Annotated in this window: 116 protein-coding genes and 2 tRNA genes (2 of these 118 only partly in view); 63 read left to right on the top strand and 55 right to left on the bottom strand. The window is 68.7% G+C overall.

What is annotated here, in order from left to right:
• Positions 1-816 carry the 5' portion of an ABC transporter ATP-binding protein gene (locus VC184_RS10225; protein ID WP_274178662.1) on the bottom strand. The gene continues 288 nt to the left of window position 1, outside the view, so only the first 816 of its 1,104 coding nucleotides appear in the window; its start codon is at positions 814-816; its stop codon lies beyond the left edge, outside the window.
• Between the two features lie 245 nt (positions 817-1,061).
• Here VC184_RS10225 and VC184_RS10220 point away from each other — a divergent pair, with 245 nt between their 5' ends.
• Together VC184_RS10220 and VC184_RS10215 are read left to right on the top strand one after the other, a co-directional pair.
• The gene (locus VC184_RS10220) at positions 1,062-2,042 is read left to right on the top strand and encodes a DsbA family protein (RefSeq protein ID WP_112617115.1); all 981 of its coding nucleotides are present in this window, start codon (positions 1,062-1,064) and stop codon (positions 2,040-2,042) included.
• A gap of 65 nt (positions 2,043-2,107) precedes the next feature.
• A tRNA-Thr gene (locus VC184_RS10215) sits at positions 2,108-2,180 on the top strand.
• An 18-nt stretch (positions 2,181-2,198) separates the two neighbouring features.
• Here VC184_RS10215 and VC184_RS10210 read toward each other — a convergent pair.
• The gene (locus tag VC184_RS10210) at positions 2,199-2,546 is read right to left on the bottom strand and encodes a hypothetical protein (RefSeq protein ID WP_323986052.1); all 348 of its coding nucleotides are present in this window, start codon (positions 2,544-2,546) and stop codon (positions 2,199-2,201) included.
• A 198-nt stretch (positions 2,547-2,744) separates the two neighbouring features.
• Here VC184_RS10210 and VC184_RS10205 point away from each other — a divergent pair, with 198 nt between their 5' ends.
• The gene (locus VC184_RS10205; RefSeq protein ID WP_274178658.1) at positions 2,745-3,074 is read left to right on the top strand and encodes a DUF7882 family protein; all 330 of its coding nucleotides are present in this window, start codon (positions 2,745-2,747) and stop codon (positions 3,072-3,074) included.
• Positions 3,075-3,078: 4 nt separating this feature from the next.
• Here VC184_RS10205 and VC184_RS10200 read toward each other — a convergent pair whose 3' ends face one another.
• From VC184_RS10200 to VC184_RS10180, 5 genes are all read right to left on the bottom strand, one after another.
• Positions 3,079-3,423, bottom strand: coding sequence for a hypothetical protein (locus VC184_RS10200; RefSeq protein ID WP_274178657.1), 345 nt, complete (start codon positions 3,421-3,423; stop codon positions 3,079-3,081).
• Positions 3,424-3,598: 175 nt separating this feature from the next.
• The gene (locus tag VC184_RS10195) at positions 3,599-3,958 is read right to left on the bottom strand and encodes a hypothetical protein (protein WP_274178656.1); all 360 of its coding nucleotides are present in this window, start codon (positions 3,956-3,958) and stop codon (positions 3,599-3,601) included.
• A 64-nt stretch (positions 3,959-4,022) separates the two neighbouring features.
• On the bottom strand, positions 4,023-4,340 hold the full coding sequence (locus VC184_RS10190) for a hypothetical protein (RefSeq protein ID WP_274178655.1): 318 nt from the start codon (positions 4,338-4,340) through the stop codon (positions 4,023-4,025).
• A gap of 78 nt (positions 4,341-4,418) precedes the next feature.
• Entirely contained in the window at positions 4,419-4,694 is a 276-nt protein-coding gene (locus tag VC184_RS10185; protein ID WP_112617109.1) for a hypothetical protein, read from the bottom strand.
• 21 nt (positions 4,695-4,715) lie between these two features.
• A complete protein-coding gene (locus VC184_RS10180; RefSeq protein WP_282501161.1) occupies positions 4,716-5,081 on the bottom strand; it encodes a DUF7882 family protein in 366 nt (121 codons plus the stop codon).
• A 195-nt stretch (positions 5,082-5,276) separates the two neighbouring features.
• Between VC184_RS10180 and VC184_RS10175 the strand changes: the two genes are divergently transcribed.
• A complete protein-coding gene (locus tag VC184_RS10175; protein WP_282501160.1) occupies positions 5,277-6,230 on the top strand; it encodes a DMT family transporter in 954 nt (317 codons plus the stop codon).
• A 17-nt stretch (positions 6,231-6,247) separates the two neighbouring features.
• Here VC184_RS10175 and VC184_RS10170 read toward each other — a convergent pair whose 3' ends face one another.
• The 6 genes from VC184_RS10170 to VC184_RS10145 form a co-directional block, all read right to left on the bottom strand.
• The gene (locus tag VC184_RS10170; RefSeq protein ID WP_282501159.1) at positions 6,248-7,222 is read right to left on the bottom strand and encodes an NAD-dependent epimerase/dehydratase family protein; all 975 of its coding nucleotides are present in this window, start codon (positions 7,220-7,222) and stop codon (positions 6,248-6,250) included.
• Positions 7,219-9,873 carry an alpha/beta fold hydrolase gene (locus tag VC184_RS10165; RefSeq protein WP_323986046.1) on the bottom strand — a complete coding sequence of 885 codons (2,655 nt, stop codon included), beginning with the start codon at positions 9,871-9,873 and terminating at the stop codon, positions 7,219-7,221. Before VC184_RS10165 ends, VC184_RS10170 begins: the two co-directional genes overlap by 4 nt.
• A gap of 8 nt (positions 9,874-9,881) precedes the next feature.
• Positions 9,882-10,904: a 3-oxoacyl-ACP synthase III gene (locus VC184_RS10160; RefSeq protein WP_240309742.1), complete on the bottom strand. Its 1,023-nt coding sequence runs from the start codon at positions 10,902-10,904 to the stop codon at positions 9,882-9,884.
• A 124-nt stretch (positions 10,905-11,028) separates the two neighbouring features.
• The gene (locus VC184_RS10155; protein WP_282501157.1) at positions 11,029-11,457 is read right to left on the bottom strand and encodes an ImmA/IrrE family metallo-endopeptidase; all 429 of its coding nucleotides are present in this window, start codon (positions 11,455-11,457) and stop codon (positions 11,029-11,031) included.
• On the bottom strand, positions 11,447-11,812 hold the full coding sequence (locus VC184_RS10150) for a helix-turn-helix domain-containing protein (RefSeq protein WP_282501156.1): 366 nt from the start codon (positions 11,810-11,812) through the stop codon (positions 11,447-11,449). The genes VC184_RS10155 and VC184_RS10150 overlap by 11 nt, the downstream gene beginning before the upstream one ends.
• A gap of 45 nt (positions 11,813-11,857) precedes the next feature.
• On the bottom strand, positions 11,858-12,184 hold the full coding sequence (locus VC184_RS10145) for a helix-turn-helix domain-containing protein (RefSeq protein ID WP_282501155.1): 327 nt from the start codon (positions 12,182-12,184) through the stop codon (positions 11,858-11,860).
• A gap of 83 nt (positions 12,185-12,267) precedes the next feature.
• On the opposite strand from VC184_RS10145, the gene VC184_RS10140 reads away from it, so the two are divergent.
• On the top strand, positions 12,268-12,510 hold the full coding sequence (locus VC184_RS10140) for a helix-turn-helix domain-containing protein (protein ID WP_162815455.1): 243 nt from the start codon (positions 12,268-12,270) through the stop codon (positions 12,508-12,510).
• Positions 12,511-12,517: 7 nt separating this feature from the next.
• Here the strand turns inward: VC184_RS10140 and VC184_RS10135 are convergent, their stop codons facing one another.
• Both VC184_RS10135 and msrB read right to left on the bottom strand, forming a co-directional pair.
• The gene (locus VC184_RS10135; protein ID WP_282501154.1) at positions 12,518-13,054 is read right to left on the bottom strand and encodes a nitroreductase family protein; all 537 of its coding nucleotides are present in this window, start codon (positions 13,052-13,054) and stop codon (positions 12,518-12,520) included.
• Positions 13,051-13,458, bottom strand: coding sequence for a peptide-methionine (R)-S-oxide reductase MsrB (msrB, locus tag VC184_RS10130; protein ID WP_023954808.1), 408 nt, complete (start codon positions 13,456-13,458; stop codon positions 13,051-13,053). Before msrB ends, VC184_RS10135 begins: the two co-directional genes overlap by 4 nt.
• A gap of 66 nt (positions 13,459-13,524) precedes the next feature.
• Between msrB and VC184_RS10125 the strand changes: the two genes are divergently transcribed.
• The 5 genes from VC184_RS10125 (at position 13,525) to groL (ending at position 17,506) form a co-directional block, all read left to right on the top strand.
• Positions 13,525-14,520 (top strand): DUF2332 domain-containing protein, encoded by a 996-nt coding sequence (locus VC184_RS10125; protein WP_282501152.1) that lies wholly within the window; start codon positions 13,525-13,527, stop codon positions 14,518-14,520.
• A gap of 9 nt (positions 14,521-14,529) precedes the next feature.
• A complete protein-coding gene (locus tag VC184_RS10120) occupies positions 14,530-14,772 on the top strand; it encodes a DUF3263 domain-containing protein (protein WP_112617103.1) in 243 nt (80 codons plus the stop codon).
• Between the two features lie 29 nt (positions 14,773-14,801).
• Positions 14,802-15,383: a LytR C-terminal domain-containing protein gene (locus VC184_RS10115; RefSeq protein ID WP_112617102.1), complete on the top strand. Its 582-nt coding sequence runs from the start codon at positions 14,802-14,804 to the stop codon at positions 15,381-15,383.
• A 124-nt stretch (positions 15,384-15,507) separates the two neighbouring features.
• Positions 15,508-15,711, top strand: coding sequence for a cold-shock protein (locus VC184_RS10110; RefSeq protein WP_023954799.1), 204 nt, complete (start codon positions 15,508-15,510; stop codon positions 15,709-15,711).
• Between the two features lie 175 nt (positions 15,712-15,886).
• Positions 15,887-17,506: a chaperonin GroEL gene (gene groL, locus VC184_RS10105; protein ID WP_112617101.1), complete on the top strand. Its 1,620-nt coding sequence runs from the start codon at positions 15,887-15,889 to the stop codon at positions 17,504-17,506.
• Between the two features lie 60 nt (positions 17,507-17,566).
• On the opposite strand, the gene VC184_RS10100 is transcribed toward groL, so the two are convergent.
• The 3 genes from VC184_RS10100 to VC184_RS10090 all read right to left on the bottom strand — a co-directional run bounded on the left by VC184_RS10100 (position 17,567) and on the right by VC184_RS10090 (position 20,476).
• Positions 17,567-17,854: a WXG100 family type VII secretion target gene (locus tag VC184_RS10100; protein WP_274178645.1), complete on the bottom strand. Its 288-nt coding sequence runs from the start codon at positions 17,852-17,854 to the stop codon at positions 17,567-17,569.
• Between the two features lie 131 nt (positions 17,855-17,985).
• The gene (locus VC184_RS10095; RefSeq protein WP_274178644.1) at positions 17,986-19,671 is read right to left on the bottom strand and encodes a sensor histidine kinase; all 1,686 of its coding nucleotides are present in this window, start codon (positions 19,669-19,671) and stop codon (positions 17,986-17,988) included.
• Between the two features lie 112 nt (positions 19,672-19,783).
• A complete protein-coding gene (locus VC184_RS10090; protein ID WP_023954791.1) occupies positions 19,784-20,476 on the bottom strand; it encodes a response regulator transcription factor in 693 nt (230 codons plus the stop codon).
• Positions 20,477-20,564: 88 nt separating this feature from the next.
• On the opposite strand from VC184_RS10090, the gene VC184_RS10085 reads away from it, so the two are divergent.
• The gene (locus VC184_RS10085) at positions 20,565-21,569 is read left to right on the top strand and encodes a CPBP family intramembrane glutamic endopeptidase (protein WP_274178643.1); all 1,005 of its coding nucleotides are present in this window, start codon (positions 20,565-20,567) and stop codon (positions 21,567-21,569) included.
• 24 nt (positions 21,570-21,593) lie between these two features.
• Here VC184_RS10085 and VC184_RS10080 read toward each other — a convergent pair whose 3' ends face one another.
• Genes VC184_RS10080 through VC184_RS10070 form a run of 3 tightly spaced genes read right to left on the bottom strand, consistent with a single transcriptional unit; the run spans position 21,594 to position 25,302 of the window.
• Positions 21,594-23,237 carry a DNA repair helicase XPB gene (locus VC184_RS10080; protein ID WP_114588339.1) on the bottom strand — a complete coding sequence of 548 codons (1,644 nt, stop codon included), beginning with the start codon at positions 23,235-23,237 and terminating at the stop codon, positions 21,594-21,596.
• 60 nt (positions 23,238-23,297) lie between these two features.
• The gene (locus VC184_RS10075) at positions 23,298-25,025 is read right to left on the bottom strand and encodes a helicase-associated domain-containing protein (protein WP_323986042.1); all 1,728 of its coding nucleotides are present in this window, start codon (positions 25,023-25,025) and stop codon (positions 23,298-23,300) included.
• Between the two features lies 1 nt (position 25,026).
• The gene (locus VC184_RS10070) at positions 25,027-25,302 is read right to left on the bottom strand and encodes a multidrug ABC transporter ATPase (RefSeq protein ID WP_274178641.1); all 276 of its coding nucleotides are present in this window, start codon (positions 25,300-25,302) and stop codon (positions 25,027-25,029) included.
• A gap of 112 nt (positions 25,303-25,414) precedes the next feature.
• Between VC184_RS10070 and VC184_RS10065 the strand changes: the two genes are divergently transcribed.
• Entirely contained in the window at positions 25,415-25,798 is a 384-nt protein-coding gene (locus VC184_RS10065; RefSeq protein ID WP_023954781.1) for a cold-shock protein, read from the top strand.
• Positions 25,782-26,516 (top strand): DUF3027 domain-containing protein, encoded by a 735-nt coding sequence (locus tag VC184_RS10060; protein WP_323986039.1) that lies wholly within the window; start codon positions 25,782-25,784, stop codon positions 26,514-26,516. Before VC184_RS10065 ends, VC184_RS10060 begins: the two co-directional genes overlap by 17 nt.
• 74 nt (positions 26,517-26,590) lie before the next feature.
• Here VC184_RS10060 and serC read toward each other — a convergent pair whose 3' ends face one another.
• Entirely contained in the window at positions 26,591-27,703 is a 1,113-nt protein-coding gene (gene serC / locus VC184_RS10055; RefSeq protein ID WP_323986038.1) for a phosphoserine transaminase, read from the bottom strand.
• Between the two features lie 124 nt (positions 27,704-27,827).
• Here serC and VC184_RS10050 point away from each other — a divergent pair, with 124 nt between their 5' ends.
• The 3 genes from VC184_RS10050 (at position 27,828) to VC184_RS10040 (ending at position 30,485) form a co-directional block, all read left to right on the top strand.
• Positions 27,828-28,526 (top strand): metal-dependent transcriptional regulator, encoded by a 699-nt coding sequence (locus tag VC184_RS10050; RefSeq protein WP_112617092.1) that lies wholly within the window; start codon positions 27,828-27,830, stop codon positions 28,524-28,526.
• A 242-nt stretch (positions 28,527-28,768) separates the two neighbouring features.
• Complete coding sequence (locus tag VC184_RS10045; RefSeq protein ID WP_112617091.1) at positions 28,769-29,674, top strand: M23 family metallopeptidase; 906 nt, start codon at positions 28,769-28,771, stop codon at positions 29,672-29,674.
• Positions 29,675-29,987: 313 nt separating this feature from the next.
• Complete coding sequence (locus VC184_RS10040) at positions 29,988-30,485, top strand: HNH endonuclease (RefSeq protein WP_114588335.1); 498 nt, start codon at positions 29,988-29,990, stop codon at positions 30,483-30,485.
• A 16-nt stretch (positions 30,486-30,501) separates the two neighbouring features.
• Here the strand turns inward: VC184_RS10040 and VC184_RS10035 are convergent, their stop codons facing one another.
• Complete coding sequence (locus VC184_RS10035; RefSeq protein WP_323986037.1) at positions 30,502-31,146, bottom strand: TetR/AcrR family transcriptional regulator; 645 nt, start codon at positions 31,144-31,146, stop codon at positions 30,502-30,504.
• 76 nt (positions 31,147-31,222) lie between these two features.
• Between VC184_RS10035 and VC184_RS10030 the strand changes: the two genes are divergently transcribed.
• From VC184_RS10030 to VC184_RS10010, 5 genes are all read left to right on the top strand, one after another.
• On the top strand, positions 31,223-32,146 hold the full coding sequence (locus tag VC184_RS10030; protein ID WP_323986035.1) for an ABC transporter ATP-binding protein: 924 nt from the start codon (positions 31,223-31,225) through the stop codon (positions 32,144-32,146).
• 1 nt (position 32,147) lies between these two features.
• The gene (locus VC184_RS10025) at positions 32,148-32,903 is read left to right on the top strand and encodes an ABC transporter permease (protein WP_323986033.1); all 756 of its coding nucleotides are present in this window, start codon (positions 32,148-32,150) and stop codon (positions 32,901-32,903) included.
• A gap of 183 nt (positions 32,904-33,086) precedes the next feature.
• Positions 33,087-33,788, top strand: coding sequence for a hypothetical protein (locus VC184_RS10020; protein ID WP_064954983.1), 702 nt, complete (start codon positions 33,087-33,089; stop codon positions 33,786-33,788).
• Between the two features lies 1 nt (position 33,789).
• Positions 33,790-35,331 carry a DNA polymerase Y family protein gene (locus VC184_RS10015; protein ID WP_258524671.1) on the top strand — a complete coding sequence of 514 codons (1,542 nt, stop codon included), beginning with the start codon at positions 33,790-33,792 and terminating at the stop codon, positions 35,329-35,331.
• Positions 35,331-38,738 (top strand): error-prone DNA polymerase, encoded by a 3,408-nt coding sequence (locus tag VC184_RS10010; protein WP_323986031.1) that lies wholly within the window; start codon positions 35,331-35,333, stop codon positions 38,736-38,738. The genes VC184_RS10015 and VC184_RS10010 overlap by 1 nt, the downstream gene beginning before the upstream one ends.
• Positions 38,739-38,830: 92 nt before the next feature.
• Here VC184_RS10010 and VC184_RS10005 read toward each other — a convergent pair whose 3' ends face one another.
• The 8 genes from VC184_RS10005 to VC184_RS09970 all read right to left on the bottom strand — a co-directional run bounded on the left by VC184_RS10005 (position 38,831) and on the right by VC184_RS09970 (position 46,827).
• Positions 38,831-40,204, bottom strand: coding sequence for an alpha-amylase family glycosyl hydrolase (locus VC184_RS10005; RefSeq protein WP_323986030.1), 1,374 nt, complete (start codon positions 40,202-40,204; stop codon positions 38,831-38,833).
• Positions 40,205-40,266: 62 nt separating this feature from the next.
• Positions 40,267-41,562 carry an MFS transporter gene (locus VC184_RS10000; protein WP_323986028.1) on the bottom strand — a complete coding sequence of 432 codons (1,296 nt, stop codon included), beginning with the start codon at positions 41,560-41,562 and terminating at the stop codon, positions 40,267-40,269.
• Positions 41,559-42,143 (bottom strand): helix-turn-helix domain-containing protein, encoded by a 585-nt coding sequence (locus tag VC184_RS09995; RefSeq protein ID WP_323986026.1) that lies wholly within the window; start codon positions 42,141-42,143, stop codon positions 41,559-41,561. Before VC184_RS09995 ends, VC184_RS10000 begins: the two co-directional genes overlap by 4 nt.
• Positions 42,144-42,224: 81 nt before the next feature.
• A complete protein-coding gene (locus VC184_RS09990; RefSeq protein WP_323986024.1) occupies positions 42,225-42,968 on the bottom strand; it encodes an SDR family oxidoreductase in 744 nt (247 codons plus the stop codon).
• Positions 42,969-43,179: 211 nt separating this feature from the next.
• Positions 43,180-43,869, bottom strand: coding sequence for a response regulator transcription factor (locus VC184_RS09985; RefSeq protein ID WP_323986022.1), 690 nt, complete (start codon positions 43,867-43,869; stop codon positions 43,180-43,182).
• The gene (locus VC184_RS09980) at positions 43,866-45,062 is read right to left on the bottom strand and encodes a sensor histidine kinase (protein ID WP_323986020.1); all 1,197 of its coding nucleotides are present in this window, start codon (positions 45,060-45,062) and stop codon (positions 43,866-43,868) included. Before VC184_RS09980 ends, VC184_RS09985 begins: the two co-directional genes overlap by 4 nt.
• On the bottom strand, positions 45,059-45,901 hold the full coding sequence (locus VC184_RS09975; protein ID WP_323986018.1) for an ABC transporter permease subunit: 843 nt from the start codon (positions 45,899-45,901) through the stop codon (positions 45,059-45,061). The genes VC184_RS09980 and VC184_RS09975 overlap by 4 nt, the downstream gene beginning before the upstream one ends.
• Complete coding sequence (locus VC184_RS09970; RefSeq protein ID WP_323986016.1) at positions 45,901-46,827, bottom strand: ABC transporter ATP-binding protein; 927 nt, start codon at positions 46,825-46,827, stop codon at positions 45,901-45,903. Before VC184_RS09970 ends, VC184_RS09975 begins: the two co-directional genes overlap by 1 nt.
• A gap of 156 nt (positions 46,828-46,983) precedes the next feature.
• On the opposite strand from VC184_RS09970, the gene VC184_RS09965 reads away from it, so the two are divergent.
• On the top strand, positions 46,984-47,463 hold the full coding sequence (locus VC184_RS09965; RefSeq protein WP_323986014.1) for a DUF2087 domain-containing protein: 480 nt from the start codon (positions 46,984-46,986) through the stop codon (positions 47,461-47,463).
• A gap of 45 nt (positions 47,464-47,508) precedes the next feature.
• Here the strand turns inward: VC184_RS09965 and VC184_RS09960 are convergent, their stop codons facing one another.
• The 6 genes from VC184_RS09960 to VC184_RS09935 form a co-directional block, all read right to left on the bottom strand.
• The gene (locus VC184_RS09960; protein ID WP_323986012.1) at positions 47,509-47,943 is read right to left on the bottom strand and encodes a DUF805 domain-containing protein; all 435 of its coding nucleotides are present in this window, start codon (positions 47,941-47,943) and stop codon (positions 47,509-47,511) included.
• Between the two features lie 113 nt (positions 47,944-48,056).
• Positions 48,057-48,608, bottom strand: coding sequence for a GNAT family N-acetyltransferase (locus VC184_RS09955; RefSeq protein ID WP_323986011.1), 552 nt, complete (start codon positions 48,606-48,608; stop codon positions 48,057-48,059).
• Positions 48,605-48,973, bottom strand: a complete 369-nt coding sequence (locus VC184_RS09950; RefSeq protein WP_274178621.1) for an SdpI family protein — start codon at positions 48,971-48,973, stop codon at positions 48,605-48,607. The genes VC184_RS09955 and VC184_RS09950 overlap by 4 nt, the downstream gene beginning before the upstream one ends.
• Positions 48,974-48,997: 24 nt before the next feature.
• Positions 48,998-50,596 carry a DUF4041 domain-containing protein gene (locus VC184_RS09945; protein ID WP_323986010.1) on the bottom strand — a complete coding sequence of 533 codons (1,599 nt, stop codon included), beginning with the start codon at positions 50,594-50,596 and terminating at the stop codon, positions 48,998-49,000.
• A gap of 187 nt (positions 50,597-50,783) precedes the next feature.
• Entirely contained in the window at positions 50,784-51,065 is a 282-nt protein-coding gene (locus tag VC184_RS09940; protein WP_023954731.1) for a HesB/IscA family protein, read from the bottom strand.
• A 117-nt stretch (positions 51,066-51,182) separates the two neighbouring features.
• Positions 51,183-51,821 carry a hypothetical protein gene (locus tag VC184_RS09935; protein WP_323986008.1) on the bottom strand — a complete coding sequence of 213 codons (639 nt, stop codon included), beginning with the start codon at positions 51,819-51,821 and terminating at the stop codon, positions 51,183-51,185.
• Between the two features lie 85 nt (positions 51,822-51,906).
• On the opposite strand from VC184_RS09935, the gene VC184_RS09930 reads away from it, so the two are divergent.
• The 7 genes from VC184_RS09930 to VC184_RS09900 all read left to right on the top strand — a co-directional run bounded on the left by VC184_RS09930 (position 51,907) and on the right by VC184_RS09900 (position 61,091).
• Positions 51,907-51,981 (top strand) — tRNA-Arg (locus tag VC184_RS09930).
• A gap of 429 nt (positions 51,982-52,410) precedes the next feature.
• Positions 52,411-52,899 carry a DUF6998 domain-containing protein gene (locus tag VC184_RS09925; protein ID WP_323986006.1) on the top strand — a complete coding sequence of 163 codons (489 nt, stop codon included), beginning with the start codon at positions 52,411-52,413 and terminating at the stop codon, positions 52,897-52,899.
• A complete protein-coding gene (locus VC184_RS09920; protein WP_323986004.1) occupies positions 52,899-53,978 on the top strand; it encodes an SIR2 family protein in 1,080 nt (359 codons plus the stop codon). Before VC184_RS09925 ends, VC184_RS09920 begins: the two co-directional genes overlap by 1 nt.
• Before the next feature lie 192 nt (positions 53,979-54,170).
• Positions 54,171-56,114, top strand: a complete 1,944-nt coding sequence (locus tag VC184_RS09915; RefSeq protein ID WP_323986002.1) for a site-specific DNA-methyltransferase — start codon at positions 54,171-54,173, stop codon at positions 56,112-56,114.
• A 4-nt stretch (positions 56,115-56,118) separates the two neighbouring features.
• Entirely contained in the window at positions 56,119-58,464 is a 2,346-nt protein-coding gene (locus tag VC184_RS09910; protein ID WP_323986001.1) for a DEAD/DEAH box helicase family protein, read from the top strand.
• A 48-nt stretch (positions 58,465-58,512) separates the two neighbouring features.
• A complete protein-coding gene (locus tag VC184_RS09905) occupies positions 58,513-60,336 on the top strand; it encodes a GmrSD restriction endonuclease domain-containing protein (protein ID WP_323986000.1) in 1,824 nt (607 codons plus the stop codon).
• 635 nt (positions 60,337-60,971) lie between these two features.
• On the top strand, positions 60,972-61,091 hold the full coding sequence (locus tag VC184_RS09900; protein WP_323985999.1) for a hypothetical protein: 120 nt from the start codon (positions 60,972-60,974) through the stop codon (positions 61,089-61,091).
• Positions 61,092-61,493: 402 nt separating this feature from the next.
• Here the strand turns inward: VC184_RS09900 and VC184_RS09895 are convergent, their stop codons facing one another.
• The 3 genes from VC184_RS09895 to VC184_RS09885 form a co-directional block, all read right to left on the bottom strand.
• Positions 61,494-62,660, bottom strand: coding sequence for a DUF697 domain-containing protein (locus VC184_RS09895; RefSeq protein ID WP_323985998.1), 1,167 nt, complete (start codon positions 62,658-62,660; stop codon positions 61,494-61,496).
• 177 nt (positions 62,661-62,837) lie between these two features.
• Entirely contained in the window at positions 62,838-63,284 is a 447-nt protein-coding gene (locus VC184_RS09890; RefSeq protein WP_323985997.1) for an HTH domain-containing protein, read from the bottom strand.
• An 80-nt stretch (positions 63,285-63,364) separates the two neighbouring features.
• On the bottom strand, positions 63,365-63,961 hold the full coding sequence (locus tag VC184_RS09885; RefSeq protein ID WP_323985995.1) for a hypothetical protein: 597 nt from the start codon (positions 63,959-63,961) through the stop codon (positions 63,365-63,367).
• 199 nt (positions 63,962-64,160) lie between these two features.
• On the opposite strand from VC184_RS09885, the gene VC184_RS09880 reads away from it, so the two are divergent.
• The 7 genes from VC184_RS09880 to VC184_RS09850 all read left to right on the top strand — a co-directional run bounded on the left by VC184_RS09880 (position 64,161) and on the right by VC184_RS09850 (position 68,767).
• Positions 64,161-64,652 (top strand): RNA polymerase sigma factor, encoded by a 492-nt coding sequence (locus tag VC184_RS09880; protein WP_323985994.1) that lies wholly within the window; start codon positions 64,161-64,163, stop codon positions 64,650-64,652.
• A 183-nt stretch (positions 64,653-64,835) separates the two neighbouring features.
• A complete protein-coding gene (locus VC184_RS09875) occupies positions 64,836-65,063 on the top strand; it encodes an RNA-binding S4 domain-containing protein (RefSeq protein ID WP_323985993.1) in 228 nt (75 codons plus the stop codon).
• 50 nt (positions 65,064-65,113) lie between these two features.
• A complete protein-coding gene (abc-f, locus tag VC184_RS09870) occupies positions 65,114-66,757 on the top strand; it encodes a ribosomal protection-like ABC-F family protein (RefSeq protein WP_323985991.1) in 1,644 nt (547 codons plus the stop codon).
• A 76-nt stretch (positions 66,758-66,833) separates the two neighbouring features.
• A complete protein-coding gene (locus tag VC184_RS09865; RefSeq protein WP_323985989.1) occupies positions 66,834-67,052 on the top strand; it encodes a hypothetical protein in 219 nt (72 codons plus the stop codon).
• A gap of 9 nt (positions 67,053-67,061) precedes the next feature.
• Positions 67,062-67,469: a hypothetical protein gene (locus VC184_RS09860; protein ID WP_323985987.1), complete on the top strand. Its 408-nt coding sequence runs from the start codon at positions 67,062-67,064 to the stop codon at positions 67,467-67,469.
• Positions 67,470-67,535: 66 nt separating this feature from the next.
• Complete coding sequence (locus VC184_RS09855) at positions 67,536-67,781, top strand: helix-turn-helix domain-containing protein (RefSeq protein WP_064954960.1); 246 nt, start codon at positions 67,536-67,538, stop codon at positions 67,779-67,781.
• Positions 67,778-68,767: an SRPBCC family protein gene (locus tag VC184_RS09850; protein ID WP_323985985.1), complete on the top strand. Its 990-nt coding sequence runs from the start codon at positions 67,778-67,780 to the stop codon at positions 68,765-68,767. The genes VC184_RS09855 and VC184_RS09850 overlap by 4 nt, the downstream gene beginning before the upstream one ends.
• 9 nt (positions 68,768-68,776) lie before the next feature.
• On the opposite strand, the gene VC184_RS09845 is transcribed toward VC184_RS09850, so the two are convergent.
• Together VC184_RS09845 and VC184_RS09840 are read right to left on the bottom strand one after the other, a co-directional pair.
• A complete protein-coding gene (locus tag VC184_RS09845) occupies positions 68,777-71,047 on the bottom strand; it encodes a beta-galactosidase (RefSeq protein WP_323985983.1) in 2,271 nt (756 codons plus the stop codon).
• A gap of 74 nt (positions 71,048-71,121) precedes the next feature.
• Complete coding sequence (locus VC184_RS09840) at positions 71,122-72,030, bottom strand: AraC family transcriptional regulator (RefSeq protein ID WP_323985981.1); 909 nt, start codon at positions 72,028-72,030, stop codon at positions 71,122-71,124.
• 106 nt (positions 72,031-72,136) lie between these two features.
• Between VC184_RS09840 and VC184_RS09835 the strand changes: the two genes are divergently transcribed.
• The 7 genes from VC184_RS09835 (at position 72,137) to VC184_RS09805 (ending at position 81,110) form a co-directional block, all read left to right on the top strand.
• Positions 72,137-75,133, top strand: coding sequence for a DUF5107 domain-containing protein (locus VC184_RS09835; RefSeq protein ID WP_323985980.1), 2,997 nt, complete (start codon positions 72,137-72,139; stop codon positions 75,131-75,133).
• Between the two features lie 187 nt (positions 75,134-75,320).
• Positions 75,321-76,544: an extracellular solute-binding protein gene (locus VC184_RS09830; RefSeq protein WP_323985978.1), complete on the top strand. Its 1,224-nt coding sequence runs from the start codon at positions 75,321-75,323 to the stop codon at positions 76,542-76,544.
• 88 nt (positions 76,545-76,632) lie between these two features.
• A complete protein-coding gene (locus tag VC184_RS09825) occupies positions 76,633-77,988 on the top strand; it encodes a carbohydrate ABC transporter permease (protein WP_323985976.1) in 1,356 nt (451 codons plus the stop codon).
• Positions 77,988-78,830: a sugar ABC transporter permease gene (locus tag VC184_RS09820; RefSeq protein WP_323985975.1), complete on the top strand. Its 843-nt coding sequence runs from the start codon at positions 77,988-77,990 to the stop codon at positions 78,828-78,830. Before VC184_RS09825 ends, VC184_RS09820 begins: the two co-directional genes overlap by 1 nt.
• Positions 78,827-80,140, top strand: a complete 1,314-nt coding sequence (locus VC184_RS09815) for a cellulase-like family protein (RefSeq protein ID WP_323985973.1) — start codon at positions 78,827-78,829, stop codon at positions 80,138-80,140. The genes VC184_RS09820 and VC184_RS09815 overlap by 4 nt, the downstream gene beginning before the upstream one ends.
• Positions 80,141-80,283: 143 nt before the next feature.
• The gene (locus VC184_RS09810) at positions 80,284-80,619 is read left to right on the top strand and encodes a hypothetical protein (protein WP_274178593.1); all 336 of its coding nucleotides are present in this window, start codon (positions 80,284-80,286) and stop codon (positions 80,617-80,619) included.
• Between the two features lie 23 nt (positions 80,620-80,642).
• Positions 80,643-81,110 carry a DUF805 domain-containing protein gene (locus VC184_RS09805; protein WP_323985971.1) on the top strand — a complete coding sequence of 156 codons (468 nt, stop codon included), beginning with the start codon at positions 80,643-80,645 and terminating at the stop codon, positions 81,108-81,110.
• Here VC184_RS09805 and VC184_RS09800 read toward each other — a convergent pair.
• Complete coding sequence (locus VC184_RS09800) at positions 81,091-81,480, bottom strand: hypothetical protein (protein ID WP_274178592.1); 390 nt, start codon at positions 81,478-81,480, stop codon at positions 81,091-81,093. The two genes, VC184_RS09805 and VC184_RS09800, sit on opposite strands and share 20 nt — an antisense overlap.
• Before the next feature lie 167 nt (positions 81,481-81,647).
• On the opposite strand from VC184_RS09800, the gene VC184_RS09795 reads away from it, so the two are divergent.
• Complete coding sequence (locus tag VC184_RS09795) at positions 81,648-82,244, top strand: VanZ family protein (RefSeq protein ID WP_323985969.1); 597 nt, start codon at positions 81,648-81,650, stop codon at positions 82,242-82,244.
• 4 nt (positions 82,245-82,248) lie between these two features.
• Here VC184_RS09795 and VC184_RS09790 read toward each other — a convergent pair whose 3' ends face one another.
• The 3 genes from VC184_RS09790 to VC184_RS09780 form a co-directional block, all read right to left on the bottom strand.
• Positions 82,249-82,602 (bottom strand): helix-turn-helix domain-containing protein, encoded by a 354-nt coding sequence (locus VC184_RS09790; RefSeq protein WP_282501102.1) that lies wholly within the window; start codon positions 82,600-82,602, stop codon positions 82,249-82,251.
• Positions 82,599-83,126: a MarR family winged helix-turn-helix transcriptional regulator gene (locus VC184_RS09785; protein WP_282501101.1), complete on the bottom strand. Its 528-nt coding sequence runs from the start codon at positions 83,124-83,126 to the stop codon at positions 82,599-82,601. Before VC184_RS09785 ends, VC184_RS09790 begins: the two co-directional genes overlap by 4 nt.
• Positions 83,127-83,275: 149 nt before the next feature.
• On the bottom strand, positions 83,276-85,462 hold the full coding sequence (locus VC184_RS09780; RefSeq protein ID WP_323985967.1) for an MMPL family transporter: 2,187 nt from the start codon (positions 85,460-85,462) through the stop codon (positions 83,276-83,278).
• 35 nt (positions 85,463-85,497) lie between these two features.
• Between VC184_RS09780 and VC184_RS16355 the strand changes: the two genes are divergently transcribed.
• The 5 genes from VC184_RS16355 to VC184_RS09755 are packed head-to-tail and all read left to right on the top strand — an operon-like array spanning position 85,498 to position 88,540.
• Complete coding sequence (locus VC184_RS16355) at positions 85,498-86,070, top strand: 3,4-dihydroxy-2-butanone-4-phosphate synthase (RefSeq protein WP_407667098.1); 573 nt, start codon at positions 85,498-85,500, stop codon at positions 86,068-86,070.
• Complete coding sequence (locus VC184_RS09770; protein ID WP_323985965.1) at positions 85,952-86,326, top strand: 3,4-dihydroxy-2-butanone-4-phosphate synthase; 375 nt, start codon at positions 85,952-85,954, stop codon at positions 86,324-86,326. Before VC184_RS16355 ends, VC184_RS09770 begins: the two co-directional genes overlap by 119 nt.
• Complete coding sequence (locus VC184_RS09765) at positions 86,326-87,549, top strand: lysophospholipid acyltransferase family protein (RefSeq protein ID WP_323985963.1); 1,224 nt, start codon at positions 86,326-86,328, stop codon at positions 87,547-87,549. The genes VC184_RS09770 and VC184_RS09765 overlap by 1 nt, the downstream gene beginning before the upstream one ends.
• The gene (locus VC184_RS09760) at positions 87,546-88,100 is read left to right on the top strand and encodes a hypothetical protein (RefSeq protein ID WP_323985962.1); all 555 of its coding nucleotides are present in this window, start codon (positions 87,546-87,548) and stop codon (positions 88,098-88,100) included. Before VC184_RS09765 ends, VC184_RS09760 begins: the two co-directional genes overlap by 4 nt.
• A complete protein-coding gene (locus tag VC184_RS09755) occupies positions 88,097-88,540 on the top strand; it encodes an SRPBCC family protein (protein ID WP_282501096.1) in 444 nt (147 codons plus the stop codon). The genes VC184_RS09760 and VC184_RS09755 overlap by 4 nt, the downstream gene beginning before the upstream one ends.
• Here the strand turns inward: VC184_RS09755 and VC184_RS09750 are convergent.
• Positions 88,524-90,509 carry an ABC1 kinase family protein gene (locus tag VC184_RS09750; RefSeq protein ID WP_323985960.1) on the bottom strand — a complete coding sequence of 662 codons (1,986 nt, stop codon included), beginning with the start codon at positions 90,507-90,509 and terminating at the stop codon, positions 88,524-88,526. The genes VC184_RS09755 and VC184_RS09750 overlap by 17 nt on opposite strands.
• Before the next feature lie 103 nt (positions 90,510-90,612).
• On the opposite strand from VC184_RS09750, the gene VC184_RS09745 reads away from it, so the two are divergent.
• From VC184_RS09745 to VC184_RS09735, 3 genes are all read left to right on the top strand, one after another.
• Positions 90,613-92,439, top strand: coding sequence for a DEAD/DEAH box helicase (locus VC184_RS09745; protein ID WP_274178589.1), 1,827 nt, complete (start codon positions 90,613-90,615; stop codon positions 92,437-92,439).
• Between the two features lie 136 nt (positions 92,440-92,575).
• Entirely contained in the window at positions 92,576-92,710 is a 135-nt protein-coding gene (locus tag VC184_RS09740) for a hypothetical protein (RefSeq protein ID WP_269268695.1), read from the top strand.
• Between the two features lie 89 nt (positions 92,711-92,799).
• A complete protein-coding gene (locus tag VC184_RS09735) occupies positions 92,800-93,702 on the top strand; it encodes an SDR family NAD(P)-dependent oxidoreductase (protein WP_274178588.1) in 903 nt (300 codons plus the stop codon).
• Between the two features lie 13 nt (positions 93,703-93,715).
• Here VC184_RS09735 and VC184_RS09730 read toward each other — a convergent pair whose 3' ends face one another.
• On the bottom strand, positions 93,716-94,306 hold the full coding sequence (locus tag VC184_RS09730; protein WP_274178587.1) for a hypothetical protein: 591 nt from the start codon (positions 94,304-94,306) through the stop codon (positions 93,716-93,718).
• A 3-nt stretch (positions 94,307-94,309) separates the two neighbouring features.
• Positions 94,310-95,458 carry a zinc-dependent alcohol dehydrogenase gene (locus VC184_RS09725; RefSeq protein ID WP_274178586.1) on the bottom strand — a complete coding sequence of 383 codons (1,149 nt, stop codon included), beginning with the start codon at positions 95,456-95,458 and terminating at the stop codon, positions 94,310-94,312.
• 226 nt (positions 95,459-95,684) lie between these two features.
• Here VC184_RS09725 and VC184_RS09720 point away from each other — a divergent pair, with 226 nt between their 5' ends.
• Genes VC184_RS09720 through VC184_RS09710 form a run of 3 tightly spaced genes read left to right on the top strand, consistent with a single transcriptional unit; the run spans position 95,685 to position 97,923 of the window.
• Positions 95,685-96,767, top strand: a complete 1,083-nt coding sequence (locus tag VC184_RS09720) for an iron-containing redox enzyme family protein (RefSeq protein ID WP_274178585.1) — start codon at positions 95,685-95,687, stop codon at positions 96,765-96,767.
• Positions 96,767-97,720 (top strand): glycosyltransferase, encoded by a 954-nt coding sequence (locus tag VC184_RS09715; protein ID WP_323987758.1) that lies wholly within the window; start codon positions 96,767-96,769, stop codon positions 97,718-97,720. Before VC184_RS09720 ends, VC184_RS09715 begins: the two co-directional genes overlap by 1 nt.
• Entirely contained in the window at positions 97,717-97,923 is a 207-nt protein-coding gene (locus tag VC184_RS09710) for a CDGSH iron-sulfur domain-containing protein (protein ID WP_112617036.1), read from the top strand. Before VC184_RS09715 ends, VC184_RS09710 begins: the two co-directional genes overlap by 4 nt.
• Positions 97,924-98,068: 145 nt before the next feature.
• Here the strand turns inward: VC184_RS09710 and VC184_RS09705 are convergent, their stop codons facing one another.
• The gene (locus tag VC184_RS09705) at positions 98,069-98,941 is read right to left on the bottom strand and encodes a manganese catalase family protein (RefSeq protein WP_112617034.1); all 873 of its coding nucleotides are present in this window, start codon (positions 98,939-98,941) and stop codon (positions 98,069-98,071) included.
• Between the two features lie 206 nt (positions 98,942-99,147).
• On the opposite strand from VC184_RS09705, the gene VC184_RS09700 reads away from it, so the two are divergent.
• The 3 genes from VC184_RS09700 (at position 99,148) to VC184_RS09690 (ending at position 102,170) form a co-directional block, all read left to right on the top strand.
• Positions 99,148-99,909: an MBL fold metallo-hydrolase gene (locus VC184_RS09700; protein WP_274178584.1), complete on the top strand. Its 762-nt coding sequence runs from the start codon at positions 99,148-99,150 to the stop codon at positions 99,907-99,909.
• Between the two features lie 110 nt (positions 99,910-100,019).
• Positions 100,020-100,859, top strand: a complete 840-nt coding sequence (locus tag VC184_RS09695; protein ID WP_282501088.1) for an SDR family oxidoreductase — start codon at positions 100,020-100,022, stop codon at positions 100,857-100,859.
• A 126-nt stretch (positions 100,860-100,985) separates the two neighbouring features.
• Positions 100,986-102,170: a glycosyltransferase gene (locus tag VC184_RS09690; protein ID WP_114588287.1), complete on the top strand. Its 1,185-nt coding sequence runs from the start codon at positions 100,986-100,988 to the stop codon at positions 102,168-102,170.
• A gap of 8 nt (positions 102,171-102,178) precedes the next feature.
• Here VC184_RS09690 and VC184_RS09685 read toward each other — a convergent pair whose 3' ends face one another.
• A complete protein-coding gene (locus VC184_RS09685) occupies positions 102,179-103,036 on the bottom strand; it encodes a LuxR C-terminal-related transcriptional regulator (RefSeq protein ID WP_274178581.1) in 858 nt (285 codons plus the stop codon).
• A 122-nt stretch (positions 103,037-103,158) separates the two neighbouring features.
• On the opposite strand from VC184_RS09685, the gene VC184_RS09680 reads away from it, so the two are divergent.
• Positions 103,159-103,509, top strand: coding sequence for a DUF485 domain-containing protein (locus VC184_RS09680; RefSeq protein WP_112617029.1), 351 nt, complete (start codon positions 103,159-103,161; stop codon positions 103,507-103,509).
• 17 nt (positions 103,510-103,526) lie between these two features.
• Complete coding sequence (locus VC184_RS09675) at positions 103,527-105,143, top strand: solute symporter family protein (RefSeq protein ID WP_323987756.1); 1,617 nt, start codon at positions 103,527-103,529, stop codon at positions 105,141-105,143.
• Between the two features lie 72 nt (positions 105,144-105,215).
• Here VC184_RS09675 and VC184_RS09670 read toward each other — a convergent pair whose 3' ends face one another.
• A complete protein-coding gene (locus VC184_RS09670; RefSeq protein WP_282501087.1) occupies positions 105,216-105,737 on the bottom strand; it encodes a methylated-DNA--[protein]-cysteine S-methyltransferase in 522 nt (173 codons plus the stop codon).
• Positions 105,738-105,903: 166 nt separating this feature from the next.
• On the opposite strand from VC184_RS09670, the gene VC184_RS09665 reads away from it, so the two are divergent.
• Entirely contained in the window at positions 105,904-109,632 is a 3,729-nt protein-coding gene (locus VC184_RS09665; protein WP_323985957.1) for an AAA family ATPase, read from the top strand.
• On the top strand, positions 109,619-109,813 hold the full coding sequence (locus VC184_RS09660; protein ID WP_112617026.1) for a hypothetical protein: 195 nt from the start codon (positions 109,619-109,621) through the stop codon (positions 109,811-109,813). The genes VC184_RS09665 and VC184_RS09660 overlap by 14 nt, the downstream gene beginning before the upstream one ends.
• A gap of 5 nt (positions 109,814-109,818) precedes the next feature.
• On the opposite strand, the gene mscL is transcribed toward VC184_RS09660, so the two are convergent.
• From mscL to VC184_RS09645, 3 genes are read right to left on the bottom strand one after another with little or no spacing between them, the layout of a single operon-like run.
• Entirely contained in the window at positions 109,819-110,313 is a 495-nt protein-coding gene (gene mscL / locus VC184_RS09655; RefSeq protein ID WP_112617025.1) for a large conductance mechanosensitive channel protein MscL, read from the bottom strand.
• Between the two features lie 29 nt (positions 110,314-110,342).
• Complete coding sequence (locus VC184_RS09650) at positions 110,343-110,621, bottom strand: FmdB family zinc ribbon protein (RefSeq protein WP_112617024.1); 279 nt, start codon at positions 110,619-110,621, stop codon at positions 110,343-110,345.
• 13 nt (positions 110,622-110,634) lie between these two features.
• On the bottom strand, positions 110,635-111,231 hold the full coding sequence (locus VC184_RS09645) for a 5-formyltetrahydrofolate cyclo-ligase (RefSeq protein WP_269268704.1): 597 nt from the start codon (positions 111,229-111,231) through the stop codon (positions 110,635-110,637).
• A 66-nt stretch (positions 111,232-111,297) separates the two neighbouring features.
• Between VC184_RS09645 and galU the strand changes: the two genes are divergently transcribed.
• A protein-coding gene (gene galU, locus VC184_RS09640) for a UTP--glucose-1-phosphate uridylyltransferase GalU (protein WP_112617022.1) crosses the window boundary here: on the top strand, positions 111,298-111,780 show its 5' portion. The gene runs 396 nt beyond the window's last position; 483 of the gene's 879 nt are visible here — the first part of the coding sequence; it begins with the start codon at positions 111,298-111,300; the stop codon falls past the right edge of the window.

The raw sequence follows: 111,780 nt of genomic DNA, 5'->3' as shown, positions 1-111,780 counted from the left end.
GCCGTGCGCCTTGCCGAGCGTGTCGGCCTCGACCGCGGCGACCTTGGTGCCGAACTGCACGCCGCCCTCGGCGAGCGACGCCGTGAACAGGTTCATGGCGGGCGAGCCGATGAAGCCGGCGACGAAGACGTTGTTCGGCTTCTCGTACAGGTCGCGCGGCGTGCCGACCTGCTGCAGGATGCCGTCCTTGAGGACCGCGATGCGGTCACCCATGGTGAGGGCCTCGGTCTGGTCGTGCGTGACGTAGACCGTGGTGACGCCGAGGCTGCGCTGCAGCGAAGCGATCTGGGTGCGCGTCTGGACGCGGAGCTTGGCGTCGAGGTTCGACAGCGGCTCGTCCATGAGGAACACCTGGGGCTTGCGGACGATGGCGCGGCCCATCGCGACACGCTGACGCTGACCACCCGAGAGGGCCTTCGGCTTGCGGGTCAGGTACTCCTCGAGGTCGAGGAGCTTGGCGGCCTCGAGCACGCGCTGCGCGCGCTCTTCCTTGCCGACGCCGGCGATCTTGAGCGCGAAGCCCATGTTCTCGGCGACCGTCATGTGCGGGTAGAGCGCGTAGTTCTGGAAGACCATCGCGATGTCGCGGTCCTTCGGGGGAACGTCGGTGACGTCGCGCTCACCGATGCGGATGCTGCCCGAGTTGACCTCTTCGAGGCCGGCGAGCATGCGCAGCGAGGTGGACTTTCCGCAACCGGAGGGGCCGACCAGGACGAGGAACTCGCCGTCGCCCACTTCGAGGTTGAGCTTGTCGACCGCGGGGCGCGTGCCACCGGGGTACAGACGGGTTGCGTTGTCGAAAGTGACAGTCGCCATCGTTTCTTCTCCTTCACCGGCAGGTACGTGCCGGACGATCCGTTGTGAATGGAACGGGGTCGCCCCCGTACGCCCCTCATCGGGCGCGCTCTCAGTATGGCACGGGCGCGGGGGTGCGGGAGACAACGCATTCCGGGTGGTGCTCTGGGCTTTCCCAGGCTGGCTGATTACCATCGAGTGACCCGTGAGGCCCGCCGCGAGTCGCCCCGCGCGGCCTCATCCTTACTTCTGTTCCCCGAGGTTCCATGTCTTCTGACGACACTCCTGACGCTCCCGAATCGCCGGCAGTCATCGACCGTCGCGAGGCGGTGCGCGAGAAGGCGCTGCAGGTTCACACCCGGCAGTCGCGTGCGCGCATCGCGCGTCGCTCGGGTCTCGGGGTGCTCGCTGTCGGAGTCGTGGCAGCCGCAGCGGTGGCCGTCACCATGACCGTCTCGAGCGCCGGCAGCAAGCCGCAGCTCGAGCCCGCCACCGCGTCGGGCGACGGTTTCGTCGTCGCCGACGTCGTCAATACCTCGGTCTCCACCGACATCGCCGCCGAGACCGACGCGTCCGCGCCTGCCGAGCCCGCCCCGGATGCCGCGGCCGCGACTCCCGCCGAGGGCCTTCCTACTCCGACCTCCACGACGGCACCGCCCGTCGAGATCCGGGTCTACGTCGACTACCTCTCCGCCGGCGCGCGCGAGTGGCAGGTCGCCAATGCGCAGCAGCTGACCTCGTGGGTCGACGACGGTGCGGTCACGCTCAGCTACTACCCGGTCGCGATGCTGACGGCGAAGTCGAACGGGACGAAGTACTCGCTCCGCGCGGCCAGCGCTGCAGCCTGCGTTGCGACGAACGCGCCCGATGCCTTCTTCGCGTTCAACAACGAACTGCTGACGCGTCAGCCCGAGGTCGACTCCGACGGCTACTCCGACACCGAGCTCGCCAACATGGCGCAAGCTTCCGGCGTCGACTCGACCCGCGTGGTCCGCGACTGCATCGAGTCGGGCTCGTACGCCGCATGGGCGAAGTCGGCGACCGAGCGCGCCGTCGCCGGCATCCCTGACACGAATGGGCTGGCGCTGACCGGAACACCGATGGTGCTCGTCAACGGCAAGCAGTACATCGGCGACCTGAGCGACCCGGCCGAGTTCTCGCAGTTCGTGCTGACGACCGCGAGCGACGCGTACTACAAGTCCGCGCCCACCCCGACTCCGACGCCGACCGAGGCGCCCGCGTCCTGACGGGCCGCCGTCGAGGCTCGCGGCGTTTCGGCGCCGCTCGCGTCCGTCGCTAGACTGGACGCCTTGCCGACTTGGCGCAATTGGTAGCGCACCGTACTTGTAATACGGGGGTTACGGGTTCGAGTCCCGTAGTCGGCTCCGTGACTCCGTCCGGTGTCAGTAGCCCTCGAGATCGGGGTCCCAGTCGTCCGTCTCGATCGGCGCCATCGGCTGCGCCTGTCCGGCGGGGCGCCGATAGGGGTAGTGCGGGTTCATCCGGAGCAGGGTGGCACCGGTCGAGAAGTCCGGTTCGTCTCCGTGCCACGGAGCGGGCTCGGACATGATCGCGATGCCGGGGCCGAGGATGAGGTCGACGCTGCTGTCCGCGGAATCGCCACTCGCGACGGGAATCGTCACCCGCTCGGAGTGCGCAAGGTTGGCGAGGGCGACGTTGAGTCGGAGCAACACGTCGGCGACGTCGTCCGTCGTGAGGACGACGCCTGTTCCGTAGTGGATCCGACGCACCGGACAATTGTCGTCGGGTGGCGAAAGTATGCAAGGTGGCTTGCGCGAGCGGGGGAGCGCGACGCATCATTTGCACCCTCGGCGCGGTCTCCCGACGCCCGACGGGCGCGGTACATTTTGGTCAGCCGCTCGGACGCTCAGGCGTCAGAGGAGCCCCGGTCCGGGGCGGGTCGGGACCGCTGCTCGAGAGGGAGAACCATGGGACATCTGATCTACGGTGTCGCACCGGCCATCAACATCGACGACTGGGCGCTGCAGCATCTCCGTGCGGTCATCGTCACCAAGCTCCGTCGCGACGAGAGCTTCGTCTTCACATGGGGCAGCGAGCCCGACACGCATGGTGACGACGCGGCCGCGGGGCAGGAAGGCGAGTACGGAAGCGTCTGGATCTCACGCGCCTCCTCGCTGTACTTCAGCTTCACCGAAGCGCCGACGGGGACCCTCAACCGGCGGTGGCTCGTGGTTCTCAATGAGGCGGCGAACAGCGCGGCCGGGTTGCGGTTGGTCCCGGAGCCGCCCGGCGACTGAGTCCTCAGGCCGCCCGGCTGGCGATGAACGCGGCGGACTTGGACTGCAGGAACGAGCACAGAGCGGACACCATCGCGAGCTCTGAAGAGAGTTCGAAGGCGCGGCCCGCGTCGAGCTTGACGTCCTGCTCGCGCGCTTCGAACGTGATCGCCCAGTGCGTCGACCCGACGGGCTCGGGCTGCAGGTAGGTCACGGTGCCGGCGTTCACCAGGTCGAGGCCGATGAGGCCGGTGTCGTGGCCCCCGGTGCCGTCCTGAGGCATGACCCGCAGCCGCTCGCTGATCGGGTAACCGAGCTCAGCGAACTCGGCCAGCCAGGCCTCCAGTGTTTCCTTCGTGCGAAACGGCATGCGCTCCTCCAATGGCACCCGGCAAAACACCCTGTCGTGTTGCCAGCGCTCATTATCACCTGAGCTCGCGACCGTTCCCGACGCCCGCGCCCGCGGCGTTCGCTTCGATGCTCGCCTCTACTGAAACGGGATCAGCACGTCGCGTTCCACAGCTCCGTGCCACACTGCGGCCGGCTCAGATGATGTCGATCGCTCCGCCGAAATCGTCGTTCCACGACGTGAGGTCGTCGGTGTCGGCTGTCGGGCCTGGCTCAGGCGCGAGCCGGGGATAGTCGGGATGAAGCTGCAGCCAGCCGACGGCATCCTCGAAATCCGGCTCCGGGATGTCGATGGCGGCGGGCCGGGACAGGATGTGGATGCCCGTCCCGATCACGAGGTCGACCTGCGCGGGTTCCTCCGATCCCGGCTCGATTGCGAGGATGGTGACGACTTCACTTCCCGATGTGGCGGCGACGCTCGCGGTCAGAGCCAGCAGCGCGCGGGCGACGGCGTCGCTGGTGATGAAAGTCTCGCCCCCGTACTTCACGTAACGCATCGCCGTGCACGATGCCACCTCACCCCGCGATGCGGCACGGGGTTGCCAACTCGCGCTCGGCGGGCTAACCGCGCCTGTGGTCGCTCCGACGCGTGACGGCGTTGCGCCAGACGACCGTGTTGAGCTCGCCGGCGGGGCTCATCCAATGCACCACCACGACGCGGTCGTTCCATCCGTGTGCGACAGCCGCGACCCGTTCGGCCGGCTTGTGCGGCCACGACACCCATGCCCACACCGTGGGCCGCTCCGCCGGCCACTCGAGCGGGTCGGGGCCGTAGGCCTGCATCGGGATCGTGCACGGCGGGATGCGCATGAGGACCCGCTCGGTGCGCTCGTCGGCACGGCGATCGATCGCATCGGCGTAGCGCTTGTTGGTCCCCACAGGCCGGGTTCTCCTCTCCCGGCCCGAAGACTGTCATGGCCCGACGACATCCCGACGAGATGGCGCGCGGACGCGTCGTCAGTGCTTGCGGATGTTGACGAGCTGCCAGCCCTCCGGCACCTGCGCGAAAAGCGCCTGCCGGTCATCGGCCTCGATGTCGCGCAAACCGTCGCGCCGCTGATACGTCGCGGTCGCCTTCAGCTCTGTGCTGCCCTTGATCATCTGGACGGGAGCCGACACGAGGTCGAAGCCCTCCGGCGCGGCAGCCTGCGCCTGATCGCGGATCTCCTCGAGCGAGTGCCCGGCAAGCTCGACGGTGGTGTTCTCGACACGACGAATGGTGCCCACGTACATGGGACAAGCCTAAGCGTCGCGTCAGTGCAGCCCGATCATGTCGGCACGATCGTGCATCGTCACGGCATCGCGACCGCCGCGACCGCGAGGGGTCGGCTCCGGGGTCAGGTACAGACCGCTCCCGGAATTCGCGACGGCGGTGAGCGCCTCGAGCCAGTCGCGGTTGAGCTGCGGCGAACGGTGACCGTGGTACTTGAATACCAGGTCGGCGTTCTGATGGATCCAGACCGACCGCCGCCCGTCGCCGATGCTCACGTCGTCGCGCCACGTGAAGAAGAAGCACTCGTTGCGCCGCAGCTTCGACCCGATCACCTGCTGCAGGTGCGCGAGCGCGCGGTCCTCGATCTCGACTTTGGTGTTGCCGTTGCCATAGATGAATCGCCCCATGATGGTCCCCGAGAAGAACGATTCGCGGGTCGGCCGCCGCACCGAGGGGGGATGTGCGACGTGCGGACCAGACCCGCGAACCGTTCCCCGTTCTCCTTCTCCACGGTCCCGGTTCGTCCTGCGAGCGTCAAGAGGGGGCGGATGCAGTGCTCGCGGGTTCGTGGCGTGCGGCGCTCCTGATGCACTATTGACCGAGTGACCGATCAGACTCGACCCCCGGCTCTGCCGCTCGGAGCGGCGATCGCCGCGACGGTGTTCATCGGCGTCCTCACCGCCGTTCAAGCGCGCATCAACGGCGCGCTCGGCGCAGCGATCGGTGACGGGTTCGTCGCGGCATCCATCTCGTTCGGAAGCGGGCTGGTGCTCATCCTCGCGATCACCCTGCTGGCTCCCAGCGGGCGGCGGGGACTCCGTCTCCTGATCGCGGGGGCGGGGCGCGGCATCCCGATCTGGATGCTGCTGGGCGGCCTCGCGGGCGCCGTCACGGTCGCCACGCAGGGACTCACCGTCGCCACGATCGGAGTCGCGCTCTTCACCGTCGGGTTGGTCGCCGGCCAGACGGCGGGCGGACTGGTGCTCGACCGCGTCGGGTACGGACCCGCCGGGGTGGTCGCCGTGACCGTGCCCCGCCTGGTCGGGGGACTGCTCGCGATCGTCGGCGTTGTGCTGTGCGCGCTCGGTCAGCGGGGTGAGCCGGTCGCGTGGTGGATGCTGGCGCTGCCGCTCATCGCCGGAGCCGGCATCGCCTGGCAGCAGGGCACCAACGGGCGCCTGCGCCAGGAGCTCGGCAGCCCGTTGTCGACGACGGTCGTGAACTTCACGGGCGGGTCCGTCGCGCTCGGCATCGCGGCTGCGGTGAGCGTGACCCGCAATGGAATGCCCGCGGCGCTGCCGTCGGAGCCCTGGATGTACCTGGGCGGCGCGATGGGGGTCGTCTACATCGTCATCTCGGCCGCGCTGGTGAAGCGCACCGGGGTACTGCTCCTGGGCCTCGGATCGGTCGTGGGGCTGCTCGCCGCATCGATCGTCCTCGATGCGATCGCGCCCCCTCCGGCCGGACCGTCGCTGCTGGCCGCCACGGTCGCGGCCGGTGTGGCCTTCGTCGGCGTCGTCATCGCCGTCGTACCCTGGCGGCGCCGAGTCCGCTGAGGTGTGATGAGCGCGACTCAGCGACGAGCGGCGTAGTGCTCCGCGAGGCGCGCGAGGCCCTCATCGATCGAGACGGTCGGCGCCCACTGCAGGTCGCGCCGGATGTCGGTCTGATCGAACCAGTGCGCGGTCGACAGCTGTTCGGCGAGGAAGCGCGTCATCGGCGGCTCGTCGGCGCCGGGACGCACCTCCCAGACCTTCTCCACGGCGGCTCCCGCCGCGCGCGCGACGGCAGCCGGTAGGCGCAGCTTCGGCTCGGGGGCTCCCGCCGCGCGGCAGATGCCGGCCATCAGGTCGCCCACGGGCCGCGGTTCGCCGTTGGTGAGCACGTAGGCGCGACCGCCGACGGCATCCGCCCGGTGCAGCGCCGCGACGATGCCGGAGGCGGCGTTATCGACGTACGTGGTGTCGATCAGCGCCGTGCCGCCGTTGAGGAGGGGCAGGGTGCGCCGCCGCGCGCGAGCGACGATGCGCTCGATGAGCTGCGGGTCGCCCGGCCCCCACACCAGGTGCGGCCGCACCGCGACGACGTGCATGGCTGCGCTGTCGCGGCTCAGCGCGATGAGCTCGGCCTCCGCCTTCGTGCGCGCGTATTCGCCGCGCGCGCGGACGGGGTCGGCCGGGTCGGCCCCCGCTCCCGCGAGCGCAGACCCGGCATGGGCGACCGATGGTGAGGAGACCTGGACGAAGCGCGCCACGCCGGCTGCCGCCGCGGCGTCGAGGAGGGTCGTCGTGCCGCCGACGTTGACGTCGTGGAACTCGCGCCGGTCACCGGCGAGCGACACCTTCGCGGCGAGGTGGACGACGGCATCGGCGCCCGCCACCGCATCCGACACGGTCGTCGTATCCGTGACGGATCCCCGGATGTCGTGCGCGCCGACGCCACCCGAGGGGCGACGCTGCAGGGTCCGCACCTCATGTCCGGCGGAGATCAGCTCGGCGACGACGGCGCGACCGAGAAATCCGGATGCACCGGTGGCGAGGACGATCACGGCGCGCTCGCCTTCGCGCCCGCGAGCACGCGCTCGGCCCATGCCGCCAAGCGCGACCGGTCGATCTTGGAGTTGTGACGGATGTCGGTCGGCAGTGCCGGGACGACGAGCGCCGCAGCGACGGGCGTGTCGGATGCCGTGCGGATGCGCTCGGCCAGATCCGACGGTGCGAGGCCCGGCCGACGCGCGCCGGGTGTCGTCTCGACGACCGCGACGCAGACCTGGCGGCCACGTGGTCCGACCCCGACGATCGCGGCACGGCGAACGTCGTCGATGCTCTCGATCTGCTGCTCGGGACCGACGGGCGTCACGGGGCCGTCGGCCGTGACGATGACGTGGGGGAGCCGCCCCTCGACCCAGAGCCTGCCTTCGCCGTCGAGGTGGCCGACATCGCCGGTGCGATGCCAGCGTCCCGGATGCGCCTGAGTGCCGCGTACGGCATCGCGGTCGGTAGCCCAGAGGCGGTGATATCCGCGCTTGAGGTGCGGTGCCGAGACGACGATCTCACCCGTCACGTGCGGCGTGTCGGACAGATCGCCCGTTGCGCGCCCATCGTCGTCGAGAGCCGAGATGCGCACCGTGCCCGATCCGATCGGCGTGCCGACGCAGACCCCGGCGTCGGGTGCCTGCTGTGCGCTCTCGAGCTCGTCGAGGGTGACGTCGGTGACGAGCAGGCACTCGGTCATGCCGTACGGCGTATGCGCCGCGGCGGCGGGCATGAGCTGGTGCGCCTGACGCAGGAGATCGATGCTCACCGGCGCGCCGGTCGAGAGGAACGTCCGGACCTGCGCGAGCGCTGCGCGATCGTCGGGAGTGAGCGCGCCGGCTGTGGCGCAGACGTTCGCGACGGCGGCGGGGGAGAGGAACACGATTCGCGCACGCGAGGCGCGCACGGCTTCGGCGACGGCGGAGGCCGTGAGGGTGCGCGGTGCCGAGACGTCCATGCGCGGCGTCGCCGAGCGCGTCCCGAGCGCGGGCCCGAGCAGCGCGAACGGAGCGAAGCCCGTGACCAGTCCGACGTCCGGGGTGACGTCGAAGTGCGCCCCCAGGGTGTCGCGCAGCGCGGCCAGTTGCGCGTGCGTATAGACGACGCCCTTCGCCGGTCCCGTCGAACCCGACGTGAAGAGGATGGCCGCCTCGTCGTGCGCGTCCGGGGGTGCCGGAACGGTGGCACGCGACCCGGAAGCCGCGATCTCGGCCAGACTCGCCTCGACGCCGAGCGCGCGCGCCGCCGGCGCCGGGAGGTTCGGCGCCGAGACGCGTCGGCCGGGCCATCCGAGTGCGCGGGCCGCTGCGAGGCCCGCCTGCTCGCCGATGACGAAAGCGGGCTCGGTGCCGCGAACGGCCCGCGAGAGTCCGCGGATGCCCAGCCCCCGGTCCGCGACGACCACGACGGCACCGATGCGAAGGCATGCGTAGAGCACGGCCGTCAGGGTCGGGCCGGGTTGGACCAGGAGCGAGACGCGGTCTCCGGGACGGATGCCGAACGCCGCGAATCCGGCGGCGAGCTGGTCGACGCGCTGCGCGAGTTCGTTCCAGCTGACATCGAGCGGTTCGCCGCCGACCCGACGGGTGAGGTCGACCACGGCGGTGTCACCGTCGTCGCGGCGGTCGTACAGTCGCTGCCAGATCGGAACGAACGGCTGAGCGTCGTCGTGCGCGTTCTCCTCCTCGGCGCGGACGCCGCGGTCGACGGGGTCGCCGTGGTCGCCGCCGGACAGGCCCCTGTCGTCGAGCCAGTCGAGCACCAGCTCTGCGTACGGTCGTTCCTCGGCGAGCATGTGACCGGCGCCTTCGAAACGGTGGACGTCGGCGTGCGGGAGGCGACGCGCGAGATCGTCGAGGTGGTGCTCGCCGAAGACGGGGTCGCGCGGTCCGCGCAGCAGCAGGGCGGGCACGGTGAGGTCGACGAGACCGCCCGCGAGCTCATCGAGCGCCGGCGTGCTCGGGTGGTCGGGAGTCGCGGGAATGTCGGCGACGAAAGCGCCGATGCCCCGGCGGAGCTCGCTCGACGCGTAGGGCGCCCGGTAGGCGGCGCGCACGTCGGGCGCGAGCGGGGGATCGGCCAGCGCGAGAGTCGTGTCGAGGAACGCGGTCGTCTTGACCGTCGTGGTGGCCAGCAGCGATCGGGCTCCCGCGACGCGCAGCGCCGAGGGCAGCGGCATCCCGGCCGGGTGGTGCACAGCCGTGTTGAGCACGGCGACGGCGTCGACCCGGTCACGATTGCGCACGGCCCACCCGAGAGAGACCGGGCCGCCCCAGTCGTGTCCGAGAGTGACGAGCGTGCCGGCGATGTCGAGATCGTCGATGATCGCACCGAGGTCGGCGATGCGCTGCGGCAGGCCTCTCGTCAGCGACGTCCGTTCGGAGTAGCCCATCTCGAGCTGGTCGACGGCGACGATCCGCCAGGCCGGCCCGCCGGCCCGTGCACGCTGCAGCGACGCAGCGACGAGCCCGCGCCAGAGATACGACCAGGTCGGGTTGCCGTGCACGGCGACGATCGTCCCGACGGGCGTGATGCCTTCGCGCGCGAGCAGCGGGGCGGTGTCGAGCAGGTGCCACCGGCGCTGCGACCCGGCGTCGGCGCCGACACCGGTGACGACGCGGGTCGTCGATACGTTGCTCTCTACTCCGGGCAGCTCCCGCGGCACCGAGGGGATCACCAGGCGAGCTCCAGCATGCTGGTGTTCAGGCCCGACCCGACCCCCATCAGCAGGACCCGGTCGCCACGCTGCAACGTCGACTTCTCCGCATCGAGGGTGATCGGGATGGACGCCGGTCCGACGTTGCCCAGGTGAGGGTAGGTCACCGGCACACGACGCCGGTCGAGACCGACCGCCTTAACGATCGCGTTGGTGTGCACGGACGAGACCTGATGCGTGATGTAGCGGTCGATCGTCGACCACGAAAAGGTCGACTGCGCTTCCTTCCACGCATCGACGACGAGCGCGAGCCCGCCTTTCAGGAGCGCTTTGGCGTCGGTGAACATCCCGTCGACGCTGCCGACGCACAGCTCGTGGAACTGCGTGGCCGCGCGGGTGACGCCACCGACGATCCGGTGCCCGCCGGGGTTCTCGCTCGCCCGCCCCAGCACGGCCGCGGCGGCGCCGGAGCCGAGCGTGAGCGACGCGAACTCGCTCATGAAGCCGTCGCGGCCGAGACCGCCGCGATTGAGTCGCTCGACGGTGTTGACCTGGATCTCGTCGGCATCCTCGCCGTTGACGATGATCGCGTAGTCGATCTGGCCCGATTGGATCATGCCCGACGCGAGGCTCATGCCGTTGATGAATCCGAGGCAGGCATTGGCCACGTCGAAGTTGATGGCCGAGGTGGGGAGGCCGAGCCCGTGGTGCAGCCGCACCGCGACCGACGGCTCGAGATGCTTGCGCGACACGGAGGTGTTGATGAGCAGTCCGATCTGGTCCGGGCGCACACCCGCCTCGTCGAGCGCTCGCCGACCGGCCTGGATCGTCGCGTCGTCGGACGACTCGCCCGCCGCCCAATTGCGTCGCTCGTTCACGCCCGCGACGCGTCGCAGCAGTCCGGGCTTGAGCTTCAGCTGACGCAGCACATCCGACAGCCGCTCCTCTATCGCGTCTGACGGGGTGATGCGGGAGGGGAGGACACTCGCCACCGAGAGGAGGGCGACGTCGTCGTAACGAGTGGTGGCGTTTCCGTGCAATGCGACTCCCGCGGTGTCTCCGGTGGCCAGCGGCTTCTGCCTCCGACCCGCGCTCGAGGCGCCTCCGGGCATCCCTCGATTTTACGTCTCGACTCATGCGGTCGGCTGCATGCGGATCGCTGTGCTACCGCGGCGCGCCCGTCGGAATGTCTGGCATACGAAGGGTGCGAGGGTGCCGGAGCGTGCGTTGGAAGGCCCGGATGAGGTCGACGGTCACGTCGAGCTCGAGGGCCATCGCATCCACGTGTCCGTCGTGGATGCTCTCGGCGCGCGCGTACTCGTCGACGGACACCAGCATCCGCGCCGCCCATTCGTCGGCTCTCGCCTCTTGCCGTTCGGCGTGGTGCGGGTCGCGAAGCGGCACGTCGCCGTGCACGGCGTGGGCGCACTCGTGCGCCAGGACCGACCGGTGGAGGCGTCGGGCCATTCCCGGCCGGAGTCGGACGACGCGGAGCCCGTGCTCGTACTCTCCGTCGCGGTCGGGAGGCAGGTCGGTGATGGTCAGGCGTACGCCGAGAAGATCGAGTGTGTCGAGAAGTTCGTCATCCGTCACCGTCGTCCCCTCCGCGGTCATCGTGTGGCGCTTTGGCCACCGCCCGCTCAGTATCGCGTGAGGGGCCGACATCGATGCGGGGGAGGGGAGACCCGTCGCGGGTCCGGCGAGACTGCCGGCCCGGCATGACGACGACCTGCGCGATGGGAATGCCGACCGCGCGGCAGACGGCGTCGAGTTGGTCGATCGTGAAGACCTTCTTGGCAGCGAGCACCCGCGACAATTGCGAGGCCGACATGCCCGCTTGGGCGGCGACGTCGGTCTGGCGCAGTCCGCGGCGTGCGATCTCGGTGGCGAGCAGACTCGCCACATGACGACTGAGCGGGCCGGCTTCCGGGGTCTTTCCTGAGGGCACGTGCCCAGTTTGGCGGAGTTGTCGGCATTCTGCCGCTCGGCTGCATCATCCGTCACACTCGTCCGCTCCGCGGTCGTTCTGCGGCGCCTTGGACACGGCGATGTCGACGGCTCCGCTGCCGGGCCACCGCCGCCGGCCGGGCATGACGACGACCTGCCCGATGGGGATGCCGACGGCGCGGCACACCGCGTCGAGCTGATCGATCGTGAAGACCTTCTTCGCGGCGAGGACGCGCGACAGCTGCGAGGCCGACATGCCGGCCTGGGCGGCGACATCGGTCTGACGCAGTCCGCGACGAGCGATCTCAGCGGCGAGCAGATTCGCGACATGACGGCTGAGCGAGCCGGGTTCCGGTGTTCTTCCTGTGGGCACGTGCCAAGTTTGGCTGAACTATTGCCATGTGGCAAGGGCGTCAATAGTGTTGCCATATGGCAGACGGCTTGCTAAGCGCTCGAGTGGCTCGGTCCATCCGCGCGGTTCTCGCGGATGAGCGGTTGACGCAGGAATGGCTGGCAGAGGCGAGCGGGATCCCGATGCGAACGCTCGCCCGCCGCTTGCACGTTCGGCAGCCATCGGCGATGTCGATCGAGGAGCTGGCGCGGATCTCGGCAGCGCTCGACGTCGACATCGCCGACCTCCTCGACGAGCGTCGTCTGTCGGCCCGCAGGCTCCGATCCCGCTCGCAGCCTCCGACCTGAGGGCGATTCAGGGCATCGGGCTCAGAAACGACTCGCCGTCGATCGACTTGCGGCGCCCGGAGTCGCGGTCTGCGGGCTTACCGCCGACATAGAGCCAGCCGAGTAGCTCTTCGCGCTTGCCGAGCTTGTGCGCCTTCGCGACCGCCTTGGATCGCGTCGCGCCGCCCGTGCGCCAGAACACGCCCCACCCGGCCTCGTCGAGAAGCAGGCTCAGCATGTGAGCGACGCCCGATGCCACGGCCTCCTGCTCCCACCGCGGGACCTTGCTCTTCTTGCTGTAGCTGGCGACGACCGCGATGAGCAGCGGGGCGCGCATCGGCTTCGTCGAGACACCGCGTTTGCCCTCGGCCTTGTTCAGCGCACGGCCCAGCCGCGTCCGCCCGTCGCCTCGGATCTCGATGAGCCGCCACGGACGCAACGACGAGTGGTCGGCGACCCGCCCCGCGGCCGAGACCAGTCGCACGAGCTCCTCGTGCGAGGGTGCTTCGTCGGTGACCTTCGACCACGACCGGCGTGCGCCGGCGGCCTCGAAGGCTCCGGTCACTTCTCCTGCTCGGGAGTGAACGACAGCGACAGCGAGTTCATGCAGTAGCGGTCTCCAGTGGGCGTGCCGAAACCGTCGGGGAAGACGTGCCCCAGGTGCGAACCGCAGTTCGCGCAGCGCACTTCCGTGCGCACCATGCCGTGCGAGCGGTCCTCGATCAGCTCGACGGCCTCGGGGCGCACCGACTCGTAGAAGCTCGGCCAACCGCAGTGCGAGTCGAACTTCGTTCCGCTCTGGAACAGCTCGGCGCCGCAGGCGGCGCAGGTGTACAGGCCCGCGCGGCTCTCGTCGAGCAGCTCCCCGGTCCACGCGCGCTCGGTGCCGGCCTGCCGCAGCACCGCGTACTGCTCAGGGGTGAGCTCCTCGCGCCACTGCTCGTCGGTCTTGTTCACGGAATAGGTCATGTCTGCTCCTTCGCCTCGTCCTATTCAACTCGACGTTGCGGGTCGATGTTCCCTGAGAATGGCTTCATGTCCGACGAGTTCGCCGCTGTGATCGAGCGCTACCGACGCTTCGCCGTCTACGAGGCACCCGGGCGATCGGATCTCTACGCGGCATGGGCGCGGCGCGTCGTCGAAGACCGCGACCTGCAGCAGGTGCTGTCGCGGCTTCCCGCGAACCGGCGCCAGCCGCCGCTCGTGTTCGCGGTCTGCCGCCTGCTCGGTTCCGGCGACGTGGATTCGTCGTCGTGGGCATCGTGGGTGCTCGATCATGCCGACGCCGTCGTCTCGGAGACCCTCGTCCGCTCGGTGCAGACGAACGAGCCGCTCCGCTGCGCGGCGCTTCTTCCGACGCTGTCGCGCGTCTCGGGGCCTATCGCGCTGCTCGAGATCGGAGCGAGTGCCGGGTTGTGCCTGTATCCCGACCGCTACTCGTATCGGTACCGGGGTGACGACCGCGAGACGCGCCTCGACCCGCCCGCGGGGGCAGCCGTGGTCGAGCTGCCGAGCGAGGTGAGGGGGGTGCGGATGCCGCGCGTGCGGCATCCCGAGATCGTCTGGCGCGCCGGCATCGATCTCGCCCCGTTGGACGTGCGCGATCCCCGCGACGTCGACTGGCTGACGCGCCTGGTGTGGCCGGGCGAGAGCGGGCGGGCGGAGCGCATCCGAGCGGCGGCGGCTGTCGCGGCATCCGACCCGCCCCTTCTGTTCGCCGGCGACGCGTACGACCTTCTTCCGGACGTGGCAGCGCTCGCCCCGGCCGACGCGACGCTCGTGATCACCACGCCCGGGGTGCTCGTGCACATCCCGCGGGAACGACGCGCGGGCGTGGTCACGCGTGCGCGCGGACTGGGGCGCTGGCTGACGATCGACGAGCCCGCCACCCATGACGGCTGGGCAGGCGGTGCTCCCTCCGGCTGGCGCGACGGCTTCGCGGTCGCCCTCGACGGGGAGATCGACGCTGCGGCCGACCCGCTCGGGCGATGGTGGGAGTGGCGTCCCGGCTCCGAGCGCGCGCGGTCGTAGCGTGGAGACGTGGCACTTTCCGAACGCGACCGCTCGATCCTCGATTTCGAGGCGCGTTGGGGTGCTCACAGCGGCGCGAAAGAAGAGGCCGTTCGCGAAGAGCTCTCGCTGAGCCCTGCGCGGTACTACCAGCTGCTCGGGCGGATCATCGAGTCGGTCGACGCGGTGTCGCACGACCCCCTGCTCGTGCACCGCCTGCGGCGCATGCGTGCGGCGGCCGAGCGCTCGCGCGCCGACCGCGCGGCCATGTGACGCGAAGCTTCGGCAGATAGCATTCCTCCGTGCCGACAACGACATACCCGAAAGACCGCTTCGACGAGCTGCCCGCCGACACCACCCGCGTCGGCGCCCACCGGGCCGAGAACCCCCGGCTGCGTGCCGGCGTGCTCCTGGTCTGGGCTGCCGTCGCGGTCCTCGTCCTGGTGGCGGCGGGCGTCCTCGGCACGATGATCGTCACCGGTCGCATCGGGCTGTTCCCGGCGGCGCCCACGGCGACGTCCGTGGTCGAGGCTCCCGTCGAGGCCGATCCGGTCGTCGACACCTCGTATCCCGTCCTGATCCTCAACGCGACGTCGGAGCGCGGACTGGCGACCGCCCTCCGCGACACCGTCGTCGGTGCCGGATGGAACTCGGATGTCGTCGACGCGGGTGACGCCAGCACTCATGACTTCGCGACGACCACGATCTTCTACGTCCATGCGGAGGACGAGGGTGCCGCGCGGGGCCTCGCCCAAGTGATCGGCGGAGCGGACGTGGAGATGAGCGAGGCCTATGCAGGCCCGGACGGCGCGGACGGGGAGCCCAGCAAGCAGCTCACCGTGGTCGTCGGCGAGGACCGCGCGGGCGGTGGCGGCGAGGGCTGACGACCGGGCGTGTTTCACGCTCGTGAAATTCTCGATGCGGCCGTGTCAACAGTGACCGGAAGCGCCGGATCCGGCGGAACGCCCTGCATACGATGACGCTGTCGCACAGCATCAGGAGATTCGCATGACACAGGGCACCGTCAAGTGGTTCAACGCCGAGAAGGGTTTCGGCTTCATCACCGTGAACGAAGGGCAGGACGTCTTCGTCCACTACTCCAACATCGAGATGAGCGGCTTCCGCGTGCTCGAAGAGGGGCAGGCGGTCGAGTTCACCGTGGGGACGGGGCAGAAGGGTCCGCAAGCGGAATCGGTGCGCGTCGTCGCCTGAATCGCAACACTCCACGGAGCGCACCGCCATCGCGGTGCGCTCCGTCGTTTCCCCGGGTCGCGTCACCGGCCACGCGGCTTGCACTCCCCATGGGCGAGTGCCAGAATGGCTTTAGCACTCACGTTCATCGAGTGCTAAAGACTGTTCTCCACCGTCCGGGAGGGACGACACACACATGGCAAAGATCATCGCTTTCGACGAGGAGGCCCGCCGCGGCCTCGAGCGCGGCCTGAACACGCTGGCCGACGCCGTCAAGGTGACGCTCGGCCCGCGCGGTCGCAACGTCGTGCTCGAAAAGAAGTGGGGCGCCCCCACCATCACGAACGATGGCGTCTCGATCGCCAAGGAGATCGAGCTCGACGACCCGTACGAGAAGATCGGTGCGGAGCTCGTCAAGGAGGTCGCCAAGAAGACCGACGACGTCGCCGGTGACGGAACGACCACCGCGACCGTCCTCGCTCAGGCGCTCGTCCGCGAAGGCCTGCGCAACGTCGCAGCCGGCGCCGACCCCATCTCGCTCAAGAAGGGCATCGAGAAGGCCGTCAAGGCCATCACCGACCAGCTCCTCGCTGACGCCAAGGAGGTCGAGTCGAAGGAGCAGATCGCTGCCACCGCTTCGATCTCGGCTGCTGACGCCTCGATCGGCGAGCTGATCGCCGAGGCCATCGACAAGGTCGGCAAGGAGGGCGTCGTCACCGTCGAGGAGTCGAACACCTTCGGCACCGAGCTCGAGCTCACCGAGGGCATGCGCTTCGACAAGGGTTACATCAACCCCTACTTCGTCACGGACCCGGAGCGCCAGGAGGCCGTCTTCGAGGACCCGTACATCCTCATCGCGAACCAGAAGATCTCGAACATCAAGGACCTTCTGCCCATCGTCGACAAGGTGATCCAGGAGGGCAAGGAGCTCCTCATCATCGCCGAGGACGTCGAGGGCGAGGCTCTCGCGACGCTGGTCCTCAACAAGATCCGCGGCATCTTCAAGTCGGCTGCCGTCAAGGCTCCCGGCTTCGGCGACCGTCGCAAGGCTCAGCTGCAGGACATCGCGATCCTCACCGGCGGCCAGGTCATCACCGAAGAGGTGGGCCTCAAGCTCGAGAACGCCACCGTCGACCTGCTCGGCCGTGCGCGCAAGGTCATCATCACGAAGGACGAGACCACGATCGTCGAGGGTGCCGGTGACTCGGCTCAGCTCGAGGGCCGCGTGACCCAGATCCGTCGCGAGATCGACAACACCGACAGTGACTACGACCGCGAGAAGCTCCAGGAGCGCCTCGCGAAGCTCGCCGGTGGCGTCGCCGTCATCAAGGCCGGAGCTGCGACCGAGGTCGAGCTCAAGGAGCGCAAGCACCGCATCGAGGACGCCGTCCGCAACGCCAAGGCAGCTGTGGAAGAGGGTGTCGTCGCCGGTGGTGGTGTCGCACTCATCCAGGCCGGCAAGAACGCGTTCAGCGGTCTCGAGCTCTCGGGCGACGAGGCGACCGGTGCGAACATCGTCAAGGTCGCGATCGAGGCTCCGCTGAAGCAGATCGCTCTGAACGCCGGCCTCGAGCCGGGCGTCGTCGCCAACAAGGTGGCCGAGCTCGAGATCGGACACGGCCTGAACGCCGCGACCGGCGAGTACGGCAACCTGTTCGAGCAGGGCATCATCGACCCGGCCAAGGTGACGCGCTCCGCGCTGCAGAACGCCGCGTCGATCGCGGGCCTGTTCCTCACGACCGAGGCGGTCGTGGCGGACAAGCCGGAGAAGACCCCGGCTCCCGCGGGCGACCCCACGGGTGGCATGGACTTCTGATCCATCGCATACAGAACGGCCCCTCCTTCGGGAGGGGCCGTTCTGCGTTTCGGAGGGGCGTCAGCGGAACAAGCCCGCGGCCGCAGCCTCGGCCTGCAGGTACTGTTGGCCGGCGGCATCCAGTGCCGATCCGATGTCGCCGAGCGCCGCTTCCACCTCGCGCTGCGCCGCGCGCCACCTCTCCACGACGGCCTGGAAAGCGAGAGCGGCGCTGCCGGTCCACGAGCCCTGCAGTTGTGTCAGTTGCGCCATCATCGCGCCGGTGTCGCTCTCGATGCGTTCCGAGGTGGCGCGGATGGCGGCGGTGGCGCTCGCTACGGCGTCGCTGTCGATCGAAAAGGTGGCCATGTCGCTCCTTGCGTCGTGTGCGGTGGATGCCGACACGCTAGGTCGCCGTCGACCCGCTGCGCTCGCGCGCGGATGCGATCGGGGAGAGGCCAGTGCCCGGTGCGGCGGGGGAGAAGCCGCCGCGACTCCGCTCAGCGCTCGTCGCGCAGACGCGGCAGCGGTTGGGTCTCGATCCAGAGATGCTCGGCGGCCTCGCGGCGATCGGCCAAGGGGAATGCGACCCGGAACGTGGCGCCGCCGCCCGGCGTGGCCTGGACGTCGATCGAACCGTGCAGCGCCTCCACGATCGAGGCGACGATGGACAGGCCGAGGCCCGAGCCGCCGGTCTCGCGCGTGCGCGACGTGTCGGCCCGCCAGAACCGCTGGAAGATCTTCTCGCGCAGGGGTTCGGGGATGCCTTCGCCGTGATCGATCACCGAGATCCATCCCATGCGGGCGTCGCGGTCCAGGCCCACGGCGATCTCGATCGGGGTGCCCTCCGGGCTGTAGCGCCGCGCGTTGCCGATGAGGTTGGCGACGACCTGGCGGATGCGGTTCTCGTCGCCGAGGACGACCGGTACGAGCGGCGGCTCGCTCGGCTGCAGCAGCGGCTTCGTGTCCGTGGTCGCGCCGGGTGACGTGTTCGCCGACGCGGCATCCGTCTTCCGGGACGCCGTGCCGGAGTCTCCCGAGCGTGCGCCCCGCTCGTCCTTCGGTCGCCGACGCAGGCGGGAGAGCGTCTGGCCGGTGCGGTTGCGGGCACCGCCCGAACGCTTCGTCGTCGCGCCGGTCCCCGTGTTCGTCGGCAGATCCACCGTGAGCGTCTCATCGGAGTACTCGATCACCGAGACATGGCGCTCGGGCGCCGCCGCTCGCGTGTCGAGCGCGGCGTCACGGGCGATGGGACGCAGGTCGACCGGCGTGATGACCAGGTCACGGCGTTCGTCGAGGCGCGCGAGGGCCAGGAGGTCTTCAACGAGGCCGCTCATCCGAACGGCCTCTTTCTCGATCCGCTCCATCGACTGCGCGGTGTGCTCGGCGTCGGTGATCGCGCCCATGCGGTACAGCTCCGCGTATCCGCGGACCGTCACGAGCGGTGTGCGCAGCTCGTGGCTGGCGTCGCCGATGAACCGCCGCATCTGCTGGACCGTGGCGTCGCGCTGGGCCAGGGCGGTGTCGATACGGTCGAGCATCGCATTGATGGCGATCTTCAGCCGGCCGACCTCGGTACCGGGGGAGATGTCGCCCATGCGCTGGCTCAGATCGCCCGCCGCGATCGTCATCGCGGTCTCCTCGACCTGGCTGAGGCTGCGGAAGGTGAGGGTCACGAGCCAGCGGGTGCCGAGAGCGCCGGCCACGAGGATGAGGGCGGCGATCACGGTGTAGATGCTGATGAAGTTCGCGACGGTCTGTGTCACCGAGGTGAGCGGCAGCGCGACGAGCTGCGTATAGCTCTCACGCGACCCCTCGGGCTGGAGGACATCGACACTCGCGTGGAAGGTGCCGGTTCCCTGACGGGCGGCGAGCTCGAAAGGCTCGGTGCCCTTGACGACCGTGCGGTCGAGGGGGAACGAAGCGGGCAGATCGGGGCGGACCGACTCGGGTCCGCCCGCGACCGACAGCAGCTCGCCCTCGGCGCTGTAGATCGCGACGACGAAGGTGGTCGGCGCCGGTGACTCCTTCGCCTCGAAGAGCGCGATGCCGTCTTCGACGGTGACATCCATCACCGTGCTCGCCAGGTCGGTCGGGGCGAGCGAGCGGAGGCTCCCGTCGAGCGCGGCGACCTGGGCGTTGCGCAGGAAGATCATCGTTCCCACGCCCGCCGCGATCAGCCCCATCGCCAGCAGGGTGACGATGACGCCCGTGACCTTCGTGCGCAGGCTGATGCCGCGCCACCATCGGGTGACGCCGTCGTTCGCGGAATCGCTCAGGCGTCTGCGCTCCCGCGGATCAGGCCGACTTGTCGGCCTTGAGCATGTATCCGAAGCCGCGCTTGGTCTGGATCAGCGGCTCGGACGAGTGCGGATCGATCTTGCGCCGCAGGTACGAGATGTAGCTCTCGACGATGCCGGCGTCGCCGTTGAAGTCGTACTCCCAGACGTGATCGAGGATCTGGGCCTTGCTGAGCACCCGGTTCGGGTTGAGCATCAGGTAGCGCAGCAGCTTGAACTCGGTGGGCGACAGATCGATCGAGACATCGCCGACCTGGACGTCGTGGGTGTCCTGGTCCATCGTCAGCTCGCCGGCCCGGATGATCGACTCCTCGTCGGCCTGCATCGTGCGACGCAGGATCGCCTGGATGCGCGCGACGATCTCGTCGAGGCTGAACGGCTTGGTGACGTAGTCGTCGCCGCCGGCGTTGAGCCCCTCGATCTTGTCCTCGGTCTCGTCCTTGGCGGTGAGGAAGAGGATCGGCGCGGTGTAGCCCGCCCCGCGGAGCCGCTTGGTGACGCTGAAGCCGTTCATGTCGGGCAGCATCACATCGAGCACGATCAGATCGGGCTCCTCCTCGAGCACCGCCGAGATCGTCTGCGCGCCGTTGCCGACGGCGCGGACCTGGTATCCGGCGAACTTCAGCCCGGTGATCAGCAGGTCACGGATGTTCGGTTCGTCGTCCACGACGAGAATGCGCGGTGCTGTCATAGGCCCATACTGGCACCGGATCCCATCGGTTTGCTGGATATCGCGCCGCAGGGGGTCGACCTGGTAGGGGTCGCGAGAGGATGGAGGCATGCCGCGTCCGATCGATTCCGACCGTCTCGCATTCCATCGGCTCGTCTTCGCGCGTCGTCGTTCGGGGTGGTGGACCCCGCTCGCGGTGGGCGCTCTCGGCATCGTTCTGTTCTTCCTCATGGTGCTGGGCGCCGCACTCGTCGCCCTGCTGATCGCGCTGTCGAGCGAAGAGGCGGCGCGGGCGCTGAACCGGGTCCTCAACGATGGCGGGGTCCTGGACATCTCGGATCCGCTCTCGTTGTTCATCGGCCTCGGCGCGATCGCGCTGCTGCTGCCCGCGTACCTGCTCGCGTCGCTCCTCATCAACGGACGTCGTCTCGGGTTCGCCTCCGCCGTGTTCGGGCGGCTGCGCTGGCGGTGGCTGATCGTGTGCGTCGGGCTCGCCGTGGCCATGGCGGTCGTCGTCGCGATCGTCACCTCGCTGCTCCCTCCCGAGCAGAGCGGAGCATCGCTCACGCCCCCGGCGGGTGCCACGCTGTGGCTGAGTCTGCTCGTGGTCATCCTCGTGGTGCCGGTCCAGGCCGCCGCAGAGGAGTACATCTTCCGCGGCTACCTGATGCAGTCGATCGGGCGGTGGCTGCGGCATCCGCTGTTCGCCATCCTGCTGCCGGTGCCCCTGTTCGTCATCGGACACCTCTACGACCCGGTCGGTCAGGCAGCCGTCGCGCTCTTCGCGATCGCCGCGGGCTGGCTCACGTGGCGCACCGGCGGACTCGAGGCCGCGATCGCGGTGCACATCGTCAACAACCTGCTGGCCTTCGTGACCGGGATCGTGGCGGGAACCGACCCGTCGGCGGCGGATGTCGGCTGGGTGAGCTTCGCCACCTCGGTGCTGCTGCTCGGGGGCTACTGCCTTGCGGTCGAGTACGTGCTGCGGCGGCGGCCGATCGCGCGCACGTACGGCCTCCCGCGGACCCCGCTGCCGCCGCCGATCCCCATGCCGACGCCGACGGCGACTGTGCCGCTTCCCGGCGAGCCGACGCCCGAGCTCACCAAGCCCTGACACGGCCGCCGTGGGGCGGCCGGCTCAGGCCGCTTCGAGCTTCTCGGCGTCGAGGATCGTGTAGCTGTACCCCTGCTCGGCGAGGAAGCGCTGCCGGTTCTGCGCGAAGTCCTGGTCGACGGTGTCGCGCGCGATGAGCGTGTAGAAGCTCGCGGTGTGACCGTTGGACTTCGGACGCAGCAGACGCCCGAGTCGCTGCGCCTCCTCCTGGCGCGAGCCGAACGATCCCGAGACCTGAATGGCGACGGAGGCGTCGGGGAGGTCGATCGAGAAGTTCGCGACCTTCGACACGATCAGCACCGGGATCTCGCCCGTTCGGAACGCCTCGTACAGTTCCTCGCGCTCGTCGACGGGCGTCGAACCCGTGATCTTCGGCGCTCCCAGCGCGTCGGACAGCACATCGATCTGATCGAGGTACTGGCCGATCACGAGGATCTGCTCGCCCGTGTGCTTCGCGACGAGGTCGCGGACGACCCCGATCTTCGCGTGCGCGGTGGCAGCCAGGCGGTACCGCTCGTCATCGGCCGAGGCCGCGTACTCGAGGCGGTCGGATGCCGGGAGGTCGACGCGCACCTCGTAGCAGACGGCGGGGGAGATGAAGCCCTGTGCCTCGATCTCCTTCCACGGCGCGTCGAAGCGCTTGGGGCCGATGAGGCTGAACACGTCGCCTTCGCGGCCGTCCTCGCGGACCAGGGTCGCGGTGAGGCCGAGCCGGCGTCGCGCCTGCAGGTCGGCGGTGAGCTTGAACACGGGGGCGGGCAGCAGGTGCACCTCGTCGTACACGACGAGACCCCAGTCGAGCGCGTCGAGGAGCGCGAGGTGGGCGTATTCGCCTTTCCGCTTCGCGGTGAGGATCTGGTAGGTCGCGATCGTGACCGGCTTGACCTCCTTCGACTGACCGGAGTACTCGCCGATCTCCTCCGGAGTCAGGCTCGTGCGCTTGAGCAGCTCGTTGCGCCACTGCCGCGCGCTGACGGTGTTGGTCACGAGGATGAGCGTGGTCGTCTTCGTGTCGGCCATCGCTGCGGCTCCGACGAGCGTCTTGCCGGCGCCGCAGGGGAGTACGACGACGCCTGAGCCGCCCTCGGTGAAGATGTCGACCGCCTTGCGCTGATAGGGGCGCAGGCTCCAGCCGTCTTCGTGCAGCTCGATCTCGTGCGGCGTGCCCGGCGTGAAGCCGGCGAGGTCTTCGGCGGGCCAGCCGATCTTCAGCAGCTCCTGCTTGATCTGGCCGCGGGCCCAGGCGTCGATGACATACGTGTCGGGCGTGGGGTTGCCCAGGAGCAGCGGCTGGATGCGCTTGTTGCGCGTGACCTCCGAGAGAACGGCCGCGTCGCTCGAGCGCAAGATCAGGGTGCCCTCGTCGTCGCGCTCGATGACCAGACGTCCGTAGCGCGTCACCGTCTCGCGGATGTCGGTCGACACCGACGGCGGCACGGGGAAGCGCGACCAGCGGTCGAGTGTGGCCAGCATGTCTTCGGCATCGTGCCCCGCGGCGCGTGCGTTCCACAGGCCCAGGCGCGTGATGCGATAGGTGTGGATGTGCTCGGGCGCCCGCTCGAGCTCGGCGAAGATCGCCAGTTCGTGCCGCGCGTCCTCCGCGCTCGGGTGGGCGACTTCCAGCAGCACGGTGCGGTCGCTCTGGACGATCAGGGGGCCATCAGCCATAACGAGCAATCGTACCGGTGCTCAGCCCACGTCGGCCTGTACGGAGGGTGCCTGCGATGCTCAGGTCAGCCGGGCGGAGACGATGCTCGACACCGGCAGAGTGCGTTCGACATCCGAGGCGCGGTCGCGCCCACGCAGCCGGCCGCCGCCCAGCCCCGTCGCTTCGAGCACGAAGTCACGCGTCGAGCCGTCCGGCAGACGCACGCTCACCTCGATCACCGCGCGTGCTTTGACCGCCTGCTCGAGCTCGCGGCCCAGCCACGCGGCATCCGCGTCGTCGGAGGAATGGGCTCGGAGCATGCGCTCGATGAGCGGCCGGAAACGGGCCTCGGAGGTGCCTGCCGGTGCGTCGTCCGCCGATGCGGCCAGTTTGGCGCGGTCGAGGATCCGTACCTCTCCGTTCTCGTCGACCGCGGCGACGGGGTAGCGAGCGTCGCTCAGCATCCAGAAGACAGCGTCGACCGAGCTGCGGCTGAGCAGCCGGTCGCCATCGCGCACGAGCCCGAGCGGTCGCAGCGCCTGATCGACGGCGAGCGTGTCGAGGGCGCCCTGGTCGGATGCCGTCACCTGCGTCCGACCGGTGGAGTCGGCGCCCACGCGCAGTCGGCCGTGGCGGCCGGCCGCCCGTTCGAGCTCGTATGCCAGCGGCTGCGGCAGGCCGGTCAGCGAGATCGCGGCGAGGAACTCGGCGAGGGATGCCGGATCCTCTCCGGCCGCGAGCGCTGCTCCGATCGATTCGGCGGAGAACCGGTAGGTCGACGCCTGCGCGCGCGACTCGCGCCGCGCCGCGCGGCGCAGCCGCGCATCGATCGCGGGCTCGAGCGGCCCGGGCGCGATCGCCGTGAGGTCGTTCTGGAGGAAGATGCGGTCGACCTCGCCGGGGAGGTGCTCCTGCAGCGTCGTCCGGTCGACGTCGCCTCCGTTCGCGAGCGCCGTCGCCCAGGCTGCCGGGCGCCCCGATGCGTCGATGATCGCCCACAGCCGCCACTGCGCCGTCAGGCGGTCGGCACGCGCGGACCACTGCGGGTCGAGCGGATAGGCGAGGTGCCACTGCGCCGGCGGCTGCCATCCGCCGTCCGTCGTCCGCAGCGCCGATGGGAGCGCGTCGCGCAGGCGGCCGGCGGTGTTGGCCCAGCGATCGGCGGAGCCACGGAGCAACCAGGCGGTTCCCTCGGTCGTCACCCGCCACTCGCGCTCGACCGGACCGAGGAGCCCGGCGTCGAGACCGATCCCGATCACGAGGTCGGCTGTCTCGGCATCCGCCACCGCTCCTGCTTCAATCAGGCGGCGGCGGTCGGCGGCACCCAGGGTTCCCGCACCGGTGCGTCCGAGGGGCGACGGTTGCGTCAGCGACAGGACATCGGCGAGTGACGAGAGCGCGGTGAAGGCGCGTTCGGCCAGCTGCGCATCATCCTCCGGCGAGCCCGTCGTGATGGAACGGCCCGCGGTCTCGGGGCGGGGGACATCGCGCCACGCCGTAGCGGCACCGGCGTAGGGCATCCCGCCAGGAGAGACGAGCCCGAGATGCAGCAGGGCGTCGCGTGCCGTACCGGGCGGAACCGCATCGCCGGAGGCGACCGCGTCGTCCATGGCCTCGACGAGCGGCCGGGAGAGAAGCGGAGCGGCCTTGGCCACAGCCGCGGGATCGAGCAGGGCCTCGGCGGCGTCGAAGAAATCGGCCCAGGCGACGTCGGGCGAGACGCGGCGTCGACGGAGCAGGTCCGTCAGGACGTCGTCGTCGACCGTGGCGAGCCAGCTCGCGAGGGCACGGGCGTCGACGGGAGACACGTCACCGGCCCTTGTTGGCCCGGCTCCGTCGGATGAAGGTCATGATCAGCACCGTCAGCAGCAGGGCGAACGCGACGGGCGGCGCGATCCACACGATGGCGCTCACCGTGGGCCACGCCCCGGTGCCGAAGTCTGACTGCTCCATGCCGGTCGCGGTGCCGATGATGATCGCGAAGAAACAGACGATCGCCAGAATCAGCAGCCCCAGCGACATGAACGCGAGGATGCGGTCGATACGGCGGACCGGAAGGTCGTCGCCCGTGCTGCGCGTGCTCATCCGCATCAGCGTAGCGGTTCGCAGTGGTGCCGTAGGCTGGTTACCGGGGCTGACACGGCCCCGGCATTCGGTTCTGCCCGCGAAACGCGGTCCGTGACAGCGAGGTACGCACATGCCCACCGGCAAGGTCAGGTTCTACGACGACGAGAAGGGGTTCGGCTTCATCTCCTCCGATGACGGCCAGGACGTCTTCCTGCACGCCACGGCACTCCCGGCGGGCACCGAGTCGCTCAAGCCCGGCACGCGCCTCGAGTTCGGTGTCGCTGATGGCAAGCGCGGTCTGCAGGCGCTGGCCGTCCGCGTGCTCGAGGCTCCCGTGAGCCTGAGCAAGCGCAACCGCAAGCCCGCGGACGACATGGCGATCATCGTCGAGGACCTCGTGAAGCTCCTCGACGGCATCGGCGCCGATCTCCGTCGCGGTCGCTACCCCAGCTCGGGTCACGGCAAGAAGATCGCCGCGGTGCTGCGCAAGGTCGCCGATGACCTCGACGCCTGAGCCCGCCGACACGTCGGCGACGGACGAGGTCGAAGTCATCGAGCCGGCGTCTGACGAGGCCGCAGCGCCCGAGGATGCCGTAGCGTCCGAGCCGGTCGCGGTCGACGAACGTCTGCTCGCCGCTCACGATCTCGCCCTGGCTGCGCTCGCCGAGATCACGCCCCCGTCGACCGTCGGCGATCCCGTCGACTACGTCGTCGAGGCCGAAGGCGTCGTATCTCTGCGCTTCGCCAACCGTCTGGCCGGCTACCCCGGGTGGCTGTGGACGGTCAGCGTCGCCGTGGTCGAAGACGCCGAGCCGACGGTGCTCGAGATCGAGCTGCTCCCGGCCGTCGGATCGCTGCTCGCTCCCGAGTGGGTTCCGTGGGCTGTGCGGCTCGCGGACTACCAGGCCGCTCAGGCCGCCGCGGACGAGGACGATGACAGCGACGACGACGCGGACGATCTCGACGACGACGCGGCCGATCTCGATGACGACGCGGACGACCTCGACGACGACGCGGACGAGGACGACTTCGCGGACGGCAGCACGGCGGTCACCCACGCGGGCGACGTCGACGGGGTCGATATCGACGCGCTCGATTCCGGCGCTGCCGATGACGACGAAGACGACTCGGATGACGACGAGTTCGATGACGATGATGACGACTCGGACGAGGACGATGATTCGGACGAGAACGACGACTCCGACCATGACGAATCGCCCTGGGAGCGCTGACCGCTCGAACGGGAACGAAGAAGGGATGCCGCGCGGTGCGGCATCCCTTCTGTCGTCTCAGCGGCGTTACGCGCTCAGAGACGGTCGATCGTGTAGTCGATGCACTTGATCAGCTGGCGCACGTCGTCGGGCTCGATCGAGACGAACGTCGCGATGCGCAGCTGGTTGCGGCCCAGCTTGCGGTACGGCTCGGTGTCGACGATGCCGTTGCCGCGCAGGCTCTTGGCGACGGCAGCGGCATCGACGGTGTCGTCGAAGTCGATCGTCACCACGACGGGGGAGCGGTCGGCGGGATCGGCGACGAACGGCGTCGCGTGCTCGGACGCTTCGGCCCAGTCGTACAGCGCCGAAGAGGACTCTGCGGTGCGGTCAGCCGCCCACTGCAGGCCGCCGTTGCTGTGGACCCACTCGAGCTGCTTGTCGAGCAGATAGAGCGTCGCGACGGCGGGCGTGTTCAGTGTCTGGTTGAGTCGCGAGTTGTCGAGCGCGTTCTTCAGGCTCAGGAACTCGGGGATGTAGCGGCCCGACGCGGCGACCTGCTCGATCCGCTCGATCGCGGCGGGGGAGACCGCGGCGAACCATATGCCGCCATCCGAGCCGAGGTTCTTCTGCGGGGCGAAGTAGTAGACGTCGCACTGCGAGACCGAGAAGTCGATTCCGCCCGCCGCGCTCGTGGCATCGATGACGGTCAGCGCGCCTTCGTCGCCGACGACGCGGCGCACGGGGGCGGCGACACCGGTCGACGTCTCGTTGTGGGGCCAGGCGTACACGTCGACGCCCTCCACAGCCTCGGCCGAGATGCTCGAGCCGGGCTCCGCCTTGCGGATGTCGGGAGCCTGGAGCCAGGGCGCGGATGCGGCCGCGCCGAACTTGCCGCCGAACTCGCCGAAGACGAGGTTCTGGCTGCGGTTCTCGATGAGGCCGAATGCCGCGGCATCCCAGAACGCGGTCGATCCGCCGTTGCCGAGGATGATCTCGTATCCGTTGGGCAGCCGCAGCAGATCGGACAGGCCGGAGCGGACCTGGCCGACGAGGCTCTTCACCGGCGATTGGCGGTGCGACGTGCCGAGCAGGATCGAGCCGGGACCCGACAGGGCGGCGACCTGCTCGGGGCGGATCTTGGCGGGACCGCAGCCGAAGCGGCCGTCGCGGGGAAGGATGTCTCGGGGCAGGGTGACGTGCGCCATGAGCCGATTCTAGGGGCGGCGTCCGGGCCCGCCGTGCCATGAGCAGGAGGTAAGGGCAGCCTCGCATGTCCTCACCAGCGGATAGGCTGGGATCCTCCCGACCACGCGCACGACAAGGGCTGTGATGACCGATCTCATCGACACGACAGAGATGTATCTGCGTACCATCCTCGAACTCGAGGAAGAGGCGATCGTCCCCCTGCGTGCACGCATCTCCGAGCGCCTCGGGCACTCCGGCCCCACCGTCTCGCAGACGGTCGGCCGCATGGAGCGCGACGGACTCGTCGTCGTGTCGGAAGACCGCTCGCTCGAGCTGACCGACAGCGGCCGGCAGAAGGCGGTCGACGTCATGCGCAAGCACCGTCTCGCCGAGCGCCTGCTCAGTGATGTCATCGGACTCGACTGGGCCTATGTCCACGAAGAGGCCTGCCGCTGGGAGCACGTGATGAGCGAGCTCGTCGAGCGTCGCCTCATCGAGCTGCTCGGTCACCCCACGGAATCGCCCTACGGCAACCCGATCCCCGGTCTCGACCAGCTCGGGGATGTGCCTGCGCGCACCTTCGACGACGGTGTGGTGGGCCTCGTGCGTCTGCTGAACGAGACCGGCGGGCCGATCGAGGGCACCGTGCGACGGCTCGCCGAGCCGGCCCAGGTCGACCCCGAACTGCTGCAGCAGCTGCGGGCGGCGGGCGTCGTCCCCGGCCGTGAGGGCACGTTCCAGTTCTCGGAGGGGTACGTCCTCGTTCAGATGGACGGTGTCGACGAGGGGCTCGAGCTGCCCGTCGAGGTCGCGTCGCACATCTTCCTCACGCGTCGCGACTGAGTCCGCGAGCGTTTGGCCACCGGACCTGAGCGTCCGGTGGGGAAGGGAACGACAGCGTGACTTATTCGTTACCTTCCGGTAGCCTCGAGAAGTCTTCAGGCGAGAAGCCCGCCCGAGACCGCTGCATGGATTGCCTCTTCGGCTCGTCGTCCACGCGGTGACACCCGAATGTCGCGTGGACCTACACGCGCAGTGTCGACGAGCCAGCGCAGACCATCGCGCAGAGGCGCCGGAGGACTGATTTGGCTGAACACAACGATTCGTCGGTAGACGTACCCGAGGTCGACGCGACGAATCCCGAACGCTCTGGTCGCGCCCTGCGTGGCCGCCGCTTCCCGATGGCGAAGAAGCAGAAGCGGGACGTCGCGACCATCGAGAACCGCGCTTCCCGCCGGAGCCGTCGCCGGGTCCACCCCGTTCGCAGCACCTTCACCGTCGCTGCCGTGGTCGGCCTTGTCGCCACCGTCGCCATCCCGGCCTTCGCCGCCGTGCGCGGTACGTCGGCCGACGCGATGACGCTGCAGCAGGTCGCCGCCAACAACGCGCAGTCGATCGTCGTCGCGTCCGAGGTCGGACCCGCGTCTCTCGACCGCAGTGGCTTCACGGCGACCACGCCCGAAGAGATCAAGAAGAAGAAGGACGAGGAGGCCGCCGCCAAGGCAGCCGCCGAGGCCCTCGCGAACCGCATCTCCGCGAGCAGCTCGACCGCCTCGTCGTCGACGTCGTACAGCCAGTCGATCCCGCTCGTCGCGCCGGGTTCCGGTCTCGTGCGTCGTCCGCTGATGTCGTTCAACAACTTCGGCACCCCGTACGCCGGTCACCGCGGCACCGACTACATGGCCGACCGTGGCACGCCGATCTACTCGGTCGCCGACGGCACGGTCGTCGCCTCGAGCGAGAGCGGTCCGGGCTGGGGCGTGTACGTCAAGGTCGCGCACAACATCAACGGCACGAACGTCACGAGCCTCTACGCGCACATGGACTGGGGCACCCGCGCGGTGCAGGTCGGCGACACCGTCTCGGCGGGACAGCTGCTCGGCCAGGTCGGCGATACGGGCCGCGCGTTCGGAACGCACCTGCATCTCGAGATCGTGGTCGACGGCGCGTACATGAACGCCGAGTCGTGGCTCGTCGCGAACGCGGGCTGACGACACGCATCATCCGTTCATCTCCCGTCGACCTTCCTGGGTCGAGGGTGTATTACCCTGAACGCGACGCTCGCGCACGCCGAGGGGGAGCTGATGGGACCAGTACCGGGCATTCGAACCGTGAATGCGATCGGTCGCTACGTCCTGCGGCATCGTGTGCACCACTGCGGCCTCGGCCGTGAATCAAGGCGCTGTCTTCATGACAGCGCCTTTTTTCGTGCTCGCACCCTCGCGGGGCCTGCCCGCACGGCTCGCGCGACGTCGGTCATCGAACATCCGCTGAAGCCGTCAGGGCAGTTCGTGAGGACAGGAAATGCGCACTCTGGTACTGAACGCCGGGTATGAGCCACTCGCTGTGGTGTCGTTCCGTCGTGCCCTCCTCCTGGTGTTGAACGACAAGGCGACGATCGTCGAGCACGTCGTCCACGATCCCGTTCTCGGGATCGATGGAACGTACGAACGCCCGGCCGTGATCGTCCTGACCCGGTACGTCCGTATCCCGAATGCGCGCCGCGTGCCGGTGACGCGGCGTGGCGTGCTCCGCCGCGACGCGCACCGATGCGCCTATTGCGGGAAAGCGGCGTCGACGATCGACCACGTGATGCCGCGTTCGCGCGGGGGCAGCAACTCGTGGGAGAACCTCGTCGCCTGCTGCCTGCGGTGCAACAACCTCAAGAGCGACCACACTCCGCAGGAGATGGGGTGGGAGCTGCGATGGCTGCCGAAGCCCCCGCGAGGCCCGCAGTGGGCCGTACGGGGCACGGAGCGATCCGACCCGCGCTGGGAGCCGTACCTGAGTCTCGCCGCCTGATCGCCGCGGTGCGCGCCTACCGCGCTCTCGGGCCGTAGGCGCGCAGGAATGCGCCGGCGCCATCGGTCATGATCTGTCGGACCCGCTCGGCGTCCGTCCGGCGGCGAGCGGGCTCGTTGAGAACCCGGAGCGTCGTGAGCGCGTGGAAATGCTCGGCGGCGAGTCCCGGGTCGTCGAGGTCGAGCAGACCCTCGGTCGCGAAGTGAGCGAAGCGCTCGGCGAGAACGTCGGCGTGCGCTCGGTCCAGCGGGTGGTCCTCGAGTTCGGGCAGGAGCGACTCGTTCTCCGAGATCAGCTTGACAGCGGCTGCGTAGTTCGTCGACGTGGCGAGGAACCCCCCGAGTTCGGCGGCGAACGCGATCACAGCCTGGTGCAATTCATCGCGGCCGTCGATCGCGATGGCGTCCGGCAGGTGCGTCTCGGACAGCTCGCGGAGGGTGTTCACGGCCGTCTCGCCCGCGCTCTCGACCACTCCGAGCAGCAGCCGCCGTTTATCGCCGTAGTAGTCGTAGACGGTGCGCTTGGAGACACCCGCGCGCGCCGAAACGGCATCCATACTCGAGCGCTCGACGCCCACCTCGACGAAGAGCTCTCGCGCCGCCGCGAGTATCGCGGAGCGCTTCTGCTCCTGGCCCTGCCTGACCGGCCTCGCATCGCTCATCGTCATCCTTTGCTCTTCCCGAACTCTACACCGACCAGTGCAGCAAAACTACACGGTACGGTGTAGTGTACCTGCCGTGCAGAAGACAACGCAGGCATCTCTCCAAGCTCACGATCTCGTCAAGCGCTATGGAACCGTCACCGCCGTGGACGGTCTGTCATTCCAGGTTCGGCCCGGGATCGTGACCGGCTTCCTCGGGCCGAACGGGGCGGGCAAGTCCACCACTCTCCGCATGTTCCTCGGCCTGGACAAGCCCACGAGCGGCGCCGCGACCGTGAACGGGCATCGTCTGCATGAGTTGCCCCATCCGATGCGCGTGATCGGCGCGATGCTCGATGCGCGTGCCGTTCATCCGCGGCGTACGGCCGTGGATCATCTCGCGTCCGTCGCGCGTGCTGGAGGCGTGCCGCGGGGTCGAGTCGGGGAGGTTCTGAAATTGGTGGGCCTGGCTGAAGCAGGGAGCCGGCCGGCTGGCGACTTCTCGCTCGGGATGAAGCAACGGCTGGGGATCGCCACGGCGTTGATCGGCGACCCCGGCATCGTCATCTTCGACGAACCTCTCAACGGGCTCGACCCGGAAGGCATCCGCTGGGCTCGATCCCTGATGCGCGAGCTCGCTGCGGAAGGCCGATTGGTGCTGTTCTCGAGCCATCTGATGGGTGAGATGCAACTGACGGCGGATCACCTCATCGTGATCAACCACGGTCGTCTGCTCGCCGATCAGCCTTTGGACGCATTCATCGCCTCGCACACGAACGAGTACGTCCGCGTTCGGACTCCGAATGCCGACGTCCTGCGTGATGCGCTCCGGCGAGCCGGGCTTCCGGTTCGCGCAGACGCCGATCGCAACGACGTCCTCATCGTCTCGGGGACGACGACGGAGAGCGTCGGCCGCATCGCCTCCGCCGCCGGCGCCGAGGTGTTCGAGCTCACCCTCGTTCGGGATTCGCTCGAAGACGCGTTTCTCGCCATGACCACGATCGAGCAGAAGGCCGCCTGACATGAACCTCTTCGCTTCCGAATGGATCAAAGCCCGCAGTGTCCACAGCACCTGGATCCTCGCTGCCTCGGCAGTCGTCGTGACGGTGATGGTCAGCCTGCTGGGGGTGAGCGGGCTCGTGGCCGACTGGCGGGCCGCGCTGCCTTCCGATTTCGATCCCACCGGCATCAGCTTCAAGGGCATCCTGGTCGGTCAGATCCTCCTCGCGACCATCGGATCGCAGGCCATCACCAGTGAATACGGCTCGGGGCAGATCATCACGAGCCTCGCCATCGTGCCCCGGCGCGGGGCCCTCCTGGCTTCGAAGCTCGGAGTTTCGGCGCTCATCGGCTTGGTCGTGGCAGTCGCGGCGGTGGCGGGCAGCTTCGGTGCCACGCAGGCCGCGCTCGCTGCGGCCGGTCTGCCCGTGTCGGCACTCGATGACCCTGGAACTGCTCGGGCCATCGTCTGCGCGATCGTGTACCTCGTCCTCACGGCCGTCCTCGGCCTCGGATTCGGCATCATCACGCGAGGTTCTTCCGGTGCGCTCGCGATCATCGTGACCGTCGCGCTTCTCGTGCCCGCTCTCGCCCCGGGGATGCCCGGGGTCATCGGTGAGTTCGCGGGTACCTACTGGCCCACGACGGCCGGCCAGGCCTCGTACGCTGTCGGGACGACGAGCGGGATGCCGCCGCTGGTGGGACTCGGGATCATGGCGATCTTCACGCTATGGACGACGCTCGCCGCTCTTCTCGTCCTCAGAACGCGTGACGTGTGAGAGGACCTTCCGCATCCGGTAGTTCGTCAGCGGCCGACCGGTAGGGGCGCAGGGTCACGGGCGGGGTGTCGGAGGCGTTCACGCGATCCAATCTGCCACGCGATGTCGGACGTCGGTCGTATCTTCGATCTCGACATTGATGGTCTAGAACATATGTTCTACCCTTGCTGAGTGAGGTCGATCATGCGCAATCCTGCTGCCGCCGAGGACGTGCAGCGACTGCGCGCGCAGATGGAGCGGATGCAGGGGCGCCGCCTCGACGCTCCGGTGCTGCCGACCCATCCTGCCCTGGCCGGACTGCTGCCCGGGCGGGGGCTGCGTCCCGGCGCGGCCTATTCGCTGGGCTCCTCGTCGTCGCTCCTGTTCGCCCTGCTCGCCCAGCCGTCGCAGACCGGGTCGTGGTGCGGTGTCGTCGGGATGCCGGGCTTCGGTGCCGAGGCGGCGGAGCACGCCGGGGTCGACCTGTCGCGCGTGGTGCTGATCCCCGATCCGGGCGCACGCTGGCTCGCCGTCACCGCGACGATCGCCGACGTGCTTCCTATCGTCGCGGTGCGTCCGCCCGAACGGGCGAAAGACTCCGATATCGCCAAGCTCGCCGGCCGGCTGCGCGACCGCGGCACGGTGCTGCTCGTGCAGGGGCCGTGGCCGCAGACCGAGGCGATGCTCGACGTCACCGATCCGCGGTGGTCGGGGTTGGGCGACGGCGATGGCTACCTCAGCGACCGCGAGCTGACGGTCACCGTGTCGAGCCGGCGGTTCCCGGTTCCCCGATCGGCGCGGATGCTGCTGCCCGCGCCCGATGGCGCGATCTCGGCTGCTCCGCACGAGCGGGCTCTCGCGGGCGGCCCGGTCGTCGAGCCGATCCCGATGCGACGGGCGGTCTGACGTGGGGGAGCAGGAGGCGACGGCACCGGTACGCAGCCTCGTGGTGTGGGTGCCCGACTGGCCGGTCGTGGCGTTCGTGCGCGAAAGCGGCGGCGATCCGAACGCGCCGATCGCGGTCTTCGAGAAGGGCGTGGTCATCGCGTGTTCGGCGGCTGCGCGGGCCGACGGCGTCGCACGTGGGCAGCGTCGCCGCGACGCTCAGGCCCGATGCCCCGCGCTGCAGGTGGCCGACGCGGATGCGGTGCGCGATCACCGGGAGTTCGCGCCGATCGTGGCGCGCCTCGAAGAGATGGCGCCAGGAGTGCAGGTGCTCGAGGCAGGGCTCTGCGCGCTGCGCGTGCGCGGCCCCGCGCGTTTCTATGGCGGTGAGACCGAGGCCGCCGGCGCGCTGCTGGCCGCGGTCGCCGAGGGCGACCTCGACGTGCGGGCCGGTGTCGCCGACGGACCCTTCACGGCGCAGCAGGCCGCGCGGATGAGCACCCGCCCCGACCGGCCCATCCGGGTGGTCGAAGCCGGGCGCTCGGCGGAGTTCCTCGCACCGTTGACGATCGCGGTGCTCGACGACGACTCCGTCGACCTCTTCGCCCGGCTCGGCGTGCAGACCCTCGGCGACCTCGCCGCGATCGAGCCCGAACGACTGGTCGAACGCTTCGGCCCCCGCGGCGCGCGCTTGCACGGCCTCGCCTCCGGCGCCGATTCACGCCCGGTGGTCCCGCGCACTCCGCCGCCCGAGCTGCACCGCGAGGTCTCGTTCGAGCCTCCGCTCGACCTCGCCGACCAGGTCGCGTTCGGCATGAGGGTCGCGGCCGAGGAGTTCATCTCCGGACTCGGCGCGGTCGATCTCGTGTGCACCGAGCTGCGGGTCATCCTCACCGGCGACCGGGGCGAGACGAGCAACCGTGTCTGGCTCCACCCCGGCACCTTCGACGCCGCCGCCGTCGTCGACCGGGTGCGCTGGCAGCTGGCCGAGAGCGGCAAGCTCACCAGCGGTGTCGCTCGGGTCAAGATCGAGCCCGAAGCGGTGGATGCGGCATCCCATCACGCCGTGTCGCTGTTCGGCTCCGGTCCCGAGCAGCGGGTGCACCACGCCCTGTCGCGGGTGCAGGCGATGCTCGGCCACACGGGCGTCGTGACCCCGGTCGTGGGCGGTGGCCGCTGGCTCGCCGAGCGGCAGGTGCTCGTGCCGTGGGGTGACCGCCCGGTGACGAGCTCGCGCGAACGGCCCTGGCCGGGGAGCCTGCCCGATCCGCTGCCCGCGACGGTCTTCGAGCGGGCGCTGCCGCTGGCGGTCGTCGATCGGGAGGGCGACATGGTGGCCGTCGACGGGCGGGGCGAGCTGACGGCGATCCCGGCCGCCCTGGTGTCGTCGACCGGGTCGCGCGGCATCCGCTCGTGGGCGGGGCCGTGGCCGGTGATCGAGCGGGCGTGGGATGCCGCGCGAGCGCGCCATGCCCACCGCTTCCAGATGGTCGATGCCACCCAGACCGCGTGGCTGCTGGTGTGCGACGGCGGCGAATGGTCGGTCGAGGGGCGGTACGACTGATGGGCTTCAACAACCCCTCGGTGCCGTGGTCCGAGATGGAGCGGCTGCTCAGCGGTAACCGGGCGCCGAGCGCGCCGCCGGGTGCGGACGGTGGCGACAGCCCCGCGTGGTCGCGCAAGCGGGGCAAGTACTCCGCGCCGAGGATCGAGCGTCCCGAGGACGCGGTGCCGTACGCCGAGCTGCACGCGCACACGTCGTACTCGTTCCTCGACGGGGCCTCATCGCCCGAAGAGCTGGCCGAAGAGGCCGAACGGCTGGGGTTGCACGCTCTCGCCGTCACCGACCATGACGGGTTCTACGGCATCGTCCGTTTCGCCGAGGCCGCCGAGCAGCTGGCCGTGAAGACCGTGTTCGGGGCGGAGCTGTCGCTCGATCTGCCGCAGCGCGTCGGCGCCGCGCGCAACGAGGCCGACCCGCCGGGCGAGCATCTGCTCATCCTCGCCCGCGGCGAAGAGGGGTACCACCGGCTGGCGCGGGCGCTCACGCAGGGCCAGCTCGCGGGAGCGGAGAAGGGCAAGCCCCGGTACCGGCTCGACGATCTGGCCGACATCGCCGGAGGCGAATGGAGCATCCTCACCGGATGCCGCAAGGGAGCAGTGCGCCGGGCGCTCATCGAGCGCGGACCGGATGCTGCCGCCGCCGAGCTCGACGCTCTGGTCGACCGGTTCGGGCGCGACGCCGTCGAGGTCGAGCTGATGGATCACGGTGAGCCGCTCGACTCGCGGCACAACGACATCCTCGCCGGCCTCGCGCGTGAGCGCGGCCTGCCGATCCTCGCGACGAACAACGTGCACTACGCCGTGCCCGATCGCGCCCACCTCGCTGCCGCGATCGCGGCGGTGCGGGCCAACCGCGGTCTCGACGAGCTCGACGGGTGGCTGCCGTCCCACGCCGGGGCGCACCTGCGGTCGGGAGCCGAGATGACGCGGCGCTTCCGCCGGTTCCCCGGAGCCGTGGCGCGCACCGTCGAGCTTGCCGACGAGCTCGCTTTCCCGCTGCGCCGGGCCAAGCCCGCCCTGCCGAAGCTTCCCGTTCCCGAGGGGCACACGCCGATGTCGTGGTTGCGGCACCTCGTGTGGGAGGCCGTGCCGCGCAAGTACCCGAACCTTCCGGCCGAAGACCGCGACCGCATCGAGCGAGAGCTCGCGGTCATCGAGCAGAAGGACTTCCCGGGCTACTTCCTCATCGTCCACGGCATCGTGCAAGAGGCGCGGCGGCGCGGCATCCTCTGTCAGGGGCGTGGCTCGGCGGCCAACAGCGCCGTCTGCTACCTGCTCGACATCACCGCGATCGACTCCATCTACTACCGGCTGCCGTTCGAGCGCTTCCTGTCCGCCCTGCGCGAGGAGGAACCAGACATCGACGTCGACTTCGACTCCGACCGGCGCGAGGAGATCATTCAGTGGGTCTATGCCACCTACGGGCGCGAGCGTGCGGCGCAGGTGGCGAACGTCATCCAGTACCGGCCCAAGAACGCCGTGCGCGACATGGCGAAGGCCCTCGGGCACTCCCCGGGACAGCAGGACGCCTGGTCGAAGCAGGTCGAACGCTGGGGAGCCACGCTCGACACCGGTCCCGACCACGACATACCCGAGCGGGTGCTCAGCTACGCCGCCGAGCTGTTGAAGGCCCCCCGGCACCTGGGCATCCACTCGGGCGGCATGGTGCTGACCGATCGTCCTGTCGGCGAGGTCGTGCCGATCGAGCACGCTCGGATGCAGGACCGCACCGTCATCCAGTGGGACAAAGACGACGCCGCCTGGATGGGCCTGGTGAAGTTCGACCTGCTGGGACTGGGGATGCTCGCCGCGCTGCAGTACTGCTTCGACCTCATCGAGGGGGCGACGGGGGAGAGGTTCGAGCTCTCGACGCTGCCGAAGGAAGAGGCCGCCGTCTACGACATGCTGTGCCGGGCCGACTCGATCGGGGTGTTCCAGGTCGAGTCCCGCGCGCAGATGGGCCTGCTGCCGCGCCTGCAGCCGCGACGGTTCTACGACCTCGTCATCGAGATCGCGCTCATCCGGCCGGGGCCCATCCAGGGCGGTGCCGTGCACCCGTACGTGCGCCGCAAGCTCGGATACGAGAAAACGACGTATCCGCACGAGAAGCTCAAGCCCGTGCTCGAACGCACGCTCGGGGTGCCGGTCTTTCAGGAGCAGCTCATGCAGATGGGCATGGTCATCGGCGGACTCTCGGGCGAGGATGCCGACCTGCTGCGTCGTGCGATGGGCTCCAAGCGCGGCATCGAGCGCATCGACTCACTCAAGCAGAAGCTCTACGAGGGCATGGCCGAGAACGGCCTGGTGGGGGATGCCGCCGACGACATCTACGCGAAGATCCAGGCGTTCGCGAACTTCGGCTTCGCCGAGAGCCATTCGCTGTCGTTCGGGCTGCTCGTCTACGCCAGCTCGTGGATCAAGCTGCACTACCCGGCGGCGTTCCTCGCGGGGCTGCTGCGGGCTCAGCCGATGGGCTTCTACTCGCCGGCGACACTGGCGGCCGACGCCCGCCGTCACGGAGTCGAGGTGCGGCGCCCCGACCTGCAGCTCTCGGGAGCCGAGGCCGTGCTCGAATCCGTGTCGGGTGAGGCGGGGCGGTCGGGGCCGACGGGGCTCGACAGCTGCCTCGGCGAGCAGCCTCCCGTGCCGGTCTTCGACATCAACGCTCCCGACGAGTCGGCTGCGCATCGCCGTGATGGCGGCTTCGCGGTGCGGCTCGGTCTCGCCGCGGTCACCGGCATCGGCAAGAGGTTCGCCGAGCGCATCGTCACCGAGCGCGAGGCATCCGGCCCCTATCGCGACATGCGCGACCTGGTGCGCCGCACCGGTGCCGACACGACGCAGCTCGAAGCGCTCGCCACCGCGGGAGCGCTGGAGTGCTTCGGGCACACCCGTCGCGAGGCTATCTGGCTGGCGGGATCGGCCGCGCAGGACCGCATCGAGTACCTGCCCGATTCGCTCATCGCCGTGCAACCGCCGCTGTTCACCGACCAGTCGAGCTACGACGTGCTGGCCTCCGACCTGTGGGCCACGGGCATCTCACCCGACGATCATCCGATGACCCATTACCGCTCGCAGCTCGACGCCCGAGGCGTGCTGACGGCGAACGACCTGCGACAGCACGAGTCGGGGCGCCGCGTCGAGATCGCCGGGCTCGTCACCCACCGGCAGCGGCCGGCGACGGCATCCGGCATCACGTTCCTCAACCTCGAGGACGAGCACGGACTGATGAACGTCATCTGCTCGACGGGCATGTGGCACCGCTACCGGCGGGTGGTGCGCGACAGCCCGGCGCTCATCGTCCGCGGCATCCTCGAACGGTCGAACGAGGGGGTCGTGAACATCCTCGCCGACGCGTTCGAAGACCTGCGGGTGGGGGTGAGGCACCAGTCACGAGACTTCCGCTGAGCCGGCGCCACCGCACGACCCGAACCCGATGCGAGCCGACGCGAATTGTCGTCACGCGTGGGGGAGAACCGCCATCTGGGTCGGGTCGCGGGTCAGGCAGGGGTAGCCGATAGCACTGCCCAGCCGCGCGGGGGAAGGGATGCCTCGCCGGCGTGCCTGTCGATGTCGTCGGCCAGCGATCCGGCGAGCACCTGTGTCGCGTCGGCGACCGGCACGGTCACCGGGGCGTCGCCGACGTTGAGCGCCGTGATGACGGCATCCGTTCCCGTCGCGGTCCGCAGCACCATCGCGGTGTTGTCGATATGGATCACGTCGGTGTGGGCGCGATGCAACCAGGGATGCTGCCGGCGCACGGCGATCAGCTGCTGATGGGTGCGGAGGATGTGCTGCGCGGTCTCGGGCAGCGACTCCGGGGCGGGCGGCGCATCGGGGAACTCGGGGCGCACCGCGTCGTCGCCGCCGAGTCGTTCCTCCTTCACCGCCTCGTAGCCGTACTCGTCGCCCGCATACACCGACGGCACCCCCGCCACGGTGAACAGCACCGCCAGCGCGTGCGGCACCAGGTCGGGGCCGATCGCCGAGGCGATCCGCGTGACGTCGTGGTTGCCGACGAAGGTCTGCGGAGCGAAGACCGATAGGAGCTCGTTGTTCCGCTCGATCGCGTGCTTCAGCTCGAAGAGGTTGCGGTCGGCGATGCCGTGCCAGATGCCCTGCCACAGCTCGTATTGCGTCAGCGAGTCGATCGTCGACTCCTCGACGATGCGGGCGGCGTCGCCGTGGATGACCTCGCCGAGGAACCATGCCTCGGGGTACTCGGCGCGAACCCGCGGCAGCACTCTCGCCCAGAAGGCGGACGGCACAGCGTAGGCAGCATCCAGGCGCCAGCCGTCGATGCCGCGGCCCAGCCAGTGGGTCATCACCTCGACGACGAGATCCGCGACGGCGGGGGAGTCGTGGTTCAGCGTGACCAGGGCGTCGTGCCCCTCGAAGACGTCGGCGTCAACCGGCTCGCCGGGCTGCCAGCCGTCCCACCGCACGCGGAAGAGGTCAGCGGTGTCGGCTTCCGGCCCCTGCTCTTCCAGAGCCGCGAACGCAGGGTGCTCGCGCCCCACGTGGTTGAAGACGCCGTCGAACAGCACGCGGATGCCGCGGTCGTGGGCCGCCGCGATCAGACGGTCGATGTCGCCGTCATCACCGAGCCGGGCATCGATGCGGAAGTAGTCGACGGTGTCGTATCCGTGCGTGCTCGAGGGGAAGACCGGGCCGAGGAGCAGCCCGTTGAGGCCGAGCTCGACGACGTGATCGAGCCAGGCCTCGATGCGGTTCAGTCGGTGTTCGACGGGCTGGCCTGCGGCGCCGGCATCCGACTGGCCGTCGTCGTCGGCGCCGTCCGGCCGGATCGGTGCTCCCGTGAACCCCAGCGGGTACACGTGCCACAACATGACGGTCTCGGCCCAGTTGCTCATCCCCGCAGTCAACACGAGCGGATGCCGGATAGGGAACGACGTGCGAGACGCGGCGCGGGGGCCTAGAGTGCCGCCTGTTCGTTCGGTCGCCGTTCCATCAGCCGCCAGGCTCCGCCCGTGAGGGGTGCCGTCGTGACCACGGTGTAGACGATCGCGACGATGCCGAACGATGCGAAGAGACCGAGGCCATCGGCGGCGATGCCGCCGAGCAGCGCGCCGAGCGGGACCCCTGCCCACGTGCCGGCGTTGAGCAGGCCGAAGACGCGACCGCGCATGGGCGCCGGGACGCGCTCGAGCTGCACCGCGCCGAGGATCGGGTTCAACGCACCGGCCGCGAGCCCCGAGACGCCGGCGGCAGCGACGAGCACCGGGAACGGCGCGCCGAGGGCGAACACCGCGCTGGACGGGCCGCCGGCGACGAGGAAGCACAGCGCGAAGGTCACACGCCGCGGCATCCGGTGCGCGATGAAGCCGAAAGCGATGTTGCCCATGAGCGCGCACCCGCCCATGACAGCGACGATGACGGCGAGGGCTCCGGCGCCGCCGAGCTCGGCGTTCGCGTAGAGAGGCATCAGCGAGGCGCTGCGGGCCGCATCGAGCAGGTTGGTGATGAGCACCATGCCGACGATGAGCCGCATGAGCGGATCACGCACGACGAACCCGAACCCGTCGCGCAGCTCGCGCCAGTACGAGCGCCGGGCTGCGGCATCCGTGTCGCCGACGGCGGCCATTCGCACCGTCGTCGCGGGGACCATCAGGCGGGTGATCGCAGCCGAGATGAGAAACGCAGCAGCGTTCGTGACGAGGGCTGCCATTGGTCCGAGGAGAGCGACGAGCGCGCCGGCGACGGACGCGCCGATGAGCTTGGAGAGGCGCTCCGAGCCGTCGAGGAGTCCGACGCTCCGTTCGAGCCTGACGTGCGCCGCCTCCGTGAGCTCGGGCAGCATCACGCGGCGGGCGATCTGGCCGGGGGTGTCGAGCGCGCCGCTCGTGAAGACGAGTGCCAGCAGAGCCCAGAAGGGCAGACCCACCGTGAGCGCGAGCGCGGGGATCGCGAGAACCGTCACACCGCTGACGATGTCGGCGACGATCGCGGTGCGACGGCCGCCGATGCGGTCGACGACCACCCCGCCGAACACGCCTCCCACGATGACGGGCGCGGTCGCGGCGAACGCGGCCAGCCCGATCTCGACGCCCGAGCCGCCCGTGGCCAGGACGTAGAAGGGGATGGCGAAGGCCGTGATGACGTTACCCGTCTGCGAGATCGCGTGCGCCGACAGCAGGGCGTAGAGGGCGCGGGATGCTGCGCGCCGGTGCGTCGCATCGGCCGAACGGACAGGGGAGTCGGTCGTGGTCATGGCCGGCGGTAGGCCTGGTAGACGAGGGCGACCGGTGCGGTGGTCTCGTCTGCGTCGTCGTGTCGCGCGCTCGCTTCCTGCCACCGGTGCATCAGCGATTCGAGCTCGGAGCGCATCGCGGTCAGCTCGTCGAGCGTGAGGCGCATCGTGCGGTCGCCGGTCGCCCCGGCGGCCACCCACTCGGCCGGGAGGGTCGGCATCGCGTCGACGTACTCGCTGTAGCGGGCGGCGTAGATCTGCGCGATCGACTTCTCCAGCGCCGATGAGGCAGCCCGTTGGGCCGGGTCATCGAGGTGTTCCGCCGGTTCCCACGTCGTCTCGGCAGCGGCGGCCTGCCACCAGCGCTCGCGCTGATCGGCGCTGCGCGGCTCGGCGGGCTCGATGAGATCGATCGAGGCGAGTTTGCTCAGGTGGTAGCTGATCGTGCCCGGCGCTTCGTCGACGATTTCGCCGAGCTGAGCCGCCGTCTGCGGGCCGTTCTCGCGCAGGATGCCGAGGAGCCGCAGCCGGGTCGGGTGCGCCAGCACGCGCATGGCGGCAGCGGTCTCGAGTCGAGAAGCGGAGCTGTCGGCGGAGGTCATACCCGCTACGCTAGATGCGCAAGAACCATTGCGCAACAGTTCTTGTGCTTTATGAGTTCCCCCGCCTCGGCGGCGCGCCTCTCAGGTCTGGCTCGCGAGCCACTCCGCGAATGTGACGGTGCCGCGTTCGGCGTGCGCGTGCCCGCGCAGGCGCCCCGACGACATCGCGCGACCGAACGATCCCGGCAGGCGCATCTCGATCGTGGGGCGGCGGATGCCGCGGGCATCGAGCAGCGCTCGCACCATGTCGATGAGCAGTTCGTCGCGCGGCCCGGTCAGATCGCGCGCCCGGCCGACCGGCTCGCCCTCCGCGAGTGTGACGAGGTGCTCGGCGACCTCGCGCGCAGCGATCGGGCGTACCCGGGCGGCCGGCACGACAGTGATCGGGCCCATCTTTCCGCGGACGAGCGTCTGCTCGGCGAACTCGTGGAACTGCGCAGCGCGGAGCAGCGTGTGGGGGAGCGCCCCGCGCTGCACGGCCCGTTCGTGCGCCAGCTTCCCGCCGTAGTAGGCGGCATCCACCCCGTCGATGCCGACGATCGAGAGCGCGACGAGATGTTTGACACCCGCCGCCGTTCCCGCCCGCTGCAGGTTGGCCGACACGCTCTCGAAGAACCGGCGCGAGCGATGCCGCGAGAGCGTCTGGATGCCGCTGACGTCGACGATCGTGTCGACACCGTCCAGCACCGAAGGCGGGAGCGAGGCATGCTCGAGGTCCTGACCCTTGCTGCGCGCGAGCGCGACGACGTCGTGTCCGCGTTCGGTGGCGATGCTGTGGACGAGCTTGCCGACGGTGCCGGTGCTGCCGGCGATCGCGATCCTCACGAGGTCAGTATGACGGTGCCGGGAGTCTCGGACGAGAATCGAGGGATGGATCTCGCGTTCCTGACGCCGCTGCCCACACCCAGATAGCGCATCCGGCGAGGCGGTTCACTTGGCAGCTGTGGCCCCCACCCCCGACCCGAGGGGGCGCGAAGTGCCAGACGAAGCGCCAGCCCGGGCGAGCCACGCCGCCGCAGCCGTGCCGCAAACAGGCTCAGCGGTCGACGCTGACCACTCCGAGCTCGTAGGCGAGGATTACAGCCTGTACGCGGTTCGCGAGATCGAGCTTGACGAGGATGCGGCCGAAGTGCGCCTTCACCGTCGATTCGCTCAGGTGCAGCGCCGCGGCGATCTCGGCGTTGGTCAGCCCCTGCCCGACGTGGCGGAACACGTCGCGCTCGCGCGGCGACAGCGCCGAGAGCGCATCGGGGGATGCCGGTCGGCCCGTGCGCGAGAGATGCGGCATCGCCGCGTCGATGAGCTTCGCGGTGATCCGGGGCGACACGACGGCATCACCCGCCGTCACGGCCCACACCGCCGCGACGAGCTCGTCGGGGCGGGTGTTCTTCAGCAGGAAGCCGGCCGCGCCCGCCCGCAGCGCGCCGAACGCGAACTCGTCGAGGTCGTACGTCGTCAGCACGATGATCCGCGTCTCGGGCAGAGCCGCGGTCAGCCGGCGGGTGGCCTCGATGCCATCGAGTCCCGGCATCCGGACGTCCATGAGCACGACGTCGGGACGCAGCCGCTGCGCTGCCTGCACGGCTTCGGCGCCATCGGATGCCTCACCCACCACGACCAGGTCGGGCTGAGCCTCGAGCACGAGGCGCAAGCCGTACCGGATCAGTTCCTGATCGTCGACGAGCAGCACCGCCGTACGGGCCTCGGGCGCGGCGGGCTGGGTCATCGTTCCTCCGTCGAGAGGCGGACGAGAACCCGCCAGCCGCCGCCGGCGACCGGTCCCGCCTCCACCGAGCCATCGTAGAAGGCGGCCCGTTCCCGGATACCGACGAGCCCGCGCCCCGGAGAGGTGGGCGTGGCTGCCGGCGCCGACACGTCCTTCACCAGGATCGTCACCTCGGAGCGCTCGAACACCAGCCGCACGAGCACGTCGCGCACGTCACGTCCGTGCCGCAGGACGTTCGTCAGCGCCTCCTGCACGATGCGGTAGATCGTCAGGCTCACGGCCGCGCCCTCGGTCACGGTTCCGGTCTGCTCCAGGCGCACCGGGATGCCGGCCGACCGGAACTCCTCGACGAGCGCCGGGATTCGCTCCACCCGGGGTGCCTCTGTCGCCAGCGGCGCATCGCGCTCGCCGCGCACCGCGGTCAGCAGCCGCCGCACCTCGCCGAGGGTCCGCCGCCCGGTCTCGCTCACCCGACCGATGGCGCGGTGCGCCTCGTCGGGCCGCTGGTCGACCGAGGCCTGCGCGCCGTCGGCGAGCGCGACCATCACCGCGAGGCTGTGCGCGATGACATCGTGCATTTCGCGGGCGATGCGTTCCCGCTCGGCCGCGGCCGCGATGCTCGCCTCTTGATCGCGCTCGCGCCGCAGGTGCTCCGCCCGCTCGGCGAGCGCTGCGGCCTGCCGCCGGCCGTGCCCGGCGTTGATGCCGAGCAGGGTCGCGATGAGGCTCGCGGCGATGACCACGACGGCGATGCTCGCCCAGTCGGTCGCCCAGGCTGCGGCATCCTCTCGTGGTGCCAGGCCGAGCAGCGGTGGACCGACCCTCACCCGCACCGCGAGCGCGAGCGACGCCACGAGCGCTCCTGCGGTCGCCCACCCGAACCAGACCCACGCGCGGCGTGCCTCGTCGAGACCGGCGCGGTAGAGCGCGACGACCACGAGGAGGGCTTCGGCCCCCGTTCCCGCGGCGAACGACACCAGCATCAGGGCGACGGCAGCGCCGAAACCGATAGCCGGATGCCGCCGTGAGGCTACGATCACCGCCACCCCGGCGAGCGCCAGCAGCAGCACCGGCCACAGGGGAGTGGCGATCGTCGATTCGACGGACAGGTACCCGAGGAACGCTGCGACGATCAGGTAGGAGACGAGGATGACGGCATCCGCCACGTCCCGTCGCCCTGGGGACGGGCTCACGCGTCCCTCGTCCGCAGCGCCACCGCGCCGATCACGATTGCTGCACCCGCCCAGACGGCCGCGATCAGCCAGCCGGCTCCGACGCTCATGTGTCCGCTCCAGAGGTCGAGGAAAGGTCCGCCTTCGATTCCCACCCGGCCCATGGCGTCACCGGCGTTGCCGAGCAGGCCGAGGCGGATGACGCGAGAGAGGAGTCCGAACGGCAGCAGCGAGCTGAGTACGGGTAGCAGCAGCGTCGCGGCGAAGACGATGATCGATCCGGTGGTCGTCGAGCGGACGAGAGTCGTCACGCCGAGTCCGAACATTGCGCAGAAGCCGAGGTAGACAGCCGAGCCGACGAGGGCGAGCAACACCCCGGGTGCGGTGAGGGGAGCGCCCAGACCGAAGCCGTCGTAGATCGGGTTCGTCACCGCCCACGCACCGAACACGGTGACGAGGGCGACGGCGGTGACGGTCGTGAAGGTGACGAGGGTCTTGGCCGTCAGCATCCGCATCCGATGCGGCACCGCCGTGAGGGTCGTCTGCATGGCACCAGAGGAGTATTCGGCGCCGATCGTCATGACGCCGAAGATACCGGCGATGATCTGCCCGAGCACGACCATCGGTACCGTGACGTCGGCCATGGTGCGCTCGATGGATGGAACCGAGGGCACGCCGGATGATTCGAGGGTCAGGCCGAGGAACAGGCTCCCGCCGATTCCCACCGCCAGGATGCCGACCAGTGCGAGGACGGATGACGGCAGGCTCACGACCTTGATCCACTCGGAGTGCACCACGGCGGTGAACGGCGGGCGCTGAGTGCGGGCGTCGGCGCGGTGGGGCTTTGTGGTGATGGCCATCAGTTGTCCTTATCGTTCTGCGTCGGTCCCGAGGTGTACTCGGTCGCCTGGGCGGTGAGGGCGAGATAGGCGTCTTCGAGCGAGCCCGAGACCGATGTCACCTCGTACAGCACGACTCCTGCGGCGCCGGCAATGCCTGCCACCTCTTCGGCGGTCAGGTCGGTGATGTCGAGTGCCCCGTCTTCGCGCGTGATGACGGTGACTCCGGGGCGCGCGATCGCCACGACCAGCCGCTCGCTGTCGTGCGTGCGCACCCGGACGACCGGCTGAGTCGCTCCCGCGATGACATCGCGCATCGGCCCGTCGGCGATGATCGCGCCGCGACCGATGACGATCAGGTGGTCGGCGGTCTGGGCCATCTCGCTCATGACGTGCGACGAGAGCAGCACCGTGCGGCCCTCGGCGGCGAGTTCGCGCAGCAGGCGTCGGATCCACAGGATGCCGTCGGGGTCGAGTCCGTTGATGGGCTCGTCGAGGATGATCGTCTGCGGGTCACCCAGGAGCGCTGCGGCGATACCGAGCCGCTGGCCCATGCCCAGCGAGAAGCCGCCGACGCGCTTGTTCGCTACCGAGTCGATACCGGTGCGCTCCATCACCTCGCGCACGCGCGGGGCGCGGATGCGGTGGGTCGCGGCAATCGCGAGCAGGTGCTTGTACGCGGTGCGGCGCTTGTGCGCGGCGCGGGCGTCGAGCAGCACCCCGACCTCGCGCAGTGGCGCGGGCAGGTCGCGGTACGCGCGACCGTTGACCTCGGCCGTGCCGGATGTCGGCTTGTCGAGCCCCACGATCATGCGCATGGTGGTCGACTTGCCGGCGCCGTTCGGGCCGAGGAATCCCGTCACCCGGCCCGGCTCGACCGCGAAGTCGAGGCCGTCGACCGCGACCTTCTGGCCATACCGTTTCGAGAGCGATTGAACACGGATCATGTGTCACCTTTCGTCCCCATCGACGCTACGAAGGGGCGCGACATGCCACATCGGACTGCGGTTCGGACTTGTCTGGGCGACCAGTACCTGCGTCTACATGCGCTTTAGCGTCGCCGTCGTCTTGCTACGCGCGTGTGGCTCGGTGAGGATCGAGGGATGTCCGCTTCGTCGCTGCGTCCGGTTCGCTCCCTCGTCATGATGCTTCGGAGTCCGCGGCTGCGGGGCGCCTTCACCGATCTGATCGGGTCGACGCCGTCGGCATCCGTTGATCGAGAGTCGGAGGCGTTCGTCCGGAGCGGCATCGCCGAGCGAACGGATGACGGCGTGCGCCTGAACGAGAGCTTTCTGGATGACGCGCTCGCCGCGCTCGACGCTCAGCTCGGCCCGCTCGCCGTTCTGCAGGGGTCGCGGATCTCCGCCGGCGACCTCGCGCTCGACGAGCTCGACTCCGCTGTGGCGGCCGTGGCCCGCCGGGTCGTCGGCGCGGGCGAACAAGTCACCGAGCCGGCGCTCAACGAGCGGCTGAGCGTGTTCGTGACGGATGTCGCGTTCTTCCGCCGCCACGCCGTCGACACCGGAGTGCTCGAGCGCACGGCCGACGGTGCGCTGTACTGGCTCGCCGATCGCGCGGAGTGACGGCGGGCAATTTTCTGCGGGCCTCGGTCTACGGGGCCGCGGCGGTCACCTGTCGAAGCGTGCCCCGGCGGGGTTGCTCGGCAGTGCGCAGAGCACGAGGACGACGACGCCGCCGATGGGGAACACGAATCCGAGGAACCAGAACGGACCGGCCAGGTTGGCATCGTGCAGCCGGCGCCACGACATGGCGATCATCGGGATGAAGGTTGCGAGCTGCCAGAGCACCAACAGGAACGCACCCACGCCGATGAGCGGCCCGGGCTGGTCCCGTCCCGTGACGGGATCGGTCGTCATCCCGGCGAACGCACCGACGATCATGAACGCGAAGATCGCCGTCACGATGAGCGCGTGCGCGAGGTAGAACCACCAGAACTCGCTCCGGCTCGCGCGCCCCGAGAAGGTCGCGTACTTCCGCCAGAAGCGGGTGAACGCCTCGCCGAACGAGGCGCCGTAAAGAGGCTGTGACAGGGGAGTGGGCACGGAAGCGGGAGCTTGCGGAGCGGCGGCGTAGGTCACAGGATCCTCCAGTGGGTGGTTCGACTCACGAGAATGGTGCGGGCCCATCCTGCCGTATTTGCGCGGTCGCCCGCGGGTTATCGCGCGAGAATCCTCTGGAACAGCCGGTGGTCCTGCCAGCGGCCGGCGATGAGCAGGTATTCGGGCGCGAGTCCGAACTCGACGAAGCCGCACTTTTTCAAGACGGTCTGCGAGGCGACGTTGTCGACGAGCGTGCCGGCCTGGATGCGGTGCAGCTGGAGTTCATTCGTCGCGAGACGTGAGATCTCGTTGACCGCAGCGGTCATGAGGCCGCGGCCCGCGTAGCGCTGGTCGATCCAGTAGCCGAGGTTCCCGCTCTGGAACGCCCCGCGCACGATGCCCGAGAGCGTGATTCGTCCGACGATTCGCGAGCCGTGGGCAAGCACGAGGGGGAGCGCCGTACCGGCCTCGCGGCTCGCGGTGAGCGCGGCGATCTCGGTGCGCTGACCTGCCTCGGTGGTGAAGTTCGCCGGGCGGAGGGGCTCGAAAGGTGCGAGGTGTTCGCTATTCACGCGGTACGCCTCGGCGAGGGCCGCGGCATCCTCTGGGCGGAGCGACCGCAGGACGACATCGTCGTGCAGGTCGATCTCGACAGGGGATGTTGTCACCGTGCTGCCTCGGTTGCCGCCAGCGCCGCCTTGACGCCGACGCGGGTTCCCCACATCATCACGATGACCATGAGTATGGCGCCCACGAGCACCATGACCCCGAGCGCTGCCGGCGGCATCGGCACGAGAGAAACCAGGCCGATCGCTACCGAAAGGTAGCCGGTGAGGAGGGTCGCCCCCTTCGAACGTTCGTGGGCAGCAAGCCAGGCTTCGTCGCTGGCCATGGTGCTGGGTGTGCGGATGCCGGCGAGCGAGTTCCGCTTCAGCTTTCCGGATGCCGCAGCCCGCGCCATCCAGATGAGCAGAGCACCCGAGCCGGCCATCGTGACGAAGAGGACGATGCGGGGGATGATCTCAGCTTCCATCCCTTCGACCCTATCGACGGGGTCTCAGACGACGGCGATGGAGCTCCGATACTCGGCTGCAACCGGGTCCAGGGTGTACTCGAGGACCTCGACGTGATGCTCATTCAGCGCGTTGAGTACGTCTTCGGGCGTCACGCGGAAGTACTCCCGCCGCAGGTTCACCTTGTTCAGCCGTTGCTCAGCGAACTGCTGGTGCAGCATGGACTCGATCGCAACAGCGTCATCGGCGAAGAACAGCGCGTGCACGTCGAATCGGAACGGCACGGACGCGTCTCCGAGCTCGTTCACCCGGTCCATGGGGTCGAGCCGTCGTGTGAGTCCGATCTTCACGACATCGGGGCCAAAAGCACCGATGTTGCTGATCACGTATACGTAACCGGCTCGGATGTTCGCCGCGCGGTAGTCAACGTTCTCGATCGCGTTCTCAACATCGTCGAGCTTCTCGCGAATGCGCTGTGCCCCTTCGAGGTCACCCTTCGCTTCCAGGGTCGCGAGCGCGTTCGCGTAATGCGAGCGCTCCTTCTGCAGCCGCTCTTTCTCTCGCGCGAGCTCCTGCTCAGCCTTCTTCTGCTCCCGCAGTTCCTCGCGTCGTGCGCGCTCGAGCTCCTTCTCGGCCTGGACCGCCTGGAGATGACGGCTCGCAAGTTCGAGCTCGCGCAGCCGAAGCCGGTGGTACCCGGGAGTGATGCGCAGATCGATCATCTTGCCGAGACGCTCGACCTGATCGACGACTGTCGAGAGACGTTTGCGGGCGGCCTCGAGGTTGCCTGCTCGCACCGTCTTGACGCAGTTCTCAGCCTCGGCGTTGTAGGCCCGCAGAAGAAGCTTCGACATGTCGGCGACGAACTTTCGTCCCTTGGCGGCGCTGTTGTTGAACGTGAAGTTCTGCGTGGCCTGCGTGGCCCCACCAGCTCTAATCTTGCTCTTGATCTCGCTGCGCACGGACTCAAGTTCCGTCGCTAGCGCTACTGAGCTTTCCGCGGGATGCTCGAAATCGAAGAGTCCGAACTCCTGCAGTTCGATCTGATTGCGGAGGTCGATGACCTGGGCGGCTACCGATGCCTTCTCCTGGTGGGCCGCGAAGGCACCGGAACGAGCGCGGTCAAGATCCGCTTCTGCCCGCGCGGTCTCCGCCTGAATGCTCACTTTCGCCGCGTCCAAGTCGGCAAGCTCGCGAAGGCCGTAGCGAGCGATGAGTTCCTCGAGGCGGGCATTCTCTGCTTGGAGGTCCTGAGCGAACTTGCGGGCACCGAAGAACGGCACCTTCTGCGGCGGTGTCGACCGAGCTGGCGACAGTTCCTGCGGGGCGAGAGGCGCGCTCGGCTGTTGGGCGATGGTGGGCGCAGCTTCATCAAGGATGGGTGCGCCGACCTGCCCGCCCGCAGCGGGCATGTCATCGCTTACGGACTCGCTGACCGTCAATTCACCGGCCGCGCGCCGTGTCGTGGGCTGGCCGAGCGTGGCAGCGGCGCTTTCGGGTGTTTCGCGGGCCTGCTCGCGCGTTTGAACCCCATTGATCACGATGTGGTCGGTCCAGGTAGCGCCGTCCCAGTAGCGGCTCTCGTATATTCCACCCGGGTCGGGATACCACGATGCGGGCGGGGAAGAGGTGCGATCGGTCACGTCGTTGGGCCTTTCAGATGAGACCCCTCTAATATGCCCGACGGTGGGCGATGCTCAAATTTCGCTTGTCGCCGGCGATCAATGCGCGTCGCATCCTGGACTCACTTTGCTGTCGGCCGAACAGACGAGAGCCCCGGCGTCCGCACTGAGGATACGGATGCCGGGGCTCTCGAAGTCTGTCGGGGTGTCAGCCCCGGACGCCGAGCGCGAAGCTGATCGCGCCCTCGCCGTCGACCTGCGCGTCGAGCACGCGGTCATCCAGCGCGAGGGCTGCGGCCGGGTCGACGAAGATGCGGGCACCATCGGCTTCGACGACGGCATCCTCGCTGTGCGGGGCCTCGGCGAGGGAGAGGGCGAAGCCGGTTTCGGGGGAGCCGGAGTCGCTGATACGGATACCGCCGGTCTCGGCGGGGATCTGGGCGGTGAGGTTCTTCACCGCGGTGGCGGCGTTCTCGGTGAGCGTGAGCATGAAGCTCTCCTTCCGTGGATTGCTGCGGAGCCCGCCACAATTCCGAGAATCAGAGCCGAACGCAAACGTGAGCGGTGACTCCCAGGGGATTCTGAAGGTCGGCGGGCGACTACCGCGTCAGAGGGTTCTGGCGAGAACGAAGCTCACGATCAGCCCGAGCAGCAGGCAGCAGACCCACGCGGTCGCCGCCGACACGTACCAGTTCTGGCGGAGCTCGAGACTGAGGCGATCCGGGTGATCGCGCGGGGTGCGGCGGAGGCTCCGCTGTGTGATGAGCATCGGCGGAACCATCAGCACGAAGCACAGCAGCAGACCGATCAGCTGCAGGAGCGCGCTCGATGACCGTCCGCCGGGAGCGAGGACCTGCCACGCCTCGGCCAGGGCGAGAGTGATGTTGCGCGGCCCGCACAGCGCGACGAGCCCCGCCGCGCCGACGACCATGACGAGGATGCGGAGAGCGCGATCCGGTGTTGTCACGGAAGCTTTCGGGGGTGTGGCCCCGTCGTGCTGGTGAGCCCAGAACTCGCGGTGCGCTCGCCAACCCGCGAGCGGCCACACCGCGACCGCGATGAGTCCCGCGAGCAGCCAGCCGAGCCACTCGTCGCCTTGCATCGGGATGCCGAGCGCGTCGAACGCAATCAGCCCGCCAATCCAGGCGGCCATCGTGGCGAAGAAGAGGGCGAACGCGATGAGGATCCCGAGCGCCGTCCGCAGCGGCCGGCGCGCTGGGGCGGACGTTGGGGCGTCTCGGGTCACGTTGGTCAGCATAGGGCTGGGGTGCGTTGGGGTTGACGAGGCACGGGATGCCGCGGCCCGCGGCCGTCTAGACTTGGGGTGCCTAGCCTCTGTAGCTCAGTGGAAGAGCCACTCCGTCCTAAGGAGCGGGTCGGGGGTTCGAATCCCTCCAGGGGCACCAAGACGGCGTACTGCAGCTTCCACTGGTCTCCGCACCCCGGGAGAGCGACGTTGAGACGAAATCAGTAGCGGGCCATCGGAAACGGCTGCCTGCTTTCCGTTATTGATGATGCCTGCGTGGCGGTTCGGCCCGGTGTCGGCGAAATCGCGTGCGAGTACTCTGTCGCTCGTTGTTGGAACATGTCCCAAGCGTGCTGCGCGGCGAGAAGCTTGATGCATAGAGGTGTCGAGTTCATCACCGATGATCTCTTCGAGACCAATCGTCGCGCGCGGAACTTTGAGGTTTAGTTACCTGAGGATAGGGTGCGTTCGTCGTTCAGACCGGCGTCGTGTTTGACGGTCCTCAGATGGCCGACGAGGTCGCTGCTTCCAAGGCGCTCATCACCTTTCCGTCCTGACCGGTGTAGTCCGCGATCGCTAACGTCGAAGCGTGACCAATCTCGACCTAGAACGCCTCCCGCTCTCTCAGCTATTCGACCTGCACGCGCGCATCCAGCGTGAGTTCGGGCGGCGCGGCATCTCGCGCACATCTGGCGCGATCCAGGGCGAGGTCGGAGAAGGTCTCGCGCTGGCTGTCTACGGCGGTACGCTCCCGCCTCCTGGCACCAGAGCGTACGACCTGACCGACGCGCAGGGGCGTCTCGTTCAGGTGAAGACCCGCACGCTGCCGAAGGGCGTCGCGCGCATGTTCCAGTTCGACTCGCTGGACTTCGATCTCGCGGTCTGCATTCGCTTCGATCGTGACAACAATGCCCTCGGCTGGGCGCGCGAGTACGACGTGGAGGAGCTTCGATCGCTCGTGAGCCCTCATGCTGACGGTCCTCGGCTTCCGATGGGGCGAGCGAAGGCGAGCGGGCGTGATGTGACCGCCACGTTCCGTGACGCCTACGATGCTCTGCGCGGGATGGGGATCGCATAGTGCACGACTGGGTCGCCTCGGCAAATGGCAAGACGCTCGTGCTCCTCGGAGCGGGTGCGTCTGCGCCGTCGTTGCCGGTCTCACGGGAACTCACAGACCTGGTGATCGAGAGCATGAACGAACGACTCGACGATCATCCTGGCTACCTCAAGCGAGCGTGGGAACTGGCGCGGGAGCAACTGCGCGGCACCTCGAACATCGAAGAGTTCTACTCGTCTCTCTCCGACGTGGAGCACCAGGACGAGGACACGACGCGCCACTGGGTAAAGGAATGGGTGCCGCTGCCGGGGGTACTTCCTGCGGACGGCGACAGTGTCAGTGGTCGCCAGTCGTTCGGCTTCCTCGCTCACATGGTGCAGAACTCGGTGATGACGATTCTCGCGGCGAAGACCGAGCTTGCCGACAAGTCCTACCTGCATTCGTTGGTCGCCGCCGACGTCCGTGGGACCGTGACGCTCAACTACGACCTCATGGTCGAGAAGGCTGCTGTCGAAGCCGGTCGTGCGTACACGACAGGGGCAGAGCAGTGGGATGGCGGCGTCCGCTGGTTCGCCGACGAACTCGGAGAGGGCGTTCTTCCGGTGCTGAAACTCCACGGCAGTCTCAACTGGCGCGAGACTCGCGTCGTCATTGGTTCGCCGCTACCGATCGTCGGGTTCGAGGAGGTAGGCGGCAACGGTCGTGGGGCAGGCAAGCTGCTCGCACGTCTGGATGAACCAGCGATCTGCGGTCTCTCCGGCAAGATGTCACCGTACGACCCATACCCCGCTCTGCGGAGCCAGTTCGACAGGATGCTCGAAGAGGTTGAGCTACTCGTGGTCGTCGGGTTCTCCTTCTGGGATGCGCACATCACTGCCCCCATTCGACGCTGGCTCGCACTCGATGATCGACGACGGATCATCGTCGTCGATCCGTACTTCGACCCCGTGAGCACACCGATCCGGGTGCTGGTTGATGCGCTCTGTCTTGACTGCGTGATAGATGGCAACCAGACGCTCGCGGCAGGTCTCGGGATCGACCGGATGCAGGTGCTGACCATGACGGCGGAGGAGGGACTGGACGCACTCTTCGCCCGGTGATCCCCATGTCTCGGACGCGTTCAGGGCAGCAACGCGACCTCATTTCACCCAATGTCCGTGCTTCGCGATTCAATGGCGACAGGCACCCCGAGCATCCGAACGCTCCTGAGCCCCCCGGTAGTCTGAGGACGGGCTCGCTTCGCATGCGCGGAGTGCTGAATGACTGCCCGCGAACTTGCCGAAGGATGCTCTATGGATGATCTCACCGAACTCGAATCTCTCTCTGTCGAGCAACTGGTCGAGATCATCCGGGAGAAGACCGGCGCGGGTGTGAACCTGTCGTTCCCAGGCAAGGTCATGGCTCGTCAGATCGGTCGACGCGTCCGTCCTCGCGTCCAGCGCACCGTGAAGACGCTCAGCGCAGGTGACGAGCATGGTCGTGCTCGCAATCTCATCATCGAGGGCGACAACCTCCAGGCGCTTGCATCGCTCTATCGCGAGCGCGGGCAGATCGACATGATCCTGACCGATCCGCCTTACAACACAGGCGGCGACTTCCGGTACAACGACAAGTGGGACAAAGACCCGAACGATCCGGACATGGGTGACCTGGTTGGCAGCGACGACCCGGCGAAGCACAGCAAGTGGATGAAGTTCATGTACCCGCGTCTCCAGATGATGCGGGCGATGCTCAAGCCGACCGGTGTGCTCGCGATCTGCATCGACAGCCGGGAGTTGTTCCACCTCGGGCAGATGCTCGACGAACTCTTCGGCGAAGAGAATCGGCTCGCGATCATCAACTGGCAGAAGTCGTACTCACCTCGATCCGACAACCGTCACGTCTCCACTGCCACCGAGTATGTGCTCGTCTATGCGAAAGACGAGCGTCTGGCGAAGACCGGCTTGCAGCCGCGCACCGCGAGTATGGACGCGCGCTATCGGAACCCTGACGGTGATCCTCGCGTATGGAAGGGAGAGAACTTCGCAGGTCCGAAGGCGCTCACCCATCAGGGCATGGTCTATGGCATTCAGTCGCCGTTCACCGGCGAGGTACAGTACCCGCCCTCGGGCAAGTGCTGGCGGTCGCCGCAGAGCGATGTGCTGCGCTGGCTAGCGGACTGGGACGTCGAGTACGAACTGCGCACGGTCGATGACGCGAAGACCCGTGCGGACATCATCGGTGTGAAGCCCGAAGATGTTCGTCCGGTGAAGGCTGTCATGTTGAAGACCCCGCTCCCGGAGGCAGAGAAGGCGGCGAAGGCTCGGCTGCAAAGGGGCAACTGGTCACGCATCGTTTTCGGGCTCAAGGGCGACGGTCGACCGCAACAGAAGAAGTACCTCGAAGACGTGAAACAGGGTCGAGTCCCGATGACCTATTGGTCTGACGACGACCTCGACGAGGAACCCGATGTGCTCGGGGCTGTGTCGTGGGATCACGAGGAGTCTGGGCACAGCCAGACCGGTGTGACGGAACTGACGAACATCGTGGGGAGCGGGCACGGCTTCGAGACGGTGAAGCCGATGAAGCTCATGACCAAGCTGATTCAGATTTGGTGTCCCCCGAACGGAACTGTGCTTGACCCTTTCGCAGGCTCCGGTACGACGGGGCACGCGGTGCTCAAGCTGAACGACGATCAGGACGCCGACCGACGTTTCATTCTCATCGAACAGGGGCGACCGGAGAACGGGGACTCCTACGCGAAGACCCTCACGGTCGACCGTCTTCGGCGCGTCATTGAGGGCGACTGGGCGAGCAAGAAGAAGCACGCACCTCTCGGGAGCGGCTTCACGTTCAAGACACTGGAGAAGCGCGTCGATGCGGTGACGCTGCTGTTGATGGAGCGCGACGAGATGATCGACACGGTCATCGCTTCGCACACCGGCAACCGTCGTTCTGCGGTGCTCATCCCGGTCGGAGACGAGCAGCCCTACAAGTATCTCGTCGCGAAGAACGCGAACAACGAGGGCATCTATCTCGTCTGGTCGGGAGCAGGATCGAACACCGATCTCACCGAGGAGGTCTACGAAGAGATTGCAGAGGAAGGCGAAGCCGAGGGGTTGGCACCGCTCTATCACGTCTACTCGCGCCTGACTCTGATCGTCACCGACGACGTGATCTGGTATCAAATCCCAGATCGCATCCTCGCCGACTTCGGTCTCGACGTGCGCACCGAGTCGTTCACCGAGGAGGGCTGATCGCGTGGGTCTCGAACTCTTCCAGTTCCAGCAGGAGGCGGCATCTCAGATCGCCGACCGCTTCAACGAGTACAGCGCAGAGCCCATCGGGTTCGGTCGCGGAGCGAAGCGGCGCAACGTGCCGTTCTACCAGGCGCTTTCGTCGATCACTGGCTCTGGGAAGACGGCGATCCTCGCGCAGGCGGTTAGCGAGATCGTCGCGATGTCCGAGGTGCCGCCTGTGATCTTGTGGCTCTCGAAGGGCAAGGTCGTCGTCCAGCAGAGCTACGCGAATCTTGCGGAGGGCGGCAAGTACAACCACCTCCTCGTGGACACGACGGTGCGGCTGCTGAGCGAGTATGACCCGGAAGATGTCGCTAACTCGAAGGAAGCGCTGCTCTACTTCGCGACGGTGGGCACCTTCAACCAGAAGGATCGCGAGAAGTCGAACCTCAAGATTTTCGCGCTCGACACCGACATCACGGAAACGACCAGATGGGAAGCGCTCAAGCAGCGCCAGACCGCGGAGGGCGTTCGCCGTCCGCTCATCGTCGTTTACGACGAGGCGCAGAACCTCAGCGATCAGCAGACCGAGCTTCTCGTCGAGCAGCAGCCCAACGCGTTCCTGCTCGCGAGTGCGACGCTGAAGTTCCCGGCTCAGTTCAACACCGAAGTCATCGAGCCGCTGCGGACGCAGGGTGAGTACACCGACGAAGACCTCATCACGTCAATCAAGTCATCCGTGGTCGTGGCGTCTGGTCTGGTCAAGGGCATCATTTCGCTCGATGGTCTGAACGCACCAATGCAGGAGACCATCTCGGAGATGCTGTCCGACCTGCGCGAAGCGGAGGAAGCTGTAGCCGCAGAGCAACTGAGCTTCCTCCCCAAGGCGATCTACGTCTGCAACACGAACATGCTCGCGGACGACGCGGGTCAGAGCGACGACCCAAAGCAGGACTTCGACCAGCGGCAAGCACCACCGATTCTGATCTGGCGCTATCTCACGGAGACGTGCGGCATCCCCGCCGAAGAGGTTGCGGTGTACGCCGACCTCAAGACGCATAAGGACTTCCCGCTCCCGGCAGACTTCTACCTCTACTCGGGTGGCGATGGCGACTACGAGGAGTTCACAGCGGGGGACTACCGTCACATCATCTTCAACCAGTCGCTCCAGGAGGGGTGGGACGACCCGGCGACGTACTTCGCGTACGTCGATAAGTCGATGGACTCCACGATCCAGATCACGCAGATCGTCGGTCGTGTTCTCCGGCAGCCCGGTGCGACTCACTACGAGGCTGATCGTCTGAACACCGCGCACTTCTACGTCCGAGTCGATCGCAACGACGCGTTCGCGGATGTCGTGGACGAGGTGCGTAAGGGTCTCGGCGGCGACGCGCCTGAGGTTCGCATTCTCACCACGCCTCCCGGCGCGGAGCGTCCCGAGAGCCTTCCGGTCAAGGAGCAGCGATTCGTCCCGAAGACCGGCATTGACAACAAGCCGACAGTCGCGCCCGTGGGCGCAGTGCTCGCGAAGGTTCACGACTACACGGCTGACGCGATTAACACACGCGGTGTGGGTCGCCGTCGTACCGTCCAACAGGCGATCGGTTCCGGTGAAGCTGTGGACTCCGAGTGGGTGGACTTCGAACAGGCGAACCGCGTGAACGCGCGCTGGGTCTTCCGGCGCGAGGTGTCACGTCGCTACCGCCCTGCACTGACCGTGATGAACACCGAACTCCCGAAGTTCGACGCGAAGATCGGTGTCGGTAGCACGGCGTACGCCAGCATCACCGATGACGCCGCGAGTGCGGTCGAGGAGTACCTGCGGTTTGCCGTCGTGAAGCAGCTCAAGCCGAACCCTTACGAGATCGGCAGCACGCTAGTTCGACGCGGCTCGATGGAGACCTTCGAAAATGCCCTCCACGAGGGCTACGACGGGCTCAACGACACCGAACGGAAGTTCGCGCGTGCGCTCGACGACACGGGGCTGACGTGGGCGCGTAATCGCTCGCAGACCGGCTATCGCATCCCGCTCATCTCACTCGGTCAGACCGTCTGGTTCTTCCCCGACTTCCTGGTCTGGGTGGATGACAAGGTGATCTGCATCGACACTAAGGGCGAGCACCTGGTCGAGACAGACTCGCGTCGCAAGCTGCTGACGATCGAGCCGCACCCTCGCGTGGACACGCGCGTCGAGGTCAAGTTCGTCACTGCGGGGCGTTGGAAGGCGGACGGTACGCCCGACAGCAAGGACGGGTTCTCGATCTGGCAACTTGGCAGCGGCCAAGCGCTTCGCACGCTGCCGTTCGAAGACCTTCCGTCGCTGGTCGCAAGCTTTGTGCCGGACGACAGCGACGAGGAAGACGAGTAGACCTGCCGCACCGCTGCGGCAGGCCAACCAGGGACATAGGGAACCACTGTGGGTGCAGGTAGCGAAGCGCAGAACCGAACAGTCAAGGACTGGCTGGTCAGCATCGACCGCGGGCAGCTTCGCCTGCCGAGCTTCCAACGCGGTGTTGCCTGGGAGCCGAAGCGCGTCGTATCGATGCTGAACACGATCATTCACGACCTGCCGCTCGGTGTCGCGCTCGTGCTGAATGTGGGCGACAAGGAGCAGTTCGTGTCCCGCCCGCTCGTATCCGCGCCGGAGACGACGGAAGCGGTGACCGAGCACCTTCTCGACGGGCAACAGCGCCTCACGGCGCTGTACCGGGCTCTCCGGGACAACGATCGGAAGCAGACCTACTTCGTTCATTTCCCAGACCTCGACGACGAGCCGAGAAACGATGACGAAGAGCCTTCGATCCGGATCGAGAAGCGATGGGAGAGCCGCGACGGCACGATGTATCCGCTCTGGGTGGACTCGCCCGAAGAGTGCCTGAGACGTGGTCTGGTTCCAGTGCGGCTGCTCGATCCGTCTCGGGATGAGACGACTTCATGGGTGGAAGCCGCAACCGGTCATCTCGAACCCGGCGACGACGTGACGGACATCGCGCAGTATCGCGCGATGTCGACCGGAGTCACCGAACTCCGCGACCACCTCAAGAAGGTCATCAGCGACAAGCGCGAGACGGTTCGGCACTTCAACCTGCCTTACCTCCGGCTCCCGGCGTCGACCAGCAAGGACGTCGCGCTGAGCGTGTTCGTCAACATGAACACGAACGCGAAGCCGCTCAAGGCATACGACATCGTGGTCGCGGAGCTCGAAGGTGCGACGGGGCGTCGGCTAAAGGAGATGGAAGCCGGGCTCGATCTCGAACTGCCGCGACTAGCGGGCTACCTCTCGCTCGACAGCGCGGTGCTCCAGACCTCAGCGCTTCTCCAAGGGAAGCTGCCGAACCAGCGCGGCTTCTACGAAATGGACTACGCGGTGTTCGTCGATAACTGGGATCGGATGACGCGGGGGCTCCGCCGCGCTGTTCAGATCGTCGAGTCGATGCGCATCTTCGATGGTGAGCGGCTTCCTTCCGTGATCCCGATCCCAGTGATCGCTGCGCTGCTCGCGCACGAGGCGGAGGACGGCGATCGTCGCGCAACCGTGGACAAGATCGTCCGACGCTATGCGTGGCGTTCGTTCTTCACCAACCGCTACGAGGCGACCGCCGCGACGCGCGCGTACGCGGACTTCCGCGGTCTCACCGCACTTCTCGCGGGCGACGGCAACGAAGTCGACGTGCCGGTGTTCGACGATGAGTTGTACCCTCTACCGACTCTCCGCGATCTCAAGGCTGCCGGGTGGGCGAAGAGTAAGCAATCTCTCGCGCGAGCTATTCTCGCGGCATCCAACTTCTTCGGTGCAAGAGACTTCGCCGACGACACTCCGCTCTCGCGTGAGAACGTCGCCAAGCGCGAGTATCACCACATCTTCCCGAACCAACTTCTGTCCGAGGCGGGGATTGATTCGATGCTCGCTCTGAACTGTGCGCTCATCACATGGAAGACGAACCGCTCGATCGGTCGTCTCGACCCGTTGAAGTATCTGGAGAAGCGCGCAGAGAATGCGCCTGACCCGCGTGACGTTAAGGATCGGCTGGAGTCGCACCTCGTTCCGTACGAGATCATCGCGAAATCGGGTTCGTACGACCAGCCAGTCGGAGCAGAACTGCGCGCAGCAGTGCAGCCCGATTTCGACGCATTCCTCGACAAGCGTGCCGCGCTCGTGAGCGACTTCATGCGGGCGGTGTGCGACGGCAGGCAGCCGCACCTTCGTGACATCTTGGAGACCGTCGCCGAAGTGCATTGAGCGGGGCTCGGTCGCCGAGTGGGCGACTGTGGTCCTCGCTGTCGCGACGATCAGGTGCATGGGGGCAGCGAATGCTTACGCGCGTGAGGGGGTGAGTGTAACCGCCGCCTCGAACCGATTGGCTGTCCAGGCTTATCGAGGTGGTGTGAGAGCAAGGGGCGAAGGCGCCGGCCCGGATTTGGTCGACGGAGCCTGACCCGCTTTTCCGGACACCTGAGTTGAGTCGATGATCGTCTCGGAAGGAGTGCGTGAGATGCTGGGATACTACGACTCGCGAGACCGATCACCGTCGGCCCGGGCCCTGGCTGACGCGGAGCTCACGACAACGATCAGGCGGATCCATGCTGACTCACGAGCAACCTATGGCGCCCAGCTGAGCTGCGGCTCAGGCTCGGCGTACACGTCGCGGGCAAACGCGTCGCACGGTTATACGCCTGGGCGGGCTGTTCGGAGTGTCTCATCGCCGCAAACGCCGCGGCTCGAAGCCGGACACCGCGACGCACGAAGACCTCGTGGAGCTGCAGTTCCGCGCCGATGCCCCGAACCGTCTTTAGTTCTGCGAGATCACCAAACACGCTGCCCGGGACGAATGGGTCTACCGTGCCGCCGTCATCGACGCATACTCCAGGCGGATCGTGGGCTGGTCGATCTCGCACCGGATCACCGCGGAGATCGTCGTCGACGCACTCGAGATGGCCTGCTGGCGGCGCCGCCCGGAACCCGGCACGATCGTCCACGCCGACCGCGCCGCGTAATACACCAGCTGGCTCTTTGGGCGCCGGCTTTGCCAAGCCGGGCTGCTCGGATCGATGGGCCGAGTCGCGTCCAGCGTCGACAACGCGCTCATCGAGGCTTTTGGTCAACCGTGCAGCGTGAGCTCCTCGACCGCACCACCTGACACTCCCGGGCACAGCTCGCGTTCGCAATGTTCGAGTGGATCTTGGGCTTCTGCAACCCCCGACGCCAACACTCCGCAGGTTCTCGCGCGCGCTATTCCCCGAGCAGATCAGAGGCCGACGACTGGGAGCGTACCGAGCTGGCTGACGTTCGATGACGAGCCGTACCGACTGTCTCGTGACAGTCCGTATACGTGGCTGGGTGACTTCCTCGATCTGTGACGCGGGCGACACGCATCGCCTTTGCCCAGGTGCAGTGCTTCAGCGCTTCAGCACGCGCCGCTCCGCGATCTTCCGCAGGACTTCGAGCAATCCGGGCGCGTAGTCGCCCCACGAATCGGTGACCTTCGAGACGTCGATCTTGCCGGTGTGCACGTTTTCGCACAGCCGCAGCCAGGCCTCCCCGGTCGCGGCAGTCAGGGCGAAGGCGACTCCCGCGTTGATGACGCTCCCGGCGCCGGGGATGAGCTTGAGGAAGCTCCGCGCCAGCGCCTGTCCGCTGATTTGGACGCCGAGCTGAGCGAGGGCGCCGGCCGACATCATCGTGGTGAGCTCGAGGTCGTAGATCGCCGCGATCCGGCCCATCATCGCGAGCTGGATCGGCGCGAGGACCATCGCGTCGGCAACCGGAACGGGAACCGCCGCCGCTCCCGCTGCGGCGCCTGCGGCTCCGGTGATGACGGGGCGTGCGAGTTCTCGCTTCCACGGGAGGTTGAGTCTTTGAGCGATGCGAAAGGCGTCTTTCTCGTTGTCCGGCGAGAGGGTCAGGGTCTCCGCCACGAGTTCACCGAGGCCGTGCCCCTTGCCCTTCCCGTGCTTGCCAGTGGTGGAGGTGAGGATGACGCGCTCGATCGGGATGTGGATCGGCCGCCCCTCCGCGTCCACGGGCTCTTCGAGCCACTCCTGAAATTCGGTCACGTCATCGGGGGCGCTTCGCTTGCCGGTCACTGGGTTCTTGATCCAGTCGACTTTGGTGAGCACGAGGATGACGGGAAGCCCTGCCTTGTCGAGCTCACGGATCATGTCGATGTCGGGCTGAGTGAGCCGCGGCAGCTGCGACAGCACGCAGTACCAGACGACGGAGACCTGCTCGATGGCGGGACGCTCCGAGATCGTGCGGAGGTGACCCCGCAGGATGTCTGGCGGGGGAGCGGCGGACCCGATCTCGAACCCTTCGATGTCCCAGATGCCGAGCGCCGAGTCGTTGTAGTACTTCACGCCGCGTGTGACGGGCAGTCCTTTGCCAACCTTGGCGAGGTCGCGTCCAAACACCGCGTTGACGAGCGAGGACTTGCCGACGCCCGTGCCGCCGATGACGGCGAGGTTGAAGCGCCCGTATCTTGATCGCGCATCCGAGCTCGCCTCCGCGAACGCACGCTCGTCTGACTCGGACGCCGTCGTCGTCTTCTTCTCACGCTTGTCCCTCACAGGTCGATCATCCCTCGTCCTGCCCCTGTGTAGCGCCCGTCCGACATCGACATTGAAACGAGCGGTGTCAGGCCTCTCCTCAAGCTCGGGCGTGATGAGTCTAGAACTCTGCGAGGCAACCGAGTGCGTCGTTCGCGCGCAGATCGGCTATCGCGAAGCGCCCGGCTGCCGAGCTCGTTATGGACGCGCGCGCTCGATCGCGTTGGTGAGGTATGAGAGCCTCAAGGCCAGCGCGTACTTCCGTTCGGCGGGTAGCGAGCTCGGGTCGCGAAGCGCCACGGCGAGGTCCGCGGAGTCGAGCTGCGCGAGCAGTGCGATGTTCTCGAGAGTGAGATGGAATTGCGTCGTCAGTCCTTCGAGGATCGCCTGCAGACGCTCGTCGTCGTCGATGTCGAAACCCTGAAGGATCTGCGACGCGAGGACGGACAACCTGGTCGCCTCGTCTGCGGAGAGCGGCTGAAGAGTCGTCGTGACACCGTAGGTGTCCTTTCCAGAGCCGGTGAGGAAAGCTTGAAGCGTCGCGGCCGGCGTCTGGGTGATGGCCTCGAGAGCCGTCTCGGAAATGCGTCCATCAGCGACGGCACGGCTGAGTTCCTCGGCGGTATTGAACATTTGAGCGGCCACGGTCAACTCCTTCGATCGGCATGGGCAGAGCGACGGTGGCGGGAGGAGGCAGGCTCATCCCGCCACCGGTGCCTCGGATTTTATCCCGTGTATGTGTAGAGCGTGTAGTTCGGGACAACGGTGGCAACCGGCACCCCCGCGAGGAATGCCGTACCGGTCAACACTCCGGAATACCGATGACCGCGCAGACGGCTAGTCGGCACCGAACCGGAGAATCCGGACACGATAGTCGTGCCGCCCGAAAGGCCATGACTCACGTCGGTGACACTGAACGAACCGGTGAAAGACGTCGCCGGAATCGACATAGCGATGCTGTAGTGAAAGCTGCCACCCGAACCGGTCACCGTCAGCGTGCCCGCGTCGCCCGGGTACACCGCGTCGGGCGTCATCTGGCCCGGCACCGAGGGCGAGGCGACTCGCTGCAAGGCGAATGTCGCTGTTTCACCCTCTCGGAGCGCGTACGCTCTCCCGTCGACTTCCAGCAGATACTCCGCTGCGCCGAAGCGTTCGCTCGCGTTCGCAGCGGATGCCGTTGTGCCGAGCGAGAAGAATCCGATCAGCATGACCAGGATCACACCGATCGAACGCCTGCCGCGGGCCCCGCGCTGCAAAGCCATCCATCTAGCGCTATTCGCCCTAGATCCCGGTGCAGTCGGCTCTTGCGTTGCCGTGCTCATGATCTTTCCCTCCAGATGGATTAATCGTCGATGCCGGCTCAGAATGCAGCCGATCGCTTTGTACTGTTTGGTCGCCTGGAGGTTCCTGACAGCATGTGCTCGACGCGGCCCGCCGAGCCGTTGCTTCCAAGGGATCGAGAAGTCAAGTGTCAGGTTTGGCATCTTCGGCAAACTGCTTGTAGGGGTGCAGGGAGGTCACATGCCACAGGCGTTCGCTGCTCTTTACGAGGCCCACTCTCGAGTCGTCGAACACTACATCCGTCTGCGCGTCGACGACGTGGACTTAGCGCAGGATTTGACGGCGGATACGTTCACCATCGCATGGGAGAAGTACTCCACCGGCACTGCGATCACCAGGGGATGGCTCCTGAAGACGGCTCGGAATCTCATCGGTAACGAGTACCAACGACGAGCGCGCGTCAGGGAGCGAACGCAACGCTTGATCGCAGAGCAACTCGTTGTAGCGCAACACGAGATCGATGACCTAGCGGACGTGGAGTTGAAGGCCGCGATAGCGCGGCTGCGGCCAGCTGATGCGCTTGTATTGAAGCTCACCTACTGGTGCGGTTTGCCCGCCGCTGAGGCCGCGGAGTTCCTCGGCTGCACAACGGTCTCGTACTGGCAACGTCTAGCGCGTGCTCGTGCAGCCCTACGTGCAGAACTCGGGGCGCCCGGGACGACCATCCTCTAGTCGTGAACTCGGACCGGCGCCCGAGTGCACAGTCCCGTGGTGACCTCGCGCCGCGTCAAAGGAGACGCTGGCGCGCCCGGCGGAGGAAAGGGGAGGTCATTCGCGGGTGATCTCTCCTAAGCGCGGATCCGACGCCGACCCGCCCCGCGACGGCCAGGGGGAGCGCTCGGCTAGCATTTCCGCATGGCCAAAGCACCCCGGATCACCGACGTCTCTATCGGGAGCGACGGCATCCGTCTCGGCCAGTTCATGAAGTTCGCCGGCCTGCTCGACTCGGGCGGCGACGTGAAGGAAGCCATCATCGACGGCTTCGTCACGGTGAACGGCGAAGTTGACCGTCGCCGCGGGCGTCAGTTGCAGCCGGGTGACGTCGTCACCTTTGACGGGCGTTCCGTTCGCGTCCAGCCGTAACGGCGCGAGGCCGCGTCGGCCCAGCCACCGCCAGATGGAAGAATCGTCCGGTGACCGCAACTCTCGTCGCTCAGGGCCTCGCCGGCGGATACGGCCACCGCACACTCTTCGACGGCGTCGATCTCACCGTCAGTCCGGGTGACGTCGTCGGTGTCGTCGGAGCGAACGGTGCCGGCAAGTCGACGCTCCTCCGCATCCTCGCTGGACGAGACGCGCCCCAGGCGGGCACCGTCAGCCTCGCTCCAGCCGACGCTTTCGTGGGCTGGCTGCCGCAGGAGCATGAGCGCGTCGAGGGTGAGACCGTCGCCGCGTACATCGCCCGCCGCACGGGGTGCGCGGAGGCGACGGCCGAGATGGATGCCGCGGCATCCGACCTCGGCGATCCCTCGGTCCCCGGCGCCGACGACCGGTACGCCACGGCCCTGGAACGCTGGCTCGCGAGCGGCGCCGCCGACCTCGACGAGCGCCTGCCGATCGTGCTCGCCGACCTCGGGCTCGAGCTCGACGCCGACGGCACCCACATGACATCTCTTTCGGGCGGTCAGGCAGCGCGCGTCGGACTCGCCGCGCTGCTGCTCTCGCGCTTCGACATCGTGCTGCTCGACGAGCCGACGAACGACCTCGACCTCGACGGGCTCGAGCGACTCGAAGCGTTCGTGCGCGGCCTGCGCGGGGGAGTCGTGCTGGTCAGCCACGACCGTGAGTTCCTCGCGCGCAGCGTCACCCGCGTGCTCGAGCTCGACCTCGCGCAGAACTCCCATCGCATCTACGGCGGCGGCTACGACGCCTACCTCGAAGAGCGGGCGACTGTGCGGCGTCATGCGCGCGAGAAGTACGACGAGTTCGCGGGCAAGAAGGCCGACCTCGTCGCTCGGGCCCGTGTGCAGCGCGAGTGGTCGAGCCAGGGCGTCCGTAACGCGATGAAGAAGAATCCCGACAACGACAAGATCCGCCGCAAGGCCGCGACGGAGTCGAGCGAGAAGCAGGCGCAGAAGGTGCGCCAGATGGAGAGCCGCATCGCCCGGCTCGAAGAGGTCGAGGAGCCCCGCAAGGAGTGGCAGCTCGAATTCACGATCGGTGCTGCGCCGCGGTCGAGTTCCGTCGTCTCGACGCTCAACGGCGCGGTCGTCCGGCAGGGGGCGTTCACGCTCGGACCGGTCTCGCTGCAGGTCAACGCCGGCGACCGTATCGGCATCACCGGGCCGAACGGTGCGGGCAAGTCGACGCTGCTGCGCACGATCCTCGGTCGGCAGGCTCCCGACGAGGGATCGGCCGGACTCGGGTCGAGCGTGAGAATCGGCGAGATCGACCAGGCCCGCTCGCTGCTCGTGGGCTCACGTCCACTGGCCGACGCGTTCGAGGCTCTCGTGCCCGAGATGGCGTCGGGGGAGGTCCGGACGCTGCTCGCGAAGTTCGGTCTCAAGGCCGATCACGTGCTGCGCCCGGTCGATGAGCTGTCGCCGGGGGAGCGCACGCGCGCCGGTCTCGCCCTGCTGCAGGCGCGGGGCGTGAACGTCCTGGTGCTCGACGAGCCGACCAACCACCTCGACCTGCCCGCGATCGAGCAGCTCGAACAGGCGATCGAGTCGTACGACGGCACGCTGCTGCTCGTCACCCACGACCGGCGGATGCTGGATGCCGTGAGCACCAACCGCCGCTGGCACGTCGAGGGTGGCCGCGTCACCGAGGCCTGAGAGCACTGCGTCAGGCGCACGGCTGGACGCCCTCCTAGACCACAGCGCAGACTGTGATCATCGAGAGGAGAACCTCATGCAAGGTGCAGATCCCTTCCGTGCCTATTACGTGACAGTCATCGCGGTCGCGGTCTTGAGCATCGGCGTCGGCATCTTCGGCGGAGGTCTGACCCAGCAGTACGTGATGGTGTTCTTCATGCAACTCCTCGTGGCCGCGCTGCTGGCCGCCTGGTATGTGAGCATCAAGAAGCGCGTCACCGCCAACGACGATTCCGCCGAAACCTCCAGCCGATAAGGTGCGGGCATGCGATCGCCGATGAAAGCACTGCTCGTGGCCGCACCGATCCTGCTGCTTGCCGGCTGCTCGGCAGGCGATCTGCCCGAGTTCGCGACCGAGCAGACCGACCGCGACGTCGTCGCCGACGAGCGGGCGATCGAGGGCATTGCGTCTGACACGACGCGCTTCGTCGGCGAGGTGGACGGGGTCGAGCTGTTCCTCGCGAAGAGCCAGGACGACGAGATCTGCCTCATCCAGCTCCGCGACGGTGGCTTCGAGAACAAGGCATGCTCCTCGGGAGGCGGACTCGGGACGATCATCACGGGAGGGCCTGCCATCGAGGTCGGCGACTTCCGCTACCTGCCGGATGCCGAGGGCCGCCCGGGTCGAGAGCAGATCAGTGACAGCGTCGTCATCATCCGCGGTGGGTTGTAGCCTGGCGCATCCCTCGGTTGGCAACCAAGGTTGACAAGGAGCTCTTCAGCAACCTAGGTTGCTTATATGGAATCCACCCAGATCGCCGGCGTCGCCGCTGACACGCGTGATCCACGTGCGGGTCTGCGCGCGATCGCGTCGCTGCGCTCTCTCACCGAGCGCCTCGAGCTGGCGCAGGTCGAGGCGGGGCTGCGCGCGGGCATGAGCTGGCAAGAGATCGCCGACGCGCTCGGCGTCTCTCGCCAGGCCGTGCACAAGAAGTACGCCAAACGGATCGACCCGACCATCGACGTCCCGAGGAGAACCCGATGAGCAAGCTGACGGTCGCGACCGCGACGATGTACGAGCTGTCCCTTGCCGGGGCCGAAGAAGCATCCCGCCTCGGCGAGCAGAGCGGTGACATCGACCACTTGCTGCTGGCACTGACGATCAACGAGCAGGTCGCCGGTCAGGTGTTGCGTGCGCTCGGCGTCGACCTCGAGCGCACTCGCGCGGCGGTCGAGCAGCAGCACGCCGATCAACTGGCTTCGCTCGGCGTGCAGGCCGCGGCGCCCGGCCCGGGGCGCATCACCTTCCACGAGCGCGGCGACTTCGACTGGAACGACCGCGCCCTCGAGGTACTGCGCCGCGCGGCCAAGGGGGGCAAGCGCGGCGACGCCGCTGCGGTGCTGCGCGAACTGCTCGCCGAGGGCAGCGGGCTGATCGAGGCGATCCTCGAGCGGCTCGACACGACGGCGCACCACGTGCGTGAGCTCCTCGACCAGGCTGAGCAGTACCCGTCGCCGCCGAGCGGGGCCGTCGACGGTCGATCGCTGTCAGGGGCGGGCGCAGCTCACGTGGCCGCACCCGTCGCGCACGTGTGGGCGCTCGTGAGTGACCCGACGCGGATGCCGGAATGGGACCTCGCATTCGGCCGGGTCAGCGATGTGCCCGACGAGGTGGAGGCGCGGTCGGTATGGACCGCACACGCGCTCGAGACCGCGCCCAACGGCAAACCGCAGCGGGTCCGGCCCGATCGTCAGCGTGCTCGGGTCGAGCTCGTGGGGTTCGAGCCGATGACCATGATCGAGTGGACGACGACCTGGCCCGACTCGGCCACGTCGAACACGCGCCGCACGCGCATCGAACTCGAACCCGCCGCCGGCGGCACCCACCTGCGCATCTCCCAGGCCTGGGAACGTACCGGCTCGCGTCGCGGCATCCCGCTGCTGCGCTGGCTCATGCGGCCCCTCTACACCTTCGCGATCTGGCTGCAGATCTCGCAACTGGGCGCCTCGATCGGACGCGCGTTCCGCTGAGCGTGCCGCTCAGCTTCCGAGCGGCACCACGACCCGCGGCGCGCGCACATGCCTCACCGACGCGATCTCTGCGCGGCCCGCAACGCGATCGCCCCGCACCCGACTGTCGACGAAGAAGTCGGTGTCACCGTTCCACGGCAGGATCTCGATGCGCAGGGGGCGCCCGGCGAGCTGCAACACCGCGAGATCCAGCTCCCACGTGCGGCCGTACCAGAACTGGTCGGCGACGAGCTCGTCGCCGACGTAGGCGCGCGCGACATCGCCGAACCAGGTGAGGCGCAGCACGTTCGCGGCATCCTCCTCGTAGGCGAGTGCAGACGTCTCGATCTCGAAGACCGCCGCCTGTTCCCATTCCGCTTCGAGGGGCGCGCTGAAGCGGTTCGCGGTGCCGCCCCGCCGGAGCTCGGGAGCGCCTGAAGCCCCGCGGACGGACCGCACCGCCACCGGTGCGTCGCCGTCGACGGGCGCCAGCGCTCGTCGCGAGAACACTCCGGCACGCTCGGCACCCTCGAGCGCCGGGATCGTCAGGATGTCGGCGGCGCTGCTCCAACGCTCGAGGAGAAGACCGTCGGGCGTGAACGTGAGACCGCCGTCCCACAGCGCCACGACACGCCGACCGTCCACCTCGCCGGCCCAGACCTGTGCGCTCGAATCGGGGTCGAGGATGACCAACCGGGTGGAGCCGACCGTGATCACGCAGTCCGGCCCGGGCGTCGTCGGCACCCAGCGGGCACCCTGCGGCGTCTCGATCTCGTGAACGCCCGAGACGGCGGCATCACCGTCGATACGCAGGTCGAGCTCGACGCCGATGCCCGCGGTCGTCCCGAACACCACGACAAGACCCTCAGCGGTGTCGATCTGCGTGATCGGCTGCACGGTTCCCGACAGCGCGGCGACGTCGCCGTAGGGTTGCGCGACCGGCCAGAACGCTGCGGCCCCGGCCGGCACGTCGGTAGGCGACGCAGGCAACACCGTGCCGTCCGGAAGAGTCAGCTGCACGTCTGAGAGGGCCGGGAGCGCGGCGGCGGCCGGCTGATGGTTGTTGATGAACACGTACCCGCGGCCGTCGGCGACCCGGACGGCCGAGCGGACACCGGCATCCTCGATGTCGGTGAAGACAGCCGGCAGTTCCAACAACTCCGCTCCCCACTCCTGCAGGAACAGGTGCTGGGTGCGCAGCAGGTGGTAGTGCGGCCGAAGCGTGCCCGCTGCTCCGATGGGTGCGAAGAAGTCGTAGTCCTTGCGCGGCAGGTCGTTCGGATACGCCGTCGCCTGCGACTCCTGCATCCCGCTCAGCCGCCCGTTGACCTGCGTCGTGCCGTGGTAGACGTAGTAGCCCTGCCACGCCGAACGGCTGCCCAGCTTGGTCAGCGCAAGCGCGGCGATGTCGGCGGAGTCGACGTGGGGGCGGCGGTGGTAGGCGACGGCCATGCCGCCGCCGAGTTCGCACGTGATGAACGGATACCGATGGTCGTCGCGACCGTCGGTCTCGGGGGCGTTGCGCACGTCGGCGCCGACGCTCAGGTCGTCGCGCACGTCGCTGAAGATGAAGTGCATCCGCGAGAACGCGGGCAGCTCGACATCCGATTCCTCCCAGAAGCCGTCGGAGTAACCGGCGTAGACCGAGATGAGCTCGTCCTGCGGAACCTGGGCGCCGCCCCACCCCGTGGCGACCCAGAACGGCGCGGTCATACCCACCGATTCGGCGAGCCGTCGCAACGTGGCGAGGTGCTCGGGCTGGTCGTAGAGCTCGTTGTCGACCTGCACCGCGATGATCGGCGCGTTGGGAGCATCATCCGATCGGAACTGTCCCCGCAACTGACGCTCGATATCGGCGTACCAGTCCTCGACGAGGTCGAGATAGGCGGGGTCGTTCGTGCGATGCCGCACCGGCAGGGCCTGGAGCCAATCGGGGAAGCCGCCGTTGCGGGCCTCGCCGTGAGCCCAGGGGCCGATCCGCATGACGACGTTCATCCCGACGCGTCCGGCGGTCTCCACGAACCGGCGCACGTCGAGGTGGCCCGCCCAGCTGCGCTCGCCGCGGATCTCTTCGTGGAGGATCCAGATGAGGTAGGTCGCGACGGTGTCGATGCCGCCGGCCTTCATCTTGCGCAGCTCGTGCTCCCAGCGCTCGGGGACGTCGCGGCTGAAGTGGTACTCGCCCATGACGGGGAACCAGCGCTCGCCGCCCCGGATGAGCGATGTCGCATCGATCTCGAGGCCGGCACCGCCCTGACGCGTGACGGGGGCTGCGGAGGTGGAGCGGGAGATCGTGGGCATGCGATCGACGATACGGGCGCCGCGCCGGTGCACATCAGCACAATGCGCGCGCTGACATGGACGTTCCTGCGGTGTCAGCCCTTGTGCTGTGCGCGGTAGGTCGTGGGGTTGACGCCGTGCACCCGGCGGAAGTGACGCGAGAAGTACAGCGGATCGGCGTAGCCGACAGCGGTGGCGACGTCGGCGATCGGAAGCTCGGTGGTGTCGAGCAGCTCGCGGGCGCGCGCCATCTTGACGCCGGTATGGAAGGCGCCCGGTCCGCCGCCCGTCGCCCGGCGGAACAGCGCGCTGAGATGCGAGGGTGACATGCCCACGAGGTCGGCGAGCTCGGCGACCTGGATCGACCCGTCCACGCGGGCCTCGAGGTAGCGCATCGCCCGCTCGAGCGGCGAGCCATCGGCCGGCAGCACGCTGTCGGCCTCGATGCGCGTCAGCAGATGCCACGCGAGACCGGATGCCGAGAGCAGGTGCGCTTGCGAGAGGCGGCGCTCCAGCAGTGAGACGATCTCGTCGAAGAGCGCCGACACCCGGTCGACCGATCGCAGACGCGTCAGCGGGCGAGGGGCGCCGAGCATCGAGGACGACAGCTCCGCGACATCTGAACCGCGCAGGTGCATCCACCAGATCGTCCATGGGTCGGTGTGGGAAGCCTGATAGACGTGCGATCGATGCGGCGGGATGATCACGCAGGCGCCGCGGGTGAGCGCGTGCTCCTGTCCATCGATCGACACGGTGCCGGAACCGGAGACGCAGAGGATGATGATCGTCTCACTGGCGCCGTGCGCACGGACGCGGCGGTGCCCGGCAGCGGCGGGGAAGTAGCCCGCATCCGTCACCGTGAGGCGACGTGTTCCCGGCCGATCGAGGGCGATGTCGACCTGCGGACGCGGAACGACCACGAGGCGCTGATTCTCGAACCCATCGATCCGGTCGTGCGGCCGGATGCGTGGCTGATCCTGGGCCTGGTTCGCTGATTCGTCCATGTATGTCCTCGTTCTCACCATATTCCCATCGCGGCGGCGCGCATAGCGTTGCCCCAGGCGTCACCGACGTCGCCCCCTCCGCCACGCCGAAACGGAAAGGTCAGCGATGACCCTTCATCACCCCGCACCGTCCGATCCCCGCCCCGCCGGCGGCCCCGAGAAGCTCGTGCTGCCCGAGGGCGACGCCGACCTCGCGTCGGACATCGCCGCCGGCCGTGCGGTGGCGTGGAGCGAGTCGGTCGAGATCCTGACCTACGAGGCGGGTACGCCGAGCCCGTACCCGATGTTCCTCGATCAACGCGTCTATCAGGGGTCCCGCGGCACCGTGTACCCGCTCCCATTCACCGAGTCCGTCGCCGACGAGCCGGTGCGCCGTTCGTGGCAGGCGGTGCACCTCGAGAACGCGTACGTGCGCGTCATGGTGCTCCCGGAGCTCGGCGGACGCATCCACATCGGGTTCGACAAGACGACCGGATACGACTTCTTCTACCGCAACAACGTCATCAAGCCCGCGCTCGTCGGGCTCGCCGGCCCGTGGATCAGCGGGGGAGTCGAGTTCAACTGGCCGCAGCACCACCGGCCGGCGACCTACCTGCCCGTCGAGACCGTCATCGAGCATGACCCCGACGGCTCGGCCACGGTCTGGTGTCACGACCACGACCCCTTCGCGCGGATGTCGGCGCAGCACGGCATCCGTCTGCGGCCGGACAGCTCGGTCGTCGAGCTCGTCGTGCGGCTGCACAACCGGACCAAGGAGCGGCAGACGTTCCTCTGGTGGGCGAATGTCGCCGCGCGTGTCGGCGACGACTACCAATCGTTCTTCCCCGAGGACGTGCGCTACGTCGCCGATCACGCCCGTCGCGCGCTGACGGCGTTCCCGGAAGCGGATCGTCCCTACTACGGCGTCGACTACCCCGAGCGGGCGGCAGCTGAGCCCGGGACCGACCGCATCGACTGGTACCGCAACATCCCGGTGCCGACGTCTTACATGATCGTCGACTCGAACGAGGACTTCTTCGGCGGATACGACCACGGTGCCGGCGCCGGCTTCGTGCACTGGGCCGAGCGCCGCGTCTCGCCGGGCAAGAAGCAGTGGACGTGGGGCGATGCGCCGTTCGGCCACGCCTGGGATGCCCAGCTGACCGACGACGACGGCCCCTACGTCGAGCTCATGGCCGGGGTCTACACCGACAATCAGCCCGATTTCAGCTGGCTCCTGCCGGGCGAGACGAAGACCTTCACGCAGTACTGGTACCCGATCCCCGCGATCGGACCGGCGTCTCAGGCCACCCCGGATGCCGCCGTGCACGTCGACCGCAGCGACACCGGCATCCGCGCCGCCGTCGCCGTCACGCGACCGCAGCGTGGCGCAACGCTGCGCATCATGTCGGGCGCTGACGTCATCGCCGGGCGCACCGTCGATCTCCGTCCCGGCGACGTCGCGGAGCTGTCGGCCGATGCGCCCGGTGAGACGGATGCGGGCGACCTGCGGGTCGAGCTGACCGACGCCACGGGTCGCCTCCTCGTTCGATGGGCGCCGGTCGCGGTCGCCGACGACGAGCCGTGGGTGGCCGAGGAGCCTCCGCTCGCCGAGCAGATCGACTCGGTCGACGAGCTCTATCTCACGGGTCTGCACCTCAGCCAGTACCGCCACCCGACCCGCTCCCCGCTGCCGTACTGGAACGCGGCGTTGCGCATCGATCCGGGAGACGTGCGCACGAACCTCGCAGTCGCCGACCTCGACTACCGGGCCGGACGCTACGACGCGGCTCTCGAGCGGGTCGAGCGCGCGCTGACCCGACTGACCCGGCGCAACGCGAACCCGATGGATGCCGAGGCCTTCTATCTCCATGGCCTCGTGCTGCAGCGCCTCGGGCGCCGCTGCGAGGCGGAGCGCGCCTTCGGCAAGGCCGCCTGGGACGGCACCTGGGCCGCTGCGGCCGGCTTCGCGCTCGCGCAGTCGCTCGCGGAGCGCGCGCAGCACCGCGCAGCTTTCCGCGTGCTCGACGAGCTCGACCAGGTCGCCGGGCACGATGCGCGCCGTGCCGCCCTGCGCGTCATCCTGCTCCGTCGCGCCGGCGACGAGGATGCGGCCGCCGCGGTGCTGACCGCCGCCCGGGCGCTCGACCCGCTCGACGCGTGGCTGCGTATTCTCGACGGCGCAGACGTGGCAGATCCCGGCATCCTGCTGGATGTCGCCCTCGATCTCCGCGACAGCGGCGAACGCGACGCGGCCGCCGCGCTCTTCGACCGGGTCGCCGACGCTGATCCCGGGCTCGCCGCGAACCTCTGTGCCGTCGCCTCGTACATGGCGGCGCAGCTCGCCGACACGAGCGGCGCCCCCGCGCGCGCTGCCGCCGAGCGCGCCCGCGCTCGTCGCTCCGACCTCACCCGAGCATTCCCGGCCGGTCTGGACGCCGCCGACGCGCTGACGGCGGCTCTCGAGGCCGACCCCGACGATGCCGTGGCGCATCACCTGCTCGGCACGCTCCTCTACGCGCACCATCGCCGGACCGAAGCGAGCGCGCACTTCGCGCGCGCCCTCGAGCTGGGCGACGCGACTCCCGTGCTTCTGCGCAACGCCGGCCTCGCCGCGTACAACATCGACGCCGACGATGAGCGCGCCTGGCTGCTCTACGAACGGGCGGTCGAGGCCGCGCCGGGCGATGCCCGCCTGCTCTTCGAGCGCGATCAGCTCGCGACTCGACTCGGGCACAGCACGGGTGAGCGTCTCGCGCGCCTGCGCCCGCTCGAGCATGTCGTGCTCGGACGCGACGACCTGACGATCGCCTACGTGACGCTGCTCGTCGCCGAGGGTGACGCGAAAACGGCGTACGAGATCCTGACCACGCGATCGTTCCATCCCTGGGAGGGCGGAGAAGGGTTGGCGATCGCCGCCTGGGACGCCGTTCACGACGCCCTCGGGATGCCGCCGGCCGAGCCCCCCGCGACGCTCGGCGAAGCGCGCAGCCCGTACACGGCACCGGTCGCGCGACACGACGACGGGGTCACCGACTACTTCGCCACGAGCCTTCCCGAACTGCTGCTCTTCGTCCGAGAGCCGGCATCCGACCACCGTCACGATGCGTCGTTTCGTCCATGAATGCCAGCGATTCGCCCATCGTTCGAGGACCGGGTCCGACCTAGCCTGAGGCGCAGGTTCGATGTCGAACCGAAACCGCACCACACCCGGCGATGTCGATTCCCGGTCCTGTCGCACGCACCACCCGATCATCCGGCGCGCCCTGCACCGAGCCGCCGGACCTCACGAGGAACAAAGGAGAACCATCGTGAAGAACCCTGTGAACAAGCCCGTGGTGGCCGCCGCGGTCATGGCCGTCTCGGCGCTCGCCCTCGCCGGATGCTCCGGCGACAACGGCTCGGGCTCCGCGGGCGGCGAGGGCGACGCGGTCACTCTCGTGGTCTGGGAGTCACTCGAGGGTCGTTCGGACTTCATCAAGCAGGCCGGCGAGGCCTACACGGAGCAGAACCCGAACGTCACCATCGAGTACAAGAACGTCGAACTCGGCGATGCCCCCGCCCAGATCGCCCTCGATGGCCCGGCCGGCGTCGGACCCGACGTGTTCGCAGCGCCGAGCAACGCCACCGGTGAGCTCGTCGCCGGTGGCCACATCCTCGCCGTCGCCGGCGCCGATGAGCTCAGGGACGAGCTGCTGGAGGGGGCCGTGCAGAACGTCACCTATGAGGACGAGATGTGGGGCGTGCCGGTCACGATCGACACCTACTCGCTGTTCTACAACAAGGAGTACGTCGCCGACCCGCCGAAGACCTGGGCCGACGTCGTCGCTTTCTCGAAGCAGTTCGCCGCCGAGAACCCCGGCAAGTACGGCTTCGCGATGAACCCGGGCGTCGTGTACTACGCGGGCTCGTTCCTCTTCGACAAGCCCGACAACCTGCCCTTCGGCGAGAACGTCGACGATCCCAGCCAGCCCAACACCGACACGGCGGCGACCGCCGAGGGCGCAGCCGAGCTCGTGAAGCTCCGCGAGGTCCTCGACGTCGCCGCCGATGACCTGGATGACGCGACGGTCGACACCCTGTTCGAGAGCGGCCAGTCGGCGATGACCCTCACCGGCTCCTGGAACATCCCCGTCTTCGACGACGCGGGCCTCGACTACGCGGTGACCACGATGCCGGCGGCATCCGGTTCGGACGAGCCGTCGGGGTCGTTCTCGAACTCGCGCACGATGTACGTCTCGGCGTACTCCGAGCACACCGAGGCAGCGCAGGATTTCGCCGCCTTCCTCGCGAGCCCGGAGATGCTCCAGCTCGCCTACGACCTGACCGGATCGGTGCCGTCCGCCGACATCCCCGTCGACAACGAGGCCACCCTCGGCCTGATCGAGCAGGGTAACTACGCCTTCCCGAGCCCGTCCATCCCCGAGGCCGCCCAGTTCTGGCTCGCGATGGACTCGGCCGTGAAGAACATCTGGAACGGTGCCGACATCGACACCGAACTCGCCACGGCCACCTCGGTCATCGAAGGTCAGTGACGCCTCGTCACCGTCCACGCAGCGGCGCTCCCGCCCTTCGCTCCGGCGAAGCCGCGGGAGCGTCGCCGCCCGGAGAAGGGTTCACGACATGTCGCTTCTGACGCGACGACCGGCTGACGAGGCGACGCGCCCCGAGACCCCGGACGCCTCGGCCTCCGACGCCCGTCGCGTGCGCCTGCTCGCGCTCGCGTTCATGGGCCTCGCCCACATGACCGTGCTGAAACAGCGCTACAAGGGCGCTGCATTCGCAGCGGTCGAGGTGCTGTTCCTCGTCGCCGTGCCGTTCCTCATCGGCAACGTGGTCGGCATGATCACCCTCGGCACACCGCAGCCCGAGCTGCCGGTGCGCGAACGGGACAACTCGCTGTTCATGCTCATCGACGGTGTGCTCGCGTCCGCCGTGATTGCGGTGTTCCTCGCCGTGTACGCGATCTCGGTGCGCAGCGCGATGCTCGATCACCGCCTCGGCGTAAACCGGGAGAAGACCTCGGCGCGCCGCCAGCTCTCGGCCATCACCACGCGCGCCTTCCCCGTGCTCGGCCTCGCGCCGATGGTCGTGCTGATCCTCTTCTTCGTGCTCGTGCCTCTGGTGTTCTCAGCGCTCGTCGCCTTCACCAACTACTCGTCGCCGAACAACATCCCCCCGGCCAACACCGTCGACTGGGTCGGCTTCGACAACTTCGCCGCGATGTTCGGAGGTGACCAGCTGTGGGCGGGCGCGCTCGTGCGCGTCTTCATCTGGACGCTCGTGTGGGCGCTGCTCGCCGTGGCCACGTGCTTCTTCGGCGGCATGATCCTCGCCGTCATCCTCAACGAGTCGAACTTCCGCATCAAGCCGATCTTCCAGGCGATCTTCATCCTCCCGTACGCCATCCCGGCGGTCGTCTCACTGCTCGTCTGGCGCAACATGCTCAACGGGGCGTTCGGTTCGGTGAACAAGCTTCTGCTCGACCTCGGCATCATCGACACCGCCATCCCGTGGCTCACCGAGCCGACCCTCGCTCGATTCACCGTCGTGCTGATCAACCTCTGGTGCGGGTTCCCGTACTTCATGCTGCTGACGATGAGCGCGATGACGGCCATCCCGCAGGATGTGCGTGAAGCCGCCGCGCTCGACGGCGCGACCGGCATCCAGCGATTCCGCTTCATCACGTTCCCGCTCGTCCTCTTCCAGACGGCGCCGCTGCTGATCATGTCGTTCGCGGCGAACTTCAACAATTTCGGCGCGATCTACTTCCTCACCAACGGCGGGCCCAACGAGGCGGATACGACACGCACGGGCGCAGGCTCGACCGACATCCTCGTCAGCTGGATCTACAAGATCACGATCGAACTGCTCCAGTACAACTACGGCGCGGTGATCGCGGTCGTCATCTTCCTGGTGCTCGCTCCGTTCGCGATCCTGCAGTTCCGCCGCACCAAGGCCTTCAAGGGAGAACTGTGATGCGCATCGATAAAGTCCGCGCCGCGGTCTGGACGACCGTCGTCATCATCGGCTGCGTGATGCTGTCGATCGTGGTCATCTGGCCCATTCTGTTCACCCTCAGCTCCGCCGTCTCGCCGGGCCGGTCGGCGGCGTCGCTATCGCCCATTCCGTTCGCCAACGGGTTCACGCTCGACAACTTCTCGAAGCTGTTCACGCAGACCCTCTACCCGCAGTGGTTCCTGAACTCGTTCATCATCGCCGCGTGCACCTGTCTCGGAACGCTCGTGATCGCCTCGCTCTCGGCGTACGTGTTCTCGCGCTTCTCGTTCACCTTCAAGGGATCACTCCTCACGAGCATGATCGTGCTGCAGATCTTCCCGTCGTTCGTCGGGATGATCGCGGTCTACGTGATCCTCATGCGCATCGGCGCCCTCGACACGCTCTGGGGGCTGGTGCTGGTCTACCTCGCGGGCAACCTGCCGTACAGCATCTGGCTCGTCAAGAGCTATCTCGACACGATCCCGCATGGACTCGACGAGGCGGCCCGCCTCGTCGGCGCCTCGCACCTGCGCACCTTCGCGACGATCATCATGCCCATCGCCAAGCCGATCCTGATCTTCCTCGCCGTGACCACGTTCGCGGCACCCTGGATGGACTTCATCTTCCCGAAGCTCGTCCTGCGCAGCCCCGAGATGCAGACCCTCGCCCTCGGCCTCGTGAGCTTCGTCTCGCAGAAGAACAGCGATTTCACCGCGTTCGCGGCGGGCGCGATCATCGTGGCGATCCCGTTCATGATCTTCTTCCTCGTCACCCAGAAATCCCTCATCACCTCGCTGTCGACCGGAGCCCTCAAAGAATGACGACGCCCGCGCCCTACGTCCCTGTGCCGATCCCCGCCCATCTGCCCGAGAAACTGACGATCACGCTGTGGGACTTCTCGTGGTACGTCCGAACCGGCGCGGGGGAGCCGTTCGAAGACCTGGATGCGGCCGCAGCCGACGCCGTCGCCCGCGGCTACAACACGGTGCGCATCTGCGCGATGCCGTTCCTGCTCTTCGGAACCGACATCGACACGTCCGACCTCGAGCTCGACCGGCTCGGCGGAGACTACGCGCAGAACGTCCGCTGGTACGACGTCGCCTCGCCCACCCGCATCGACGCCCGGGCACACCTCCTCGAGCTGTTCCGGGTTCTGAAGCGGCACGACATGTTCGTGATCCTCTCGTCGTGGGAGTATCAGCAGTCATCCGTCTTCGCCACCCACCCGGCCTGGTGGGAGGCGCTCATCGCGGTTGCGCCCGAGGACCGACCGCTCCGCCTGGCCGAGAGCCTCGCCGACCTCGTCTCCTTCGTCGCGGCCGAGGGACTCGACGATCGCATCGCGTTCACCGAGCTGCACAACGAGGTCCAGGCGGGCTATCTCGGCGAGGGCCTGCCGGATGCCGCGACCGAGCCCGACGCCGCGATCGCGGCGCTGACGCCTCGCCTCGACCGCGGGCTCGCCGCCTTCCACGCTCGCCACCCCGCGCACCCGGTCACCGTCAACTACGCCGGCGTCCCCGTCGCGGCGATGCGGACGCTTCCGCGGGAGATGGACGTCCTCGTCACCCACCCCTACGTTTACGGCGTCCTCGACGAGATCACCGCCGCATTCGACCTGCGGGGGAGCCTCGCCGACTTCCCCGTCGAGGCGGTTCGGGCGGCAGGCCTGCTGCGCGCGGACGCCCCGGAGCCGACGAGCTGGGTGCTGCCCGACGAGGTGGCGTGGAAGATGCAGGCGACCATCGTCGGCAAACCTGAGATCTACCTCATGGACTGGGTGGACGCCGCGGCCTTCGACCGCTTCCTCTACGAGCGCTACCAGGTCCACCACCACGAGATGGTGCTGAAGCTCAGTCTCTGGCTCGACGTCGCCGCCGACCGTGCCGCCGAGCGCGGCATCCCCACCGTCTTCGGCGAAGGCTGGGTCGGTTACACGCCGTTGCACGGCGCCTTCGAGGAGGGGCCGATCGGCGCGCAGTTCTGCCGCCTCGCGATGGCGGAGTCGGCTCGGATCGGCGCGTGGGGAACCATCGTGTGCTCGAACGCGGCGCCGCATCATCCGATGTGGCGTGACGTCGCGCTGCAGCGCGAGTGCAACGAGGGGTTCCTCGCCTCAGCGGGCGTGTGAGGAATCGGCTCGCGTCGCCGATCGCTCACCGCATCCGGCCGCGTAGCAGTGTTTCCGAGCGTGCAAGACGGCGGCATCCCGAGTGTTACTCTCTGCCTGAACGAGCCACCACACCCCGGCTCCCCGGTCAGGAAGAGCGCCGTATGACCTCTCGCAGCAGGGAGACCCTGGAAGGGTGGATCGCCGAGTTCCACGAGCGGCACGGCGAGGGCGACCTCATCAAGGTGGCGCTCCAGGACAGCTCGGACGGCGAGGACGGCGGCCTGATCGTCGTACCGCTGCGCAACGCATCGACAACGGTCTACACGCGCCCGCCGACGACGGATGACCCCCGCTGGCGCGTGGTCTTCGAGCCGCAGCCCGATGAGATCGCGCTGTCGCACGAGCAGGTCTCGGCGCTCACGGCGGAGCTCGATACGGCAGCCGCGCTGTGCGCCTTCCTCGAGTCGAAGGATGCCGCAGGCCCGAAGGTCCCCTGAGGAGCGCCGTCTAGGCTCGGGGAATGACGAGCGACGCGACACCCCGGCCGAACCGTCTCATCGAACCCCCGCTGGCCCAGCCCTGGATCGGCGCGCCGCCGCTCGCGGCCCTGCGGCGATGGTTGCAGAACTACGCGACCTTTCGCGGACGCGCGAGCCGGTCGGAGTTCTGGTGGCCGATGCTCGTGATCGTCCTGTTTCCCGTCGCCGTGCAGGTCGTCAACGGTGTCACCGCAGGCGACTGGCGGCCGATCGACACACGCGTGGTCCAAGACGTCCCCGACGTGATCGTGCTCGTCTTCTCGCTGGCGACTCTGCTGCCGATGCTCGCCGTCACCTGGCGTCGCCTGCACGACACGAACCGCAGCGGCGTGTGGTTCTTCTTGATCGTCTTGCCGCTGATCGGCTGGATCGCCCTCGCGATCATGCTCTCGATGCGCGGCGAGCGCGGGGGAGCGCGGTTCGATCCCGTTACGAGCGGCGGGCGATGAGGAGCGCCACGACGGCGACGACACCGATGACTGCGGCGATGCGCGCGGCCTTGCCGGTGCGGCGTGTGAGCGTCAGCGCGCCGTCGACGACCGTGACGTTCTGATCGATCCGGGCGGTGGCGAAGCCGGCAGCCGCGTCGACGATCTTGTCAGCGACGTCGGGAACGGCATCGGGAAGCGCGTCCTTCGCGGCATCCTGCACCTTGTGGATGGCGCCCTTGCCGGTATCCGCGACACCGTGCACGACCCGCGACGCGGCGCGGGTGACGCCCGTGGTGTTCTCGGACGCCTCCGGGGTCGGGGTCTGAGCGTCGGCATCGTCGACTGCGGCGTCGTCGCCCGTGGCAGGTGAGGTGTTGGCGTCCGTCATGACGGCTCCGTTCGTCGGTGCGAGAGGTCCGGACGAAACTCTCGCACCGACGCCGAAGAATCGAGAGGCCCTAGCCGACGCGGCGGATTTCGCGTATGCCCGCTCCGCTCAGGGCGTGGATGACCTCGACCCGGCCTTCGCCGAACGTTCCGATAGCGTCGACGGTGATGAGCAGTCCCTTCGCCGAAGTACCGGTCCTTCCCGTCGTCATCCCTTTCGGCATCGTGGTCTTCGCCGTGCTCCTGGCCGTGCTGTGGGCTCGGCGCAGCTTCTCGCTGCCTCGTGCGGCCGTGGCCGCGGCGGTCGCCGTCTACGCGGCGGGCATCGTGGGCAACACGATCTTCCCGATCTTCCTCGACAAGCCCGACTCGGGGGTGCCCTGGACGCCGGGCCTGGCGCTGATCCCGTTCGCCGACTACGAGCTCGACGACGCGCTGATGAACATGCTCGTCTTCGTTCCGCTCGGCATCCTGATTCCGCTCATGCTCGCCCGGCCGACGTGGCTGAAGGTCGTCGGCGCGGCGGCGATCACGAGCCTGACCGTGGAGTCGCTGCAGCTCGCTGCGCAGGCGTACTTCGCCGGCGGACACATCGCCGACGTCAACGACTTCCTCTCGAACGTCGCGGGCGGTGCGCTGGGCTACGGTCTGCTGCTCCTGCTCGCGCGCGTTCCCGTGCTGGCGCGCTTGATCGACCGGTTCCGCTGGTACCCCCAGGGGAATGCGGGGGCGCGAGACCGCGAGACGGTCGCCTCCCGCGCCTGAGGGGTCAGCGTCCCTGGCGCTTCTTGTACGGCTTGGGCTGACCCTTCACGATGGGCGCGCGACCCGAGCCCTTCGACGCCTTCGCCTTGCCGCCGCCTGACGCTTTCTGTCGGGGCGCGACCGCCGGGGCCGGAGCCGCGGCGACCTCGGCGCGTGCGTCCGCGAGCAGCAGTGTGCCCGCCGGGGTCAGACGGGGCTTGCCGCCGTCCTTGACGAACAGTGGCTGCCCGACCTCTTCTTCGAGCCGGTCGATCGACGAGTACAGCACGGGAAGCGAGACACCGATCTTCTCGGCAGCGCGCGGGAAATGCAGGGTGTCGGCGACGGCGACGAAGTGGACGAGATCGCGGATCTTCACAGGGCACCGTCGGGCGGGGTGGCGCGATCATCGCCGAAGCGGCGCTCGAGCACCGCGCCGTACTCGCTGCCCGTCAGATAGAGGCGCAGTGCGCGGGTGAGGCCGAGGAGGTCCTCGGGGTCGAGTTGGGCGTGGGCTCCCTCGTCGACGGCGCGGTCGATCTCACGAAGCTGCGGGACCAGCGCCTTTCCCGCCGCGGTCAGCTGCAGCGCCACCGCGCGGCGGTCGGCCGGATGCGTCGCGCGTTCGACGAATCCACGACGCACAAGCGTGTCGACGATGCGACTGGGGCTGCCCGTTTCGCAGACGATGAGGCCGCCGAGCTCCTTGAGAGAGATCGGCCCGTAGGAGTCGAGGACGAGCACGATCTCGAATTGCGACGACGTCAGTCCGAGGGGCGCGAGCTGCCGGCTGAGAGCGCGATTGCCTTCGCGCTGCGCCGCCAGTACGAGATAACGCAGCTCGAACGGTGCCAGTCCCGATTCGCGCGGGTCGGTCGTCGGCGAGGTGGCCGTGTCGGTCATTGCGGGTTCCAGCTGTTCGGGGGCGGTGGGGTGGAGGGTCCCGCCCCATTGTGTCAGGAAGTCCGCCCGGGGGGCGGGGGGGGCGCCGCCGGCGGCCCCCGGGGGCGGCGGGGGGCGGGGGGGGGCCCCCCGCCCCCCTCGACCGCGGGTCAGGTGAGCGCGGGGACCGGCGCGGGGATGCCGGTGTCGGCGGCCGTCGACGGTGCGGACGGCTCCGTGCGGCGACCGAACGAGCGTGGCCCGAGGGCTCGCAGGATGCTCGGCATCACCAGCATCCGGATGACCACGGCGTCCAGCGCGACCGCGATCGCCAGGCCGATGCCGATCTCGCGGACGATGCTTATCTGAGCCGTCGTGAACGACAGGAACACCGCGATCATGATCAGAGCGGCGCTGTTGATCATCGTCCGCGTTCGGGCAGCGCCCTGCAGCACCGACTGCTCGAAGGGCATGCCCGCCCGGTAAAGCTCCCGCATGCGCGACATGATGATGACCATGTAGTCCATGCTCAGCCCGAACATCACGGCGAAAAGCAGAACCGGTGTCACCGAGTTGAGCGGATCGTCGCTCATCCACCCCTGCAACAGGGTCAACACGCCCAGGCTCGCGCCGACGACGAGGAGGTTGAAGACGAGCGCGAGCGCCGGCAGGATCACCGATCGCCACGCGAAGGCGAGCATCAGGAACGTCAACGTGAGGACGATCGCGGCGATGAGCGGGATGCTCTGGATGATCGTCTCGTCGAAGTCGAGTCCCTGCGCGGTCGCGCCGGTGACCGCGACGTCCGCGCCGTGGGGGAGACGATCCACGAGGCCCGTGCGGATGTCGCTGACGAGGGCGTGAGCACTGACGGAGTCGGGCCCCTCGGCGGTCGTCGCCAGCAGGCGCACCGTGATGCCCGCATCGTCCGCGTGCCACAAGCGCTGCAGCGGCGGGGGAGTCTCTCCCGCTTCGAGTGCGATCGCCGCAGAACCGCCGAGCGGCGCGAGCGACGCTGCGTCGAGAACGGTGTCGGCGCCGGAGAGATCGGCGATCCACGCGCTCGCCGTGGCTGTCGCCTCGAGCGCATCGACCGGCTGGGTGCCCTCGGGGAAGGTCACGATGACGTCGACGGGGAACAGTCCTTCCTGCCCGACGTTCCGCTCGAGCAGTTCGAGGCCCTGCCGGGCGGGGTCGTCTGCAGGCAGCACCGTCGCGCTCGCGACGGGGGATTGCAGCGACAACCCGAGAACCGGGATCGCCGCGAGAGCGAGCGCAGCGACGCCGGCGGCGCCGACGAGACCGGGGCGGCGGATGCGCGATCGCACGACGTGCTGACCGGTGCCGGCGGGTCGCCGTCGCCGGCCGAACGGGATGCGGCCGGCGTCGATACGCGTACCGAGCAAGGCGAGCCCCGCCGGCAGGACGAACATGGTGACTCCGAGGGCGACGAGCGAGACCGCGACGCCGCCGAGGGCGATGCTCGTGAGAGCCATCACCTGCGGCACGAAGAGGGCTGAGAGGGCCAGGGCGACGGCGATACCGCTGAAGAGCACCGAATGGCCGGCGGTCGCCATGGTCACGGTGATCGCCTCAGGCGTGCTGCGCCCCGCCGCGAGCTCCTCTCGGAAGCGTTTGATGATGAACAGCGAGTAGTCGACGGCGACGGCGAGGCCGATCATCGACACGATGTTGGAGTAGAGATTCGAGATCTCCGTGACGCCCGTGGCGAGCGTTCCGAATCCGAGCGAGATCATCAGCGCTGAGCCGGCGACCAGGAGAGGGAGAAAGGTCGCCATGATCGAGCCGAAGACGAACAGGAGGACCACGATCAGCACGGGGAACACGATGATCTCCGCACGCAGGGCGTCCGCCTTGGAATGATCATTCAACTGGTAGTCGAGTGCCGGCTGCCCCGTGACGAAGGCCTCGCCCGGTATGCCGGCGTCGTCGAGGGCGGCCTGCAGTCTCGGCACGATGTTCTGCACCGCTGTACTGCCCTCGGTGAAACCCGCGATGATCGCCATGGTGCGGCCATCCTCGGACACGAGTCCGGGCTGATCGAACGCGGTGGTAATGGTCTCTGCGCCAGCGTCGGTCGCCAGATCGATCGCGTGCTCCACGTCGCTTGGCGTGAGGGGAACGTCGGCGTCGAGAACGACGACCAGCTGATTCGGTGCCTCATCGAACGTCTCCTCGACCGTCTCCTGGGCCAGCAGCGCCTCGGCTCGCGGGTTGGTGAACCCGCCGCCGCTCAGCACACCGTCCAGGCGGAGAGCAAGCAGAGCGCCCACCAGGAACAGCAGTGCCCAGGCGATGAGGACGGTCCGTGGCCGTCGGATCGCGAGGGTGGTCATGGCCTTCATGGTGTCTCCGATCTGCGTGGTCGAACATGCATGATGTGTCATGTATACAGCATGTTGCGCCAGATGAAGATCTGATGCACCGGTATCGCGAGCTTGACTCGCGCCCCACTAGCTTCGAGTCACACAACACGCATGCTTGGGCAATATATGCGATGTCATCAATAGGACCGCCCGAGAACGGCGGCCCACGTATGAGGGGGAACACCATGACCATTCAGCTCGACCACATCGCCGCGGACACCGTTATGGATCCCGCTTCGGAAGCCATCGCCGCCATCGCACGCGGCGAGATCGTGGTGATCGTCGACGACGAGGATCGTGAGAACGAGGGGGATCTCGTCGCGGCCGCAGACCATGCCGACGCGGGCGTCATCAACTTCATGATCACGCACGGACGAGGACTGGTGTGCCTCGCGCTCCCGGCCGCTCGCGCCGCGGAGCTCGAGCTTCCCCCCCATGGTTCCGCACAACGAGGACCACATGGGCACAGCCTTCACCGTGTCGATCGACGGAACGCCGGCACGCGGCGTGACGACGGGAATCTCGGCCGGCGAGCGCGCGACGACGATCGGTTTGGCGCTCACCGGCACGGCAAATGACCTGCAGCGTCCAGGGCACATGTTCCCGCTCATCGCGCGTGACGGGGGAGTCCTCACCCGCACCGGTCACACCGGAGCCTCGGTGGACATCGCTCGGCTGGCGGGATGCACGCCGGCGGGTGTCATCGTCGAGATCATCGGCGAGGACGGTGAGATGCTTCGACGCGACGCCCTGCGCCTGTTCGCCGATCGACACGGCCTCGTCATGACGAGCATCGACCTCATCCGCCGCCACATCCTCGACGGAGCACGCTGATGCGCAGCGAGGTGCTCGTGCGTCGGATCTCGCGAGCCATCGTGCGACGGCAGCTGCGCACGCACCTCGCCGGGGTCGAAGGGCTGCACCACTTGCCGACGACCGGATCGTTCGTCCTCGTTCCCAACCACCGCAGCTACTTCGATCACTTCGTCATGGAGCTGCTCGTCGGGGCAGCCGTCGGCAGGCCGGTGTGGTTCCTGACGAAGCAGGAGAGCTTCGAGCGTCCCCTGTCTCGGGTATGGACGAAAGCCTGGTACGGCATCCCGGTGGAGCGAGACCGCCCCTCCCCGGGCACACTCCGTGCCGTCCAAGCCGTTTTCGCCGCCGACGAGGTGCTGTGTGTCTATCCCGAGGGAACGCGGAACGCCACCGACGAGATGCTCCCGTTCCAGGCGGGGGCCTTCCGGTTCGCTTTGACTGCCGGTGTCCCGATCATCCCGGTGGCCCTGACCGGCACCGAGTCTGTGCTACCGAAGGGCAGCCGCCGCTTCCGTCGGGAGGGTCGCGTCCGCGTCGCGTTCGGCGCTCCGATCGTCCCGGATCTGGCAGGGGGCAAGCAGCGCGCGGCGCAACGGTTGGCCACGGAGACGAGGGCCGCCATCACAGCTCTGCTCGCGACCGACTGGCGCGCTGCGGACGGCTCGGCCGCCCCACGTGCTCTTGATGACCTCGTGACCGCGGCGCTCGACCCCGCAGGCAGGCTGGCCGTGGCGGACGAGCGACGTCTGCGCTTCGTGCTGCGGCTGATGTCGTCGTCGCACGCGCGGTCGGCCGACATCGAGGTGCAGCACGCCCGGTTACGCGGCCTGGCGATCCTGCGGCGTCCCGCACCTCTCCGTGCCCTGCCGGCCCTGGTGGTGCGTCGCCGCCTCGAGCGTGTGCTCCGCGCCGACCCCGAGCACTCCCTGGCGAGCTACCGCCTCGCGCGCTGGCACCTGGCGATGCCGGCAGCACTCGGCGGTGACTCCACCTCGGCCGAACAGCTGTTCTCGCGGAGCGCGCAGGCAGCGACGGAGGGCGACACGCGCGCTTTGAGCGGTCTGGTCGAGCTGCAGCTCGGGAGCGGGCGGGTGGATGCCGCGCGCGAGACCTTGCGGCGGATCGCCGACGCTCCCGCGGTGGTGGGGTCGCGGGCGGAAGCTCGGGCGACGCGTGCCCGCCTGCAGCTCGTGACGCTGGCGGACCTCGCCGATCCTTCACCCTCCGGGGTGCTCGCATGACCGCGACCCTGAGAAGCGGATCGATGACGGTGCTGGGCGATGTCGCGGTGGTGTTCGACGACGGCTCCCGTATCCGGTGGGCCCGCACGGGCGGCAACCGATGGACCCTGTCGGAGCACTGGCCGAACGCCGAGGAGGGTGCAGCCATCGAGAGGCACCGTGCGCGAGGAGGTTGTTTGCTTGTCGTCTCGGATGGGAGACCGATCACCGCGGACGCATTCGCGAGCGAGGTGCCGCTGGGGGCGGGGGCGTCCCAAGGTGCCGACGTCGTCGAACTCTCGGTGGACCATTTCGATTGGCTCCCCGAGCTGGTGCGTGCGCGCGGGACGGCCTTCCTTCAGGAACAGGCCGATCGGTGGAACGGGCTGCCCGCTCTGCTCAGACCTGCGGTCGTGCTCGACACCGCCATAGAAGAGCCGTTCACCCCGGGCCAGATCACGTTCGCACTCCTGGCGCCTGGCATCAGCCGCAGTCGCATCGAACGCGAGCTCGTCGACTATCTGGCCTTCGTGCGGGGCGGTGGCGCCGCGGCCGGACGGCGCAGCGCATGAGCTACGGCGGACAGGCGGTCATCGAAGCGTCCGCTGATGCGATCGTCGATGTTCTCACGGACGTGGGCGCGCTCGCCTCGTGGAATCCCGCCTTCGGAACGATAGAGGGGGCGGGGTCGGCCGCCGTCGGTCAGGAGTTCCGCACGCGCGTTCGCGGTCTCGTGCCGGCGTCGATCCGTTTCACGGCGATCTCCGCTGTCGAGGTTCGGTACGAACTGCACGCGCCGGGGGTACGCGAACGCGGCGTCTGGCGTCTCCGGCCGAGTCCGGCCCCCGAGAGCGGGACGATCGTCGGCCACGAGTTCACTCACACCGGGGTCGTTCTCGCCATCATGAGGCGAGCGTTCCAGTCGGTCGCGTCGTGGCGCCTCGCACGTCTGCGTCAGGAGGTGATGCGCCGGCGGGCCCCGCAACCGCGCGGGTTCAGCCGTTCGAGTTGACGCGGCGGACGAGCGCCGAACGCAGCGAACGCAGCAGCAGCAGAAGGCCGCCGAGCCCGACCACACTACCCAGGAACGGGAACACCGACACCGAGTCGGTGAGCAGTGGACCGTGCTGGACGACGCCCATCATGACGCCGACGATGACCAGGGTCGCTCCCACGAGCGTCGTGGTGAGGCGTCCGGTGAGCGACTCGACCCACGAGCGGTCGTCGGGGGACTCCAGAGCGCGGAGTCGTACGGTGAGGCGGCCCGACTCGAGGTCGCTGAGGATGCCGTCCACGCGGCGGGGCAGCTCACGCGCTCGCTCGAGCCCGAGCTGCAGCTGCACCTGAGCGGTCATCGCCGCCGAGCGCGGATCGCCCATGTGCAGGGCGTACTGCGGGGCCCGAGAGAGCGCGCGCTTGATCATGTCGTAGTCGGGATCGAGGCGCCGCAGCGTCCCCTCGATCGCGCCGAGCGTCCGGAATCCCAGCAGCAGACCGGGCGGGAGCGCGAGTCGGTGGCGCCGGAGCACCTCGATCAGCGCGGTGAAGAGATGCTGGTCGGAGGTGGAGTTGTGCAGTCGTGTGAGGATGACGCCGATGTCGTGCTGAAGTGCTCCGACATCGAGCTCGGCGTCGCCGCGCGGCTTCACGAGCATCAGGACGGCATCCGTCGCGCCGGAGTCGTCCTCGTTGTGCAATGCCACGAGCATCGGCAGCAGAAGGCGCCGCATACTGCGCTCGATGATCCCGACCGACCCGAAGTCGATGAGGGCGACGATCCCGTCGGGCTGCAGGATGAGGTTGCCGGGATGCAGGTCGGCGTGGAAGACCCCCCGTAGTGCGATCTGCCCGACGATGACGTCGAGCACGGCGTCGGCGATGCGCGTCGCCTCCGCGGGAGCGACGGCGCCCGGTGCATCGCTGCCGGGCTCGGGCAGCCGGCTGAACGGAATGCCCTGCACGTGCTCCATCACGATCAGCTGCTCGGTGCACAGGTCGGGATAGACGTCCGGGATCCGCACCGCGCGAGCGTCGGCGGCCGTCATCGAGTCGCGCAGCATCTCCATGTTCGAGACCTCGACGCGGTAGTCGAGCTCTTCGCGCAGAGCTGCGGAGAACTGCGCGGCGAGGGCCGAGGCGCCGACATCCTTTGCCCACGTCGTGCGCCGCTCGAGGTCGGCGGCGGCACGCTCGATGATGTCGAGGTCAGTTGCGACCTGGGCGCGCGCCTTCGGTCGCTGGATCTTCACCACGACGGCGCGTCCGTCCTTGAGCCGTGCGCCGTGGACCTGACCGACGGATGCCGCTGCCAGCGGCGTCTCGTCGATGCCGGCGAAGACGAGTTCGATCGGCCGGCCCAGCTGCTTCTCGATCGCGGCCTTGGCCTCCGGCCAGGGGATGGGCGTCGTGTCCATCTGCAGCGAGGCGAGCGCACTCGTGATCTCGGCGGGGAGCAGATCGTTGCGGGTGGACAGGATCTGACCGAGCTTGACGAACGTCACGCCCGCGTCGTCGAGGGTGGCCGCGAGCGCCCGAGGCAGTTCGGCTCGCGCCGACTCGCTGCGCATCCCGCCGAGGCCGTGCCGCGAGGCGATCGCGACGATACGCGCGTACCTCACCGCCCGGCGGCGGCGGTGCAACGCCTCGCGGACGTAGGTGACGGGACCGACCGGCGGCCGCGCCGGCCACATGAGCTCGAGCGTGATGAGGGCGATGAGGACGATCGCGAAGAGCCAGGCCAGCACGAGCAGAACGAAGCCGAAAGCGACGGGCTGATCCGTGAGCAGCCCGCCCTGCTCCTGCAGCACGCCCGCTCCGCGCAGCACCCAGATGCCGAGCGGGCCGAAGACGACGAAGACGATGAGCGAGACGACAGGACCGCGCACCCAGCCGACCCGCGCCTCGAGCGCCCGCTTGGCGAGCCAGGTGGCCGCGATCGAGAAGACCACCGCGGCGATGGTGAAGAGCAACCACTCCGGCATCGATACCCCCTCGAGTCCGTCGACCTGCTTCGAGGCTAGGGCACCGGGCTCCGTCGCGCCGGGCCGATCATGCGATCTCGGCAGAGGCGGACTACCCTGAAGCGTGTCCACTTCTGCTGAACAGTCTGTACCCGAGTCCGTCGACGAGCCGCCCGTCATCACTTTCCGCGACCTCGGGCTGGGAGAGCAGGTGCTCAAGGCGCTCTCCGACGTGGGCTACGAGACCCCGTCGGCGATCCAGGCCGCGACCATCCCGACGCTCCTCGAGGGGCGCGATGTCGTCGGCCTCGCGCAGACCGGTACCGGCAAGACCGCGGCTTTCGCGCTGCCTATCCTCGACCGGCTCGACCTGACTCAGAAGACCCCGCAGGCCCTCGTGCTCGCCCCGACCCGCGAGCTCGCGCTGCAGGTCTGCGAGGCGTTCGAGAAGTACGCGTCGCGCACGAAGGGTGTCCACGTCCTCCCGGTCTACGGCGGTCAGGGCTACGGCGTGCAGCTCTCGGCGCTGCGCCGGGGAGTCCACGTCATCGTCGGAACGCCCGGGCGCATCATGGACCACCTCGACAAGGGCACGCTCGACCTGTCCGAGCTGAAGTACCTCGTGCTCGACGAGGCCGACGAGATGCTCAAGATGGGCTTCGCCGAGGACGTCGAGACGATCCTCGCCGACACCCCGGACACCAAGCAGGTCGCCCTGTTCTCCGCAACGATGCCGGCGGCCATCCGCCGCATGTCGAAGCAGTACCTCAACGACCCCGAGGAGATCACGGTCGCGTCGAAGACGACGACCTCCTCGACGATCACCCAGCGCTACCTGATCGTGTCGTATCAGCAGAAGATCGATGCGCTCACCCGCATCCTCGAGGTCGAGAACTTCGAGGCGATGATCGTCTTCGCCCGCACGAAGAGCGCGACCGAGGAGGTCGCCGAGAAGCTGCGCGCCCGCGGCTACTCTGCCGCCGCCATCAACGGCGACGTGGCTCAGGTGCAGCGCGAGCGCACCGTCAACCAGCTGAAGTCGGGCAAGCTCGACATCCTCGTCGCCACGGATGTCGCTGCCCGCGGCCTCGACGTCGAGCGCATCTCGCACGTGGTCAACTTCGACATCTCGACCGACACCGAGTCGTACGTGCACCGCATCGGCCGCACCGGGCGTGCCGGCCGCACGGGTGACGCGATCAGCTTCGTCACGCCGCGCGAGCGCGGGCTCGTGAACGCGATCGAGCGCGCGACGCGCCAGCCGCTCACGCAGATGCAGCTGCCGAGCGTCGACGAGGTCAACGTCACGCGCTTGTCGCGGTTCGACGACCGCATCACCGCTGCGCTGGAAGACACCGACCGCATCGAGCGGTTCCGCGACATCGTCGCCCACTACGTCCGTCACCACGATGTGCCCGAAGTGGACGTCGCCGCCGCGCTCGCCGTGGTCGCGCAGGGCGAGACCCCGCTGCTGCTCGAGCCCGACCCCGAGCCGCGCGCACGCGCGCCGCGCGAGGACCGTGCCCCGCGCTCGTTCGACCGCGACGACCGCGACGGGCGGCCGGAACGCCGCCCGCGTGCGAGCAACCCGAACATGACGACCTACCGCATCGCGGTGGGCAAGCGCCACCGCGTCGAGCCCCGTCAGATCGTCGGGGCGCTCGCGAATGAGGGCGGTCTCAGCCGCGGCGACTTCGGCGCGATCCAGATCCGTCCCGACTTCTCGCTCGTCGAGCTGCCGTCCGACATGCCCCACTCGACGCTCGACCGCCTGGCCGACACCCGCATCTCGGGCAAGGCGATCGAGATCCGCGTCGACACCGGCGGCCCGAGCCGCAGCTCGCGCGGCCGCTTCGACCGCGACGACCGACCGCGTGACCGCGACCGTGACGGCGACCGCGACGACCGGCCGGCTCGCAAGCCCCGCCACCGCTCGGAGACGCGCGACTGACCGCGGCTTCCGGGAGCGGTGCGGCTCGCACGCATCCGCTCCCGGTGCAACCCCGGTTCGCGGCATCCGATCCGCGTGCAGAGTGGGAGGTGCCTCCGCAGTCGGGGGCGCCACACGAGCCGATCGGAGAAGCCAGATGAGTGCCGACCACCACGGGCGAGACGACGAGCACCAGCACGAGGACAACGAAGCGGCCTCGGCCGGTTCCGAGTCGCCGGAAGAGGGCGCCGAGGCCGAAGAGGCCGCCGAGGACGCGCGTACCGACCGCTGACCAGTGCGCCTACGGCGATGCCCGTAGCGCCTGGGAGCACCGGGCGCAACGGGCATCGCGGTGAGCGCGGTGGCGGCGATGCTTCGAGCATGGCTGCTTCCTCGCGTCTCGCCGACCTGTCCGGGCGTACCGTCGTCGTCGTGGGGGCCTCGACGGGCATCGGGAGAGGTGTCGCCCTGCGCGCGGCGAGCTTCGGAGCGGCCGTCGTCGTGTTCTCCCGGCGACCGGACGCGCTGACGAGCCTCGTCGAGCGCATCCGGGATTCAGGCGGACGAGCTCATGCCGTGGTCGGGGACGTCTCGCGTGCGGGCGACCTCGAGCGCCTCGCCGACGAGGCGGAGACGGTGTTCGGGCGCATAGACGTCTGGGCGCACAACGCCGGCGTCGGCACGATCGGCCTGTTCGGCGACGTCCCGATCGAGGAGCACGTCCGCGTCGTCGAGACGAATCTCATCGGGGCCATGCGCGGAGCGCACGTCGCGCTTCGTCGATTCATCGCGCAGGGATCCGGCGTGCTCGTGAACACGGCCTCGGTCGAGAGCGTCGTGCCCCTGGCCTACCAGGCCTCGTACGCGGCGACCAAGGCCGGGCTGCTCAGCCTCACCCAGACGTTGCAGCAGGAGCTCCGGCTCACGGGAGTCTCAGGCGTCGCGGTGGCTGCCGTGCTGCCGTGGGCCGTGCGGACACCCTTCTGGCGGCACGCGGGCAACCACGCGGGCCGGGCGCTGCGGATGCCGCTCATGGATGAGCCGGAACCGGTCGTCGACGCCATCCTTCGTGCGGGCCTGCACCCGCGGATCGCGCAGCCCGCCGGCTGGAAGGCACGGGCCTCGCTCATCGGTGCGCGGCTGGCGCCACGGGTGACCGCGCGCCTGTCCGCCGACATCGCCGACGCGCGCGTCCGTCGCGCTGCGAAGACGCCGCCGAGCGACGGCGCGCTCTTCGAACCCCTCGCTGATCCGGCGACCGTCGCCGAGACACCGCGGCGCTGACCGCCCGCCCGGGCTAGCTCCGCCGGACTGTGCGACGCACGAGGCGGAACACGCCCCACACGGCGAGCACCCATGGGCCCGCGACGAGAACGGGGTCGAGCCAGGTGTGGCGCTGATCGACGCGGCCGCGTCCGAACCGCGACCGGATCGGATGCCGCCGGGCCTCGCTCAGAACACCGGTCTCGGTGATCGGGTTATCGGGCCGCGTGGTCGCGAACGAACGCAGATGCGCACCGATCGCCTCGACGCGATCGCCGGCGATGAGGAGCAGCCAGTGCGCGGCGCGCCCCTCGCTGAACCGGTCGTATCCGAGCCTGCGGATACGACCGGACAGTCCGTGAAGCGGCTGCGCCGTGCCGTAGACGGGGGTGAGGAAGGCGTGCTCGATCGAGCGCTCGCGGCGCGGGTCGAGGCCCTGGCGCGGCGGCATCCCGCGCTCGGCGGCGGCCTCGTCGATCTTCTCGACGGTACCGGAGGGACGGTCGGCGGGATCGAGGTCGACGCCCCATCCCGGTATGCGCGCGCGCAGTGCCGCGCGGTCGGGCGCCGGCCGGGGCACGCTCGCGGTGTACGGCGTCGGCACGTCAGAGCGGTTCGAGGTCATGGGTCAGCCTTCCGAGGGGACGACGACCGTCTTCACGCAGTCATCGAGCTTGGACGAGAACATGTGGTAACCCTCGGCGATGTGGTCGAGAGGGATGCGGTGGGTGATCATGTCGCTCGGCGAGATGTACCCCGCACGGATGTGCTCGAACAGGCGCGGCCACTGCCGTTTGACCGGTGCCTGGTTCATCCGCAGCGTGAGTCCCTTGTTGAGGGCGTCGCCGAACTTCACCGCGCTGAACAACGGACCGTACGCACCGATCACCGAGACCGATCCGCCTTTCCGTGCCCCGTCGATGGCCCAGTTCAGGGCGACGGGCGAGCCGCCTTGCAGCTTGAGCTTGGCAGAGGTGACGTGCTGGGTGACGTTGCCGTCCGCCTCGGCACCCACGGCATCGATGACGACGTCGGCGCCGAGGTAGTCGGTCATCCGTTTCATCTCCACGACGACGTCGCTGTGTTCGGAGATGTTCACCGTCTCGGCATGGGCGAACTCGCGCGCCTTCGTCAGGCGGTAGTCGAGGTGGTCGAACGAGATGACCCGCCCCGCACCCATGAGCCAGGCCGACTGCGCCGCCGCGAGACCCACCGGCCCGGCACCGAGCACCATGACGGTGTCGCCCTCGACGATGCTCCCCAGCTGGGCGCCGAAGTAACCCGTCGAATAGGCGTCCGTGAGCATGAGCGCGTCCTCGTCCGACATCCAATCCGGGATGACGGTGGGTCCGACATCCGCGAAGGGAACACGCACGCGCTCGGCCTGACCGCCGTCGTATCCGCCCGCCGTGTGTGAATAGCCGTAGATGCCCCCGACCGCGGTCGCGTTGGCGTTGACGTTGTGGCAGTTCGAGAACAGCCCGCGTGCGCAGAAGTAGCACGATCCGCAGTAGATGTTGAACGGCACCATGACCCGGTCGCCGACGGCGAGGTTCGTCACCGCACCGCCCAGCTGTTCGACCACGCCGATGAACTCGTGGCCGAAGGTGTGACCGATCCGGGTGTCGGGCATCATGCCGTGATAGAGGTGCAGGTCCGAGCCGCAGATGGCCGCGAGCGTCACCCGCACGATCGCGTCATGGGGGTGTTCGATGCGCGGATCGGGCTTCTCTTCCACACGGACCTTGTACGGTCCGCGGTAGGTCATGGCTTTCATCGATCGCCTCTCTGCCGGGGTTCGTGCGGACACGGTGCCGCCACGATGCGACCGCACCCCGGCCACGGCCCACGGGCTGGACGAGCCGACGACTGCGCGCTATCGTCCGCGCGCGTCGCGCCCGTTCCGTGAGGTGAGCTTGCATACGCGGATGATGCCGGTCAACCCGCTCGAAGGATGCCGCGCGGGGCACGTACGGTCACGGCTGTCACCCCCGAGGAGCCCCATGAGCACCACCATCGAGACCGTCCCGATCGATCTCGGCGTCGCCGACCCCCTGCCGTTCTGCTCGAGGGGACCTGTCAGCGCCATGCTCCAGCGGGTGCTCGTCGCACCGGCGACGAGCGGTCTGCCCGTCGATGCTCCCGAGATCGTCGGTCGGGCGCTCGCCGAGACGGGCGACACCCTCCGCGACGATGACCTGCAGCTCGCCCTGTTCCTGATGTACGCCCTCCACTACGGCTCGCTGCCCGGCCTCGACGCCTCGTGGGAATGGGAGCCGTCGCTCATCGCCGCGCGCGGCCGCATCGAGCGCGCCTTCGAAGCGGCCCTGCGTGACTCCGCCGAGGTCATCGACCCGCCCGAGCCCGACCGTGACGCCGTCGCTCGCTGGCTGTTCGACCTGACCGCCCCGACCGCGGGGCCCGGCATGTCGCGATACGTCGCGAAGAAGGCCTCGCTCGAGCAGCTGCGCGAGTTCCTCATCCTCCGCACCGTCTACACGCTGCGCGAAGCGGACCCGCACTCGTGGGCGATCCCGCGGCTCAGCGGTCGCTCGAAGGCGGCGCTCGTAGAGATCCAGTCCGACGAGTACGGCGGCGGTGACCCGGCACGCGTGCACGCGACGATCTTCGCCCAGAGCGTGCGCGGCGCGGGCCTCGACGACACGTACGGCGCGTACATCGACATGGTGCCCGCCGTCGTGCTCGCCAGCCACAACGCCATGTCGCTGTTCGGGCTCCACCGTCGCCTGCGCGGCGCGATCGTCGGTCACCTCGCGGCGTTCGAGATGACCTCGTCGATCCCCAATCGCTCCTACGGTGACGGCTTCCGGCGCCTCGGATTCGGGACCGACGTCACGTGGTACTTCGACGAGCACGTCGAGGCCGACGCCGTGCACGAGCAGATCGCCGGCCGCGACCTCGCGGGATCCCTCGCCGAGGACGAGCCCGACCTGCTGCCCGACATCCTCTTCGGCGCCCGCGCATGCCTGGTCATGGACGACCTCGTGGGCGACCATGTGCTTGCCGCCTGGGAGGCGGGGCGCAGCGCGCTCCGCGGCGGCGTTCTTCCCGACCTCACGGCGTGATGCGCGGGGACGTCGAGTACGTTCTGCCGCTGCGCTGGGATGACGAGACCCATCGGGCCGATGAGGCCGAGCTGGGGGAGTACCTCGCTTGGCTCGCCCGTCGCGTCGACGTCACCGTCGTCGACGGCTCGCCCGCGCACCTGTTCGCCGCCCACCGCCGAGACTGGGACGTCGTGCGGGTGGTTCCGCCGTCGGTCCCCGGCCGCAATGGGAAGGCACGCGGAGCGATGACGGGGCTTCTCCTCGCCCGGCATCCGGTGACCGTGATCGCCGACGACGACGTCCGGTACGACGACGGCGCGCTGCAACGGGTGGTTGCGGCGCTGGCGGATGCCGACATCGTGCGGCCTCAGAACATCTGGCAGCGACCCCGCCCGTGGCATGCCCGCTGGGATACGGGCCGAACCCTCATCAACCGGGCCTTCGGGGGAGACTTCTCCGGAACCGTCGCCGTGCGGACCGCCCGCGCGCGCCCCGGCTACGACACCGACGTCCTCTTCGAGAACCTCGAGCTCGAACGCACGATCCTCGCCGGCGGCGGCCGCCGTCGCATCGCACGCGACATCTTCGTCGCGCGCCGGCCCGCGACTGCCGGCCGCTTCGGCGAGCAGCGCGTGCGCCAGGCGTACGACAGCCTCGCGCAGCCCGCTCGGCTCGCGGTGGAGCTGGCAGTCGTTCCGCTCATCCTCGCGCTGCGCCGGCGACCGGCAGCACTCGCGCTCGCCGGGGTGGCGGTCATCGCCGTCGCGGAGGCCGGGCGCCGCCGCGACGGGAGCCATGGGGTGTTCGGGCGGATGGATGCGTTGTGGGCCGTCCCCTGGGTCGTCGAGCGAGGCGTGACGAGCTGGGTGGCGCTGTCTCTGCGCCTGCGCGGCGGGGTGCCCTACCGGGGCACGCGACTGCGGAAAGCGGCGAACAGCATGAGAACGCTACGGAAGAAGGAGACACGATGAGCGAGCACCGCGGTGCATCCGTGACCATCACCGCGTGCCCCGACGGGCCGCTGCTCGTGCGGGGCGACGTGGAGCTGCTCGATGACGCGGGCAACCCGATCCCGCGCAACCGGCGCACGATGGCTCTCTGCCGGTGCGGCGTGAGCGCGATCAAGCCGTTCTGCGACGGCACGCACAAGCTCTCGGGCTTCAGAGCCGACTAAGCGCGCGCCCGCCCGGGCCACGGCGCGCGCCGATGCAAGGGATCACCATCGACACCCCGGCCGGAACGGCATCCGATCGGGGTGTCGAGTGAGATCCCTTGCATCGGGGCACGGCCGCGCGCCGGTGACCGTGCCCCGCCGAGGATCAGAGCTTGTCGCGGATGACGCCCTCGGCCTTGTCGAGGAGGTTCGGCTTCGCGTCGGTGCCGTAGAACCGGGGGTCCGGCTGCGTGGGCGGGGGCATCGGAACCGAGGTGTCGGGTCCGTCGAGGTACGTGAACTCGCCCTTGCCGTCGGGGGTGGGACCCGATGCCCACGAGCCCTCGGCTGCCGCGGCACCGTCGGAGAAGTTGATGTACTTGTACGCGTGCTCGCGCGCCTCGTTCGAGAGCGGGAAGTTCGACGGCACGGGGATGTCCTCCACTCCCTCTTCGCGCAGCTCCTGCGCCGCGCGAATCCACTGGTTCTGGTGCATCGTGTCGCGCGCCAGGAGGAACGAGAGCATGTCCCGGACCCCCTTGTCGTCGGTCATGTGGTAGATCCGCGCGACCTGCACGCGGCCCTGCATCTCGGCGTTGGCGTTGGCCGTGAAGTCGGCGAGCAGGTTCCCGCTCGCGGTGATGTACGAGCCCTGCCACGGGTTGCCGTTCGAGTCGACCGGGCGCGCACCGGCACCGGCGACGATCGCGGACTGCACATCCATGCCGCCCATGACGGCGCCGAGGACGGGGTCGGACTTCGCCGCAGCCTCGGACTGCTCGGCCGGGGCCTTCTCGAGCAGCTGCGCGATCATGATCGCGAGCATCTCGACGTGGCCGAACTCCTCCGCCCCGATGCCGTAGAGCAGGTCGCGGTACTTGCCCGGGATGTGGGCGTTCCACGCTTGGAACCCGTACTGCATGGCCACGGTGATCTCGCCGTACTGGCCGCCGAGCACCTCCTGCATTCGTCGCGCGAAGATCGCGTCGGGCTTCTCCGGACGGGCCTCGAACTGCAGTTCCTGTCGATGAAAGAACATCTCGCCTCCTGGGGATCGGCCGAACGCCGAGTGCGCCGGCGCCGCGAACGTATGTCTGCCCTTCCGCGAAAGCCACGGGCCTTGACTCCTCCCGGGCTCGGTGCAACTATCACGCCCGCGCGGCGGGTGGCGGCCGATCGATCTGTCAAGCCCCGCGCGCTCCTCCTAGCCCCCGCGGATCATCGGGCGGGACCGGAGGGGGAGCCATGACCGATCACCGACCGCGCGTGACCGAGGTCGCCGAGGGCGTGTATCAACTCGCCCGCGGCGGCGTGAACGCCTACCTCTTGGCGTCCGATGACGGGCTCGTCCTCATCGACGCGGGACTCCCGCGCACGTGGCCGCTCCTCGAACAGGCCCTCGCGGCTGTGGGCGCCCACCCATCCGACATCGACGCGCTGCTGCTCACCCACGGCCACTTCGACCACGTGGGGATGTGCGAGCGCCTCGCCGACGAGCACCACCTCGTCGCCGACGTCCACCCCGGCGACGAGGAGCTGGCGCGGCACCCGTACCGCTACGCGCACGAGGCCGCCCGGTTCCCGTATCCGTTCCGCTACCCGACGGCGCTCCCGATCCTGGCGAGGATGGTGGGCGCGGGAGCGCTCGGGGTGAAGGGCGTGCGGACCAACCCGTCGATCGTGCCCGGTCGCTCCATCCCGCTTGCGGGCGGCATCCTTCCGATCGCGACACCCGGCCATACCGACGGACACTGCGCGTTCCTGCTCGAATCTGCCGGGATCCTGCTGACCGGAGACGCACTGGTCACCCTCGATCCGTACACGGGACGCACCGGTCCGCGGGTCGTCGCTCGCGCGGCCACGGCGCACAGCGACGAGGCGCTGGACTCGCTCTCGCTGCTCGCCGAGACGGGTGCACACCTCGTGCTGCCCGGCCACGGCGCGGTCTGGCGGGACGGCGGCATCGCCCCCGCTGCGGCCATCGCCCGCTCGCGGGGCGTCGACTGAGGCGGCCCCGCACGGTCGCGCGATGCCGGACTCGGCCCTCTCGTGTCAAGCCCCGTGAATCCGACGGCTGAGGGGGATCGGGTAGAAGCACCGTTCGACGACAGAGAGGGATGACCATGGAACCCCAGCAGCAGAACGTCCCGGGAACCGACCAGGCGATGGTGCCGAAGCCCGACTACGGCGAGGAGACCTACCGCGGCTCCGGGAAGCTCGCCGGCAAGCGCGCGCTCATCACCGGCGGCGACAGCGGCATCGGCAAGGCTGTGGCGCTCGCCTACGCCCGCGAGGGAGCGGATGTCGCCATCAGCTACCTCGACGAGCACGAGGATGCCGAAGAGGCCAAGCGCTTCGTCGAAGAGGCCGGGCGCCGCGCCGTCCTCATCCCGGGTGACATCTCCGACCCGGCCCACTGCCGTGAGGTCGTCCGCCGCACCGTGGAAGAGCTCGGCGGGATCGACATCCTGGTCAGCAACGCCGCCTTCCAGATGAACCGCGAGACGCTCGAGGAGATCCCCGACGAGGAGTGGGACTTCACGTGGGCGACGAACGTCGACGCGTACTTCCACCTGACAAAGGCTGCGCTGCCGCACATGGGGCCGGGGTCGTCGATCATCGGGTCGAGCTCGGTGCAGTCCGACCAGCCCTCGCCCAACCTCCTGCCCTACGCGGCGACGAAGGCGGCCATCGCGAGCATCACGGCATCGCTAGCGCAGATGCTGGGCGAGCGCGGCATCCGCGCGAACAGCGTCGCCCCGGGGCCCATCTGGACCCCGCTGATCCCGGCGACCCTGCCGGCGGATGCGGTGGAGAGCTTCGGCGAGCAGACGCCGCTGGGACGCGCCGGGCAGCCTGCCGAGCTCGCCTCGGCCTACGTGCTGCTGGCGTCGGACGAAGCGTCGTACATCTCGGGCGCACGTCTGGCGGTCACGGGAGGCAAGCCCATCCTCTGAGCCCGGCTCTCGGGACCGGCGTCCGGCGCCGTTCGTTCACGCAACGCTCGTCCGCGGTTCACTCGCCGCGGGCGGGCGTTGCCGCACGATGGATCGCACCCGCCGCGTCGATCCCGAAGGTCCTGAATGAGCGCTCCGCTTCGCGTCCTCTCCCTCACCGAGGGCTTCTTCGCCGGCGGGGCTCGAATCCTGCACAGCGATGTCGTCGCCGGCCTCCACGCGCGGGGCGAACAGCACCACAGCGTGCTCGCCATCGCGTCGCGGGCCCGGCGCGAGTCGACCGTCCAGCACATGGCCGGCGACCCGCGGTATCGGGCGCTGCGCGCCTCGGGCATCGGGATCACGTCTCTGGGAAAGACGGCGGGGCCGGTGCCGCACGCGCCGCACGCCTTCTCCTCGCGGCAGTTGCGCACCGCGGCGCGCGCTATCGCCGCGGCCGACGTCGTGCTCACCCTCAAGGAGCAGCCGCTCGGACTCCTGCTCGCTCTCGACGAGGCGATGATGCTGCCCGACCGGCCTGTCGTGACATGCCTGCACCGGTCCGACCCGGAGCATTCGGGCGATGCTCTGGAGTGGCTGGGTGAGAGCGTCCGTCGTGGGATCGTCACGGCGGCGGTGTCATGCGCGCGGTCGACGGATGCCGCCTACGCGTCGGTCCTGGGCGACACGCAGCGTCATGTCGTCGACAACGGCATCGACCTCTCGCGCTTCGAGCCGTCGGTCACCCGCGGGGGCGACCGCGTGCGGCGTGAGCTCGGCATCCCCGACCGGGCGGTCGTCGTCGCCTATGCGGCTCGGTTCGACGCGATGAAGGATCCCGAGCTGTTCCTGCGGTCGGTCGCCGCGCATCGAGCGCTCGTGCCCGATGCGCACTACGTCATGTGCGGAGCGGGGATGACGCGCGAGAACCCCCGTCTCACGGAGCTGCTGGAGGTCATCGGCGGCGACCGCATCCATGCTCTCGGCATCCGTGACGACATGCCCGCGATCTACCGCGCCGCGGACGTCGTCTCACTCACGAGCGCGTTCGGTGAGGCGGCCCCCCTGTGCCTGCTGGAGGGGGCGGCGAGCGGTGCGGTACCGGTCACGACGGATGTCGGCGACGCGGCCCGTCTCGTCGAGGGGATCGGCATCGTCACCCCGCGCAACCCGGATGCGATCGCGGCCGGTTGGGGTCGTGCCGTCGAGGAGCGCGTTGCGTTCGGAGGCGCCGCGCTCGCCGCTCGGGACCGGTTGGGTCGAGACCGGATGATCACGGAGTACGGCGCCGTCATCGCCGAGCAGGTCGCCGGCCTGCGCATCGCCGCCTGAATCCGCGGTCAGGGCAGCAGGCCGAGACGCCGCGCGCGCGCGACGGCCGCATGACGGGTCGACGCGTCGAGCTTGGCCATCGCCGCCTGGAGGTACGACTTCACGGTTCCCTCTTTGAGGCTCAGCGCCGCGCCGATCTCCGCGTTCGTCGAGCCGAGGGCGCAGCAGGCGAGAACGTCGAGCTCCCGCGGAGAGAGCTGCACCTCGGCATCCTTCGCCGACGCCGCCCCGTCGCCCGCAACTGTGGTGAGGCGGCGCTCGATCGCCGCCAGCCGTGCCCGCAGGTCGGCGTCGTCGATCGTCGCGGCGATGCTGCGCAGCTCGGCGAAGCTCTCGCGTAGGTCCTCTCGCGCGGCGGGGGAGAGGCCGGCCGCGGACTCGGGTGCCGGCGCCAGCGCCAGCCGGCGCTGCACCTCGTCGCGGATGCGCAGCTCGGTGCTGATCGCGTCAGCCGCTCGGAACGCCGGACGCGCCACGAGGTCGCCCACCGGAGCCTGCGACCAGGAGCCGCAGTACAGCACCCCGCGCGCCCGGCCCTCGGTGACGATCGGTACGGCGAAGAGGGTGGCGATGCCCTCGCCGAGAATGGCCCGGTCGTAGTCGTGCGTGATGGTGCGCGCGGTGCGGTAGTCGAGAGCGAGCCGCGGACGCCGTTCGACCATCGCGGCGCCGCCCAGCCCGCGGCCGACGCGCACCACCAGATCGTCGATGGAATGCGACCGCGCTCCGGCGATCGCGGTGACGTGAACCGAGCCCTGGCTCTCGAGGCCGCCGAAGACGACGGGAAAGCGTGTGCTGCGCGCGAGGTCGTCGACCGCGCGGGAGACCAGTTGCGCGTCGTTCTCGGGTGCCGCCAGTGCCGTCACGCACTACCTACTTCCGGGGGTGACGGCCTCGTTGCCGCCTTTCGTAGCGTCGACCCTACCATCGCGGTCGCTCGACGACGACGACCGCTGGAGAGCTGCTCACCATGAGGCAAGGAGGCCACATGACCGCATCGCCCACCCACTCGCCGCCTCCCGGCGGAGTGGACTATGTCGCCGTCGAGGAGTCGGCGCCGTTCCGGGAACTCAAGCGCAAGCACCGCAGCTTCGTATGGCCGCTGACGATCGTCTTCCTCGTCTGGTACTTCGTCTATGTGCTGCTGTCGTCGTTCGCGACCGACTTCATGGCGCAGCGTGTCTGGGGTGACATCACCGTCGGTCTGCTGTTCGGGCTCGGCCAGTTCGTCACGACCTTCGCGATCACCATGGGCTACGTCTGGTACGCCAACCACAAGCTCGACCCGATCTCGTCGGCGATCCGGAACGATCTCGAGCGACAGGAGGCCGGATCGTGAACGGATTCTGGGAAGCGGTGAACGGCCTGGGGGCGGCCGTCGTCGCGGCGGGGGAGACCGTCGACAACAATCCGGTGCTGAACATCTCGATCTTCGGCGCATTCGTCGCGGTGACGCTGTTCATCGTCATCCGTGCCAGCCGCAACAACAAGACCGCGGCCGACTACTACGCCGCGGGCCGCTCGTTCACCGGACCGCAGAACGGCTTCGCGATCGCGGGCGACTATCTGTCGGCGGCATCCTTCCTCGGCATCTGCGGCGCGATCGCGATCAACGGATACGACGGGTTCCTGTACTCGATCGGATTCCTCGTGGCCTGGCTCGTGGCGCTGCTGCTCGTCGCCGAGCTCATGCGGAACACCGGCAAGTTCACGATGGCCGACGTGCTGTCGTTCCGGCTGAAGCAGACGCCGGTGCGGATGGCGGCCGCCATCACCACGCTCGCGGTGTGCTTCTTCTACCTGCTCGCGCAGATGGCGGGAGCGGGCGGTCTGGTCTCACTGCTGCTGGGCATCACCGAGCAGGTCGGCCAGTCGATCGTGGTCGCCGTCGTCGGCGTGCTGATGATCGTCTACGTGCTGATCGGCGGCATGAAGGGCACGACGTGGGTGCAGATCGTCAAGGCGTTCCTGCTCATCGGCGGCGCGCTCGTCATGACGATCTGGGTGCTGGCGATCAACGGGTTCAACCTCAACACGCTCCTCGAGAGCGCGGTCGCCGCCTCGCCGAAGGGAGAGGCGATCCTCGGACCGGGCCTGCAGTACGGCGCCAACCCGTGGGACTTCATCTCGCTCGCGGTCGCGCTCGTGCTGGGAACGGCGGGTCTGCCGCACGTCCTCATGCGCTTCTACACGGTGCCCACCGCGAAAGAGGCCCGTCGCTCGGTGGTGTGGGCGATCTGGCTCATCGGCCTCTTCTACCTCCTCACCCTCGTGCTCGGGTACGGTGCGGGCGCGCTCGTCGGTCCGGAGCGCATCGCCTCGGCGCCCGGCGGGGTCAACTCCGCTGCTCCGCTGCTCGCCCTCGAACTGGGGGGCCCCCTGCTGCTCGGCTTCATCTCGGCGGTGGCTTTCGCGACGATCCTCGCGGTCGTGGCGGGCCTCACGATCACGGCGGCGGCGTCGTTCGCGCACGACATCTACGCGAACGTCGTCAAGAAGGGGAACGTGCCGCCCGACGGCGAGGTCAAGGTCGCTCGCCGCACGGTCATCGTGATCGGCATCCTCGCGATCGTCGGCGGCATCGGCGTGCAGGGACAGAACGTTGCGTTCCTGGTGGCCCTCGCCTTCGCTGTCGCGGCTTCGGCGAACCTCCCGACGATCATCTACTCGCTCTTCTGGCGGAAGTTCACGACGCGTGGCGCGGTGTGGAGCATGTACGGCGGCCTGGCGGCAGCCATCATCCTCATCATCCTGTCGCCCGTGTTCTGGGGCACCGAGACCAGCGTGTTCAAGAACGTCGGCACGGCGATCTGGCCGCTCAACAACCCGGGCATCGTGTCGATCCCGCTGGGCTTCTTCCTCGGCTGGCTGGGTTCGGTCACCGAGCGGCGGCGGGAGGACCCGGTGAAGGCGTCCGAGATGGAGGTGCGTTCTCTGACCGGTCATGGCGCGGAGAAGGCGGTTGATCACTAGGCCGCGACACCTCGCTGATCGAGACGACGGCCCCGGGCGCGCTGCCCGGGGCCGTCGCCGTTCCGGCGCGGCCTACACGCGGCCGGAGTCGGCTCTGCTCTCGAGGTCGAGCAGGAATCGCTTGCGCTCGGGATGGCCGCCATACTGTCCGATCGATCCGTCGCTGCGGACGACACGGTGTGCGGGCACGACGATCGAGATCGGCGTCCGCGCGCACGCAGACCCGACGGCTCGGTGCGCTCGCGGTGAGCCGGCGGTGATCGCGATCTCGCCGTAGGTCGCCACCTCGCCGTAGGGAACGCGGCAGACCGCGCGCAGTGCGGCGCCGGCGAATCCCGGCGGGGCCAGGAGCCAGTCGATCGGCGTCCGGAACTGCCGCAGCCGGCCCGCGAAGTACTCGTCGAGTTCGGCGGCCACGTCGGCAGCCGCGCCCGGGTCGTGGACCGGGAGCGCGCCGAGGCTCAGGGTGAGGTCGGCGAGGGCGATCTCGGCGGGGCGGTCCAGGATGTCGAGGTGGGCGAGGCCGGTCTCGGTCACGACCAGGAGGGCATCGCCGATCGGCGTGGGGTGCACCGCGAATGCTGCGTCGGTCATGGCTCCATCATCCCGGGCGGCCCCGCTGCGCCCCGCGCGCGGCGACGATGCGGGGGATGGGCGGCGGCGACGGGCGCCGGGGGAGGAACCGCCGATCGTCCGGCGTGTCGGAAATAGCGCGAAACTCGGCGGCGCCTGAGGGCCGGATGCAGGCGCGCCGCTTAGGGTGTGTGCTGTGTGGCGAGGAGATCGAGGAGCCGTCCGTCCGGACGCAGCCGACGAGGTTCGGGTCGATTCGGTGACCCCGGCGCAACTCGATGTCGCCGAAGACGACGTCGCCGTCGCCCACGTGGCCGACCCGGAGCGTGAACGCATCCGTGTGCAGGCCGCCCGCCTCGGCGGCCGTTCGACGCTGCTCCACTACATCGCTTCCGACGATGTCGGCATCGACATCACCAAGGCGCATCCGGGCAGCCTCCCGCAGTTCATCACCGGCCGTTCGACGCTCCTGTCGAACCTCTTCCGCGACGAGGTGGCGCTGCGCACGGCCCGCCTCGCCGCCGGGCGCATCACCGCGAAGGACGTCGAACTCCGCACCACGCGCGGCCTCGACACCGTCCACCTGGGCGTCGGATTCGCCTCGTGGCGGGCCGGAGGTCTCACCTACAACGCCCCGGTCCTTCTCCGACCGCTCGCCATCCGCCGCCATCACGGCGACTTCGATCTCAAACTCCACGGCTCGTTCTCCGTCAATCCCGAGCTCGTCGAGATCGCGCGTGCGCACTTCGGAATCGACCTCGACCGGCGCGGGCTCGCCGCGCTCGCGTACGACGGCGGCGTCTTCAAGCCGCAGCCCGTCATCGACCATCTGCGCGCCCTGACCGCCCATGTCGACACCTTCACGGTTCAGCCACGGCTGATCGTCTCGACGTTCGCGGATGTCGCCGCTCGCGCCGAGCGCGATGCGGCAGACCTCGACGTCCCCGTGCTCAACGCTCTCGCCGGCCACGAGGACGACCGCGCGCTCGTGGCGACTCGTTACCCCGTTCCCGACGCCATTCCCTCGGACGACCGCCCGCCGGCATCCGACCGACTGCTGCTCGACGCCGACGCCGAGCAGGAAGGCGTCCTCGACCGGATCGTCGCCGGGCAGTCGCTCGTCGTCCACACGCTGCCGGGCACAGGGGGCACGCAGACGATCATCAACGCCGTCGGCGAGCTGGTCCGCCGCGGCAAGCGCGTCCTCGTCGTCAGCGCTCGCCGCTCCACTCTGGAGGGAGTCCGTCACCGCCTCGCCGGCATCGGGCTGCCCGGGCTGGCCGTCTCGCCACGGGGCGTCCACCGCGACCTCATTCGCGCGATCGCCCGCAACGAGAAGGCGCAGCACCCGAAGATGGGCGAGATCGACGACGCCCTCGTTCGGCTGCGCACGGTTCTGCGCGACTATCGCGTCTCGCTGACGCAGCGGCATCCCATGCTCGGCGTCTCGCCGCTCGAAGTGCTGCAGAAGCTGACGACGATCGCGGCCGAGTCGCCGCAGCCGTCGGCAGCCACGCGCTTCGATGCCGCGACCCTCCAGCGCCTCTCGACGCGTCGCGCCGAAGCGGCCGCATCGCTCGCGACCGCCGCTCGGCTGGGCGAGTTCCGTTTCGGGCCCGATGACTCGCCGTGGTACGGCGTCGCGTTCGAGACGACCGAGCAGGCACGCGCGGCACACGCTCTGGCAGGCCGCCTGCATCGCACCGAGATCCCCGAGATCCTCGAGCGCGGGTACGAGCTCATCGGGCAGACCCGGATGCGGCCGTTCACGACGCTCGCCGAGCTCGGTGCGTACATCCGCCTTCTCCAGGGGATCCGCGCGTCGCTCGACCGCTTCAGCCTGACCGTCTTCGAGCGTCCGCTGGGCGATCTGATCGAGGCGCACTCCACCCGCCGCGACACTCCCGAGATGAACGGTGCGACACGGCGTCGCCTGCGACGGCTCTCGAAGGAGTACGTCCGGCCGGGCATGCACGTCACCGACATGCACGACGCCCTCGTGCGCGTGCAGAAGCAGCGCGAGCAGTGGCAGCGTCTGGCCGAAGTGGGCGTCGTCCCCGAGATCCCCGCGGGTCTCGACGCGGTCGCGACCTCGTGGCAGCGCGTCGACGCCGACCTCGCCGAGCTCTCGCGCGTGCTCGGCCCGGGGCACGATCTGCTCGCGACGCCGATCCCCGAGCTCGTGCGGATCCTCGCCGGGCTCGCCGCGGAGTCCGACGTGTTCGACAACCTCGTCGAACGAGCGACGCTGCGCGGTGAACTCGCTTCCCTCGGCCTCGAGGGCCTGCTCACCGAGCTTTCGGTGCGCCATGTGCCCGAGGAGCGCGTCGCGGCGGAGTTCGAGTTCGCCTGGTGGCAGTCCGCCCTCGAGGCGATGCTTCGCAGCGACCGTGCACTGCTCGGAGCCAACACCAGCGTCGTCGATCGCCTCGAACGCGATTTCCGCCTCGTCGACGAGGCGCACGCCGCCTCGGCGGGGCAGCAGCTGGCGGCCGAGCTCGCGACGCGATGGAAGATCGCGATCGTCGACGAGGCTGACGAGACCGCGGCGCTCAAGGCCGCGCTGCGCGAGGGCACAGCGTCGGCTGCCGAACTGCTCGCCGTCGCACCGAAGCTCCTGCGCACGCTCGCGCCCGTCTGGATCGCGTCGCCCTACGAGGTGGCCTCCCTGCCGGCCCGGCCCGCGTTCGACGTCGTGATCCTGGCGGATGCCGGCGCCCTGAGCGTCGCCGAATCGGCCTCGGCCCTTCGCCGCGGGCGGCAGATCGTCGCGTTCGGCGACCCCGTCACGCAGCGCCCGACCCCGTTCGAGATCGCCGCCGACCGCGATCCGTCGGACGAGCCGATCGCAGACCCCGACGAGCGGAGCGTCTTCGAGCGCCTCGCCGAGATCGTTCCGGTCGAGACCTTGACCCGCAGTTACCGCGCGGGCGGCGAAGACCTCGCCGAACTCGTCAACGAGGCCTTCTACGGGGGCGAGATCGTCTCGTTCCCCTGGGCCGGCTCGTATCTTGGACGCGGCAGCCTCAGCGTCGACTACGTCGAGGGCGGTGTCGGTGCACCGGACCCCGACTCGGGAGCGGTCGAGAGCCCCGATGCCGAGGTCGCCCGTGTCGTGACGCTCGTCGTCGAGCACGCCGTCAACCGGCCGAACGAGTCGCTGATGGTCGTCACGGCGTCGACCAAACACGCCCTCCGCATCCGGGCCGCCGTCGAGGCTGCTTTCGCCGGACGATCGGATGTCGCCGAGTTCGTCGGCCGCGAGACGGCTGAGCCGTTCGCCGTGCTCGGGCTCGAGGAGTCGGTCGCCGAGAGCCGAGACCGCGTCGTGTTCTCGCTCGGTTACGGTCTGACGCGCCACGGGCGCGTGCTGAGCGACTTCGGTGTGCTGTCGGGGCCGGATGGTGAGCGGCTGCTGACGGTCGGCATGACGCGCGCCCGCCGTTCCATGGTGATCGTGTCGTCGATCCGGCCGTCGGCGTTCGACGACGGACGACTCGAGAACGGCGCCGCCACGCTCATGTCGATCCTCGGGGGAATCGCGGCACGCGCTCGCGAGGCCCGTCTCGAAGACCTCGCCGACCCGCTGACTCTGGCCCTCGCGCAGAACCTCCGCCGTCTGGGCGTCGCGGTCGATGTCGCGTATCGCGGGCTGCTGCCGCTGGTCGCCCAGCGTGACGGCAAGGCCGTCGTCGTCGAGGGTGACCCCGAAACGATCGGACAGTCGCTCCGGGAGTCGCTGCGGCTGCGGCCCCAGATTCTGCGGCGGCTGGGATGGCACTACATCCGCGTGCACTCGTTCGACCTCTACAGCGACCCTGCCGGTGTGGCCGCGCGCGTCGCTGCGATCCTGGGCGTCGAGCCCGAGGCGCCGACCGCGGACGCGAGCACCGAGCCGCTCGATGTCATCGAGTGACCGACAGCGGGTCGAGCGGGTCGGCAGCCGCCGAGCTCGACTGACCGCCGCTCCGGGTACGACGGCCGAGCCGACATCGGCCGATGAGACGACGGATGCCCCGGCCGGCGCCGAGGGCGCGGCCGGGGCATCCGGTCCGAATGATGCGCGGATGCGGAACGAGGTTCCGCCGCACTACTGATCCGGTCAGGCGGACGGCGCCGCCGGGGGAGTGTTCTGCGAACGGCGCAGCGGGGCGTCGGTGGTCGCGGCTGCGGCGCTCGAAGCAGAGGTCGCGGCGTTGTTCTTCTCCAGCAGATCGCGGATCTGGATGAGGAGCTCCTGCTCGGTCGGGAGCTTCGCCGCCTCTTCGACGACGCCGGCCTTGGCGGCCTGACGCTCCTTCCACTTGTTCATCGGAACGACGAACACGAGGTAGACCACGAGAGCGACGGCGAAGAAGCTGATGATCGCGCTGATGAGTCCCCCCAGGGGGAACGGGACCGGCTGACCGTAGATCCCGGTGAGCGTCGGGCCGGCGATGCCCTCTTCGTTGGGCTGGTAGAACAGCTCGACGAGTGGGTTGATGATGCTCGATACGATCGCGTTGACGATGGCGGTGAACGCACCGCCGATGACCACGGCGACCGCCAGGTCGATGACGTTGCCGCGCATGATGAAGTCGCGGAAGCCCTTGATCATGGCTCTCCTCTCTCCGGACGCGCCGGGTGTCATGAACCCGCCGCGGCGGGGGAGGACTTCGCCTCGGACTTCGATGATGCCGAAGACGAGGAGTCGCCGCCACCGGTTGACGTGCCCGCCCCCGAGCCGCTTGCGCGGGAGTCGGTGCGGTAGAAGCCACCGCCGTTGAACGTCACGCCGATCGACCCGTACTGCTTGCGGAGCTCGCCCGAGCACTCGGGGCAGACGGTGAGAGCGGGGTCGGCGAAGGACTGGACCGCATCGAAGCGGTGCCCGCACGACTTGCAGGCGTAGGCGTAGGTGGGCATGGTTCCTCGGTCTTCAGTGCGCCTCGGGGGCGAGGACGACGGTTCGGGTGGGAGTGACGACGCCGGTGACCGGCTGATCGTGCAGATCGCGCGGCACCTCGTCGACGAGTTCGGAGTCGAAGAGCACGGCGTACACCGGCGGGCGGTTCTCCATCGAACCGAGGGTCTTGTCGAAGTAGCCTCGGCCCCAGCCGAGACGCATGCCGGCGGAGTCGACCGCGGCGGCGGGGATCACCAGCAGGTCGACCTCCCCGACGGAGATCGGACTGAGCACCTCACCGATCGGCTCGGGAATGCCGAACAGTCCGTCCGAAACCGCGGCGCCCGGCTCGGCGACGACCCAGTCGAGCAGACCGTCGTTGCGGCTGATGGGCAGGAGTACCCGGACGCCCGCGGCGACGGCTTCGTCGATGAACGCGCGCGTGCCGGGCTCGGTGGGCGCCGAGAGGTAGCACGAGATGGAGCGGGCGCCGGTGCTGGCGACGAGTTCGCGGAGCTGTGTGCGGATGCCGTCTGCCGCAGCTTCGCGAGCGGCATCCGACATCCCGTACCGGCGTTCGCGGAGGTCCGCCCGCAGAGCGCGCTTTGCGTTGTCGATCGCGTCGGACATGCCCCCGATTGTAAAGGGTGGGCATCAAACCACTCGCCTGCGCCACCTGATCGATATTGTGGACCCATGTCTCAGCAGCGCATCAAGGCGGTCATCCCCGCCGCAGGCCTCGGCACCCGCTTCCTTCCCGCCACGAAGGCGATGCCGAAGGAGATGCTGCCCGTCGTCGACAAGCCGGCGATCCAGTACGTCGTCGAAGAGGCGACGCAGGCCGGCATCGACGACGTCCTGATCATCATCGGCCGCAACAAGAACAACCTGTCGAACCACTTCGACTCCGTTCCCGAGCTCGAGCACAACCTCACCCGCAAGGGCGACGACGTCAAGCTTCGCAAGGTGCAGGAGTCGTCCGACCTCGCCGACATCCACTTCGTCCGTCAGGGCGAGCCGAAGGGCCTGGGGCACGCCGTGCTGCGCTCGCGGGCGCACGTCGGTGACTCGAACTTCGCCGTCATGCTCGGCGATGACCTCATCGACGAGCGCGACCCGCTGCTGCCGAAGATGCTCGCGGAGCAGGAGCGCTCGGGTCTCACGGTCGTCGCCCTCATG

Source organism: Microbacterium plantarum, from assembly GCF_035231185.1.
In the GTDB taxonomy this organism is placed as follows: domain Bacteria; phylum Actinomycetota; class Actinomycetes; order Actinomycetales; family Microbacteriaceae; genus Microbacterium; species Microbacterium plantarum.
The sequence above is the reverse complement of the archived record's forward strand: the minus strand, read 5'-3'. Positions and strand labels throughout refer to the sequence as shown.

Excerpts from the sequence above, each read along its gene's own strand:
- VC184_RS09785 (WP_282501101.1), bottom strand. The coding sequence starts at position 83,126 with ATGACCGACACGGCCACCTCGCCGACGACCGACCCGCGCGAATCGGGA.
- VC184_RS09700 (WP_274178584.1), top strand. The coding sequence starts at position 99,148 with ATGACCGATCACCGACCGCGCGTGACCGAGGTCGCCGAGGGCGTGTAT.
- VC184_RS09725 (WP_274178586.1), bottom strand. The coding sequence starts at position 95,458 with ATGAAAGCCATGACCTACCGCGGACCGTACAAGGTCCGTGTGGAAGAG.
- VC184_RS10040 (WP_114588335.1), top strand. The coding sequence starts at position 29,988 with ATGCGCACTCTGGTACTGAACGCCGGGTATGAGCCACTCGCTGTGGTG.
- VC184_RS09810 (WP_274178593.1), top strand. The coding sequence starts at position 80,284 with ATGACCTCTCGCAGCAGGGAGACCCTGGAAGGGTGGATCGCCGAGTTC.
- VC184_RS09975 (WP_323986018.1), bottom strand. The coding sequence starts at position 45,901 with ATGGCCATCACCACAAAGCCCCACCGCGCCGACGCCCGCACTCAGCGC.
- VC184_RS09680 (WP_112617029.1), top strand. The coding sequence starts at position 103,159 with ATGACCGCATCGCCCACCCACTCGCCGCCTCCCGGCGGAGTGGACTAT.
- VC184_RS09875 (WP_323985993.1), top strand. The coding sequence starts at position 64,836 with ATGGCCAAAGCACCCCGGATCACCGACGTCTCTATCGGGAGCGACGGC.
- VC184_RS09645 (WP_269268704.1), bottom strand. The coding sequence starts at position 111,231 with ATGTCCGACGCGATCGACAACGCAAAGCGCGCTCTGCGGGCGGACCTC.
- VC184_RS10085 (WP_274178643.1), top strand. The coding sequence starts at position 20,565 with ATGCCGCGTCCGATCGATTCCGACCGTCTCGCATTCCATCGGCTCGTC.
- VC184_RS09750 (WP_323985960.1), bottom strand. The coding sequence starts at position 90,509 with ATGCCGGAGTGGTTGCTCTTCACCATCGCCGCGGTGGTCTTCTCGATC.
- VC184_RS10220 (WP_112617115.1), top strand. The coding sequence starts at position 1,062 with ATGTCTTCTGACGACACTCCTGACGCTCCCGAATCGCCGGCAGTCATC.
- VC184_RS10180 (WP_282501161.1), bottom strand. The coding sequence starts at position 5,081 with ATGGGGCGATTCATCTATGGCAACGGCAACACCAAAGTCGAGATCGAG.
- VC184_RS10125 (WP_282501152.1), top strand. The coding sequence starts at position 13,525 with ATGTCCGACGAGTTCGCCGCTGTGATCGAGCGCTACCGACGCTTCGCC.
- VC184_RS09805 (WP_323985971.1), top strand. The coding sequence starts at position 80,643 with ATGACGAGCGACGCGACACCCCGGCCGAACCGTCTCATCGAACCCCCG.
- VC184_RS09985 (WP_323986022.1), bottom strand. The coding sequence starts at position 43,869 with ATGACCCAGCCCGCCGCGCCCGAGGCCCGTACGGCGGTGCTGCTCGTC.
- VC184_RS10010 (WP_323986031.1), top strand. The coding sequence starts at position 35,331 with ATGGGCTTCAACAACCCCTCGGTGCCGTGGTCCGAGATGGAGCGGCTG.
- VC184_RS10195 (WP_274178656.1), bottom strand. The coding sequence starts at position 3,958 with ATGCGTTACGTGAAGTACGGGGGCGAGACTTTCATCACCAGCGACGCC.
- VC184_RS09825 (WP_323985976.1), top strand. The coding sequence starts at position 76,633 with ATGTCGCTTCTGACGCGACGACCGGCTGACGAGGCGACGCGCCCCGAG.
- VC184_RS10095 (WP_274178644.1), bottom strand. The coding sequence starts at position 19,671 with ATGGGGCTGATCGCGGCGGGCGTGGGAACGATGATCTTCCTGCGCAAC.
- VC184_RS09835 (WP_323985980.1), top strand. The coding sequence starts at position 72,137 with ATGACCCTTCATCACCCCGCACCGTCCGATCCCCGCCCCGCCGGCGGC.
- VC184_RS09780 (WP_323985967.1), bottom strand. The coding sequence starts at position 85,462 with ATGACCACCCTCGCGATCCGACGGCCACGGACCGTCCTCATCGCCTGG.
- VC184_RS09705 (WP_112617034.1), bottom strand. The coding sequence starts at position 98,941 with ATGTTCTTTCATCGACAGGAACTGCAGTTCGAGGCCCGTCCGGAGAAG.
- VC184_RS09950 (WP_274178621.1), bottom strand. The coding sequence starts at position 48,973 with ATGGAAGCTGAGATCATCCCCCGCATCGTCCTCTTCGTCACGATGGCC.
- VC184_RS10090 (WP_023954791.1), bottom strand. The coding sequence starts at position 20,476 with ATGACAGCACCGCGCATTCTCGTCGTGGACGACGAACCGAACATCCGT.
- VC184_RS09880 (WP_323985994.1), top strand. The coding sequence starts at position 64,161 with ATGCCACAGGCGTTCGCTGCTCTTTACGAGGCCCACTCTCGAGTCGTC.
- VC184_RS09995 (WP_323986026.1), bottom strand. The coding sequence starts at position 42,143 with ATGACCTCCGCCGACAGCTCCGCTTCTCGACTCGAGACCGCTGCCGCC.
- serC (WP_323986038.1), bottom strand. The coding sequence starts at position 27,703 with ATGGCGCACGTCACCCTGCCCCGAGACATCCTTCCCCGCGACGGCCGC.
- VC184_RS09865 (WP_323985989.1), top strand. The coding sequence starts at position 66,834 with ATGCAAGGTGCAGATCCCTTCCGTGCCTATTACGTGACAGTCATCGCG.
- VC184_RS09970 (WP_323986016.1), bottom strand. The coding sequence starts at position 46,827 with ATGATCCGTGTTCAATCGCTCTCGAAACGGTATGGCCAGAAGGTCGCG.
- VC184_RS10065 (WP_023954781.1), top strand. The coding sequence starts at position 25,415 with ATGCCCACCGGCAAGGTCAGGTTCTACGACGACGAGAAGGGGTTCGGC.
- VC184_RS10205 (WP_274178658.1), top strand. The coding sequence starts at position 2,745 with ATGGGACATCTGATCTACGGTGTCGCACCGGCCATCAACATCGACGAC.
- VC184_RS09715 (WP_323987758.1), top strand. The coding sequence starts at position 96,767 with ATGCGCGGGGACGTCGAGTACGTTCTGCCGCTGCGCTGGGATGACGAG.
- VC184_RS09855 (WP_064954960.1), top strand. The coding sequence starts at position 67,536 with ATGGAATCCACCCAGATCGCCGGCGTCGCCGCTGACACGCGTGATCCA.
- VC184_RS09720 (WP_274178585.1), top strand. The coding sequence starts at position 95,685 with ATGAGCACCACCATCGAGACCGTCCCGATCGATCTCGGCGTCGCCGAC.
- VC184_RS09735 (WP_274178588.1), top strand. The coding sequence starts at position 92,800 with ATGGCTGCTTCCTCGCGTCTCGCCGACCTGTCCGGGCGTACCGTCGTC.
- groL (WP_112617101.1), top strand. The coding sequence starts at position 15,887 with ATGGCAAAGATCATCGCTTTCGACGAGGAGGCCCGCCGCGGCCTCGAG.
- VC184_RS09840 (WP_323985981.1), bottom strand. The coding sequence starts at position 72,030 with ATGGACGAATCAGCGAACCAGGCCCAGGATCAGCCACGCATCCGGCCG.
- VC184_RS09765 (WP_323985963.1), top strand. The coding sequence starts at position 86,326 with ATGCGCAGCGAGGTGCTCGTGCGTCGGATCTCGCGAGCCATCGTGCGA.
- VC184_RS09770 (WP_323985965.1), top strand. The coding sequence starts at position 85,952 with ATGGGCACAGCCTTCACCGTGTCGATCGACGGAACGCCGGCACGCGGC.
- VC184_RS09820 (WP_323985975.1), top strand. The coding sequence starts at position 77,988 with ATGCGCATCGATAAAGTCCGCGCCGCGGTCTGGACGACCGTCGTCATC.
- VC184_RS09965 (WP_323986014.1), top strand. The coding sequence starts at position 46,984 with ATGTCCGCTTCGTCGCTGCGTCCGGTTCGCTCCCTCGTCATGATGCTT.
- VC184_RS09730 (WP_274178587.1), bottom strand. The coding sequence starts at position 94,306 with ATGACCTCGAACCGCTCTGACGTGCCGACGCCGTACACCGCGAGCGTG.
- VC184_RS09800 (WP_274178592.1), bottom strand. The coding sequence starts at position 81,480 with ATGACGGACGCCAACACCTCACCTGCCACGGGCGACGACGCCGCAGTC.
- VC184_RS09860 (WP_323985987.1), top strand. The coding sequence starts at position 67,062 with ATGCGATCGCCGATGAAAGCACTGCTCGTGGCCGCACCGATCCTGCTG.
- VC184_RS09885 (WP_323985995.1), bottom strand. The coding sequence starts at position 63,961 with ATGAGCACGGCAACGCAAGAGCCGACTGCACCGGGATCTAGGGCGAAT.
- VC184_RS09845 (WP_323985983.1), bottom strand. The coding sequence starts at position 71,047 with ATGCCCACGATCTCCCGCTCCACCTCCGCAGCCCCCGTCACGCGTCAG.
- VC184_RS10060 (WP_323986039.1), top strand. The coding sequence starts at position 25,782 with ATGACCTCGACGCCTGAGCCCGCCGACACGTCGGCGACGGACGAGGTC.
- VC184_RS10185 (WP_112617109.1), bottom strand. The coding sequence starts at position 4,694 with ATGTACGTGGGCACCATTCGTCGTGTCGAGAACACCACCGTCGAGCTT.
- VC184_RS09695 (WP_282501088.1), top strand. The coding sequence starts at position 100,020 with ATGACCATGGAACCCCAGCAGCAGAACGTCCCGGGAACCGACCAGGCG.
- VC184_RS16355 (WP_407667098.1), top strand. The coding sequence starts at position 85,498 with ATGCATGATGTGTCATGTATACAGCATGTTGCGCCAGATGAAGATCTG.
- VC184_RS10070 (WP_274178641.1), bottom strand. The coding sequence starts at position 25,302 with ATGAGCACGCGCAGCACGGGCGACGACCTTCCGGTCCGCCGTATCGAC.
- VC184_RS09710 (WP_112617036.1), top strand. The coding sequence starts at position 97,717 with ATGAGCGAGCACCGCGGTGCATCCGTGACCATCACCGCGTGCCCCGAC.
- VC184_RS10110 (WP_023954799.1), top strand. The coding sequence starts at position 15,508 with ATGACACAGGGCACCGTCAAGTGGTTCAACGCCGAGAAGGGTTTCGGC.
- VC184_RS09755 (WP_282501096.1), top strand. The coding sequence starts at position 88,097 with ATGAGCTACGGCGGACAGGCGGTCATCGAAGCGTCCGCTGATGCGATC.
- VC184_RS09850 (WP_323985985.1), top strand. The coding sequence starts at position 67,778 with ATGAGCAAGCTGACGGTCGCGACCGCGACGATGTACGAGCTGTCCCTT.
- VC184_RS09940 (WP_023954731.1), bottom strand. The coding sequence starts at position 51,065 with ATGCTCACGCTCACCGAGAACGCCGCCACCGCGGTGAAGAACCTCACC.
- VC184_RS10200 (WP_274178657.1), bottom strand. The coding sequence starts at position 3,423 with ATGCCGTTTCGCACGAAGGAAACACTGGAGGCCTGGCTGGCCGAGTTC.
- VC184_RS09915 (WP_323986002.1), top strand. The coding sequence starts at position 54,171 with ATGGATGATCTCACCGAACTCGAATCTCTCTCTGTCGAGCAACTGGTC.
- VC184_RS10020 (WP_064954983.1), top strand. The coding sequence starts at position 33,087 with ATGCGCAATCCTGCTGCCGCCGAGGACGTGCAGCGACTGCGCGCGCAG.
- mscL (WP_112617025.1), bottom strand. The coding sequence starts at position 110,313 with ATGATCAAGGGCTTCCGCGACTTCATCATGCGCGGCAACGTCATCGAC.
- VC184_RS09690 (WP_114588287.1), top strand. The coding sequence starts at position 100,986 with ATGAGCGCTCCGCTTCGCGTCCTCTCCCTCACCGAGGGCTTCTTCGCC.
- VC184_RS10000 (WP_323986028.1), bottom strand. The coding sequence starts at position 41,562 with ATGACCACGACCGACTCCCCTGTCCGTTCGGCCGATGCGACGCACCGG.
- VC184_RS09815 (WP_323985973.1), top strand. The coding sequence starts at position 78,827 with ATGACGACGCCCGCGCCCTACGTCCCTGTGCCGATCCCCGCCCATCTG.
- VC184_RS09650 (WP_112617024.1), bottom strand. The coding sequence starts at position 110,621 with ATGCCCACCTACGCCTACGCCTGCAAGTCGTGCGGGCACCGCTTCGAT.
- VC184_RS10035 (WP_323986037.1), bottom strand. The coding sequence starts at position 31,146 with ATGAGCGATGCGAGGCCGGTCAGGCAGGGCCAGGAGCAGAAGCGCTCC.
- VC184_RS10005 (WP_323986030.1), bottom strand. The coding sequence starts at position 40,204 with ATGAGCAACTGGGCCGAGACCGTCATGTTGTGGCACGTGTACCCGCTG.
- msrB (WP_023954808.1), bottom strand. The coding sequence starts at position 13,458 with ATGACCTATTCCGTGAACAAGACCGACGAGCAGTGGCGCGAGGAGCTC.
- VC184_RS10100 (WP_274178645.1), bottom strand. The coding sequence starts at position 17,854 with ATGGCCACCTTTTCGATCGACAGCGACGCCGTAGCGAGCGCCACCGCC.
- VC184_RS10080 (WP_114588339.1), bottom strand. The coding sequence starts at position 23,237 with ATGGCTGATGGCCCCCTGATCGTCCAGAGCGACCGCACCGTGCTGCTG.
- VC184_RS09740 (WP_269268695.1), top strand. The coding sequence starts at position 92,576 with ATGAGTGCCGACCACCACGGGCGAGACGACGAGCACCAGCACGAGGAC.
- VC184_RS09670 (WP_282501087.1), bottom strand. The coding sequence starts at position 105,737 with ATGACCGACGCAGCATTCGCGGTGCACCCCACGCCGATCGGCGATGCC.
- VC184_RS09795 (WP_323985969.1), top strand. The coding sequence starts at position 81,648 with ATGAGCAGTCCCTTCGCCGAAGTACCGGTCCTTCCCGTCGTCATCCCT.
- VC184_RS10025 (WP_323986033.1), top strand. The coding sequence starts at position 32,148 with ATGAACCTCTTCGCTTCCGAATGGATCAAAGCCCGCAGTGTCCACAGC.
- VC184_RS10050 (WP_112617092.1), top strand. The coding sequence starts at position 27,828 with ATGACCGATCTCATCGACACGACAGAGATGTATCTGCGTACCATCCTC.
- VC184_RS09760 (WP_323985962.1), top strand. The coding sequence starts at position 87,546 with ATGACCGCGACCCTGAGAAGCGGATCGATGACGGTGCTGGGCGATGTC.
- VC184_RS09660 (WP_112617026.1), top strand. The coding sequence starts at position 109,619 with ATGTCATCGAGTGACCGACAGCGGGTCGAGCGGGTCGGCAGCCGCCGA.